Here is a 114,629-nt window from a genome sequence, read left to right on the forward strand (position 1 = left end):
GGCGGTCGCGGGTGCTGGTGGCGTTGCTCGATCGTCCGGCCATGTAGCAATTGTAGCGCCGGTGTATAGCGTCAGGAGCGCAGCCGGAGTTGCACCCGGCGAAGCCCGGCGAAGGCGTTCAGCACCGCCGGGTCGGTCGTCGCCGCGTCCGGGCGCACCGACCGGTAGCCGTCCAGGAGCGCCTCCCGCAGCTCGTCGCGCTGCGGCAGGTGCTTGAGCTCGTCGAGCGCCACGGCGAGGTCGTAGGCGTAGTGCCCGTATCCGCAGTCGTCGAAGTCGATCGCCCGGACGCGGCCGCGGTGGAACAGGTAGTTCTCCTGGCGCAGGTCGCCGTGGACCAGGCCGAAGACGTCGGCGCCGCACCCGAGTTCGGCCCGCACCGCGCGGACCCGCCCGACGGCGGTGCGGACCCGTTCGTCGCCACCGGCCAGCACGACCGCCCGGTCGAGCACGGCGTCGGAGAAGCCGTCGACCTGCGAGCGGCCGAACTCGGTCAGGTCGTCGACGCGGCCGCGGTCGAGGCCGTTCATCCGCGCGCCGTGCAGGTGCAGCCGCGCGGCGAGCTCGCCCACCGCGTACAGCTGCGGCGCGCTGAGCCGTTCGTCGACGAACCGGCCGTCGACCCAGTGGCAGAGCACGCAGGTGCGCGGTTCCGGCACCGCCGGGTCGGCGACGACGGTGACCAGGTCCCGCGCCCGCGTCGGCACCGGCCGCGGGACGACGAGGTCGGTTTCGCGGCCCAGCGCGGCGAGCCACGCCATTTCGGCCCGCACCTGCGCGGCGCCGGGGCCGTCCGCGCGCTGGACGCGCAGCACGTAGCGGTAGCCGTCCGCGCCGTCGACGCGGAACGTCGTGTTGAGCCCGCGGCCCAGCGGCGTCAACCGGGCCACCGGCACGTCGTAGGCGGACAGGGCGGCTTCGGCGAGGCGGCGCAGGCGTCTGGTCCGGCCGGAGCGGTCGAGCCCGGCGAACGGCCGCTCGTTCGCCGTCGAGCCCGCCATGGCCCACGTGCTCAGCTGATCGACCGTTCCGGCTCGCGGGAGTGCGCGACGAGCTCGATCGGCGGCGTGTGGCGCCCGCCGCCCCCCAGCCGCTCGACCCCGCGCAGGCCCTCGACCAGCCGCTCGACCTCGGTGTCCGGCCGCACCCCGAAGCGCATGAACTGGCTGGTCATGCCGATCTTGTTGCCGCACTGGCGCACCAGCAGGTGGTGCTCGGCGAGCAGGTAGTCGCACAGCTCGGCGCCGTCGACCGAGCTGGGCAGCTTGACGAGCAGGAAGTTCGCCTGCGACGGGAACACCGTCAGCTCCGCGAACTGGTTCAGCTGCGAGTTCATCATGAACCGGTCGAGGGCGAGCTTCTTGAGGCTGTCCGCGTACTCCGCGCGGTGCTCGGCGAGCATGAAGATCACGGCCTCGGCCAGCGAGTTCAGGTTCCACTTCGGCAGCGCGCCCGACAGCTTGCGCGTCAGCGCCGGGTTCGACACCTGGTAGCCGAAGCGGATCCCGTGCAGCCCGAAGTTCTTCCCGAGGCTCTTCAGCACGATGACGTTCGGCCGCACGACGGCTTCGGCGGCCACCGAGGGGCTCATCTCGGCCTCGACGAAGTCGATGAACGACTCGTCGATCACCACGAGGTCGAGGTCCTCGAGGGCGTCCATGAACCGGATCACCTCGCGGCGCGGCAGGTACCCGCCGTCGGGGTTGTTCGGGTTGCAGAGCACCGCGACCCGCGAGCCGCGGCGTTTGATGAACGCGACGTACTCGTCGACGCGGAGCTCGAAGTTGTCGGATTCCTTGAGCAGGAACATGTCGACGCGCTTGCCGGTTTCCAGCGGCTGGTCGGTCCAGCGGCCGAACGTCGGGATCGGCACGGCGACGCTGGCGTCGATCAGCAGCCGGTCGATCCAGGTGATCAGCTCGGTCGAGCCGTTGGCCAGGGAGATCGTCGACGGGTTGAGCCGCAGCACGCTCGCCAGCTGCGCGGTGATCGCGCCGGCGTCGCTCGGGTAGAACTTGAGGATCGTGCGGAGGTTGCGCTCCAGCTCGCCGAACATCTCGTCGGTGGGGAAGTACGGGTTGCAGGGGATGCAGAAGTCCGCGAGGTCGTCCGCGTGCTGGCCCATCGCCCTGGCCACGGAGAAGAACGATGGGCTGTGGGCCGCACTCTGCTGGAAAAGGCCTCTGGTGGTCATACCGTGCCGCACGCGTGGTCTCCGTCCGCCGCTTTACCGGCCCCTTGCCTTCCCGATGGGGATACGTGTGAATCGGACGGCCGGTTCAACACCGGTCACCGCGTAGACCCCGATGCCGGCCAGCGCGGCGCCGGCCAGTGCGGAGAGGGCGAGGAGCGGCAGCGGTGCGGCCAGCGGGTCGATGCCGGTGAAGGACTCGACGCCGATCACGGCGGTGAGCAGGGCGTCGGCGGCCACGGCTACCTTCACGACGCGCAGCCGGTGCGCCTCGGGCCAGCGGGTGAACCGCAGGACCCACGCCAGCGCCGGGAGCACGAGGATCGCGTGCATCGCGACGGCGTGCAGCGGCTTGAGCGAGCCGGCGGTGGTGTAGGCGCCTTGCGGGTCGCCGCCGCGCGCCTCGACGACGCCGCGGGCGATCATCACCGCGCCGGTGGCCAGCGCGACCAGGAGGACGACCAGGCCCGCGCGGACGGCCAGGCGCAGGCTCGCCGCCTCCGGACCGGGCTCGACCAGCGCCGCGGCCGTGAAGCCGATGATCGTCAGGATGATCACCCCGCCGCCGGCCGCGAGCGTCATCGACACGACGTTGTCGAACGGCGTCTCGAAGTTGAAGTGCGACGGCACCCCGCGCCAGGCCTGCGTGCTGACCAGCGCGACCTCGGCGACGCTCGCCGCTGTGAACGCGCCGAGCAGGGCGGTGCGCAGGCGGGGGCGGACGGTGAGGAACGACGTCGCCCAGGCGACCGACGCGAGCGTCAGCCCGAACGACAGGCCGAACGTGACGGCCTTGCGCATCGACAGCGGACCCAGCCACGAGCCGCCGGTGGCGATGAGCACGATCGCGTGCACGACGCCGCTCAGGAACAGTGCCGCGCCGACGGCGTAGGCGGCTTTTTCGGCTCGCCGGCCGTCGTGCCGGATCCGGGTCAGTGCGTTCATGGCTCCGAGTGTCGCGCCCGGAGGCGGGCCACCGCGTCGGCCCGGTGGCGACACTGTGGTGTACGACGACGGGCGTACGGCAATCGTGGAGAAATGTCGAAAAGTGTTGGTAAAGGAATTTTGTTGTCCTTGACCGGAATATTGCCGAATCGCGTGCCCGGCGCCACTCGCGAGGCGGATGCATTGTGGGCGAAAGAGTTCTACCATCGAGTCATGTACATCGCCCTGCTGACCTACACAGCGCCCGAAACAGAAGTCGACTACGCGCTCCCGGATCATTCGGACTGGTTGCGCAAACAATTCACAAAAGGGGTCTTCCTCGTTTCCGGAAAGGGGAACGGCGCCACCGACCACGTGATCCTCACGCGGTCGGTGCTGCGCGGCAAGCTCGACGCGGTGCTCGCCAGCGATCCGTTCGTCATCCGGCGCCTCGCCCGCTACGAAGTCATCGAATTCACCGCCACGCGCACCGCTCAGGAGCTGCTGGCGATCAACGAGGCCCTCGCCTCCTGAGGAGTTCCGCCACGGTCGGGTGGCCCGGCGACGAGGCCCCGCCACCTGCCGGCGAAAAGTGTTCACCTGCTGGTCTCGCTTATGATCGGGACGCCCGGATGTCCAGCAGGGAGAGTGCGATGAAGACCCCCGACCTCGTCTTCCGGGGCCGCCGGTTGAGCGGTGACCGCGCGCTGGTGCTGGCCGCGGTCCAGGTGCTCCCGGAGCCCGACGCGGCGCGGGAAGCGGTCCTGAGGGTCGTCGAAGACGGCGCCGATCTCGTGGGTTTCGCCGGAACCGGCGTCGAGCCCCTGGTCGCGTGGGCACGCTCGAAGTTCCCGGATCTCTGCTTGGCGGTCGACACCGCGGACGCCTCGGTGGCTGCCGCGTGCTGTGAAGCCGGAGCCGACCTCGTCCTCGCGCGGACCGACCTCACCGAGGTCGCGGCGCGGTTCGGAGCCGGTTACGCCGGCCCGTCGGTGCCTTCCGGACCTGGTTTCGTCCTGGACGTCGGAGTGGTGCGGGCGGCGCCTTCGCTGCCTTCGGGAGTGCCGGTGCTGCTGGAGGTCGAGGGCGACGGGACGCCGGGCGGCCTGGCGCTGGCGGCGCTGGCGGCGTCGGCCGGGGCGGCGATCATCCGGACCCGGCACGTGCGCGCGACGAGGCACGTGGCCGAGATGGCGGCGAGCATCGCGGGCACGCGGCCGCCGGCGAAGGCGCTCCGGTGGGAGTGATCCGGCAGATCTGGCCGGTCGAGCGCCGCCTCGACGACCACGACCTGGAGCAGCTCTACCGGTACCCGGACGGCCCCCGGTGGGTCGCGGTCAACTTCGTGTCCAGCGCGGACGGCGCGATCACGGTCGAGGGCCGGTCGGCGAGCCTGTCGACCCCGGCCGACCGCATCGTCTACCGGCTGGGCAACGACCTGGCGGACGTGGTGCTGGTGGGCGCGGGCACGGCGATGGCGGAGGGGTTCGAGGGCATGCGCCCCGACGAGCGCACGGCCGAGCGCCGCCGCCGGTTCGGGCTGGCCCCGATCGCCCCGGTCGCGGTGGTGACGACGGGACGCTCCCTGCCCCCGGACGCCCCGGTGATCACGAAGGCGGCGGTCCCGACGCTGGTGTTCACGTCGGCGGCGGCGCCTTCGTCGTTGCGTGCCGAATGGGCGGCGAACGGGGCCCGGGTGTTCGTGGCGGGCTCCTCGGCGGTGTCGGCTGCCGAGGTGGTCTCGACGTTGGCGGCCGAGGGGCTGGGCCGCATCGACTGCGAAGGCGGGCCTCGGTTGTTCGGGTCGTTGATCGAGGCGGGCGTGGTCGACGAGTTCCGCTTGACGGTGGCGCCGTTCCTGGTGGCGGGAGCGGCCGGCCGGGCGGCGGTGGGCGGGGCGATCGACCCGGCTTCGCTGGAGCTGGCGTCGGTGCTCACCGATGGGGCGAGCGTGCTGCTGAGGTACTTGGTTCCGCGGTAGCCCACCCAAAGGTCTTGAATGAGTCATTCAGGACCTCCGAAGACCTGGATGACTCATTCAAGACCTTTCCGGGGTTCCCGCCGGCTCAGCTGTTTCCGTTTTTGTCGGTGCCTGCTGGTAGCGTGTAAATCGGGGGCTCCCTAGGCCCGTTTCCGTTGCGGTACAAGGGGAATCGCGCGCGAACGCGGCGTCCGGAGTTCACCCGATTCAGCGATGATCTTCGCACGGGTGTTCGGTATTGTCAGGGGCATGACCACTCTTCTCTCGTCCGGCCACCGAAGACCGTCGCCGCACCCGCGGCGATCACAGCAGCCGGCGAAAATGTTCCGCCATCTCGAGGCGCCGGGCTTCCCGCGGCGCAAGCCAAGCGAAGTCGTCGTGCTCTTCCGGGTTGAGCACGACGGCTCCGGCGCCGTCTTCTTCCACCGTGTAAACGAAAGCGCGGATGTGCATCGCGCGCCCGGCGACGTCCGGCCAGGAATCGCGGGCGAATTCACCCGTGATCCGCACCCGCAACCCCGTTTCCTCGGCCGCTTCCCGGACCGCGGTGGCTTCGAAGGACTCGCCCGGTTCGGCCGTCCCGCCGGGCAGTTCCCACCGTCCCGCGAGGAACACGCCGGGCCCGCGCCGGAGGAACAGCACCAGGTCGCCGCGGGCGATCCAGCAGTAGGCCAGGTGCTTCCGCGCGATCTCCGTCATGCGCGCGATTCTCGCTCAGTTGGTCTTCGACGTCGGCAGGTGGGCGCCGAGGTACCCGACGTACACCGTGCCCGTGCGGTCGGTGTCGTCGAGGAAGTGCAGCCGCGGCGCCGGCGACTTGAACCGCTCCAGGGCGATGTGCGCACCGAAGTAGTCGCGGCCGCAGGGATTCGTCCGCGGGTCGACGCGGAAGGTTCGCGCCTGGCGGAGCCGTTCGTTCGTGGTCACCGTGTCCGACTCGGCCAAGGCGATGATGTTGGCGCTGATCAGCGAACCCGGCTGACCGGTGCGGGCGAACGCGAGCACGTCCGAAAGCTCGGGCCCGGGGTCCTGGCCCGCGTCGAGCAACGTGGTCCGCGCGCACGCATACGCGTCGAGGGTGCGGAGCGCGTCCCACGCCTTGCGTCGCCAGGCGCCGGCTTTCGGGTGGTGGTCGAGGATCGCGGCCGGACCCGGCTCGGCCGTGATCGCGAGGTGCTTGAGCGTCGCCGTCGCGGCGCCGATCAGCTCGGCGAAGCTCGGGAACTCCTCGGGCGGGCGCTCGGCGGCGGCGACCTCGTCGTCGGCGTCGTGGTACCGGGCCAGCGTGCCCGCCAGCAGCCCGTTCACCCGCCTGAGCTCGTCGCGCTCGGTCTCCGTCTCCTCGAACGCGCGCGCGTAGTCGTCGACCTCCCCCTGAAGCTGCGCGAGCTGCGTCCGCAGGCACGCGACGTCGATCGCGGACAGTTCCTCGAGCTGCCGGCGAAGCACCTTCACCTCGCCGGCGTGCCGGTCCCGGTTCTCGGTGTCGGCCTTCGACTGCTTGCGCAGGATCGTGATCACGCCCCGCGCCTCCGCCAGCTCGCGCTCGGCGCGGTCCAGCTTCTCCGTCAGCTCGGCGTCCGGTTTCCGTTCCGGCGCGTCGAACGGATCCGCGGCGTACCAGGCTTTCACGCTGGGAACCTCCGCCCACTCGTCGGGAAGCGGCGTCCGGCCGCGGGTCTGGAGCAGCCGCGTGATCGCGCCCTGGAGCGCCTCGCCGGACACCGGGCTGGCGGTTTCGACGAAGTCGGGGAGCTGGTCGCACAGCGGCGCGTACAGCCGCGCGCCTTGCGGCACCTCGTAGCCGAGGGGCACGTTCTGGTTGAGGGTGCGGCGGAAGCGGTCGTCGACGTCGAACACGTTGACCAGCCCGGGCCAGCCGTCGACCGGGACGGTCGGCGGTTCGGTGAGCACCAGCACCGCCGACGTCCGCCACTCCGCCACCAGCGCTTCGCCCAGCAGTTCCGCGACGCGGTCGCACTCCTTGCGAGACCAGCCGCGCATCGCGAGAACCGGCGCTTCGATCGGGATCTCGTCACTCCCGCTCGCGCCGAGCTCCTCCAGGCCGATCCGCTGCGCCGGCGCTTCGTGGCAGCTGCGCCACGGCCGCGTGCACGCGGCGGCCAGCAGCCACGCCACCCGGTCCTCGCCGGCGTGGTAGCACAGCGAAAGCAATACCTGAACGGAGTAACGGCCCTCGCCGCCCGACCACCCGAACTTCAGGTCGCACCGGCGCGAGCCGCCGTCGTCGGAAGAGCCGAGATCGGCGACCGTGTAGTCGTCGTGCTGCCGCTGGCGGGTGATGAGCCTGCTGCGCAAGGCGTCCAGGGGGCGTTTCCCCTCGGTGGGGACCAGTCCGTGGTGCCAGATCCGGTGCACCCCCACAGGACTCAACTCCGTTCGCCGGAAACAGGACCTCAGGCGAACATAGCGGATCCTGTGATCGGACGAACGCGGGGCGTCACCTCATTCACGCGTCCAGAGGCAGAAGGGATGCCCGGCCGGATCGAAGCAGACGCGGACGTCCTCCTGCGGCTGGAAGTCCGAGACCACGGCACCCGCGGCGGTCGCTACCGCCGTCGCGGAGTCGAGGTCGTCGACCTCGATGTCGAGGTGCAGCTGCATTTGCTGGGCGCCGCCGGCGGGCGGCCACACCGGCGGGAGGTGCTCCGTCTCGAGCTGGAACGACAACCCGGCGCTGCCGTCGTCCGGGCGCAACGTCACCCACTCCGGCTCGTCGGTTTTGATCGGCCAGCCGAGCAGTTTCGAATAAAACTCGGCGAGCGCACGCGGTTCCGGCGTGCCGAGCACGGTGGAGGTCAGCTTCATGATCCGGTGGTACCCGCCGGCGCGCGACTTCTACCGGGCCGGGCCGGGTTGGGTGTCGAAGTAGGCGACGGGCGGGCCGATGGTCCGCCACGACGTCGTCGCGAACACCGCGGCCCCCGACAACGCGAGCAGCGCGGTGATGACGGCGAGCGTGGCGCCGATCCGGCCCGCGCCGGGCCGGGTGCGCGCGCCGGCGTAAACGCCGAAGACCAGCGCCAGCACGCTGATCGGCAGCAATGCGAACCACAACGCGCCGAGGACCAGCACGAACGCCTGCGCGACCCAGGAGTACACCCACGCGGTCACGACCGGCGGCCGGACGATCAGCCAGGCCGCCCAGGTGGCGACGGCGAGCGTGAGCCCGGACGCGCCGATCGCGAGCGAGGCGATCGCCAGGCCGCGGCCGGGCCGCGTGGTTTCGGTCGGTTCGGCTTCGAACTCGGGTGCCCCCATACGGGGAACATCCCGGCGGGACGCCCCGGCGTTACGCGGAATACCCCGTCGCGGCGTGGGTTGACTCCAGGCGTAGGCGAAAGATCACTGAGGGAGCCGCCATGTCGTCCGAGCACATCCAGGGAACCGTCGCCGACGGGTTCGAGTCCGTCCGGGAGGAGTTCGCCGCCGTCGCGACCGGCGAAGGAGGTGACTACGCGGCCCAGCTCGTCGCGCACGTCGACGGCGAGCGCGTCGTCGACTTGTGGACCGGCCCCGAGATCACCGCCGACTCGCTGACCGGCGTGTTCTCCTCGACCAAGGGGGCGGCGCACCTGGTGGTGGCGCTACTCGTCCAGGAGGGCGTGCTCGACCTCGACCAGCGGGTCAGCCACTACTGGCCGGAGTTCGGTGCGGCGGGCAAGGCCGCGATCACGCTGCGTGAGCTGCTCGCGCACCGCGCGGGCGTGGTGGGCGCCGACGCCGGCTTCACGGCCGACGAGATCGCCGACGACCGCGTGATCGCCGAGCGGCTCGCCCCGCAGCGGCCGTACTGGCGCCCCGGCACGGCGTTCGGCTACCACGCGCTGGTGATCGGCGCCCTGACCGGCGAGGTCGTCCGGCGCGTCACCGGCCGCAGCATCCAGGAGCACTACGAGGAGCGCGTCCGGAAGCCGTTCGGCCTGGACTTCTACCTGGGGCTGCCGGAGGAGCTGGAGCCGCGGTTCCTGACGACGCAGCCGATGCTGCCGACGCCGGAGCAGCTGGCCGAGCTGGAGGCCAACGCGACGGGGCCGGACAGCATCACCGGGATCGCGTTCAACCGCAACCACCCGAAGGCGCCGGAGCTCTGGGACTTCCCGAACATCGAGCGGGTCCGCCGGCTGAGCCCGGCATCGGTGGGCGGCGTGGCATCGGCGCGCGGCCTGGCAGGGATGTACGCGGCGGCGATCAGCGGCCCCGAGCCGTTGCTGACCCCGGAGACGGCGGCGGAGTTCGCCCAGATCCACTCGACGGGCGACGACCTCTCGACCCGCAACCACAACGCGTTCGGCCTGGGTTTCGCGATCGTCTCGGACGACTACCCGGTCCTCGGGCAGGGAGCATTCGGCCACAGCGGCGCGGCGGGTTCCCAGGCGTTCGCGGACCCCCGCAGCGGCTTGGCATACGGCTACAACCGCCGCCGGTTCGCCTTCCCGGGCGGAGCGGCGCCGGAGAACGCAAGGCTGGTAAGCACGATCCACAAGGCGGTGACGGAACAACGGGCCTGACGAAGTAGCGGTCCACAAAGGACTCCCTGGCCGGTCGGCCAGGAGAGTGGTGGGAGTACGCCCGAAACCGGCTTGCGCCGCAAGGATCGCCGGGCGTCGGAGGGTGGCAAGGCGCCGGCGAGCCTGAGGCGGGCCCGCTGAGCGCGGTGCGCTAGAGGACGGCAAGACGCCGGCGAGCCTCGCCAAGCCGGGCTTACTGGCGCGCGAAGACCGGTGCAGCGGCCTTCCGGTCTCGCTCGGCGACGCCGGCCGCCCAAGCCGCGGCCGGCTCGCTCCTCGAACCGCAGTCCTGTCCGCGCCGCAAGGACGCCGCCAGCGACTCGAGCCCTCCGACGCCACACCTGACGACCCACTCTGCCCACCCGCGCCTGGACTCCCCACGTCGGACCTCGCCGTTCGCACCCGGCGGAACACCTCACCCCGGACGGCCCCGGGTCCCGCTCGGCCACCCGGCGGGATGCACGTCCGCAATGGACGTCGTTACAGAGTTCACTCGTTAGGACGTTCCGGCCGGGGCGTTTGGCCTGATCACCGGGGGCGGACTGACTTTCCGTAGCGAAAACCCTCCCGATCATTGCTCCGTTGTGGAACTATTGGCCCATTCGCGGGGAGAGGGCCTCGCGAGGGGGACTCACCGTCACGGCGAGCGGCCCCATGCAGATCCCCAGGGGAGAGGAGATCGACCATGTCGACGCCCACGGACACCAAGCCGGAAGAAACCCCGGAGCCGGTCGAAAAGGCCGGCCCGGTGGTTCCGCATCCGGAAGCCGACGAACACGGCTGGGTGCACATCGACCACCCGCCGCTCAAGGATGGCCCGGTCATGACGCCGAACTGCGGCACGCCGTGCTACCAGGTCGCCCACTGACCTTCACCAATTTGTGATACCCGCCTGCCGATCTTCGCCTGGCAGGCGGGCTTCTTTGGTAACGGGCTGTGCTGTCATAGGAGAGTGCCTGTGACAAACCTGGACCCGGTCTCCGTCATCGAGAGGGTCCGCGCTCTGCAGAAGGCCGCCACTGACGCATCCTGCCTCGGGCGCTATCGCGAAGGTGTCCGACTGCTCAAGCGCGGGATGAGCATGCTCGAGACCGTTCGACCGTCGACGGAGCAGCTTCACCTCGACTGGCTGGTCACCCGGATTCGTCTTTCGAGCACCCTGACGGCGATGTCATCGGAGATCAGTGGCGATCTCGAAGCCGGTTTGGCCGGTTTGAACGAGGTGCGGAAGCTGATCGCGGATGTACCGGACCCGATGCTGCGGGCCGAGCTCGACGGCTCCCTGAACTACAACTACGCGGCGAGGCTGATGAGCGTAGGCCGCAACGAAGACAGTCTCGTGTCCTTCGACATCTCGGTGGCGCATCAGGAGCATCGGCTGGCGCACGGGCCCGCACCGGAATCGCGAATGGGGGGCTTCGTCCAGACCCTGTCGTCGAGGGCCTGGGTGCAGGTACGGCTGGGCAACGTCTCCGCGGCGCAGGACGATCTCGCTCGCGCGCTCGAGCTGGCCGAGAAGTACGAACTCCGGTCCGTGGCCGCCGACGTACGCCGGACGATGGGCATGCTCGCGCTCCGCGTACGGGACGTGCCGGAAGCTCTCCGGTTCTACGAGGAAGCCGAACGCAACTACCGGGCGCTGGACCTGGACGTGCCGGCCGCGCTGCGGTTCGAGCAGGCCGAGGCCCTGTTGGCGGCCGGCTTGGCCGACGAGGCCGCCTCTCATCTCGATGACGTGCTTCCCGTGCTCATCAAGGAACAAAGCATCAGCAAGGAGCTCGCGCGAGCCGAGTTGTACCGTGCGTCCGCAGCCCTGCTGGCCGATGATCTCGAGCCCGCCCGGCAGATGGCGGATTCGGCCCGGCGTCGCATGCTGCGCGTCGGGTGCCAGACCTGCGTGGCCAACGCCATGATCATCGGGCTGCACGCCGATGTGCGAGAGGCCGTGCGTTCGGATGAGGTACCGGCCGCGTTGCCCACCAGGGCCATCCGCATCGCGGCGAAGATGCCCTCGCCGAGGCTCACCGAGCAGGCCGCCACCGCTCGGATGCTGGCCGTCCGCCTCGACATCCGGCGTGGCAACCTCAAGCGCGCCGTCGAGACCCTCCGGAAAGTCCCGCGCCCCGGGCAGCTCACCCCCATCGACTACCGGATGCTGCGCCGCCTCTGCCGGGCCGAGCTGGCCGTCGCTCAGGGGAGCCGGGCCAAGGCGCTCACCGAGATCCGGTCCGGGCTCACCGAGCTCGACGCCGTCCGGGACCGGATGGGCGGGCTCGACCTCCTTTCCGGGACCGCGCTGCACGGTCAGGAGCTCGCCGACCTCGCCGTCAAGCTCGTGCTCGAACGCGGGGATGCCCGGCGTCTCTTCGTCTGGCTCGAGCGGACCCGCGCCCAGACCTACCGGTACGAACCGCTGTCGGCCGGGACCGATCCCGCGCTCGCCGCGCGGGTGGCCGAGGTGCGGGGCCTCGGGCAGGCCATCCAGGAGGCCCAGCACGACGGCCGTCCCATCGCCGGGCTGCGGGCCAAGTACAACGAACGCCTGCGCGAGGCCCAGCGGCTCGGCTGGCACACCGGACGCTGGGGCCGGCCGCGGCCGGTGGCCGGGCTCGGTGAGGTCGTCGCGCAGCTCCGGGAGCGGGCCTTGGTCAGCTTCGCCGCCTCCGGGGACGAGCTCGTCGCCGTCGTCGTCGCCGGGGGTGAGTGCCGGCTCGTGCGGCTCGGGTCCGCCGGGTCCGCCGCCGAGTCCGCGCGCGTGCTCAACGTCGACCTCGATGCCCTCGCGCCCGACAACCTGCCCGAACGGCTGGCCGAGGTCGTCATGACCTCCGCGCGCAAGCAGGCCGACAAGCTCGACGTCCAGCTCATCCAGCCCCTCGCGGACACCATCGGCGACCGTGAGCTGGTCATCGTCCCCACCGGACCCCTCTACGCCGTGCCGTGGGGCGTGCTGCCCGGGCTGCGGGGGCGGCCCACCGTCGTCGCGCCGTCGGCGACCGCGTGGCTCGCCGCCGAGCGGACGAAGTCGCCGCGAGCCCGCAAGATCGTGCTCGTCCGCGGGCCCGGGCTGGCCGGCGCCCGTGGTGAGCTGGAGAAGCTGACCACCCACTACCGCACCGCGACGACCATGACCGGCGCCAAGGCCACCGTGAAGTCGGTGCTGCGCGCGATGGACGGCGCGAAGCTCGCCCACTTCGCCGCGCACGGCGCGCACGAGCCGGAGAACGCGCTGTTCTCCCGCCTCGAACTCGCCGACGGCGCCCTCTTCGGGCACGAGATGGCCGGGCTGCGGCAACCGCCGCGCCAGGTCGTCTTCGCCGCCTGCGAGCTGGCGCTCAACCGGATCCGGCCGGGCGACGAAGCCCTCGGCTTCGCCAGCGCCCTGCTCGCCAGCGGGTCCCGCACGGTGATCGCACCGCTGTCGCGCGTCGGCGACCTGGCCTCGGCGGCCGCGATGGACGACTACTACCGCGCGCTGGCCGTCCGGGACCGCCCCGCGCTGGCGCTGGCCGACGCGATCGCCGTCGACCCGTTCCGCCGGCCCTTCGTCTGCCTCGGCTCAGGCTGAGGACGCTGAGGACGCTGAGAACGCCGGGGGCGACCACACCAGCCGCGGATCGGTCTGGACGAAGCTGCCGAGCAGATGATCGACCCGGGTCAGCACGTCGAGGTCCAGCCGGATGCCGGCGGCCTTCGCGTTCTCCGTGACCTGCTCCGGCGTGCTCGCCCCCACCACCGTCGACGCGACGGTCTCGTGCTGCAGCGTCCACGCCAGCGCGAGCTGCGCCATCGTCAGGCCCGCGTCGTCCGCGACGCCGCGCAGCAGCTCCACCCGTTCCAGCAGCTCCGGCATCAGCAGCGGCCGCGCGTGCGCCGGACCGGCCGCGCGGGATCCCGCCGGGATGTGCCCGTCCCGGTACTTCCCGGTCAGCACGCCCTGCGCGAGCGGCAGCGACGCGAACTGCCCGACGCCGATCCGCTGGCCCACCGGCATCACCTGCGCCTCCGGCACCCGCCACAGCATCGAGTAGTGCGGCTGGTTGGCGATGAACGGCACGTCGTGGCGCGAAGCCGCTTCGTGCGCCTGCAGCAGCTGCTCGGCTGTCCACTCCGACGTGCCTACGTACCGGATCTTCCCCTGCCGCACCAGATCCGAGAGCGCGAGGAACGTCTCGGCGACCGGCGTCCGGTAGTCGAAGCGCAGCAGCTGGTAGACGTCGACGTGGTCGGTGCGCAGCCGCCGCAGCGACCCTTCCAATGACGCGATCACGTGCTTGCGGCTCAGCCCGGTGTCGTTCGGACCCGGGCCCTCGGCCCAGAACACCCCGGTGCACAGGACGAGTTCGTCGCGGCGCACGCCGGCGAACGCCTCGCCGAAGGACGCCTCCGCCGCGCCGCCGTCCCACGCCGCCGCGGTGTGGAACGTCGTGACGCCGGCGTCCAGCGCCGCGGCGACGCACCCCGGTGCGTCGTGCGTCCGCCAGTTGCCGTAGGCGATCTCGCTCACGGCGAGCCCGCTCGCGCCGAGCCTGCGGTACTCCACGTCAACCTCCCTGGACGGCCATCTCGTCGATCCACGCGTCGACCGCGCCCGCCTTGCGCACGAACGACTCCCGCACACAGGCGTGCGGCAGGATCAGGAACTCTTCCGTGCCGAGGCCGCGCACGACCGCGTCGGCGACGTCCTCGGGTTCGAGCAGCGCCGTCCGGACGCCGAGCGGGCACAGCGCGCTGACTCGCACCCCGCGTGGCCGGTAGGTGATCGCCAGCCACTCGGCGAGGCCGACGGCCGCGTGCTTGGTGACCGAGTACGGCGCGTCGCCGGGCGTGCCGAGCAAACCGGCGCCCGACGCCGTGATCAGCAGGTAGCCCTCGCCGCGCGCGAGCATCGCGGGCAGCACGACCTGCGCGGCGTGGACGTGCTGCATGACGTTGATCTCCCACGACTTCGCCCACTGCTCGTCCGCCGCGTGGACACCGGTGCCGAACGCCGCGCCCGCGTTGGCGCAGAACAGGTCCACCTCGCCGAACTCGGCGCGGGCCGCCGCGACCAGCGTCTTCAGGTCCTTTTTGGACGTCGCGTCGGCGGTCACGGCGACGGCGCGGCCGCCCGCGTCGGCGATCTCGTCCGCCACCCGCCCGGCGCCGGCGGCGTCGACGTCGGACACGACGACCCCGGCCGCGCCCTCGGCGGCGAAGCGCCGCGCCATGGCGGCCCCGATTCCGTGTGCGGCGCCGGTCAGCACGACGACCCGTCCGGTCAGTTCCACGCGGGCTCCAGTATTTTCCGGGCTATTGTTACGCAGGTGAGTGAATTGTATTTCCACGTTAGAAGGTAGGTGATAAAAGCCCTGGTGGGGGCCATGATCGTGCGGTGTTCACAGTTTCCCACCCTAGCACGGCTATTGCTTTTTCCAGACCTGGTGCGTTATTCCTGTGATTGGTCTGCGTGAAGATCACCCCACCCCGCACAGGAGGTCCGCCGATGGCCGAGCTCGTCCCGCCGTCGCACGCTCGACGGCTGCGGTGCCTGGGCATCGGCGACCCCGACGCGGTGGCCGCCGTCGCGCGCGGTGGCGGCCTCGGGGTGCTCGACGGTGCCGATCCGGCCGACCTCCGGCTCGTCGCGGCGCGGCTCCGGGTGCCCTACGGGGTGCGCACGGACGGCCCGGTTCCCGAGGGGGCCGCCTTCGCGGTCCGCACGACGGCGCCGTGGACCGGCGCACTCGCCGAGGTGCCCGACCTCGCCACGGCCGGGGAGGCCGTCGAAGGTGGTGCGCTGGGACTGCTCGCCCGTGGCGGCGAACTCAGTGGATTCGTTCTGCTGCAACAGCTCCTCGGTAAGTTCGACGTTCCGGTGTGGGGTGGCGTGGCGGGCCCGCGCACGGCGCTGGGGGCACTCGCCGGAGGTGCGGCCGGCGTGCTCCTCGAGTCCACAGTGGAAGCGGACGTCCGCCGGATCGTCGGCGCGGAGGTGCCCGCACCGGCAGCTTCCGATCGCTTGTGCCGGACCTTGGGCTGCGCGCTCCCGGTCGTCCAGGGACCGATGACGCGGGTCAGCGACCAGCCGGGCTTCGCCGCCGCGGTCGCCGAAGCGGGCGGGTTCCCGTTCGTCGCGGTGGCCACGGCGAACGGCACGCGCACCGCCGAGCTGCTCACGCGCACCGCCGAACGCCTCGGCGGCCTTCCGTGGGGTGCGGGCATCCTCGGCTTCGTGCCCGACGACCTGCGCGTCGAGCAGCTCGCCGCGATCCGTGCGGCGCGGCCGCGGTGCGTGCTGGTCGCGGGCGGGAAACCGGGGCAGGTCAAGGCCTTGGAGACCGAGGGGATCGCGACGTTCGTGCACGTGCCGTCGCCGATCCTGCTCGGCCAGTACCTCGACGCCGGGGTCCGCCGGTTCGTCTTCGAAGGCGCCGAATGCGGTGGCCACGTCGGTCCGCGCGCGAGTTTCGAGCTGTGGGAAGAGCAACTGGCCGTCCTCGGCGCGGCCAAGGACGTCGAAGTGCTGTTCGCGGGCGGGATCCACGACGCCCGGTCGGCCGCGATGGTGACCGCGATGGCGGCGCCGCTCGACGCCGTCGGCCTCCTGATGGGCACCGCGTACCTCTTCACGGAGGAGGCCGTGACGCAGGGCGCGATCACCGGCCTGTTCCAGGAGCGCGCGCTCGCCGTCGACACCACCGTCACGCTCGAGACCGCGCCGGGCCATCGCACGCGGTGCCTGCCGAGCCCGTACACGACGGAGTTCGAGCAGGTCAAGGCCGGTCTGTGCGACGTGCCCGCGCAGGAGGCGTGGCAGCGGCTGGAAGAGCTGAACACCGGACGGTCGCGCGTCGCGAGCAAGGGCGTCCGGCGTGACGGCGAGCGGCTCGACGAAGGAACCCAGCTCGCCGAGGGGATGTTCATGGCCGGCCAGGTCGCCGTGCTGCGCGACCGGCGGACGACGATCGCCGAGCTGCACGCCGACGTGACTTCCGGGAAAACCTTTGCCCGCGCGGCGGAACCTGCTTTGGTGCCGGACACAAGGGACATCGCCGTCATCGGCATGGCCTGCACGTTTCCGGGTGCTCCGGACCTCGAAGCGTTCTGGTCGAACGTCCTGCGCGGCGAAGACGCGGTGACCGAGGTTCCGCCGGAACGCTGGGACCCGGCGGTCTACTTCGGACAGTCGACGTCCAAGTGGGGCGGGTTCCTGCCGCCGCTGGACGTCGATCCGCTCGACCACGGTATCCCGCCGTCCGCGATGGGCCGCATCGATCCCGCGCAGCTCGTGTCGCTGGAGACCGCGCGCCGGGCGCTGGCCGACGCGGGGTACGGCGAGCGCGGCTTCGACCGCGAGCGCACGAGCGTCGTGTTCGGCGCGGAGGCGGGCGGCGACCTCGCGAACGCGGGCACGCTGCGGTCGCTGCTCGACGGTTACCTCGACGAGGTGCCACCCGAGCTGCTCGCGCAGCTGCCCGAACCGACGGAGGACACGTTCCCCGGCACGCTGGCGAACGTGATCTCCGGCCGGATCGCGAACCGGCTGGACCTCGGCGGCGCGAACTACACGGTGGACGCGGCGTGCGGTTCGTCGCTGGCGGCACTCGACCTCGCGGCGAAAGAGCTGCGTGCCGGGACGAGCTCGCTGGTGCTGTGCGGCGCGGTCGACCTGCACAACGGCATCCACGACTACCTGATGTTCACCTCGGCCGGCGCGCTCTCGCCGACCGGCCGCTGCCGCCCGTTCGACGCGGCCGCCGACGGGATCGCGCTGGGTGAAGGCGTCGCGTGCCTGGTGCTGAAGCGCCTGTCCGACGCCGAGCGGGACGGTGACCGGATCTACGCCGTGGTCAAGGGAGTGGGCGCGGCGAGTGACGGCAAGGCGCTCGGCTTGACCGCGCCACGTCCGGAAGGGCAGCACCGGGCGCTGGAAAGGGCTTACCAGAACGCGGGAGTGTCCCCGGTGGACGTCGGCCTGGTGGAGGCGCACGGCACCGGCACGGTGGTCGGCGACGCGACGGAGCTGCGGACGTTGACCGGCTTTTTCGCCGAGGCCGGTGCCGCGCCTGGGTCGTGCGTGCTCGGCTCGGTGAAGAGCCAGATCGGGCACACGAAGTGCGCGGCGGGACTGGCCGGGCTGATCAAGGCCGCGCTCGCGCTGTGGCACGAGGTGGTGCCGCCGACGCTGCACCTGAGCCGGCCGAACGCGGCTTGGGACGCGGCGACGAGCCCGTTCACGTTCACCACGACGGCGCGGCCGTGGGCGGATCCGGCCCGGTTGGCGGGGGTCAGCGCGTTCGGCTTCGGCGGGACGAACTTCCACGCGGTGCTGGGGGCGGGCCCGGTCGCCCCGGATCGGCGCCATGGCCTACGGGATTGGTCCGCTGACGCCGAAGAGATCCTTCGGAACGTCCGGAAAAGCGACTCCGATCCGGGCCAGGTCGCCTTCCTCTTCCCCGGCCAGGGCAGCCAGCGCACCGGCATGCTCGCCGAGCTGTTCGTGCACTTCCCCAAGCTCGCCGACCTCCTCGAGCTCGCCCCCGACGTCGCCGCGAAAGCGTTTCCTCCCCAAGCCTTCGACTCGAACGCCGCCGAAGCGCAAGAACGGGCCCTCACCGACACCCGCGTGGCCCAGCCCGCGCTCGGGCTGGTCGAGACCGCCGTGGCGAGGCTGCTGGAGCAAGTCGGCGTCCGACCGGACTTCCTGGCCGGCCACAGCTACGGCGAGCTCGTCGCCTTGTCGATCGCCGGCGCTTTCGACACCGAGACCCTCCTGCGCCTCAGCCGAGCCCGTGCGAAGGCCATCGCGGAGGTCGCCCAGCCCGGCACGATGGCCGCCGTCAAAGCGGCGAAGGATCTTCTCACCCCGACCCTCATCGGCCCGGATGTCGTGATCGCCAACCACAACGCGCCCGAACAGGTCGTCCTCTCCGGGCCCACCGCCGCCATCGAACGCGCGATCCGGCGGCTGCGCGAGACCGGCGTCACCGCCCAGCGGATCCCCGTCGCCTGCGCCTTCCACAGCCCGCTGGTCGCCGGAGCGGGGGACCTCTTCGGCAAGGAACTCGCCCGAGAGTCCATTGAGGACCTCCAAAGGACAGTGTGGTCCAACCGGACCGCGAAGCCCTACGAAGCTGACGTCAAAGAAGAACTCGCCGCCCAGATCGGTGCGCCCGTCCGGTTCCTCGAGCAGATCGAAGCGATGTACGACGCCGGCGCGCGAACGTTCGTCGAGGCCGGGCCGGGCCGGGTGCTGTCCCGGCTCGTCGGGGAGATCCTCGGCGACCGCCCGCACACCGTTGTCGCGTGCGGGCCCGATCTGAAGAGCTTCCTGACCGCCCTGCGCACCCTCGCGCGAGCCGGTGTCGACGTCCGCACCGAGCGGCTGACCCGGCAGAAGCGCCCCGCCCCCTCCCCGACCGCCTGGGCCGTCGACGGGCGGTCCGCCCGCGCGCCCGGCGCCGAGGCACCCGCCCTGCCCCCGGCCCGACGAATCCGGAGTTCCGCCATGACCCAGCCCGCTCCCGGCCGCGACCAGGCCGTCGTCGATTTCCTGCGCACCACCCGTGAGCTCGTCGCCGCGCAGCGGGAGGTCATGCTCGGCTACCTCGGCAGCGCGCCCGCCCCCGCACCCGTCGTGATCCACGAGCCCGAGCCGCAACCGGAACCGCAGCCGGAACCGCAGCCCGAAAGAGCCGAAGCGGACGTCAAAACCACCGTGATCGGCGTGATCAGCGAGCGCACCGGCTACCCGGCCGAGATGATCGCCGGCGACCTCGATCTCGAAGCCGACCTGTCGATCGACTCGATCAAGCGCACCGAGATCGCGGGCACGCTGCTGTCCCGGCTGGGGCTCCCGGCCGACGACCGCACCGATCAGCTCAGCCGCGACCGGACCGCCGACGCGCTGGCCGCGCACCTGGAGAGCTGGCTGAACCCCACCCCGGCGGCCGCCGCGCCCACCCGGTACCGGCTCGAACGGGTGCCCGTTCCGCTGGATCCGGATCCCGGGCGGCTGCGGGGGAAGACCGTGGCGGTGCCGGGCGACGACGACGCCGTGCGGGCCGCGTTCGCCGCCGCCGGGGCGGCGGTCGTCACCGGGGACGCGGACGTCACCGTGCTGCTCGCCCGCGACCTGACGGAGGTGTTCGCCCAGCTCAAGGTGCTGCGGGGGACCGTGCTCGTGGCGGCGGAGCCGGACGCCGTGGCCGGGCTCCGCGGCCTGGTGCGCTCGGCCGCGCTGGAACGCGACGGCGTCACCCGGCTCGTCGAGGTGACGCAGGACGTCGCGAAAACCCTGGTGGACGAGGCCCTCAGCGAGGGACCGGCGGTGGTCGGTCACGACGAGACCGGCCGCTTCACGATCGAGCCCCGGCCGGCGGACCTCGGGTCGATCGCCTATTCGGGCGCCGGGCCGGGCGGGGGTGAGCTGGCCGCGCTCGGCCTCGGCCCGGACTCCGTCGTCCTCCTGATCGGCGGGGCCCGCGGGATCGCCGCCCACACGGCCGTCGCGCTCGCCGCGTCCGGCTGCCGGATCGAACTGGCCGGCCGGACGGCGTGGCCCGGCGAGCCGGACGACCTGCCCGCCGACCCGACCGCGATGCGCGCGGTGCTGGCCGGCCGCGGTGGCTCGGTCGCCGACATCGAACACCGCGTGCGGACCGTGCTGGCCCAGCGCGAAATCGGCCGCACCCTCGACGAGATCCGCGCCGCCGGCGGCGAACCGGCTTACCGGACCCTCGACGTGCGTGACCCCGACGCCGTGCACCACCTCGTCGAGAACCTGCACGGCCGGATCGACGGAGTCGTCTTCGCGGCCGGCGTGATCGACGACAAGCTGTTGGCCGACAAGGACGAAAAGTCGTTCCGGACCGTCTTCGAAACCAAGGTGGCGGGGGCCAGGACCCTGCTCGGCGCGCTCACCGAACGAGGCGTGAAGCCCGGGTTCGTCACGTTCTTCGGCAGCATCGCCGCGGTGTTCGGCAACCGCGGCCAGACCGACTACGCCGCGGCGAACGACGCACTGGAGTCGCTGGCGAAGAGCTGGCGCGGCCGCGTCGTGACCGTCCACTGGGGACCGTGGGCGCCCGCGGAAGACCACAGTGGCATGGTGTCCCCGGAACTCGCGCGCGAGTACGAACGCCGTGACGTCGGCCTGCTCGACGCGGGCGAGGCCACCGCCGCCCTCCTGCGCGAACTCGCCTACGGCACGGACCGCGCGGTCCTGTACACGGCGTCACTGTGGTGAGCCAGGAGCACGTCGTGCTGGCGGCCGGGGACCCGGCGCCGAAGCGGCGGGTGCGCGTCGACGAGCCGGAACGTGTGCTGCGGCTGGCCGCGAACACCCCCGGCGAACTCCTGGACCGGCTCGACGAGGCCGGCTCGGGCGACGGTCCCTGCCGGATCGGGATCGTCGGCCCGGACGAGCGCAAGCTGGCGACGGCCCGGAAGGTACTCGCCAAGGTGGCGGCCGAGGGCCGCTCGTGGCACGGCGGCGGCGACATCTGGTGCTCGGTCGATCCGGTGCTGCCGAACGGGAAGATCGCGTTCGTCCACCCAGGACTGGAGGCGGGTGCCGAGCCGCGCATCGACGACGTCGCGAAGCACTTCGGACTGGACCGTCCACAGTGGTCCACGGCGAGCGTGCTCGACCGAGCGGCGAGTGTCTCGGCGACCGGACTGGTGCTCGACGAGGCCCTGCGCCGGCTGGCGATCCGGCCGGACGCGCTGGCCGGGCACAGCGTCGGCGAGTGGACCGCGATGCAGGCCGCCGGGATGTACCGCGCCGAGCCGGGCCTCCTGCAGCGGTACTGGCCCGGCGGGTTCGAGCTGCCCGACGCGGACTACCTGGTACTGGGTTGCCCGGCCGCGCGGGTGGCGGAGCTGCTGCCCGGTGACCTCGTCGTCTCGCACGAGAACGCGACGAAGCAGACGATTGTGTGCGGTCCGCCCGACGCCGTCGCGAAGTTCGCCGAGACGTGCCGCGGCCTGGGGATCGTGGCCCGGACGCTGCCGTTCCGGTCCGGTTTCCACACGCCGCTGATGCGGCCGCACCTCGCGCCGTTCGCCCGGCTCGCCGCGGAGCTGGACCTGCGCGAGCCGGCGCTGCCGGTGTGGTCGGCGACGACCGCGCGGCCCTACCCGGCCGACCCGGACGAGGTCCGCGAGCTCTACCTCGTGCACCTGATCCGCCCGGTCCGGTTCCGGGAGCTGACCGAAGCCCTGCATGAAGACGGGTTCCGCGCGTTCGTGCAGGTCGGGGCCGGCCAGCTCGGCTCGTACGTCACCGACACGCTCGGCGAGCGGCGGCACCTGGTCGTCGCGGCCGCGTCCGGCACCCGGTCCGGCCTCGCGCAGCTGCGCCGCGTCGCGACCGCGTTGTGGACCGAAGGCGGGAGTACGGACTTCGCGGCCCTGGAGCCGCGGCAAATCCGGCTCACCACCGGGAACTCCCTGCTGACCCTGGCAGACTCGGCTCGCGGGTTGCTCGACGACCACGCTCTGCCCGCCGGGGTGCCGGACGCGATCGTCGCCGAGTTCACCGCCCTGCTCACCGAGACCCGCCGGACCGCGGCGGACGTCGTCGCGGCGGCCGCGAGCCGGCGAATCGAGTCCACTGTGGACGTCTCGCTGGCCGCGATGCCGTACCTGCGCGACCACCGGTTCTTCCGGCAGCGCGAAGGCTGGCCCGACGAGTCCGACTTCCGGCCGGTGGTGCCGGCGACGACGCTGGTGGACCTCGCCTGCCGGGCCGTCGAACGCGCCTGGCCGGACACGACGGCCGTCGCGGTGCGGGACGCCGTGTTCTCCCGGTGGCTGGTCGCTTCGCCGGCGCAGCGGGTGCCGCTGTCGATGAGCCGCGAGGGCGATCGTGTGAGCGTCGAGATCGGACCGTACGCGCTGCTGACCGTCGAGCTGGGCGCGTTCGCCCCGCCGCCGTCCCCGGCCGGCGTGCCCGGCCCGGAGACCACGCCGCCGCTGACCGCGGAAGAGATCTATGCCCAGCGCGAGATGTTCCACGGCCCCGCGTACCGGGGCCTGTCGCGGCTGACCGGCCTCGGCGAGCAGCACATCCGCGGCGAGCTCGTCGTCCCGGAGGCGCCCGGCGGCCTGCTCGACAACGTCGGCCAGCTGCTCGGCTGCTGGCTGATGGCCGCCCGCTCCGACGGCCTGCTCGCCTTCCCGCGGTCGATCGGCCGGCTCACCTGGCACGGCCCCGAACCCGCGCCCGGCGCGCGGCTCGGCTGTCTCGTCCGCGTCCGGCTGCCCCGGCCCGACGTCCTCGAGATGGACGCCGAGCTGGTGCGCGACGGCCGGGTGCTGGCGAGCATCGAGGGCTGGCGGGACGTCCGGTTCCCCTGCGACCGCGCGGCCCACCGCGTGTACGCCTTCCCGGACCGCCACCGGCTCTCGGACCGGCGGGACGACGGCTCGGTCGCGGTCACCGACCGCTGGCCGACGGTCGCCGCGCGGGACATCTACGCCGGCATCTACCTCAGCGCCGAGGAACGCGCCGAGTTCGCCGCCGTGCCCCCGCGGCGAGCTCGCGGCTGGCTGCTCGAGCGCATCGCCGCGAAGGACGCCGTCCGGGCCCGGCTCGCCGAACCCGTCTACCCGGCGGAAATCCGCGTCCACGACGACGGCCGGGTGTCCGGCCGCGGCCGGACCCTGCCGGACTTCGCCGTCACGGTCGAGCTGACCGGGGACACCGCCATCGCCCACCTCAGGAGCACGCCATGACCATCGACCACGCGTCCGCGACCTTCGACATCGTCGCCGAGCTGCTCACCGAGCTCGTCGGCGACGTGCTCGGCATCGAGATCACGCCCGAGACGACGTTCCACGAGGACCTGCAGCTGGAGAGCATCGACCTGGTGACCTTCGCGAGCATCCTCACCGAGCACTTCGGCGCCGAGGTCAACCTCGCCGAGTACCTGGCGGAGCAGGACCTCGACGACGTCATCGGGCTGACCGTCGGCGACATCGCCCGGTTCGTGGGGGAGCGCACGTGCCCACGATGACCGTGAACGGGCTGCGCACCAACGTGCAGCTCGTGCCCGCCGGCGGCACCGAGACCGTGGTGTTCCTGCACGGCATGGGCACCGACAGCCTGGCGAGCTTCTACCTCACGCTGGCCCCGCCCGTCGCCGCCGCCGGCATCGACGTGATCAGCTACGACCTGCGCGGGCACGGCAAGACCGAGCGGCCGGTGCGGGGCTACACGCTCGGGGACTTCGTCGCCGACCTCGACGACCTGCTCGAGCAGCTCGGCGTCGACCGGCCGGTGCACCTGGTGGGCAACAGCTTCGGCGGAACCCTCGCCTACAGCTACGCCGTGGCTCAGCCTTCGCGCGTTCGCAGCATCGTGTGCATCGAGTCGGAGCCCGCGACCGAGGTGTGGGCGGGCAAGATGGCCGAGATCCTCGCGCACACCGTGAAGTTCCTGCAGGTGGAGGAGAGCTTCGACTGGATCGAGGCGAACTTCAGCGCCCACCACCGGCGGCTCGCGAAGATGGCGGCCGAGCGGATCACGTCGACGAAGATGGCGGAGGAGGTGCCGCTCGGGCCGTTGCTCACGTGGGAGCAGGTGGCGGCGATCGGCTGTCCGGTACTGTCCATTTTGGGCAGTCACGGCTACCAGGCCGACGACCTCGAAGCGCTGACGTCGGTGCTGCCGCACGGCGAGCTGCACGTCTTCGAGGGCCAGGGGCACTCGGTGCTGGTGGAGCAGCACCGCGAGGTGCGCGAGCTGGTGCTGCGCTGGATCGAGCGGCACGCGGCGTGAGGTTCCTGCTGGTCGTGCCGCCGCTGGCCGGGCACGTCGCGCCGTTGCGCGGGGTGGCTGCGGTGCTGGCTTCGCGCGGTCATTCCGTGGCTTGGTGTGGTCCGGAACCGGAAGTGTCCACTTTGGTCTCCGGCTCGGTTTTCCCGGCGGGGGACTCTTCGCCGTTTTCCCTGGCGCTGCGCCCACCCGAGCTGCGTGGGTTCGCCGCGTTGAAGTACCTGTGGGAGACGTACCTGGTTCCCCTCGCGGACGCGATGGTGCCGGGGGTGCGGGCGGCCGTCTCCTCGTTCGCGCCCGATGTGGTCGTGGTGGACCAGCAGGCGATGGCGGGAGCGCTGGTGGCCGCGCGGTGCGGGCTGCCGTGGGCGACGTCGGCGTCGACGTCGACCGAGCTGGCCGACCCGCTGCGTGCGCTGCCGAAGATCGCGTCCTGGGTGGACGAGCTGCAGGCGGGGCTGCGGGCCCGGCACGGCGTGCTGCTCGGCGATCTGCGGTTCTCGCCGCACCTGGTGCTGGCGTTCACCACGCGGGCGCTGGCCGGTTCGTCTCGCCTGGCGGCGCCAGTGGCCTACGTCGGTCCTGCGTTGCCTGCCGCGTCCGGCGAGTGGTCTCTTGTGGACGATCGGCCGCTGGTCGTAGTGACGCTGGGGACGTCGAACGCCTCGGCGGGGTCACGGTTCCTCGCCGAGAGCGTCGACGCGCTGGCCGGGATGCCTTCCGTGCAGGGTCTCGTCGTCGATCCGGCGGGTGAGCTGGTCAGCGAGCAGGTGCTGCTGGCGCGCCGGATCCCACAGGTCGACGTGTTCGCCCGGGCGTCGGTGGTGGTCTGCCACGGCGGGCACAACACGGTGTGCGAGGCGCTGGCGGCCGGGGTGCCGCTGGTGGTCGCCCCCATCCGGGACGACCAGTCGATGCTGGCCCAGCAGGTGGCCGCGGCGTCGGCGGGGGTCCGGCTCCGGTTCGACCGCGCGAAGGCGAGGGACATCCGCAAGGCGATCGAGTCGGCCGGGACATTCCGGCCCGGCGCGACCCGGATCCGCGACTCGTTCGAAGCGGCCGGAGGTGCGGAGGAGGCCGCAGCCCACCTGGAATCTCTGGCCTGAACACGTTACGTGCGGTTGCGGAACGTGCGGGCTGCCAGCGTCGAGCCTGCTATCGCGGCCACCGCGGCGATCGCCAGCGCCGCCGCCAGGGACCAGCCGATCGGGCGGGCCAGGGCCAGCGCCCGGGTCGCGTCGATCGCGTACGTCAGGGGGTTCACCGCCGAGACCGCGCGGACCCACGCCGGCATCGTGTCCAGCGGCATGTACGCGCTGGAGGAGAACATCAGCGGGAACATCACCACGAACGACGCCGCCTGCAGCGTCTCGGCCTTGCGCAGCCACGTCGTGATCGCGACGAACACCCAGCTCAGGCACCAGCCGACCACCATCGTCAGCAGCAGCGCCAGCCCGAGGCCCGCCACGCCGCCCGCCGGGCGGAAGCCGAGGAAGACCACGCTGGCCAGCGCCGTCACCACCAGCTGGACGCCCAGCCGGGCCGAGTCGGCCAGGGTGCGGGCCACCAGCATCGAAAACAGCGAGATCGGCAGACAGCGCAGGCGCCCGGTGAAGCCGCCGTAGATCTCCGCCAGCAGGCCCGCGCCCGAGCTCATCGCCGTCGTCATCGCGATGTTGACCAGCGTCGCCGGCACCAGGAAGTTCACGTAACCCTGGTACGCCGCGACGCCCGGCAGCGCGCCGACGCCGCTGAACACCTGGCTGAACAACAGAAGCAGGACCACCGGCTGCAACAGTCCGAAGAAGACCAGCCGCCGGTCGCCGAACGCCGTGCGCAGCGAACGGGCCGCCAGCACGCGGACCTGCGTCCAGAAGCCGGATTCGGGCCACGCCGCCGGGTCGGCGAGCGCGGCCACCGCCAGGTGGTGCCGGGCCTGCGTCACGACGCCACCGTCCGGTGCAGCGAAAGGTAGACGTCGTCGAGCGTCGGCTCGGTCACCGTCAGGTCCCGCAGCGGCGCGCCGGCCGCGTCGAGCGCGCGGACCAGCACCGGGATGTCGCCCGGCCCGCTCAGCGGCACCGAGAGCACCAGCCCGGTGCGGCCGGCCGTGAGACCCAGGCGGGTCAACGCGTCCACCGCGCGCCGCAACGCGAGTTCGGTGCCGAAGGTCAGCGTCGCCGTCCGGTTGCCGAGCCGCGCCTTGAGCTGCGACGGCGTCCCGGACACGGTGATGTGGCCGAAGCCGAGGACGACGACGTGGTCGGCCAGCCGGTCGGCCTCCTCGAGGTACTGCGTGGTCAGCACGACGGTCGTACCCCGCGCCGCGAGGCCCTCGACGACCGACCACAGCCCGGACCGGCTGACCGGGTCGAGGCCGGTGGTGGGCTCGTCGAGGAACAGCACCTGCGGCGCGCCGACGAGGCCCGCGGCCAGGTCCAGCCGCCGCCGCATCCCGCCGGAATACGTGCCGGCCGGTCGGTCCGCCGCGTCTTCCAGACCGAACGACGCGATCAGCTCGGCGGCCCGCGCCTGCGCCTGCCGGGGCCGCGCGCCCAGCAGCCGGGCGATCAGCACGAGGTTGCCGCGGCCGGACAGGGCGTCGTCGACCGCGGCGAACTGCCCGGTCACGCCGATCCGGCGCCGGACCGCGCGGCCGCGCTGCACGACGTCGTAGCCGCAGACGCGGGCGGTGCCGGCGCTCGGCCGGACGCGCGTGCTGAGGATGTCGATCAGCGTCGTCTTCCCGGCGCCGTTGTGCCCGAGGACCGCCAGCACCGCGCCGCGGGCGACGCTGAGGCTGATTCCGGCGAGTGCGGTGACTTCGCCGTACTGCTTCGCGAGGTCAGTCACGGCGATGACCGGCTGGTTCATGGCCGCTCCTTTCCCTGCCTTGAAAAAAGGTATCGGGACACCGTGGTGGCGGGCAAGAAGCCGGCCACCATTCGCCGTGGGCGTGACAATTTCCGCGGACGCGGATCGTCCGCACGTGACAACCGCTGACCTGCGTGACCCTTCACGAAGGGGGCGATCCCCTGCGCGTGACAAAGAATCCGGGGCAGCTTGTTGATCCGGTTTCGCGGAGGTACTTTCGCTGAAATTCCCCCATTCCCCGAGGTGACGCGCCGTGAAGTTTTCGTGGAAGTCGAGAAAGCCCGCCTACGGCCTTGCCGTCGCGACGGTCGCGGGCATCGCGGCGACGGTCGCGCTGGTCGGGGCGGGGCCGACCCAGGCCGCGCCGGTGAGCCTGACGCTGAACTACAACTGCCCGTTCCCGCTGATCGGCGACCAGGTCCTGACGGTCAAGATCGACACGAACCTGCCCGACGACGCCGTCGCGGGCGCGTCGTCCACGCCGATCACCTTCGATGTCGACGTCACCGTGCCGGAGACCGCGACGGAGGGCTTGACGCTGGTCGGCGCGACGTCGCTTGACGGCTCGGCCAAGGCCGCGGCCCAGCTCAAGTACCCGGTGGACAAGACGCTGAACTTGAACCTGCCGCTGACCATCGCTTCGACGCCGGTGCCGCCGTCGGGCGCGTTCCACGTGAAGAGCAGCGGCAAGGCGCCGGCCGTGACGTTCCCTAGCACGGGCACCGCGTTGGTGACGGTCGGGAACTTCAGCACGACGATGACCCCGCGCACCGCGGACGGCCAGCCCACCGACCTCGGCACGTTCACCTCGGACTGCGTCGCCGTGCCGGGGCAGAACCAGCAGCTGGGCACGTTCGAGATCAAGCCGGCGGGCGGCACGACGAGGCCCACGACGCCCACGACGCCGACCACCGAGCCCACGACGCCGACGACTCCCACCACCGAGCCGACGACTCCGACGACTCCGACCACGCCGACGACGGAGCCGACCACCCCGACGACGGAACCCACGACTCCGACGACGGAACCGACGACGCCCACCACGGAACCGACCACGCCGACGACCGAGCCGACCACGCCAACGACGGAACCGACAACGCCGACGACCGAGCCCACGACTCCGACGACCGAGCCGACGACTCCCACCACCGAGCCGACGACCCCGACAACGGAACCCACGACTCCGACGACGGAACCGACGACTCCCACCACCGAGCCGACGACGCCCACCACGGAACCCACCACGCCGACGACCCGGCCGACCACGCCCCCGACCGGCGTCGACGTCAAGTACTCGGTGACGGGCAAGTCGACCCTCAAGCAGCTGCACGCCACGCTGCCGCTCGGCCCCGGCAGCCTCGACGCCAAGCTCGACGCCGCGTCCGGCAAGTTCGGCGCGCAGCTGAAGCTGCCGAAGTCCGATGTGGACTTCCGCGTGCTCGGCTTCATCCCGGCGTCCGCGACCGTGAAGCTCACCCAGGTCGGCGCGATCAACGGCACGCTCACCGGCGGTGCGGTCAAGGCCGCCGCGCAGGTGGACGTCCAGCTCACCAAGGTCCGCGTGTTCGGTTTCCCGATCCTGGCGTCGAACTCCTGCCACACGGTGAAGCCGGCCGACGTGCCGCTCGCCTCGGCGCCCGGGTTCGACCCGCTCAAGGGCGGCAAGCTGACCGCGACGTACGGCATCCCGCGGTTCACCGGCTGCGGCTTCCTCACCGGCCTGATCACCGGCATCACCTCCGGCCCGGGCAACAAGCTCGAAGTGAACTTGACCAAGAAGTGAACTTGTGACTACGAACCATGAGGAATTCCTGATGTCAGTGCTGACACGCGCGGTGCCGCTCCTGCTCGTGCTGGTGCTGACCGCGTTCTCGCTCGGCGCCGCGGAAGCCGCGCCGAGCGAGGCCGTGTCTGATAGAGATGCGTCTGCACCCCAAGCCGCCACCCAGATCCCCTTCGGATTCACCCTCGGGGACGCGCAGCAGCCGACCACGAGCCACGTGGCCAAGCTCGGTTCCGACATCGCCTTCCCGCCGGGCACCTTCGACGGCGCCCTGGGTGGCCTCACCAGCACCGTGCCGATCACGGGAAAGCTGAGCATCCCGCCCACGGACGGCTACTTCGTCGCGTTCCGGTTCATGGCCACCACCGGCCGGGTCGAGATCATCCCGGACGGCGACGCCACCGGAACGGCCACGGTGCACACGGGCAAGGACAAGGACTGCAAGGCCACACAAACGAACATCTGCGCCGACACCGACGTCACCGCGAAGGTGTTCATCAAGCTCTCGGAAGCGAAAGTGGACGGCAAGACCCTCGACGTCGGCCCGAACTGCCGGACCGCTCAGCCCGCCGCGGTGACCATCAAGGCGCTGGTGCCGATTTCGCTGCCGGCCCCGCCGGTGAAAGTGACCTCCACCTTCACCGCACCCCCGTTCGCCGGCTGCGTCGGACGCGAGGACCTGAGCCGGTTGCTCACCGGCCTGGTTTCGGGGCCGGGCAACACCTTCGTCTCGAACCTCACCTTGCGCTGCTTCAGCACCGGGTGCAAGGCATGACGATCCAGGTGCAGCAGCGGGCGGCGAACGGCCTGCGCGAGTTCGGCCGCATGTGCGCGATGGGCCTCGACATCATCCTCGCGATGTTCCGCCGCCCCTACCAGATCCGCGAGTTCGTCCAGCAGTTCTGGTTCATCGCCAGCGTGTCCATCGCGCCGGCGATCCTCGTCTCCATCCCGTTCGGCGCGGTGATCTCGCTCCAGCTCGGCTCGCTCACCAGCCAGATCGGCGCCCAGCAGTTCAACGGCGCGGCGAGCGTCCTGGCCGTCGTGCAGCAGGCGAGCCCGATCGTGACGACGCTGATCATCGCCGGCGCCGGCGGAAGCGCTATCTGCGCGGACCTCGGCGCGCGCAGCATCCGCGAGGAGATCGACGCGATGGAGGTGCTCGGCGTCTCGCCGATCCAGCGCCTGGTCGTGCCGCGGGTGCAGGCCGCCGTCTGCGCGTCCGTGCTGCTCAACGGCCTGGTCAGCGTGGTCGGCGTGCTCGGCGGCTATTTCTTCAACGTGATCATCCAGGGCGGCACGCCCGGCGCGTACCTGGCCAGCTTCAACGCCCTCGCGCAGCTGCCCGACCTCGTCGTCAGCTCGGTGAAAGCGGTGATCTTCGGCTACCTCGCCGGCGTCGTCGCGTCCTACCGCGGCCTGAACCCCAAGGGCGGCCCCAAGGGCGTGGGCGACGTCGTCAACCAGTCCGTCGTCATCACGTTCCTGCTGCTGTTCTTCGTCAACACCGTGCTCACCGCCCTGTACCTCCAACTCGTTCCGGCGAAGGGGACCTGAGTGGCCATCCTCGGCAAACCCGGCGACCGGCTGTTCGACCTCGGCGACCAGCTGCTCTTCTACGTCCGCGCGCTCGCGGCCGTCCCCCTCGCCGTGACCCGCTACTTCCGTGAAGTGGTGCGGCTGCTGGCCGAAGTGACGTTCGGCAGCGGCGCGCTCGCGGTCATCGGCGGCACCATCGGCGTGATGGTCGGGCTGTGCGTGTTCACCGGTGTCACCGTCGGCCTGCAGGGCTTCAGCGCGCTGAACCAGATCAACATCTCCGCCATGACCGGCTTCTTGACCGCGTACTTCAACACGCGCGAGATCGCGCCGCTCGTCGCCGGGCTCGCGTTGTCGTCCACTGTGGGCAGTGGGTTCACCGCACAGCTCGGCGCCATGCGGATCTCCGAGGAGATCGACGCGCTCGAGGTGATGGCCGTGCGGAGCATGCCGTACCTGGTCACCACCCGGATCATCGCCGGGTTCATCGCGATCATCCCGCTCTACGTCATCGGGCTGCTGATCTCCTACCTCGGCTCGCGGCTCACCACGGTCGTCTTCTTCGGACAGTCCGGTGGCACCTACGACCACTACTTCACGCTGTTCCTGCCGCCCGGCGACGTGCTGTGGTCGTTCGGCAAGGTGCTCGTCTTCAGCGTCGGCGTGATCCTGACGCACTGCTTCTACGGCTATCGGGCCAGTGGCGGACCGGCCGGTGTCGGCGTCGCGGTCGGCCGGGCCGTGCGGACGTCGATCGTGCTGATCAGCGTGCTCGACCTCTTCCTGTCCCTCGCCATCTGGGGCGCGACGACCACGGTGAAGGTGTCGGGATGAGCCGGTTCGGCACGCAGCTCGCCGGGGTCGCGTTCCTCGGCGTGCTCGTCCTGCTCGGCTACCTCGCGGTCGCCATCTACGACAAGGACTTCGACGACTCGGAAGTGGTGACGCTGCGGGCGGATCGCGTCGGCAACCAGCTCGCGCCGACCGCCGAGGTGAAGGTCAAGGGCGTACCGTTCGGCGAGGTCCGGGCGGTGCGCAGCACGCGCACCGGCGCCGAGATCGACCTTGCGCTCGACCCGGCCAAGATCGGGATGCTGCCCGAGAACGTCTCCGCGCGGCTCCTCCCGAAGACGGTGTTCGGCGAGCGGTACGTCAACCTCGTGCTGCCGGACCGTCCCCAAGGGAAGCTCGGCGCGGGCGACGTCATCGCGCAGGACCACTCGTCGAGTGCGATCGAGCTGGAGCGCGTCCTCGGCGACCTGCTGCCGCTGCTGCGCGCGGTCCAGCCGCAGAAGCTGAACAGCTCCCTCGGCGCGATCTCGCAGGCTCTCGACCACCGCGGCCGGCCGATCGGCGACAGCATCGTCAAGCTTCAGGACCTCCTCGGCCAGGTGAACCCGCTGATGCCGCAGTTCAAGGCGGACATCACCGGGCTCGCGAACGCCGCCGACGTCTACGCAGGCGCCGCGCCGGACATCCTGCAGGCGCTGAGCGACCTCTCGACCACCGCGAAGACCATTGTGGACACCCGTGCGGACCTCGACCACCTCTACACGAGCGTCACCAGCGCCACCGGGCACCTGAACGACTTCCTGCGGAAGAACCAGGACAACATCATCGGTGTCTCGGTCGAGAGCCGGCCTTCGCTGGAGCTTCTTTCCCAGTACTCGCCGGAGTTCCCGTGCCTGTTCGACGCCGTCAACCGGCTCAAGCCGCTGATGGAGAAGGCCCTCGGCAAGGGCACGAACGAGCCGGGCCTGCACGTGACGCTCACCGTGCAGGACCCGCGCGCCAAGTACGTGCCCGGCCGCGACACCCCGCGGTTCGACGCCACCGGCGGGCCGAAGTGCTACGGCGGTGGGGCAGCGGCGCCGGGAGCGACCGACGGCGACCTCGGCCCGGCGAACTCGCCGGGTGAACGGCAGCTCGTCGCCGAGCTGCTGAAACCGACGTTGGGCGACGTGCCGGACTGGAGCAGTGTCCTGATCGGACCCGCGCTGCGCGGGACGGAGGTGACCGTCCGATGAGGAGCGTCGTGGGCCCCGCGATCAAGGGCCTGATCTTCTTCCTGGTCACCGCGGTGGCCACCGGGATCCTCGCGATCACCATCGCCAACACGAACGTCGGCGCGACCATCGGCTACACCGCCCGGTTCACCGACGCCACGTCGGTCAACCCCGGCGACGAGGTCCGCATGGCCGGCGTCCGGATCGGCCAGGTCGACTCCGTCGAGGTGGTCGAACACCGGCTGGCCGATGTCGGCTTCTCGGTCGACCGCGCGCACCGGCTGACGGCGTCGGCCTCGATCACCATCCGCTACCGCAACCTCGTCGGCCAGCGGTACCTCTCGGTCGACCCGGGCGCCACCGACACGTCGCCGACGCTCGGCGAAGACGCGCAGATCCCCCTCGAACGAACCAAGCCCGCGCTCGACCTCACCGCGTTGTTCAACGGCTTCAAGCCACTCTTCCAGGCCCTGTCGCCGAACGACGTCAACCAGCTGTCGTTCGAGATCATCCAGGTCCTGCAGGGCGAGGGCAGCACGATCGAGAGCCTGCTGCGGCACACAGCGTCGCTGACGTCCACTTTGGCCGGCAAAGACGCCGTGATCGGCCAGGTGATCGGCAACCTCAACACCGTGCTCGACACCGTCAACTCCCAGGGTGACCAGTTCGACGCGCTCGTCGACACGACCGCCCAGCTGGTCACCGGCCTCGCCGCGGACGCGAAACCGATCGGGCAGGCGATCGGCGGCCTCGGCGAGCTGACCACCGCCACCGCCGGGCTGCTGCAGGAAGGACGTCAGCCGCTCAAGGACAGCATCACCGCGCTCGGCGACCTGTCGAAGAACCTGGCCGACAACACCCCGGTGTTCCAGCAGTTCATCGACAACCTCCCGAAGAAGTTCGACCGGATCGGCACGCTCTTCTCCTACGGCTCGTGGGCGAACTTCTACCTGTGCGCGGTCGACTCCGACGCCAAGCCCGCGCCGGGCGGCCCCCCGCCGGGCATCCCTGTGACCGCTGCGAGGTGCCGATGAAACCGCCCCGGATCAAGCCGTTCCGCAGCCGCGACCCGATCGTCGTCGGCGCGGTGACCGCGCTGGTCATGGCCCTCGCCGGCAGCGCGACGTTCTTCTCCGACGACCTGCCGCTCCTCGGCGGCGGCACCACGTACAAGGCCGAGTTCCACGAGGCCGCCGGGCTGAAGCCGAACGACGAGGTCCGCGTCGCCGGGGTGAAGGTCGGCGAGGTCACCGACGTGCGGCTGGCCGGCGACCACGTCGAGGTGCTGTTCCGGGTCAAGGACACCTGGGTCGGCAACCGGACCACGGCGGCGATCAAGATCAAGACGCTGCTCGGCCAGAAGAATCTCGTGCTGGATCCGGTCGGCAATGCCGAGCTGAACCCGGACCAGCCCATCCCGGCCGAGCGCACCAGCTCGCCCTACGACGTCACCGAGGTGTTCAACGACCTGGCGAGCACGGTCGGGGCGATCGACACGAACCAGCTCGCGCAGGCGTTTCGCGTGCTGTCCGACACGCTCGGAGCGTCGGCACCGAGCGACGTCAAGACGGCGTTCAACGGGATCGCCGCCTTGTCGCAAACGCTTGCGTCCCGCGACGACGAGCTGGTGAAGCTGTTCCAGAACACCAACCAGGTGTCCAAGACGCTCGGTGAGCGCTCCGACCAGATCCAGGCCCTGATCCGCGACGGCACCACGCTGCTCACCGAGCTGAACGCCCGGAAGGACGCGATCGCCTCCCTGTTCAGCGGCATCAAGAACCTCTCGATCCAGCTGCGTGGGCTCGTCGCGGACAACCAGAAGACGCTCGGCCCGGCGCTCGACCAGCTGGACCGCGTCGCCACCGTGCTCCAGCAGAACCAAGGGAAGCTCGAGGACAGCTTGCGCCTGGCCGGGCCGTTCTACCGGCTGCTCGGCAACGCCGTCGGCAACGGCCGGTGGATCGACACCTACATCTGCGGGCTCATCCCGACCGGCACCACGCCGGGCAGCTGCCTGCCGCCGAAGAACGGGGGACGCTGATGGCGCACCAGCTGATCGACCTGGGAGCGCAGGCGCGCCGGCGGACGAGACTGCGGGCCCTCGCGCTCGGCGTCGTGCTCGCGCTCGTCGTCTCGGCCGGGTGGCCGGTGGTCACCGCGCCCGCCGAGCGCACGCTGACCGCGTACTTCGCCGCCGCGGTGGGCATCTATCCGAACTCCGACGTCCGCGTGCTCGGCGTCGCCATCGGCTCGGTGTCCGAAGTGGAACCGAACGGTACCGACGTCAAGGTGACGATGACGCTGAAGCCGGACGTCCAGCTGCCGGCCGACGCCGGCGCCGTCGTCATCACGCCCAGCCTGGTCGCGGACCGGTACGTGCAGATCACGCCCGTCTACCACGGCGGGCCGCAGCTGGCCGACGGTGCGTCGATCCCGCGGGAGCGGACCGCCACGCCGGTCGAGGTCGACGACCTGCTGCACAGTTTGAATCAGCTGATGACGGCGCTGGGGCCGCAGGGCGCCAACCAGGACGGCGCGGTCAGCGAGGTGCTGACCAAGTCGGCCGAGTACCTGAACGGCAACGGGCAGACCATCGGCACGGCGATCAAGAACCTCGGCGAGTTCGCTCGCGCGGCCAGCGACTCCAAGGACGACCTGTTCGGTTCCGTCGACAACATCAGCAAGTTCACCGCGATGCTCGCCGCCAACGACGGGCAGGTCAAGCAGGCCATCTCGCAGATCGCGTCGCTCAGCAAGGTCCTGGCCGACCAGCGGGACCAGTTCTCCGGCGCGCTGACCGAGTTGACCCAGGCACTGAGCGTCGTACAGGGGTTCATCAAGGACAACCGCGGCAAGGTCCAGTCCGATGTGGACAAACTGGCCGACGTCACCAAGGTGCTGGCCGACCAGAAGGACTCCCTCGCCGAGGCCCTCCAAGCGGCCCCGAACGCCCTGACGAACCTGCTGGGTGCCTACGACCAGGCGAACGGGACCATCGACGGGCGCGGCAACCTCCTCGAGTTCCCGGAGCCGAAATGAAGTCCCTGGTCAAGGTGGCCGCGGTGGTGACGCTCGCACTCGTCACCACCGGCTGCGGACGCGGGGTGAGCGTCTACGACATCCCGCTGCCCGGCGGCGCCGCGCTCGGCGACCAGCCGATCCACGTCACCGCCAGCTTCACGAACGTCCTCGATCTGGTGCCGCAGTCCGGCGTCAAGGTCAACGACGTGCCGGTCGGGCAGGTCGTCAAGGTCGAGCTGGCGCCCGATGGGCGCAGCGCGCTCGTCGACCTGCTGCTGAACGGCGACGTCGACCTGCCGGGCAACGCCGTCGCGCGGCTGCGGCAGGCCGGCATCCTCGGCGAGAAGTTCGTCGAGCTGGCCACGCCCGACGACGCGACGCCGTCGGGCCGGCTCCTCGACGGCGCGGCCATCCCCCTGGATCGGTCCACTTTGACCCCGGAGATCGAGGAGGTCTTCGGCGCGTTGTCGCTGCTGCTCAACGGCGGCGGAGTCGCGCAGGTCCAGAACATCAGCCACCAGCTCAACGAAGCCCTGGGCGGTCGCGAAACCGCGGCGCGCAGTCTCTTGTCCAGTTTGGACGCATTTGTGAAGGGCCTCGACGAGCACCGGACGGAAATCACTCGCGCCATCGAGAGCGTCAACAAGCTCGCGGAGACGCTCAACGCGCACACCGACCAGATCACCACGACGCTCAACGGCTTGACGCCCGGCATCGGCGTCCTGAACCAGCAACGGGAAGCGCTCGTCGGCATGCTCAAGTCGCTCGACGGCCTGACGTCCGTCGCCGTCGACACGGTGAACCGCAGCAAGGACGACCTCGTCGCGGACCTCAAGGCCCTCGAACCGCTGCTGCGGCGCCTCGCCGACTCCGGGGACAAGCTGCCGAAGGCGATGGAGATGATCTTCACCTTCCCGTTCCCGGACGCCGCGCTCGACACGATCCGCGGCGACTACCTCAACGGGTTCCTCAAGGTGGGCCACTGATGCTGACCCGGTTCGTGCGTGTCCAGGTGACGCTCTTCGTCGTCATCGCCGTGCTCGGCGTCGCGTACGTCGGAGCCACCTACGCGGGCCTCGACAAGGTGTTCTTCGACCGCGGCTACACCGTGAAGGCGCAGTTCCCGACGGGTGGCGGCATCTTCACCAACGCCGAGGTCACCTACCGCGGCGTGCCGATCGGCCGCGTCGGCGAGCTGCGGCTGACCCCGGCCGGGATGGAAGCCGACCTCGAGATCGACTCGGGCACCGCGCCGGTCCCGGCCGACACCGCAGCCGTCGTCGCCGACCGGTCCGCCGTCGGTGAGCAGTACGTCGACCTGCGGCCGCGCACCGACGGTGGGCCGAAGCTGCAGGACGGGTCGGTGATCACGCAGGCCGACACGAAGATCCCGCTGCCGGTCGACGTCGTCTTGTCGACCGTGGACTCGTTCGCGAATTCCGTGCCCAAGCCGGCCCTGCGCACGGTCGTCGACGAGCTGTACGACGCGACGTCCGACGCCGGCCCGGCGCTGGACCAGCTCGTCGGCCGCGGCATCGAGTTCGTGCAGGCGGCGAGCGCGCACGTCGCGCCGCTGACCCGGTTCGTCACCGACGCGCACGTTGTGCTCGACACCCAGGTGCAGCAGGCCGACGCGATCCGCGAGTTCGGCGCGAACGCGAAACTCCTGGCCTCGACGTTGAAGCAGGCCGACGGCGATCTGCGCACGCTCATCCCGGCGGTGCCCGCGGCGGCGAACGAGGTCGGTGCGCTGATCCGCGACTCCGGGCCGCAGCTGGGCGTCTTGCTGGCCAACCTGCTGACCACCGCGGACGTCCTCGAAGCGCGCCGGGACGGGCTGCGGCAGCTGCTGATCACCGCGCCGGAGGCGGTCGCCGCGGGCAGTGCGGTCGTGCGGCCGGACGGTGCGCACTTCGGGCTGTCGCTGACGTTCTTCGACCCGCCGCCGTGCACCACCGGGTACCCGACGCCGTACCGAGACGGCCTCGACACGTCGACCCGTCCGCTGAACACGGCGGCGCGCTGCGCGCTGCCGAAGGGCGACCCGACGAACGTGCGGGGCTCGCAGAACGCACCGGGAGGACGGCCGTGAGGATCTTCGCGTGGCTGGCCGTGGTCTTGACGACCGTCGCGGCCGGCTGGTCCGGGTTCACCTGGTGGCAGGCGGCGCACGACGACGGCGTCGCGCGGGCGGTCGTCCGGGAAGACGCGCTGCAGGCAGGCCGGACCGCCGTCGCCGGACTGACCACTTTGGACTACCGGCAGGCGGCGCCGGGGTACCAGCGCTGGCTCGAGCTGTCGGGCGGCGCGCTGCACGACGAGCTGGCGGCCGATCGCCAAGGCAGCCTCGACCGGATCGCGCAGGCGAAGACCGTCACCACCGGCAAGGTGACCGACGCGGCGGTGACCGAAGTGGACACCGGCGCGGGCACGGCGAAGCTGATCGCGTCGGTCGAGCTGGTGGTGGCGCCCGCAGGCGGGGACGCCGTGACGAAACGCAACCGGTTCCAGGCCGACCTGACCCGCGGCCCCGAGGGCTGGCGGGTTACCGGGCTGGGGCAGGTCCCGACGGGGGAGGCGCCATGACCGTGCCGACGAAGAAGCGCTCGGTGAAGGTCGCGGGCCGCCACCACGACCCGGCGCCCGAAGCCCCGGTCGTCGCCCCTCGCCGGCGGGCGCCGTGGGCGGTGGCCGCGGTCGCCGTCGTGATGGCGGGGCTCGCCGGGTGGTTCACGCTCGAAGCGCGGAGCACGAACGCCGTCGTCGAACACAACACCGCGCTTTCCGACGTGGCCGGCACCGCGGACGCCGGTAAGCAGATCAGTGCCGCGCTCGGCACGCTGTTCTCCTACCGCTACGACGACCCGGCCAAGAACGAGCGGGCGGCGAAAGAACTCCTCGCCGGCCCCGCCCTCGCGCAGTACGACCAGCTCTTCGGCCAAGTCCGCACGCTCGCCGCCGACCAGAAACTCGTGGTCACTTCGACGGCCGTCGCCGCCGGCGTGAAACTGCTGGACGGCGACCGTGCGGCGCTGCTCGTGTTCCTCGACCAGACCGGCACGAGAGGCGACGGGCAGCACAGCACCGGCGCCGCCCAGCTGAGCGTCACGGCCGAGCGCGTGGCCGGGAAGTGGCGGGTCACGGGGATGTCCGCCGCGTGATTGTCACGGTGACAACAGGCGTTGCCCGTCGCGCAGTGAACGGAATGACAAAGTATTTACGCGCATTCTCGGTTCGTTGACAGGGATTCAACGCGGGAAATACGGTGAATCACCGATCCACCGCGAGAAATGCGCGAGGAATCCATGCTCACGAGCTCTGCACGGCCGTCTACTTCGGACCCGGGTGGGTACCGGGTGCCGGTCATCGAAATCGTCGATGACCTCGGCGGCCGGCGATGACCGGCCCCGGTGAGCTGCGCCGGTGGCTCACCGAGCGGATCGCCGGGCTCGCCGGGCTCGCGCCGGACTCGGTCGACGCCGCGGTCCCGCTGGCCGAGCTGGGCTTGTCGTCGCGGGACGCGGTGACCGTCGCCGCCGAGCTCGGCGCGCTGCTCGGCCGCGAACCGGACCTCGGCCTGCTCGGGCGGTACCCGTCGATCGCCGCGCTGGCGGCGGCGCTGGCCGAGCCGGGTACCCGGCCGCGGCCCCGGGCCGCCGAGCCCGTCGCCGTGCTCGGCATCGGCTGCCGGCTGCCGGGCGGGATCGAGTCACCGGACCAGCTGTGGCGCGCGCTGCTGACCGGCGCCGACGCCAAGCTGCCCGGCGGCACCGGCTTCGACGCCGCCTTCTTCGGCATCGACCCGGCCGACGCCGCGGGGATGGACCCGCGTCAGTGCCTGCTCCTGGAGACGACGTGGGCCGCGCTCGAGCACGCCGGCATCGCGCCCGGCACGCTTCGCGGCAGCCGGACCGGGGTGTTCGCGGGCGTCTCGGCTGCGGACTACGCGCTGTTCACCGACCCTGGGCGGCACGTTGGCGCGTCGATGATCGCGAACGGGGTGTCGGACCGGTTCGACCTGCGCGGGCCCAGCCTCGTCGTGGACACGGCGGGCTCGTCCGCGCTGGTCGCCGTGCACCACGCGGTGCGCGCGCTGGCCGCCGGGGAGGCCGACCTGATGCTGGCCGCCGGGGTCCACGTGTTGTTCGGGCCGCGGGGGACCGGGGAGGGCTGCGGGGTGGTGGTGCTGAAACGCCTCGCCGACGCCCGCCGCGACGGCGACCGCGTGCTGGCGGTGATCCGCGGCAGCGCGACCGGGTGGTCCACCGGACCGGCTGCGCAGGAGCAGGTGGTGGCCGACGCGCACGCCGTCGCCGGGTCCGATCCATCCACTGTGGACTACCTCGAGACGCCGGGTGACCCGGTCGTGCCCGACGTCGTGCTTGGCCGGACCCGCGACCCGCGGCGGCCGTTGCTGTCCGGTTCGGCGGCGACGGTCTTCGGCGACCTCGAAGCGGCATCCGGGATCCTCGGGCTGAGCAAGGTCGTGCTGGCCCTCTGGCACGGCCGGATCCCGCCGCGGCTGTCCCCTTTGGACAGGACCACCGGCTGGCCGCGGTACGCCGGCACCGCGCGCGCCGGCGTCTCGGCGTCCGGCTCCGGGGGCACGGGCGCGCACGTCGTGGTCGAGGAATGGCCGAAACCTCTCGAACCCGCCACGCCCGGCTCGCGGTGGAACGGCCGGCCGCAGGTCTTCACCGTGTCGGCCACCTCGGAGCTCGCCCTGCGCCGCCGGGCCGGTGACCTGGCGGACTGGCTCGCCGGGCCCGGCCGCGGCACCGCCCCCGGCGACCTCGCCGCGGCGCTCGCCCGGCGCCGGGAACAGCTGCCGCTGCGGGCCGCCGTCGTCACGTCGTCACGCGCCGCCCTCACCGCGGGACTGCGGGCCGTCGCCGGCGGCGGCACCACGGCGGACGTCGTGCGGGGCACGGCCGGGCGCGAACTGCCGCGTCCGGTCTTCGTGTTCTCGGGGGCCGGTTCGCAGTGGCCGGCGATGGGACGGCGGATGCTGGGCGCCGAGCCGGAGTTCCGGGCCGCGGTGGCCGCCCTGGAACCGTTGTTCCTGGCCAAGGCGGGGTTCTCGCTGCGGGGCGCGTTGCGCCGGCCGCTCGGTGACCCCGCCGTGGTGCCGCCGCTGGTGTTCGGCCTGCAGGTCGCCCTCGCGGGGTGGTGGCGGGCGCACGGCGTCGAGCCCGCCGCCGTGCTCGGCCACTCGGCGGGCGAGATCGCGGCGGCTGTCGTCGCCGGCGCACTGGACGCCGGGGCCGGGCTCGACATCGTCGTCAGCCGGGCGAATCTGCTCGCCGAGCTGCCCGCCGCCACGATGGCCGTCGTCGAGCTGTCCGCCGCCGAAGTGCTCGAGCTGGGGTTGCCGGGGCTCACGGTCGTCGAACACGCGTCGCCGGCGCAGTGCACGGTCGCGGGCAGCGCCGAAGACCTCGCCGTGCTGATGTCCCATGTGGACGGACTCGGGCGGTGGGTGCGCCCGATCGCCGGAACCGCGAACTCGGCCGCCGTCGACCCGGTCCTGGGCCGGTTCCGCGCCGGGCTCGGTGACCTGCGGCCACGGCCGCCCGCGACGACGTACTACTCGAGCGTGTTCGACGACCCGCGCGCGGTGCCGGCGTTCGACGCCGGGTACTGGACGGCCGGCCTGCGAAGTCCGGTCCGGTTCACCCAGGCCGTCGCCGCCGCCGTCGCGGACGGCCACCGCTGGTTCGTCGAGCTCTCGCCGCACCCGATCGCGCTGCCCGCCGTCGAGCAGACCGCGACTGAGCAGACCGTGATCGAACAGACCGGGGCCGGCGTCCGGACGCTGCCCACCCTGAGCCGGCGCGACGGCGAAGAAAACGCTTTCGCGCGCTCGCTGGCCGAGCTGCACACCGCCGGCCACCCGGCGGTGCTCGATCGGCGGTACCCGGAGGCGCCCGTGCTCGACCTGCCCCCGCCCCCGTGGGAGCGCCGGACGTTCCGGCCGCCACGGCGGGCCACTGCCCATCCGCTGCTCGGCACCCGCGTCGAGGTGCCGGACGAGGGCCGGCACCTGTGGCAGACGACGATCGCGCCCGACGCGCCCGTGTGGCTGGGCGAGCACCGGGTGCACGACGTCCCGGTGTTCCCGGCGACCGGGTTCCTGGAGCTGCTCGTGGCCGGCGCCCGGGAGCTGTTCGGCAGCGACCGGGTCCGGGTCGACGGTCTCGAGGTGCACCGGGTGCTCGCGGTGACCGGGGAAACGGTGCTGAGCACGGAGATCCGGGCCGACGGCACCGCCGTGGTGCGGGCGAAGGCCGGCGCGAGCTGGGTGCGGCACGCGACGGCGTGGGTCTCGGCCGACACCGAACCCGCGCCGATCCTGATGTCCGAAGTGGACGGAGAGTCGCGGGTAACGGGAGACGTGCTGCACCGGATCCTGTCCACCGCCCTCGCCGCGATGACGCCCGAAGGCTTTTCGCCGACGGGGTTCGGCCGGGTCCGGCTACTGGGCGATCCGGGCCGGGGCGTGCGGTGCCTGGCCGGCGACGGCGCGGTGCAGCTCGTCACCGAGGACGGCGAGGTCGTGGTCGACGTCGGTGACGTCCGGGCCCGGCCCTTCGCCGGAGTGCCGCTCGCCGCCCGCGCGTTCGGGACGACCTGGCCCGAGGTGCCGCTGCCCTCGACCCCGCCGGAGGGACGGGGTTCGTGGCTGCTGCTCACCGACGAGCACCCGGCGGCGCTCGGCCGGGCCGTCGCGCTCGCCCTGGCGCTGGCCGCGGCCGGGGACGAGGCGCTTTCGCTGCCGCAAGACGACCTCGACGAGCTGCCGGGCTTCCTGGCCGAGCGGCCGGTGCGCGGCGTCGTGTTCCTCACCGGGGCGCCGCACGCCTACCGCGATCCCGAGGACGCCCAAGACCTGCTGCACACGGTGCTCTCGGTGCTCGCCCGCCTCGGGTCCGGCGTCCGGTTCCACCTGGTCACGCAGTCGAGCGCCGAGCCGGGGCAGGCGTTCCTGCGCGGTTTGGTGCGGGTGCTCGCTTTCGAGCGCCCAGGGCTGCGGGCGACGCTCGTCGACTGCGACGCCCGGTCCGATGTGGACGTTCTGGCGCGCGAGCTGCGTTCGGACGCCCCCGACGACGAGGTGCGCTGGCGCCACGACATCCGGTACGCGGCCCGGTTGACCCGCGTGCCGCTCGTCGACGGCGCGTCGACCGGCCCCGGCGCGTACGTGATCACCGGCGGTTCCGGCACGCTCGGGCCGGCCACCGCGCGCTGGCTGGCGAGCAATGGCGCGAGCCGGATCGTCCTTTGCGTACTTTCCAGTGACGAAATCGGACTGTCCGGAGTGGACGTCGTAACCGTCGCCGGGGACATCGCGGAACCCGGTGTCGCGGACCGGCTCGTCGCCGCGGCCACGGCCGATGGCCTGCCACTGCGGGGAATCGTGCACGCGGCGGCCGTCTCGGGCGACGACGTCGCGGCCGTGTGGCGGCCCAAGGTCCTCGGTGCGCGACGGCTGCACGAGGCCACGGCCGACACACCGCCGGACTGGTGGCTCACGTATTCGTCGTCGGTGGCGCTGTTCGGCGCGCCCGATGCGACGGCCGTCGCGACGGCGGACGCGTGGCTGGACGCGTTCGCCGCTTGGCGCCGCTCGCGCGGACTGCCCGCGACGACCGTGAACTGGGGGATGGACCCCGTGCTGGACCCGGTACCGGTGGCCGAGGGACTCGAAGCCCTGCCCGCGGTGCTCGCCGCGGACCGGCCGTCGGTCGGGATCGCGCGGCTCGACGCGGGCCGCGTCGCCGGACGGTTCCCGGAGCTCGTCCGGCGGCCGTTCTTCGCGGGTGTGCTGACGGCCGATCCGGCGCCGCCGGCCGCGCCCGAACGGCTCGCGGACATCCTCGCCGGGCTGCTCGGCCGCGCGGTGCCGCGGGACGTGCCGCTGGTCGAGCTGGGCCTGGACTCCCTGACGGCGATGCGCGCGCGGGCGGCGGCCGAGCGCGAGTTCGGCGTCACGCTGCCGGTGCCGCTGCTGCTGCGGGGGGCGAGCCTGGCCGACCTCGCCGGGTACGTGACGGGCACTCCGGCCCCCGAGCCGACCCTCACCGGTCAAGGCCGCGCGGAAAACCAGGATCCCGTCCCTTGACCCGTGTCGCCCCCTCAATCACGCGTGATCGGGGAGTCGACCCGGGGTCAGGTCAGGGTCGCGCGGAGGGCGAGGATCATCTCGAAGCGGTCGTCCGGGTCTCGCAGGTGGTCGGCGAACAACGTCTCCAGCTCCTGGGCCCGCGCCCGGACCGTCTGCGGGTGGATCGCCAGACGCGCGGCGACCTCGCGGACGTTGCCGCACGTCTCCAGCCACGCCAGCAGCGTCCCCGCCAGGCGGTTGTACTGCTTCGGGTTCAACGCCGTCAGCGGGGCCAGCCGGCGCCGGGACACCTCCGTCGCGAGGAACGGCTCCTTGCGCAGCCACAACGTCGCCAGGTGGTCCTCGCACCAGGTCAGCGGCTCGTCCGGCAGGACGTCGGGGACCAGGCGCAACGCCTCCTGCGCCGTCGCCAGGGAACGCCCGGCCTGGCGCGGGGGCCCCGGGGGACCGACGGCGGCCCGGTGACCGGCCAGTGCCGCCGTCAACCCCGAACGGTCCGATGGCGCCGGCAGCAGCAGCCGCGGCGTCCCGTCTTCGAAGTCCTCCAGAGCGTCCAGCCCGGCGATGTCCACCGGCCCGTCCAGCGCCACCGCGACCAGCCGGTGCGGCAACGGCCAGTCCGCCGCCGTCGCCGCTTCCTGGACCGTCCGCGACGGCGACGGCGGGTCCGCCAGCAGCAGGTCCAGCAGCCGGCGGCGACGGCGTTCCCGCGCGCCGGCCGCCCGGGCCTGGGCTGCCGCGTGCCCTTCGATCGACAACGCCGACAGCTCGTCGATGTAGGCGAAGATCGCCTCGGCCAGCAGGCACAGCGTCGCCGACGGCACGCCCGCCCGCGTCCCCACCTCGGCCATTCGCCGCCAGGTGACGCGCGCGCCGACGCGGTACGCCGCCTGCAGGACGTCGAGGTTGCGGCCCTGCGCGAGCTCGTGCACGCCGAGCCCGACGAACAGCTTCCGGCGTGAGTCCGGCACCGGCCCGGACGCGGCGATCCGGTCGATGAACTGCAGGATCGCCGCCTGCACGCCCGCCCGCAGCGCCTTGCCGAAGGCGCCGTCGAGCGGCCGCGCGTAGTCCGGGATGGTGCGCTGGATCTCGCGCAGCACCTCGTCGGCGACGTCGAGCATCCGCGGCCGGAACACCGCGGCCAGCTCGCGGGGGAGCATGGCCCACAGCTGCCCGGGCCGGCCGTCGCCGCTCAGCATCGGCCCGAACGCCGTTTCGCCGGACGGTCCCGTCACAAGCCTCACCACTCCTTCGGGATGAGCCGATCTCAGGAACCGAGCAGGGTCTCCGCCCGCAGCGCGATCTCCATGTCGAGCCGGTCGTCGGCGTTGTCGAGCCGGTCGCCGAACAGGTCGATGAGCTGGTGCATGCGGTACCGGACGGTCTGCGGGTGCACCTTGAGCTTCTTCGCGATCTCGGGCGCGCTGCCGCGGGACTGCAGCCAGATCAGCAGCGTCTCGCCGAGCCGCGCGCGCTGCTTCGGGGTGAGGTCCCGGAACGGCTCCAGGCTGCGGGTGCACAGCTCGCGGACCAGGAACTCGTCGGCGAGCAGCCACAACGTGGACAGGTGATCGGTGCAGCGCGTGACCGGCGCGTCCGGCAGCACGCCGCGCTGGACGAGCTTCAACGTCCTCCGCGCCCACAGCAGCGACCGCGGCGCGTCGGTGAGCCGCACGGTCGGGCCGACCACCGCGCGCCAGCCGCCCAGCCGCTCGGTGAGGTTCTTCAGGTGCTTCTCGGGGTCGCCGGTCACCAGGCACGGCTCGCCGCCCTCGAGGTCGACGAGGACGTCGGAGTGCAGATCCGGCGCGGCGAGGTTGTGCTGGTCGGCGCGGGGTTCGAGGGCGACGACCGTGACCTCGGCGGGCAGCGCCCACAGCGCGGTCGAGGCCTGCGCGCTGATGGTCTGCGGCGCCGCCGGCGGGTCGGCGAGCAGCAGTTCGAGCAGCCGTCGCCGGCGCCGGGCGCGGGTGCCGGCGGCCCGGGTCTGCGCCGCCGTGTAGCCCTCGATCGAGAGCGCGGAAATCTCGTCGACGTAGGCGAAGATGGCCTCGGCGCTGGTGCACAGCGTGTCCGCGGCGACGCCGTTGGCCTGCCCGAACTCCGAGATGTGCCGCCACGCGACGCGGCCGCCGACCCGGTAGGCCGTCTGCAGGCAGTCGAGGCTGCGGCCCTCGTTGAACTCGATCTTGCCCAGGTTGCGGAACACGGTCGTCCACGTCTCGAGCGGCACGGCACCGGGGGTACCGACACTGTCGAGACACTGGATGATCGCCTGCCGGACACCCTGGGTGATGATGTGCCCGAACGCGCCTTCGAGGGGCCGGCGGTACTCGGGCACCGCCCGCTGGACCTCCTGCAGGATGGCGCGGGCCAGCGGGTCGACCCGCGGCTTGAAGCGGATCGCCAGCTCGCGGGGCAGCGACGCCCACAGCCCGATGGCGCCGGAAGCGCGCACGGGCCGGGGTTCCCCCGCGGTCCGCTGGGTAGGAGGGTAGGTGGTCCGGGGCCGGTCGGCCGACACGGACTGCTGCCGGTACGCCGGTCCGGAAGAGCGCTCGCCAGGGTTGGGCCGGCCCGTCCGCAGTGCGGGGGCGGCAAACCCGGTGTCCACGTCGGTCATGTGTTTTATCCTTGCTGGCAACAAAATTGGCCTCTTCGTCGTCGAAGCCGGTCCGGATTTTGTGGCTCAGGCAACATAATTTCGCGCGAACGGCACTGTCAACGGGTTCTCCGCTGACTTTGCGGTAACCCGTCCGGACTACACCCGAACGGGTGGAAGGGCGCGATGTGAGGTGACACTTCCGCTTCGGGCGGATGGTGCGCGGATGACAACTTTTCAGGCGGGTGGTTTCCGGCCTGCCGCGGCCGTGAGCCGCTCGACGACGTCGTCCAGGGTCAGCCGCGCGGGTTCGGTGCCCTCGACGAACTCGGTCAGCAGCCGGCAGAACCCGTCCGGATCGGACACATGTGGAAAGTGTTTCGCGTTTTCCCGCACGGTCAATCGGCCGTTCGGCAGCAGTTCGGCGGTCCGTCGTCCGTGCGCCACCGGGATGAGCGGGTCCCGCGCGCCCCAGACCAGCAGCGTCGGTACGGCCTCGGCCAGGTAGAGCTTCTCGACGGCGCTCGCGCGCTGCCCGCGCAGGTCGATGAGGCTGCGCGCGATGAACAGGAACGCCCGCCGCCGCGCGGGGTCGGCCAGCGAGCCGAAATGCCGGGCCAGCTCCCGTGTTTCGATTTTCCACGATCCGCCGAGCCGGCGCCCGAGCCGGGCCGCGGCCCGCGCGATCGCGAGCGTCACGCGGTTCACCGCCAGCGCCAGCACGGCCGGCGCCCCCGGCAACGCCGTGGCCCGCAGCACCGGGCTCCCCTCCGGGCCCAGCCCGGCGCTGCCGACCAGCACCAGCCGGTCGCACATTTCCGGGAACTGGTAGGCGAACTGCATCGCGACGCCGCCGCCGAGCGAGTGGCCGACGACGGTCGCGTGCCGCACGCCCGACACCGCCAGCACGTCCCGTACGGTGCTCGCCATCGCGCCGAGGCCGTAGTCCGCGCGCGGTGCCTCCGACGCGCCGTGGCCGGGCAGATCGGGCGCCAGCACGCGGCGGCCGAGCGCGGCGCACCGCGCCAGCACCGGTGCCCAGGTCTCGGCGCTGCCCGCGATCCCGTGCAGCAGCACGATCGCTTCGTCGCCCGCAGCCGACGGCGGCGTGTGCTCGTGCAGCCGGATCCGGCGGCCGTGGAGGGTGATCGTGTACGTCTCGATGGTCATCGGCGGCCCTTTCTCGCGAACCCGAAAATAGGGCATCCGACTACTTGCGCCCGATGTGGCGAACACCACTTCCGCCGAATGCACGCGAGCATGACAAGAACGGGGGAGGAAAGGCGATCGCGGGTACGAGTTTTCCCGGATTCACCGGTAATGCGTATCGACATTCCGCCGGTATCCGCGTATTCCTCGAAGGCATGGTCGCAATGACGCACCGGACGCAGTGATGTCCTGCCGCGCGAGTTTCCACGTCACCCACCAGCCGCCGCGGCCGGGACGCCGTGCTTGGCGGCGCGTGCTGCCGATGCCGGTGCGCGCGCTCGACCGCCTGGTCAGCGCTCCCGTTCACCGTCCGGCCGGTGCGCGCGCATGAGCCGCTGAGCCCGCAGGGCGAGCTGCATGCCGAGGCGGTCGTCGGCGTCCTTGAGGCGGTCGCCGAACAGCTCCTCCAGCTGCCGCAACCGGTTGCGCACGGTCTGCGGGTGGACGCCGAGGCGCTGCGCGATCTCCGGCGCCCCGCCGCGCGTCTCCAGCCAGGCCAGCAGCGTCTCGCTGAGCCGCTCACGCTGCTTCTCGCTGAGGGAGGCGAACGGGTCGAGGCTCTGGCGGGCCAGCTCGGCGGCCAGGAAGTCCTCCGCGAGCAGCCAGAGCGTGGCGAGGTGGTCGCGGCACCAGATGATCGGGCCGGGGATGTCCGGGCCGGACAGCAGCAGCGCCCGGCGGGCGGTGCGCAGCGCGGCCGGGGCGTCGGCCAGCGGCACGGTGGGCGACACCGCGGCCCGCCAGCCGTCGAGCTTGGCTTCCAGCGGCGCGAGGTCGGCGTCGGGATCGCGGGTGAGCAGGTGCGGCTCGGAGCCGTCGAGGTCGGCCAGGACGCCGTCGCCGAGCAGGTCGGCCGGGAAGTCGGCGGCGTCGGGACCGCGTTCGAGGGCGACCATCGCGGCGGTCTCCGGCAGCGGCCAGCCCGCGCCGCCGGCGAGCCCGGCGATGCTGGTCGCGGCGCCTTCGGGACCCTGGACGATCAGCTCCAGCAGCCGCCGCCGCCGGACCGGGACGGCGCCCTCGGCCTCGGCCTGCGCCTGCTGGTAGCCCTCGATCGCGGTGGCGCACAGCTCGTCGACGTAGGCGAAGATGGCCTCCGCGGCGACCGAGATCACGGCCGGGTCGACGCCCGCGGCGACGACGCCGGGGTGCATCGCCCGCCAGGCCACCCGGGCCCCGATGGTGGCGCTGTCCTGCAGCGCGTCGAGGTTGCGGCCCTCGGTGAACTCGACGCGGCCGCGGCCGCGGTAGAAGTCGGCCCAGTGCTCGTGGGCCAGGTCCGGCTCGCCCATCGAGTCGACGCAGTGCTGCACGGCGTACTCGACGCTCCTGACCAGGACCTTCCCGAACACGCCCTTGAGCGGCTGGCCGTAGGCCGGGACCGTGCGCTGGACCTCCTGGATCATCGAGGCCGCGGCGTGCCCGACGTGCGGGCGCAGGCCCGCGCCCAGCGCGCGCGGCAGCGAGGCCAGCAGGCGGAAGCTGCGGTACTCGACCACGAATCCCCCTTCGAGTTCGTCCGGGCGGAGCAGAGCGTATCCGACGGTTGTGTCACTGAAAAATCAACGACGTGTTCCCGGAAAGGGTGACGCGATGGCGTCCTTTTGACACGGACGGGTGGGCGTTCTACGCTCCGTGTCAGGTGGTGGGGGGTATTTCTGGGCCACCAATTCCCGAGTGGAGGACCGAATTTCCATGCGCGGTTCCGCTGCCTCGGACGGCTCCGTGTGGGCCCGGCTGCCCCACGAGCTCGCCGACGCGGTGCGCCCGCGGATCCCGGAGATCGCCCGGGCCTGCGTCGACGGCATCGCCGCCGAGATTCCGGAATATTCCGGGAGTTTCGGCCGCGGTCCTTCGCGGACCGAGGCGATCGAGCAGGCGCGGCGCGGGATCGAGCGGGACATCGACCGCGTCGGCACGCCCGCGATGTGGCAGGCCGACCGGCTGGCCGAGTTCCGCGGGCACGGGCGTACGGCGTTCCACAGTGGTCTGAGCCGCGAGGCGGTGCAGGCGGCCATCCGCGTGTCGAGCCGGGTGACGTGGCGGTGGATCGCCGACATCGCCCGGGATGCCGGCCTGTCCGGTGACGTCCTGTACGGCGCGGCCGAGGGGATGTTCGCCGACGTCGAGACGTCGATGACGGCGGTCGCCGAGGGCTACCGCGCGGCCGAGGCGGCGATGTCCGGCACCGGCGAGCGGCACCGCCGGCTGCTGCACGCCCTGATCGGCGGCCGCACACCGGCCGAAGTGGACGGTCTGCTCGCGGCGTCCGGGCTGCCGGTGCCTTCGCGGGTGGCCGCGGTGGCGTTCCGGGCGCTGCCGGGCGCGCCGGAGTTCCCCTCGGGCTTGCTGCCTTCGCACGTCCCAGCCGATCCTTCGGGGAGTCCGCCTTCCGCGCTGACGCCGGCCCCGGACACGGACCTGACGGGGCTGGCTGCGTTGCCGGCCGGCTGGCTGGCGGCGGTCGGTCCCCTGGTTCCGCCGGTAGCGGCCCCGGAGTCGTTCCGGGTGGCCCGCCGCGCGCTGGATTTGGCGGCGCGCGGGCTGCTGGACGCGCCGGGCCCGGTGGTGTGGTGCCGCGACCACCTGACGACGCTGTTGCTGCTGGCGGACGAGTTCCTGGTGGCCCAGCTGGCATCGACGACGTTGGAGCCGCTGGCCGGGTTGTCGGGGCGGCGGCGGGAGCAAATGGCGGAGACGTTGCTGGCGTTGGTCCAGACTCGGGGGAGCGCGCCTGAGCTGGGGCGGCTGCTCGAGTTGCACCCGCAGACGATCCGGGCGCGGTTGCGGAAGCTGAGCGAGTTGTTCGGGGCGCGGTTGGACGACCCGGGGGAGCGGTTGCGGCTGGAGCTGGCGCTGCTGGCGGAGCGGGCACTGCCGGGCGAGGAGTGAGCCGGGGCGGCCGGGCGGGGAGGGGGCCCCGCCCTTCCCTGGGGGGCGTGCCCTGGTCCAGTCTACCGGCCGGGCACGACGGAAACCGGGGATTGCCGGTCGAGCGCCCGAGGCGTCCACAATCGCGCCGGGCTGTGGACAAACCGGCGCTTCCCATGGTCGCGAATGACTCATTCGCGGCGCCGGAGGTCCCCAATGACTCATTCGCGACACCGCGCCCCGGCCGAAGTGGCCCGGTTCGCCGGGTGTCGATTGGCTCTGGGGAGCAGGCCTTTGCCGTCCTAAGCTGCCCGCATGACCGGATTGCTCGCCCAGCGGCTGAGCCAGGCCTCCGACAACGCCGTCGCCATGTGGACCGCCCTCGCCCGGGCTCGCGGTGACCGCGTCCACGAGCACCCCACCTTCACCGCCATCGACGGCCGCCGGTTCCGGATCATGGTCAGGACCGCCACCCCGGACCACGCCGAGCTGACCGCGCTCGCGAACCGGCAGCGGGAAAACGGCCGGACCGTCGTCGTGGAAGATCCCTTCCGAAGCCTCGACCTCAGCGAAACCGGCATGACCCCGCGGCAGCTGCCCGTCATGGTCCGCGAACCCGCGCCTGTGCCGGACGAACCCGGTGTCACCCGCGCGAAGACCCCCGCTGAACTGCGGAAAGCCGAGGACATCATCGTCCACGGCTTCCCGCTGGAGGAGTACCAGCCGCTCGCGCCCGGGAAAGTCTTCCCGGCCGGCGCGCAAGGCCAAGTCTTCTTCCTCAAAGGGGACCAAGGCGCCTGTCTCGCCATGGCCCACGGAGGTGTCGCCGGCGTCTACTGGGTCACCACGATGCCCGAACACCGGTCGAAAGGCGTCGGGCGCGCCCTCATGCACGCCGTTCTACGGCACTTCGAGGACCGTCCCGTCACGCTGACCGCCTCGCGGTCCGGGAAGCCGCTCTACGACAAGCTCGGCTTCACCACTCTGGGCGACGCCGACTGGTGGCGTTGACCCTGGGAACACCCACCGCCGGTAGCCGTACCAGCGGAAGGCCGTTCCCGACAAAGTGCCGAGCACCATCCCGGCCACGAAGTCCGCGACCTCCTGCGCCAGGTAGCTCACGTGCGGGACCGACAGGTGCAGCGCGTACCGCGAGACCAGCGGCGGCACCAGGTTCACGGCTACCGCACCGGCGTTGACCACGAAGAACAGCATTGCCTCGCGCGTCCGCCGGTGGCCGCCGCGGCCCGCGAACGACCAGCGCCGGGACAGCAGGTAAGCGAACGCCGTCGAGGCCACCGTCGCGCAGAAAAGCGCCGTCACCGGTTTCTCACGGAACACGGTGAGCTTCAGGCTGTAGTCGCCCAGTAGGGTGACCCCGTACGCGGCCAGGCCGACGACAGCGAAGCGGAGCAGCTCTCGCGGCTCGGGCATGGTTCCTCCAGGTGGCGCCGACAGGGTGGAGGTCTTTCGATGGCACGCACGGGCGGTGAGGGCGAACTCCCCTCGGTCGCCGAGCTGGTGAACCTCTCGCAGACGAAACCGCTGATGATCCGCGGTGACCTCGACGCGATGCTCGCCGAGGAAGCAGCGAAAGCCGAGGAAGCGGCTCCCGAACCCCGGCCCGATCCGCTCGCCATCCTCGACGCCGAGCTGGCGGCCCCGGAACCCGAAGACGAACGTCCCCGGGAAGCGCCGCCCGCAGATTCCCACCGGACCAAGCCGTACGTCCTCGCCGCGGGCGCGGCCGTCGCGCTCGGGCTCGCCGCCGTCGTGCTGTTCCAGCCGCATCAGGTCGGCGGGACGGCCACGCCGCCGCCGGGCGCGGCCGTCCCCGTCGCGCCGCCGACCTCGAGCGACGCCGTGGAGACGATGAGCGCCTCGGCGGCGCCGCCCCCGCTCACCGCCGAGGTGCACGACACGCCGGTCCGGACCACGAGCGCGCCGGCCGCCGCGGGGCGCAAGCCCGCGCGCCCCTCGACGTCGCCGCCGCCGGCCCAGGACACCTGGCAGCAGTACGTGAGCTCGGTGATCAGCTCGTGGCAGCAGCAGCACCCGCACGGCAGGCCGAACCGCTGATCAGCAGCTCGACGTCGCCGGCTTCCCGGCGATCCGGTCCTTGACGAACGCCAGGACGTCGGCGTTGCCGGTGTAGACCAGCGTGATGTGGTCGGTGTCGTAGGTCTGCCACGTCTCCGCCACCCCGGCCGCGCAGTACGCCTTGTGCAGCGCGTCGGCCTGCGCGAACTGCACCAGCTGGTCGCCGGTGGCGTGGTACTGGAACACCGGGACGCGAGGCGGGCTGCCGCCGAGCTTGTTCTCGTTCAGCCGCGCCACCCACGCGGGCTGGATGTAACCCGGGCCGGTGGTGTAGTCCGCGATCTTCTGGTTCGCGTACGTCGTGAGCAGCTCGAACGTGCACGCGCTCTGCTTCATCTCGGCCAGTTTCGCGCGGCCGTTGTCGCTGAGGAACGAGTCCAGCTGCAGCTCGGGGTAGGCCTGGTCGAGGCCGAGCAGGGCGTAGGCGAACACGCCGAACCCGGATTTCCCGTCGAGCTGCAGCGTCACCTGGACGAGGTCGGCCGGCACCCCGCCCGCCGCGATGCCGACGAGGTTCAGCTCCGGCGCGTACGCCGGCTGCAGCTCCCCGGCCCACGCCGCGGCGCCGCCGCCCTGGGAGTACCCCCGGAAGACGACCTTCGACGTCGTGGACAGCCCGGCCGCGGTGAGCCGCTGGGCCGCGCGGACCCCGTCGATCACCGCCGGGCCTTCGGACCGGCCCACCACGTACGTCGTCTTCGGCGTGCTCTGGTAGCCCTCGTAGTCCGGGACGGCGACGGCGTAGCCCGCGTCGAGCAGGTCGTCGAGGCCGGGCTGCTCGTAGAACGCGCCGATGTCGATCATCTTCGACGGCGTGCAGCCGAACGCCGGGCCGTGCGTGCCGGGGTCGAACGAAACGATCGGCGCGGTCGCGCGGTCGGCGTTCTTCGGGACGAGCACGGTCCCGGTGACGGCGTCGGGCTGCCCGAGCGCGTTCGTGGACAGGTACATCACCTGCCACGCGTCGACGGATGCCTTGCGCGGGCCCGCGTTCGATGTCCGCCAGCGGATGACGTCACCCGGCTTGCCCGCGGGCAGCGGCGACGGCGGCGTGGAGAAGGAGTCGTCGGAAGGGCCGGGAGCCGGTGCCGCCGAAGCCGCCGGGGTGAGCGCCGCGGCGACGACCAGCGTGACGACCACGGCGAGCGCGCGGCGCGTCACGAGCCCGTCCCGTAGACGCGTTTGCAGGTCGCGGACTCGCTGAAGGCCAGGTTCAGCTCGGGGTTCGCCTTGAGGTCCTTGATCGGGCCCTCCGGGTCGGCGAGCCGGCCCATCGTCGCGTCGGCCTCGGAGATGACCTGGCGCAGGCTGGGCTGGTCGGTCACCTTCGCCTGCTCCATCTTCGTCTTCGTTTCGCCGAGCTTGGTCTTCGTCTCGGTCAGGTTGCCGGTCGCTTTGTCCACGACGGACTGTCCATCCGGGACGGGCGGGACGCCGGCGGTGCGGAGTCCGCCGGCCATGTCGTCGAGGGCCGAACCCAGGCGGCCGAGGAAGTCGACCATCGCGTCCCGGGTCCGCACCGGGTCGGCGTCGTCGACCGCCGGTGGCTGCGACAGCTTCGCCGAGCCCGCGGCCACGCCGGCGCACACCTTGTCGACCCAGGCCAGCGCCGCGGGGTCGGCGTGCCGGCCGGGGTCGGCCGGGGCGTCCGACCCGCAGGCGGAGCACGACAGAAGCGCGGCCGCCGCCATTGCGAGCACCGCGCTGTGCATTCTTTTCATGGGTTTCGAAGCTACGCGGCGCGGTTGTGCGCGAGCAAGGAGAGAATGCCCGGTTGGCATCCGCGTCAACATTTCGCCGCGAGGAATTGTCACCCGCGTCAGCGGTCCGGCGACCGCGCCGTGCTGGGCAAACCTTCCCGCGCCTGCTAGGAACCCGGGCCGGGCGACGTGCCGGTGTGACAATTTGCCGGTATGGCGTGACGTTTTCACCAAAAGCTCTTGATTGCCGCCATCGGCGCTCGTTAGCTTACGGTCGGTCGCGATTCTCGCAGAATGTGCGCGCCGTTTCGTATCACTGTTGATACACGGAAGGACCATCGTGAGTCACCCAAGAGGCAAGAAGAAGACGGTCGCGGCCGCCGCGGCCACGGCCGCGGTGGGGCTCGTCGCCACCGCACTGGTGGCCGGGGCGCAGACCAGCGCCGCCGACCCGATCTCGCTGACGCTGAACTACCACTGCACGCTGCCGCTGGTGGGTTCGCAGTCGCTGAAGGTGGTGATCAACACCGACCTGCCGACCACGGTGAACACCGGCCAGCCGACCGGCGCGTTCGACATCAAGGCGGTGTCCACCATCAACGCGGACACCGTCGCCGGCCTGAGCCTGATCGGCGCCACGACGATCGAGGGCACCGCGACGGCCGCCGCGACCGTCGCCGCGCCGAGCCTCAACCTGCCGGTCAACGTCCCGATCACGCTGGACAAGACGACCATCCCGGCGTCGGGCGAGCTGAACATCAACGCGGCGGGCAAGACGCCGTCGCTGACGTTCACCCAGCCCGGCCAGGCGAAGATCACCGTCGGCGACCTGAACCTCAAGGTCACCCCGCGCAAGGCCGACGGCTCGGTCACCGGCATCACCCCGGACGGCACGATCGACGCGCCCTGCACGCAGGACGCCGGCCAGGCCAACACGCTGGCCACGATCACCATCAACGGCGGCGGCACGACCCCGCCGACCACCAACCCGCCGACGACCACGCCCCCGACCACGACGCCGCCGACGACCACCCCGCCCACCACGACCCCGCCGGGCGGGGGCATCAAGTACTCGTTCGGCATCACCGGGTCGACGTCGCTGAAGTCGCTCGGCAGCACCGCGCCGATCACCGGCTCGTTCGACGCCGACGTCAACCTGTCGGCCAAGACGTTCGTCGGCGACCTGAAGCTGGACCCGACGCACACCGACTTCAAGCTCCTCGGCTTCCTGCCGGGCAGCTCGGACGTCAAGGTCGTGCAGAACGGCCCGCAGACCGGTGAGCTGGTGGGCACCGGCTTCAAGGCGCACATCAAGTTCGACACCTTCCTCACCACGGTCAACCTGTTCGGCATCCCGATCAGCACCGACCCGAAGTGCGGCACGGTCAGCTCGTCGACCAGCGAGATGACCACCGGTGCCGACTTCGACCTGCTCAAGGGCGGGAAGCTCGCGGGTACCTACTCGCTGTCCGCGCTGCAGAACTGCGGTCCGTTCAACGACATCGTCAGCGCGTTCGCCAAGAGCGACGGCAACTCGCTGGATCTCGTGCTCGCCAAGAAGTGACCCGGACTGCCGGCCCCCGTCGCGCCGCGGCGGGGGCCGGTGCCACGCCCCGGAAGGGAAAGCCCGTGCCGAAAGCCCGGTCGTCGCTCGCGGCGGCCCTCGCCTGCCTGGTGCTGCCGCTCGTGGCCGCGCCCGCGGAGGCGTCGACGCCGATCGACAAGAAACTCAGCTTCACCTGCCCGTTCCCGTTGATCGGCAAGCAAACGCTGGACGTCGAGGTCAAGGCGTCCTTCGAGGTGCCCTCGGCTCCCGGCGGCACGTTCACGACCGCGGACCTCTCGGTCGCGGTGACCGTGCCGGACAAGTCCACCCGCGGCCTGGCCCTGGTCGGCGCGGCGAGCATCGAAGGGACGGCGTCCGCAGGGGTGACGCTGGCCAACGGTGCGCTGACGCTGCCGCTCGCCCTGCCGCTGACGGTGGCGAAGACGCCGGTGCCGCCCTCGGGTCCGTTCACCACGCAGGCGGCCGGCTCGGTCCCGCCGGTGCGGCTGCCGAACGCGGGCAAAACAACAGTCGCCATCGGGGACTTCAGCACCCGTCTGACGCCGAAGAAGGCGGACGGCTCGTTCACCGGGCTCGGCTCGTTCACCTCGGACTGCACGCTCGATGCCGGTCAGGACCCGGTGCTGCTGAGCTTCGACCTCGGCACGTCTTCCCACGACTACGGCGTCACCGGCACGACGACGCTGAAGGCGCTCGGGGCGACCGCGCCGCTCACCGGGTCGTTCACGGGGTTCAGCCCGGCGTTCGACCGGACGCGGGCGGAGTTCAAGGTGCTCGGGTTCGTGCCCGGGACGGCCGACCTGCAGTTCAGCCCGGACGGTCCGCAGACCGGCGAGCCGATCGGCGACGGGTTCGTCGCGCACGCGAAGCTCGTGCTGGCCCTGCCGCAGGTGACGCTGTTCGGGCTGCCGGTCGCCGACGCGGGCTGCCGCGCGAGCGCGCCGATCCCGGTCGACCTGAAGACCGGCAGCGGCTTCGTGCCGGCTTCGGGCGGACCGGTGAGCGGGGAGTACACGATCCCGCCGCTGACCGGGTGCGGTGCGTTCACGGCGTACCTGAGTTCGCTGGTCCAGGGACCGGGCAACCCGTTCGCGCTGACGTTGACCGCACGCTGAAAGAAGTCCCCCGGCGTTGTCGATTCCCCCGCGGCCCGCGTGACGGGTAGACAAGGAACCGACGACCAGGAGGAACGGACATGGCGCAGTACGCGGTGCTCATCTACGAGCGGGTGGCCCCCGAGGACCTGCCGAAGGAGATCATGGACCGGCACATGGGCCTGCCCGACCGGATCGGCGCGCTGGGCGGGAAGGTCACCGCCGGCCTGGCCCTGCAGCCCAACGAGACGGCCACCGCGATCCGCGGCGACCTGGTGACCGACGGCCCGTTCGTGGAGACCAAGGAGGTGCTGGCCGGGGTGTACATCCTGGAGGCTCGCGACCTGGACCACGCGCTGGCCTGCGCCAAGCTGACGCCGGTCGTCGAGGGCGGCGTCGAGGTCCGGCCGCTCGTCGACTTCCAGGTGGTGCCGGACTGAAGTCCGTCAAGGACGCCGTCGCCGAGGCGCACCGTCGCGAGTGGGCCTACGTGCTCGCCGCGACGGTGCGGGTCACCCGCGACCTCGACGAAGCCGAAGAGGCCGTCCAGGACGCCTACCTCCAGGCGCTGAAGCGCTGGGCGAGCGACGGCGTCCCGGACCGGCCCGGCGCGTGGCTGACCACGGTCGCGCGCCGGACCGCGCTCAACGGCGTCCGGCACCGCGAAGTGCTGCGGCGCAAGCTGCCGCTGCTGGTCGAGCCGGACGCCGCCGAGCCGCCCGAGCCCACCGGGCCGATCCCGGACGACCGGCTCCGGCTCGTCTTCACCTGCTGCCACCCCGCACTGGCGCAGGAAGCGCAGATCGCGCTGACGCTGCGGCTGGTCTGCGGCGTCGCGACCGCCGACATCGCGCACGCCTTCCTGGTGCCCGAGCCGACGATGGCGGCCCGGATCACCCGCGCCAAGAAGAAGATCGCCGCCGCGCGGATCCCGTACGCGGTGCCTTCGGCCGAGGAGCTGCCGGCGCGCGTATCCGTCGTGCTGACCGTGCTGCACCTGCTCTACTCGGCCGGGCACACGGCGCCGTCGGGCGACGACCTCGTGCGCGACGAGCTGACCGGCCGCGCGCTGGACCTGGCGCGGATGCTGCGGGCCCTGCTGCCCGCCGACACCGAGGTCGCCGGGCTGCTCGCGCTCCTGCTGGTCCACCAGGCCCGCCGGGCCACCCGGACCGACGCCGCCGGACGGCTGCTGCGCCTCGAAGACCAGGACCGTTCGCGCTGGGACACCACGATGATCGCCGAGGCCGACCGGCTCGTCGTCGAGGCGCTCGAGGGCGGTCCGCCCGGGCGGTTCGGCGTCCAGGCCGCGATCGCCGCCCTGCACGCGCAGGCACCCGCCTACGCCGAAACCGACTGGCCGCAGATCCTGACCCTCTACGACGTGCTGCTGCGCCTGTGGCCCTCGCCCGTGGTCGCGCTCAACCGGGCGGTCGCGCTGGCGATGGTGGACGGCCCGGCGGCGGCGCTGGCCGAGATCACCCGGCTGGAGGACGGCGGCCGGCTCGCCGGCTACCGCTACCTGCCCGCCACCAAGGCCGACCTGCTGCACCGCCTCGGCCGCGACGCCGAGGCGGCCGAGGCCTACCGGGCCGCGCTCGCGTTGAGCGACAACGCCGTCGAGCAGGAGTTCCTCGCCGCGCGGCTCAGCGGCGCCTGAGCAGCAGGACGTACGCGGCGGCCGAAAGGACCAGCGCGGCCAGGAAGAACGCGCCGTGCACGACGGCGCCCGCGGAGACGTCCCCGATCAGCTGCAGCACCAGGTCCGCGAGGCCGAAGACGCCGACGATCGCCAGCGCGACACGGGTTCCCTTGACCCCGCGGTGCACGCCGAGGACGAGCAAGGCCCACAGCCCGGCGCAGACCACGTACGCGAGGATCGCCACCGGGAGCGGGACAGCGGCCTCGACAGCCGTCCGGCGCCCGCCCAGCAATGAGCCGAGGAACCAGCACGCCGTCGCGCCCCACCAGGCGAAAACGGCGCGAGGGGACATTCCCGCAGCGTAGAACCGGACCGCCGGATTCCGGCACGGTCACGACCCGAACCGTTACCCGCCCGGTGTCACGCCGGGGTGCTATAAAGCGCTACCTGTCGTGGGAGCGGTTCCACGGCCGTAGGCGGCCGCCGCCGGTCCGCTAGGGTGATCGTCTGGATGTGCTGGCTCACGAGCAGCCGAACGGGAGAAGCCGGTGACCGCCGCGCACGACTCATCGTGGGACTCCAGCACCCGCTTGCGCGTGCTGCTGGTCGAGGACGACGACGGCGACGCGCTGCTGGTCGAGGAGATGCTGGCGGACACGTCCGTGCCGTTCTCGCTCGAACGCGTCGAAACGCTCGCCGCCGCGCTGGCCGGCCCGCTCACCGCCGACTGCGTCGTCCTGGACCTGCAGCTGCCCGACGCCATCGGCCTGAGCGGGCTGACGAAGCTCGGCCAGCACGCGCCCGGCGTCGCGGTCGTCGTCCTGACCGGGCAGCACGACCAGGCCACCGGTGTCGCCGCGGTCGCCGCCGGCGCGCAGGACTACCTCGTCAAGGACCAGGTGGACGGCCCGCTGCTGGTGAAGGCCCTGCGCTTCGCCCGCGAACGCAAGCGCGCCGAGCAGGTCGAGCAGCAGTTCCTGCAGCAGCAGCTGCTCGCCCGCGAGAACGCGCGGCTCGAACGCGGGCTGCTGCCCGTCCCGCTGCTGCGCGACCCGCACCTCGAACTGGCCTCCCGCTACCGCCCGGGCCGCAACGGTTCCCTGCTGGGCGGCGACTTCTACGACGCGATCGAGCTCGCCGACGGCACCGTGCACATGATGATCGGCGACGTCTGCGGCCACGGTCCGGACGAGGCCGCGCTCGGCGTCGCGCTGCGGATCGCGTGGCGCTCGCTCGTGATGGCCGGCCTGCCGATGGCCGACGTGCTGAGCATGGTCGAGCGGGTCATGGTGCACGAGCGGATCGAGCCGCTGTTCGCCACCGTCTGCATGGTCGTCGTCGCGCCGGACCGAAGATCCCTGCGCCTGTCGCTGGCCGGGCACCTGCCGCCGCTGCTGCTCACCCCCGGCGACGGGCACCTGCTCTCCGGGAGGGGACTCGGCGTCCCGCTCGGCGTCGTCGAAGGCACGAAGTGGGAGGCCGTCGACGTGCCGCTGGAACCGGGCTGGTCGCTGCTGCTTTACACCGACGGCGTGTTCGAGGGCCGCGTCGGCGCCGGGTCGGAACGGCTCGGGCACGAGCGGATGGCCGCCATCGTCCTCGAGATCCAGCACCAGGCCGGGCTGGCCGGGACCGACCTGCTCGACGAGCTGATCGCCCGCGCCGAGCGGCTCAATTCCGGCCCGCTCGACGACGACGTCGCCCTCGCCCTGCTCAGCCACCACCCGGGGGAGCCCGCCCGATGAGCGCTGAAGCGCGCGGCTGGTCGATCAGCCGCTGGTTGACCCTGCTCGCGGTGACCGAAGCCGTGCTGCTGCTCGCCGCGCTGGTCGGCGGCGGGATCGCGATGAGCAACCTCACCGACGCCCGCAACCGCCTCCTCGACGTCATCGCGCCGCAGCGGCTCGGCGCGCTCCAGCTGTCCACCGCGCTGCTGAACCAGGAAACCGGCGTCCGCGGCTACCAGCTCGGCCGGCAGCCGGACTTCCTGACCCCGTACACCGACGGCGTCCGCGCGCAGGCCGACGCCGTCGCCCAGCTGCGGCAGTACGGCGCGACACCGGGCACGCAGATCGGCGAGGACCTCGACGCGGTCCTGCGGGCCGCTTCGGCGTGGCAGGCGACGGTCGCGCCCACCATCGCGCCGGGTGCGGCCCCGGTGACCCCGGCCCAGGTCGACCGCAGCCGCACCCGGTTCGAGGAGGTGCGCAAGGCGCTCGACGCCCAGATCGCGCACCTCAGCGCGATCCGCGACACCGGCCGCGTGGACCTGGACGCCGCGGCGAGCTTCCTGACCGCCATGCTCGTCGCGGTCGCCGTGCTGGTCGTCCTGCTGTTCATGGTGCTGTTCCTCGGCCTGCGGCAGGTCATCACCCGGCCGATCCTGCGGCTGGCGGGCGAGGTCCGCCACGTCGCCGACCAGGACGTCCGCCGGCCGGTGAACGGGGGCGGGCCGCGCGAGATCGCCCAGCTCGGCGCCGACGTCGAGGCCATGCGGCAGCGCATCCTCGACGAGGTCGCCGAACTCGAGCGGGCGCACGCGATGCTGGACCGCCGGACGCGCGAGCTGGAGCGGTCGAACGCCGACCTCGAGCAGTTCGCCTACGTCGCTTCGCACGACCTGCAGGAGCCGCTGCGGAAGGTCGCGAGCTTCTGCCAGCTGCTCCAGCGGCGCTACCAGGGCCTGCTCGACGAGCGCGGCGAGCAGTACATCGAGTACGCCGTCGACGGCGCGAAGCGGATGCAGGTCCTGATCAACGACCTCCTGGCGTTCTCGCGGGTCGGCCGGAAGCCGGGCGAGCACGTCGTGGCCGACGCGGGCCGGCTGGTCGACGACGCGCTCGCGAACCTGGAGGTCGCGCTCTCGCTGAGCGGCGGCAAGGTCGACCGCGGTGAGCTGCCCGAGGTGCGCGTCGAGCCGGCGCTGATGACGGCGGTGTTCCAGAACCTGATCGGCAACGCCCTGAAGTTCAAGGGCGAGACGCCGCCGGAGGTGCGGGTCGCCGCGGACCGCGACGGCGACGACTGGGTTTTCACCGTGTCGGACAACGGGATCGGCATCGACGCGGAGTACGCCGAACGGGTGTTCGCGCTGTTCCAGCGGCTGCACACCCGCAGCGCGTACCCGGGCACCGGCATCGGCCTGGCCCTGTGCCGGCGGATCGTCGAGTACCACGGCGGCCGGATCTGGCTCGACACCGAGGCCGAGGGCACCACGTTCCGCTTCACCATCCCGGCAGGCGAGGACAATGGGGACGCATGACGCAGGCGCATGAGCCGATCGACATCCTGCTCGTCGAGGACGACCCCGGCGACGTGCTGATGACCCGCGAGGCCTTCGAGCACCACAAGATCCGCAACGCGCTGCACGTCGCGAGCGACGGCGTCGAGGCCCTCGAGTTCCTGCACCGGCAGGGACGCTTCGGCGAGGCGCCGCGACCGGGGCTGATCCTGCTCGACCTCAACCTGCCCCGCAAGGACGGCCGGGAGCTGCTCGGCGAGATCAAGCAGGACCCGGACCTGCGCTCCATCCCGGTGGTCGTGCTGACGACGTCCGAAGCGGAGGAGGACATCGTGCGCAGCTACGACCTGCACGCCAACGCCTACGTCACCAAGCCGGTCGACTTCGAGAAGTTCGTCGAAGTGGTCCGGAAGATCGACGATTTCTGGGTCACGGTCGTCAAGCTGCCACCCCGGTGAGGGCGCCGATGGCGTGGCGGCGGAGTTTGGGGCACCATAAAGCGCCGTGACCTCATCATCCCGGGATCTCCCCGCCGTCGAGCTGGCGGTCACGCTCGACTGGCGGGACACGGCCGCGGTGCTGTGCGTGGCGGGGGAGATCGACCTGCTGAGCGCGCCGGAGTTCGAGGAAGTCGTCGACGTCGTGCTGGCCGGCGAACCGCGGACCCTGGTGGTCGACCTGCGCGCGGTGACGTTCTTCTGCTCGGCGGGCCTGCAGGTGCTCGCGGCGGCGCACCGCAGGCTGCCCGAGCGCGCGCTGCGGGTGGTGAGCGACTCGGCGGTGACGTCCGGACCGCTGAAGACCACCGGCCTGGACACGTGGATCGGCATCCACGCGACGGTCGACGAAGCGCTGGCCCAGTGACGAGCCCGGAGAGGCAATCGATGGACGAACCCCCGGGACCGTTCCGCCGCCACGGCGTGCAGGCGGTGCCTCAGGCTCTGCGGAGCCTCCGGCACGACCTGATGGCGTGGGTCCTCTCGGCGGGCGTCGACGCGGGTCGCGCGCAGGACATCGTGCTGGCGAGCTACGAGGCGCTGGCGAACGTCGCCGACCACGCGTACGACGGCGCGGGCGCCGGAGCGGTCGACCTCGACGCGTCGGTGCACCCGGACCGGATCGAGGTGGTCATCACCGACCAGGGGAAGTGGCGCACCCCGGTGCTGGACCCGCGCCCGATTTCGGTGCGGGGGCGTGGGTTGATGCTGCTGCGCGCGAGCGCCGACCGGGCGGACATCTCGTCCGGCGAGGCGGGGACCGTGGTGACGCTGGCGTGGGACCTGGTGCCCGTCCACCCGTCGTGAGCATTCAGGGCGGTTCTAACCCGCCCTGAACACTCACGACAAGCTGCGGCAGACCGGACTAGCTGTGCGTCACAGCACCGGTCTTCGGGTCCAGCGTGACCTTCTTGGCCTCAGGCCACCAGAAGTTGAACATCCCCGTCATCGACCCCGCGCGGGAGTCGAACGACGCGTCGCCGATCCGGCCGGCGAACCAGTTGTCCTCGACGAACTTCAGCACCGAAGTCTGGTCCGTCAGCGTGTGGTCGACGTGGTTCACCTTGCTGTACGGCGAAATCACCAGCAGCGGCAGCCGCGGGCCGTAGCCGCAGCGGTCGGCGTACTTGCCCACCGTCGTCGGCTTGCCCGTGCACACCGCCTGGTCCTGCGACGCGTCGTGCGAGCCGTTGACGACCTTGGACTGCTGGTGGTCGTACCAGCCGTCGGAGTCGTCGTAGGCCAGGACGATCGCCGTCGACTTCCAGTCCGGCGACTGCTGGATCTTGTTGATCTCACCGACCACGAACTGCTGCTCGTCCAGCGGGTCCGAGTAGCCCGCGTGGCCGTCCTGGTACTCCGGGGCCTTCAGGAAGCTGACCGCGGGCATCGAGCCGGCCTGCAGCGCCGCGTCGAAGTCCGCCGTGTCGTACTGGTGGTTCGCGCGGTCGGTCTGGCCGATCGCCTGCACCGACGACGGCGGGAGGTGCTTCGGGTTCGCCGTCGACGGGTAGTACTGGAACGGCTCGTGGTGCGGGCTGTAGTCCACCGCCGCGTTGCCGCCGACGTTCGTGTGGGTCTGGCCGCACACCGAGTAACCGTTGGCCGAGCCCGTCGGGCGGAAGCCGCCCTGGAACCAGCCCCACGTCACGTGGCGCTGGTTGAGCAGGTCACCGATGTTGCGGCCGTGCATGGTGGCCAGGTTGTCCGTGCTCGTGTGGTTCTTGTCCGAGCAGTCGTCCCACGCCGGGTCCGGGTCGTTGATCATCGTGCCGATGCCGTTCGCGTCCGGCGACTGCACGGCGTACGCGTCGCTGACCGGTTCGTGCGTCACCGGGTTCACCGCCTGGACGCCATGGGTGTTGCCGGAAATCAGGTCGATCGCGCCCGGGCTGGACGGGCCGAACACCGTGTTGAACGAGTTGTCGTTCAGCGCGTAGTGCTGCGCGTAGTTCCACAAGCCCGTGACGGTGTTTCCGTCGAAGTAGTCCATCACCAGGCCGGGCTCGCCGAAGAGCACCGGCTGGCCGGTGCACTTGTCCGTCTCGGTCTTCTCGACGAACTTGTCCATCTTGCCGCCGTTGAAGGCGGCCTGCTCGGCGCCGTAGTTGTGGTTCTGGTCGCAGGTCAGCGCCTGCTCGTGCGTGAGCCGCTTCGGGTTGTACGCGTTCGGGTTGTCGGTCAGCAGCTTGTGGTCCAGGCCGTTGACCTTCGGGGTGTTGCGCGCGGCCTGGAACGGGGTGCCGTCCGTGTTGGCCGCGTTCGGGTAGGTGCCGAAGTAGTGGTCGAACGAGATGTTCTCGCCGAAGATGACCACGACGTGCTTGATCGGCGTGGCCGTGGGGATCCCGTGCGCGGGGAACAGGTTCAGCGGCTGGGCGTCCGCGGTGCTCGCCGCGGAACCGGTGACGGCGGCCAGCACACCGACCGAGGCGAGTGCCCCGGCGCCGAGCAGGCCGCGCCGTCGCCGGCGGGGTCGAATATCCACAGTGGATTCCTTTCGTGGTGGTTTCGCGGTCAGGCGAGCAAAGAGCGGCCGAAGTGGTCGTCCGGGCCGGTGACGCCCGGCAGCGCGAAGAAGTAGCCGCCGCCGAACGGGGAGATGTAGTCGGTCAAGGGTTCGTCGGCCAGCCGCGTCTGCACCGCTTCGAACTGGCGCTCGAGGTCCTGCTGGTAGCAGACGAAGATCAGGCCCATGTCGAGGTTGCCGTTGCTGTCGATGCCGCGGTCGTAGTTGACCGCGCGGCGCAGGATCCGGCTGGCGTCGGTTTCCGGCGTGCGCGGGTTGGCCTTCCGGATGTGGCTGGTCAGCGGGATCACGGTGCCGATCGGGTCGTCGGCGTAGCGGGGGACGTCGGTCTCCTCGGTGCCGTCGAGCGGGGCGCCGGTGTCGCGGCGGCGGCCGAACATGTTCTCCTGCTCGGCCAGCGAAACCCGGTCCCAGAACTCGACCAGCATCCGGATCAGCCGGACCACCTGGTAGCTGCCGCCGGCGGCCCAGGCGGGTTCGTCTCGGGTGGACGTCCACACGAGACGGTCGAAGTCGGCTTCTTCCGGGTTCACGGTGCCGTCCTTGAAGCCCATCAGGTTCCGCGGTGTCCCGGCCGGCCGCGGCGGCGAGCTGAACCCGTTGAGCTTCCAGCGCAGCTGCATGCCGCCGCGAGTCGCGCGGGCGATGTCGCGCAGGGCGTGCAGCACGGTGTCGGTGGAGTTCGCGGACAGCGTGAGGCTCAGGTCGCCGTGGCACTGCGCCGGGTCGAGGGCGTCGTTCGGGAACATCGTCATCGGCTTCAGCTTGGCGGGCTTGAGCTTCGCCAGGCCGTACCGGTCGTCGAACAGCGACGCGCCGACGCCGAGGATCACGCCCAGGTCCCCACCGGGCACGACGGGCCCGAGCACACCGGAGTCAGCGGGCGGCGCGGTGATGCCGAGGGCGGCGGGCGCACCCCCACCGGTGAGGAACCGCGCCCGGTCGGTGACGGCGCGGAAGAGCTCGGTCAGCTCGGCCTTCGACCCGGCGACGACGTCGAATGACGCGACGATCGTCTGGGTCGGCGGAGTCCGCAGGATGGCGGCCTGGGTGTTGCCGTGGAAGGAAACGGGCGCGGTGCTGTCGGTGGCGCCGGCGGAAGCCCCGAGCCCGGCCCCGGCGGCGACCGTGAGTCCGGCGCCCATGGCGGCGCGGCGGAGGAAGGAGCGGCGGGGAACGCCGGTGGTGGGCGGCTGGGCCGGGTGCGGCACGGGACAGCGGGGCTGGTCGGTCACGAGGCCCTCCGCGGCCGGGTGGTGGCGGCCGTGGCCTTGCGCACCGGGTTCTCGCGAGGCCGGTTCATCACGAAACCCTCCTCGGCTCCGCGATCGCCGCGATCGGGGCCAGCAGCTCCGTCAGCTCGCTCACGTCGGCGTTCAGCTTCTGCCTCTCCTTCTGCGGCAGCTGCGCCAGCGGTGTCCAGCTGCCGTCGGGCCGGCGGGCCGCGTCCAATGCGGACTGGGTGCGCGTCAGCCAGCTGTCCACCTTGGACAGATCCGGGTACCTCGGCGTCAGCAGCGGGCGGAGCACGTCCAGCACCGCGCGGGTGCCGTCGAGGTTGGCGCGGGCCGTGGCCAGGTTGGTGCCGCTGCCGTAGTCCGTGCGGCCCGTCAGCTCGAACTGCAGCGTGTTCTCCACGATCTCGTGCGCGCGCAGGCCGAGGTCGTTGCCGTCGACCTGGCTGTCGCCGAAGGACGTCTGCAGCGCGTGCGCGTCCGTGTCGAGCTGGTCGGCCACCGGGCCGAGCGCGCCCAGGTCTTCGCCGTGCCACAGCCCCTGCTCGAGGCGGTGGAAGCCGGTGAAACCCGCGTCTGCTGTGCCGTCCGGGAGGCCGTCGGCGGTGCCGTTGAGCGCGCCGTCGGAGTCGCCGAACGCGTCGTACGCCGCGCCCAGCCGCTCGTACGTCAGGTGGGCCGTCAGCCACGCGGCTTCGCTCGCCGCGCGGTCGCCGCCGTGGACCGCGTTCTTCAGCGCGCCCGTGTTCGCGACCAGCTCGCCGAGACCCGTCGTGACGTGCTGCTGGTAGGCCTTGAGCGGCCCGAGCAGGTCGTTGTGCGTCACCGGCGCGACACCCGGGCCACTCCGCTCGGCGCCGCCGCTGATCCGCACGGCCGGCCCGACGATCGCGCCGGCGTCCTCCGGCAGGCAGCGGAACGCGTAGCTGCCGTTGCCGAGGTTGACCTGCAGCGGCCGGGTGGTCGCCGGGCCGAGGCCCTCGACCTCGCCGTAGATCACGCCGGTCGCCGGGTCGATCAGGTCGACCTCGGCCGTGACGGAACCCGTGTTGTGCACGCGGAACGTCTGCGGCCCGGGCTTTGGGTCCGACCAGCCGGTGCCGCACGACGAGCGCGACACCGCGATCTCGGGATCGCCGGCGGCCGCGCTGTCCGGCCAAAACGCCACGACGGCGGCCGCCGCGGCGACCACGACCACGGCCGCCACGCTCCAGCGAGTACGCACTGACCCCGGCACACACTCTCCCCGTCACTCGATCGGACCATTCTCGGTCACGGATTATGCGAGCCTAACGCTCACAAATCCGCAACGGAGGACGCCGAGAGTAGGAAATTCACCGGGACTTCGGCCGGGCGACCACGAAAGGGGGAGAATTCAGACGTTTGCCTGTGCCAGATCTGTCTGGTTAGGCAGGTTCGTCCGGTTGGTCACGCCCGCGGCAGCGGCGAGCCGGTCTCCAGGAGCGTCTTCAGGCTCGACAGCAGGGCCGGCCAGCCCTGGCTGCACATCGCCATGACCGTGCTGCCGGGCTCGAAACCGTCGTGCAGCACCGTCAGCTTCACGCTTTCTCCCTGCGGTTCGAGGGTGAAGGTGACCTTGGAACGGCCTTCCCGCTGCAGTTTCGCGAGGGTTTCCGCGTCGACGCCGGTTCCGTTCGCCCATTCCTCGGTGAACGTGTGCCAGGTGTAGGAAAGCCGGCGGTACGGGTCCGATTCGAGCACGACCTGCTCGGGGTGGCTCGTTTTCGCGCCGCTTTCCGCCCAGACCATCGGCGAGCCCTTTTTCCAGTCGGTTTCGAAAGCGACGCCCCAGTACTGCCGGGTGAACGCGGGATCGGTAAGCGCTTGCCAGAGCTTTTCCGGGGTCGTGCTGATGTAGGTGGTGTACGCGAATTCGTTCATGGGGGTGGCCTCCAGGGCTCGTTTCAGATCGGCCAGCGCGCCGGCCCGCCGCCGGTCGTAGCGGGTCATCCAGCGCTCGGCGATGGCGTTGATCGGCGCGGCGTCGAGGTGGTGCAGCTTTTCGCGGCCGCGCCAGGTCGTCGTGATCAGTCCGGCCGCCTCGAGCACGGCCAGGTGCTTGCTCACCGACTGGCGGGCCATGTCGAGTCCCGCGCACAGTTCGCGCAGGGTCTGGCCGTTGCGCTCGTTGAGCGCGTCCAGCAGCCGGCGGCGGCTGGGGTCGGCCAGGGCCTTGAACACCTCGTCCATCGCGCCTTCCCTCGACATGCAGCCGTTCGGCTGCCTATGCACGATAGGCAGCCGGACGGCTGCATGTCAACCGGGGGTCAGCGGAAGCGGATCACCGTGCTGCCCGCGAGCACGAAGAACACGAGGATGACCAGCGTCCCGGTCTGGCCGCCGGACGACCGCGTGACGACCTGGTCGACCGCGCCGGTCAGCCGCACCCCGCATTCGGCGACGACGGTGTGCCGCCCCGCCTCGATCCGCGTGAACTCGATCGGCGCGGTGAAGGCGCCCGAGGCATCGGTGTAGGCGGAGCCGACCTCGGACCCGTCGGAGGTCAGGGTGACCATCCGGCTCGGCCGGCAGCCCTTCCCGGACGCGGACAGCTCGTCGCCGGGCTGGACGCTCGGCCGGTCGAGCACCAGCTCACCGGGCTTCGGCTCGGTGCTGGTGGTGGCCGGGGTGCCGGGTGTGGCCGGCGTGGTGGACGACGGGGGTGTGGTTGTCGTCGTCGGCGGGGTGGTCGTCGTCGAAGGCGGGGTCGTGGTGGTGCCGGGCTTGGTCGGCCGGGTGGTCACGGGCGGTGCCGGGGTCGTGGTCGGCGGTGGCGGTGTGGTGGTGACCCCGGTGACGACGAAGGTGCCGCTCGCCGTTTCCTTCTGGCTCGTGCAGGTCGCGGTCACCGTGTAGGAGCCCGGCTTCGCGCCGGCGGGCACGGCCGTGGCGAACGATCCGCTGGTCGCCGGAGCCACCTTCGAGCCGAGCGAGGTGCCGGCCCAGGTGAAATTGATGATCCGGCACACCGCGAAACCATTCCAGGAAATGGTGAAGGAACTGCCCGCCGGACCACTCGACGGTTTCAAACCAACCGAAGGCGGAACTTGTGCGCCGGCGTTACCCGCGAACGTGAGCAGGAGTATCACTCCGGCCACGGTGCCGAAAAACAACCGAACCACGAATCGCATTGGGACGTCCCTCCCCGGTGTGTGCTCGCTGTAGCATTCCGGACCAGTCGGATAACGCAAGTAGGGGATGCCCAATGGGACGTGTCATCGCGGCGGGGGTTGCGTTGGGTTTGTGCGGGGTGCTGCTCGGCGCGCCACCCGCGTCGGCCCAGTCCGGCTCGGCCCAGTCCGACTCGCTCGGGGTCCAGGTGTCGATCGACCGGCGGCCGATCGCCGACGTCACGGTCCCGATCGACCCGGCCCAGCAGGTCGAGCTGCAGGTCGTGGCCACCAACCCGGGCACCGCGCCGGTGAAGGTCCGCAGCGTGCGGCTCTCCGGCGTCGCGCTCGCCCTCACCTTCTTCGCCTACGACACGACCGCGCCGTTCGAAGTGCCGGCGCGGGGCTCGATCACCCGGACGTTCGTGCTCGACCTCGGCGACCTCACCGGACAGGCGACCGGGCTGCTGCCGTCGTCGGTCGAGCTGCTCGACGCCCAGCGCGCGACGCTCGGCGAGGCGACGACGGTCGCCGACGTCCAGGGCTCCTTCTGGTCGGTCTACGGCGTGTTCGGCCTGGCGATGCTCGTGCTCACCGTCCTCGCCTGGCTGACCGCGCTGCTCGCGCTGGCCCGGCACCGCCTCGCGCCCAACCGCTGGCGCCGCGGCCTGCGGTTCCTGCCCGCCGGGTTCGGCACCGGCCTGGTCGCGGTGATCACGCTGTCGGTGCTGCGGCTGGTCCCGCCGGAGCCGGCGATCGAGATCCCGGTGGTGCTCGGCGCCGCGGCGATCGCGTTCCTGCTCGGCTACCTGACGCCGCACCCGGCGCCGCCCGCCGTCCCCGGCCGGGACTCCACCGGCCGGGACTCCACCGACCGGGGCAGCACCGACCGGGACGCCACCGTCCGGATGGCGATCCCGCCCACGCAGGAATTCACCCGATGAGCGCACCGGCCGAGCTGGTCGCCGCGCTGCCGCAGTACGACATCGGCGCCGAGATCGGCGAAGGCGGCATGGGCGTCGTGTTCGCCGGGACGCACCGGACGCTCGGGCGCAGCGTCGCGATCAAGCAGCTGCCCTGGGACGTGCTCGACCACCAGGCGAGCAGCGAGCTGTTCGACCGCGAGGCCCGCGTGCTGGCCAGCCTGGACCACCCGCACATCGTGCCGGTGTACGACTACGTCCGCACCGGCCGCGAGCACCTGCTGGTCATGGAACGGCTGGACGGCGGCACCGTGCACAGCCGGTTCCACGGCGGCGGCGTCAGCGGCGAGCAGGCGTGCGCGATCGGGCTGGCGATGCTCGCCGGGCTGCACGCGGCGCACCGGGCCGGCGTGCTGCACCTCGACGTCAAGCCGCGGAACCTGCTGTTCAACCTGCAGGGCGTGGTGAAGGTGGCGGACTTCGGCATCGCGCGGGTGATCAGCGAGGGCGCCACGCTCGTCACGCACGGTGGCGAGATCCTCGGGACCCCGGCCTACATCGCGCCCGAACAGGCGATGGGCAACGCGCTGAGCCCGGCGGCCGACGTCTACGCGGCCGGCACGGTGCTCTACGAGCTGCTGTCGCGGCAGCTGCCGTTCGACAACACGCGCGGCGCGATCAGCATGATGCGCCAGCACATGTTCACCGACCCGCGGCCGATCGCGGGCGTGCCGATGCCGATCGCGGGCGTCGTCATGCGCAGCCTCGCGCGCGAACTCGATTCGCGTTATCGGGAAGCCGAGTCCTTCGCGGCCGACCTGGCCGGAGCCGCGACCGCCGTCTACGGGCCGGGCTGGCTCGAACGGTCCGGGGTGCCGGTGCTGCACCTGACGCCGCGGGTGATCGCCGGGCTCAACTCGCCCACCGCGCCGGAGGAGGCCCCGACGCGGCCGGTGGCGCGACCTTCGGGACCCCACGCGACGCTGGTCGCGCCGAGCGGGTCGCCGGACACCGGCTCCGGGCCGGTCGGCGGCGGTCCGGACTCCGGCCGGCCGGGTGACGGTTCCGGCCCGCCGGATCCGGGACGCGGCCCGCGGGCCACCGTGCGGTGGCTGCGGCTGGCCGCGGCGGCGGCCGCGCTCGTGCTGGTCGTCCTCGCTCTCCTCAACCCGGAGCGGCTGCCGCACCAGGCGTCGCCGACGTTGAACCTCGGCACCCAGCCCGTCGCGGTGCCGGTCGAGGTCGACCTCAGCAAGCCGCTGACGCTGGCCGGCACCGGCAACCCCGGCCGCGTCGCGCTCACGCTGTCGGCGGCCGGGATCCCGCTGGGCTCGGCCGAAACCGACGCGAAGGCGGCCGGCAACGGCTTCACCGCGCAGCTCACCCTGCCGGCGATCGCGCGGTGGGTCGTCGGCGGCGCGGTCACGGCGACGGTGCGGACGGGGCCCGTCACGCAGACGTTCACGCTGCTCACCAGCCAGCACCCGCTGGCCAGCGCGATGGGCGCGGGCAGTCTCATCCTCGCGCTGTTCGCGCTCGCCTACCTCGAGTCCGGGCTGCGGACCGTCCGCAACGGCCACCGCTGGCGCGGCGCGTCGGTCGGCGGACCGGTGCTGGGCCTGCTGTTCGGTGCGGTGGCGTGGCTGTGCGTGTCGGTGCTGCGCGTGCACGAACCGGCCCCGGGGTACGGCGCCGGGTGCGCGGTGGCGGGCGCGGTCGCGGCCGGGCTCGTCGTCGCGGCGGCGCGGCGGCGGGCGTCCACAGTGGTCAGTCGACCATCCGGACGGTGACGTGCGGGCTGTAGTTCTTGCGCCGGCTCCACCCGGATTCGGCGCAGAGGCTCAGCTGGATGGCGCGGTCGGCCGGCGCCCAGTAGCCGGTGCGGACGAAGTAGCCCTCCATCGTGTTCAGCGCGGCGAGGCGCTTGCGGGCCGAACACATCTCCCAGCCCCACTGCCTCCCGGTCTTTTCGACGCCGTTGCGCCGCACGGACAGGCACGGGTTCCCGACGGCGCGGATGTCGGCGTCACCCTCGGTGACGTAGACGACGCCGTCGATCTTGTAGAACCGGTTGTCGTCGAGCAGGGAGACCTGCCCGGAGAGCGTGACCCCGACCCGGCCGCCGTCATCGCCCGTGAGCGTCCACTCGAGACAGAATTCCTGTACCGGGAGTTCCAGCGACTGGGTCATGGCGAGTTCCCCTGTTCTAGCAGTGCGTTCCTTCCAGAAGATAGGGAAAATCCGGACGCCGGGAAGGGGTGCGGACGATCTTCACCCGAAGCGGTTCCCCGGCGACGGATGCCTTGCCGCGCATGGGTTTTCAGGCGACTGGGTGACTTCGGGCACGGGAGGTGACATCAGGGCGTCTCGCCGGGTGGCGCGGGCCGTACGGTCGGGTCTGTGCTCGGTCGGATTACACTCCGTGAGTTAAAGGTAAAGGAACCATTACCTTCGTCGGGGCGTTGACGGGGCATGAGCGAGACCACGGTGATCGAGCTCGGGCCCCGCGACCTGCTCGTGGTGGCGGGCCTGCCCGGCGCGGGCAAGACGACGATGCTCCACCACGCCGCGCCCGGCCTGGTGGTGCTGGACTCCGACCAGGTCCGCGCCCGGCTGGCGGCGGCGGTCCCGTCGGTGCCGTACCGGTGCTACCGGCCGGTGGTCCACGCGTGGCACCGGGCCCGGGTGGTCCGGCGCGCCTGGGCGGCGGGGCCGATCGTGGTCCACGAGCCGTCGACGCGAGCGTCGACTCGCGCGTTGCTGGCATTGGTGGGCGCGGTGAGTGGCCGCCCGGTGCGGTTGTTGTTCCTGGACGTGACGGCTTCGGAGGCGCTGGCGGGGCAGCGCAGCCGGGGCCGGATCGTGCGGCCGCGGTCGTTCGCCCGGCACGTCCGCCGGGTGGGGCGGTGGCGGGAGGCGCTGCTGGCGGAGCGGGTTCCGGCCGGGTGGAGCAGTGTGCAGGTGATCGACCGGGCTCGCGCGGGGCGGACGCGGGTGGTGGCCGCGTCGCTGGTGAGGTGCTGACGGGCGAGCGCTACCGAGGACACCGCCGGGCCCACCGTTCGCCTGGGCTCGACGCCGCCTTCGGCCGGCGACGCAAGGCCCGCCGTCACCCTCGGTTGGTCTGGACATTTTACATATTGGTCTAGACAATATCGGTATCTCCCCGACTGGAGGACCCGATGAGGCGTTCCAGACTGTCCGCAACCCTCGCCGCCTTCGTGCTGGCTCTCTCCGGTCTCGCGGCCGGTCACGCCGAGGCGGCCAACCTCCTCGCCAACCCCGGTTTCGAAGCCGGCTCGCTCTCCGGCTGGACCTGCGCCAACGCCACGACCGTCACCACGCCCGTGCACGGCGGTGGTCACGCCCTCGCCGGCACCCCGGTCGGCGCCGATTACGCCCAGTGCGCGCAGACGGTGTCCGTGCTGCCGAACACCACCTACACCGTCTCCGCCTGGGTGCGCGGGAACCCCGTCTACCTCGGCATCACCGGCGGCGCCTCCACCTGGTCCGGCAACTCGGGCGCCTACAACCAGCTGTCCCTCACCTTCACCACCGGCAACCAGACCTCCGCCCAGCTCTACCTCCACGGCTGGTACGGCGCCGGCACCTACTACGCCGACGCCGTCGTCCTCGACGGCCCCGGCGGCAGCACCCCCGGCACTCCCGGTGCGCCCGGGACCCCGGCGACGGGCGGCGTCACCACCAACTCCATCGCGCTGAGCTGGGGCGCCGCCGCCGGCACCGTCACCGGATACCGCGTCTACGAAGGCAACACCGCCGTCGCCACCGTCACCGGGACCAGCGCCACCATCTCCGGCCTGAAAGCCTGCGAAACCCACAGCTACGCGGTCGCCGCGTACAACTCGGCAGGCGAATCACCGAAGAGCTCGACGACCAGCGCCACCACCACCGGCTGCGTCGACACCGGCCTTCCCAAGCACTCGCTCATCGGCTACCTGCACTCCAGCTTCGCGAACGGCTCCGGCTACGTCCGGATGGCCGACGTCCCCGCCGCCTGGGACATCATCGACCTCGCGTTCGGCGAACCGACGTCCGTCACGTCCGGGTACATCCGCTTCACCCGCTGCCCGGCCGCCGAATGCCCGAACGTCGAGAGCGACGCCGACTTCACCGCCGCCATCAAAGCCAAGCAGGCGCAGGGCAAGAAGGTCCTGATCTCCATCGGCGGCCAGAACGGCCAGGTCCAGCTGACGACGACCGCCGCGCGCGACAAGTTCGTCAGCTCCGTCTCCGCGATCATCGACAAGTACGGCCTCAACGGCCTCGACGTCGACTTCGAGGGCCACTCGCTCTCGCTCAACGCCGGCGACACCGACTTCCGCAACCCGGCCACGCCGGTGATCGTCAACCTGATCTCCGCGCTGAAGTCGCTCAAGGCCAAGTACGGCTCGGGTTTCGTGCTCACCATGGCGCCGGAGACGTTCTTCGTGCAGGTCGGCTACCAGTTCTACGGCGGCTCGGGCGCCGGCGACGCGCGGACCGGCGCCTACCTGCCGGTGATCCACGCGCTGCGGGACTCCCTCACCGTGCTGCACGTCCAGGACTACAACTCCGGCCCGGTCATGGGCCTGGACAACCAGTACCACACCATGGGCGGCGCGGAGTTCCCCATCGCGATGACCGACATGCTCAAGGCCGGCTTCACCGTGGCGAACACCGGGCAGTTCTTCCCCGGGCTGCGGCCGGACCAGATCGCCGTCGGGCTGCCCGCGGCGGTCAGCGCCGGCAACGGCTACACCTCGCCCGCGGACGTCCAGACGGCGGTCAACTGCCTGGTCAAGGGCAGCGGCTGCGGCTCGTACACGCTGCGTGGCGGCACGTCGCCGGCGCTGCGCGGGCTGATGACGTGGTCGATCAACTGGGACAAGTACTACAACTGGGAGTTCCAGAACAGTCATGAGCCGTTCCTGAACTCGCTGCCGTGATGCGTCGCGGTGTGCCCCGCCGCGGGGTGGGGCACACTGCCTGACGTGGTGAAACGCGACTCCGTGCTGACGCGCGTCGTCCGGATCTTCGAGGCGTTCGAACCGGACGCGCCCGCGTTGCGCGTCACCGACATCGCGCGGCGGGCGGGCCTGCACGTCGCGACGGCGTCGCGGCTGATCGAGGAGCTGGTCGGGCACGGCTGGCTGCTGCGCGACACCGATCGGAGGATCCGCGTGGGTGTCCGGTTGTGGGAGCTCGCGTCGCGCGCGTCGCCGACGCTCGGGTTGCGCGAGGCGGCGCTGCCGTTCATGGAGGACCTGCACGCCGTCGTCGGGCACCACACGCAGCTCGCCGTGCTGGAGGACCGCGAGGTGCTGTTCGTCGAGCGGCTCTCGGCGCCCGGCGCGGTCGTCAACGTGACGCGGGTGGCCGGGCGGCTGCCGCTGCACGCGTCGTCGTCCGGGCTGGTGTTGCTCGCTCATGCGCCCGCTGACCGGCAGGAACAGGTGCTGGCGGCCCCACTGGAGGCCTTCCGGCGCACGACGCTGACCGAGCCTGAGCGGCTGCGGCGGTTCCTCGCCGACGTCCGGCGCGACGGCTACGCGTTCTGCGCGGGCTTCATCGACGAGGAGACCACGGGGATCGCCGTACCGCTGCGGGGGCCGCACGGTGACGTCGTCGCGGCGCTGTCGGTGATCGTGCCCAACGACCCGGACGCGCGGATGCAGATCCCGGCGTTGCGTGCTGCGGCGCGCGGGGTCTCGCGCGCGATGCGGAATTCCTCTCACTGAATGAGAATGTCGTAGAGCGAGCCGCGGCAGGCGTTCCATGCTCGGCTCTCCGCGTGAAAGGACGTTCCCGTGCGCACCCAGGTCGTCATCGTCGGCGCCGGCCCCGCGGGGCTGCTGCTGTCCCACCTGCTCGGCCTCCAGGGCATCGACTCGGTGCTCGTCGAACGGCAGACCGCCGAGTACGTCCAGGCGCGGATCCGGGCGGGCGTGCTCGAAGCGGGCACGGTCGAGCTGCTGCGCTCGGTGGGTCTCGGCGACCGGCTCGACGTCGAAGGCATGGAGCACCGCGGCATCCACCTGCAGTGGCCCGGCGAGCGGCACCACCTGGACTTCGTCGACCTCGTCGGCCGGTCGGTGACGATCTACGGGCAGACCGAGGTCACCAAGGACCTCATGGTGGCGAGGGAGAAGGCGGGCCGGCCGGCGTACTACTCGGCGTCGGACGTCGCCCCGCACGACGTGACAGGCTCGCCGTACGTGACCTTTGTGGACGCTGACGGTGCGGAACGGCGGGTCGACGCGGACGTCGTCGTCGGCTGCGACGGGTTCCACGGGCCGAGCCGATCGTCCATTCCGGACGCCCAGGTCCGGGAGCGGGACTACCCGTTCGCGTGGCTGGGGGTGCTGGCCGACGTCGCGCCGTCGGCGGACGAGCTGATCTACGCCTGGCACCCGGACGGCTTCGCGATGCACAGCATGCGGTCGCCGCGCGTGAGCCGGTTCTACCTCCAGGTGGCGCCGGACGAGGACATCGAGCGGTGGAGTGACGACCGGATCTGGACGGCGCTGTCCACGCGGCTCGCCTTTTCCGGCTGGACGCTGGAGACGGGCACGATCACGGAGAAGAGCGTCCTGCCGATGCGGAGCTTCGTGTCGACGCCGATGCGGCACGGAAACCTCTACCTGGCCGGGGACGCGGCGCACATCGTGCCGCCGACGGGCGCGAAGGGGCTGAACCTGGCGGTGGCCGACGTGGCGCTGCTGGCGCGCGCGTTGACGGCGTCGTTCGGGGGGAACGACGAACTCGTGGATGCGTACTCGGAGACGGCGTTGCGCCGGGTCTGGCGCTGCACGCACTTCTCGTGGTGGATGACGTCGATGCTGCACCGCCACGGCGACGACTTCGACGCCCAGCTCCAGCTTTCCCAGCTCCGCCGCACGGTGACTTCGGTGCCGGCGGCGACCGAGCTGGCCGAGAACTACGCGGGCCTGCCCCTGTAACCCGTGACGGAAGGGTCGACACGCGTGATTGGGAGGTCGACACGCGTGATTAAAGGGTCGACACGCGGCGTAGCCCCAGCCCGCGCCGTGTCGACCCGGCAATCACGCGTGTCGACTCTCCAGACACGCGTGTCGACCAGCTGATCACGCGGTCTGTCTGGTTCTGGCTCTTGACGTCCGGACCTGTCCCGGCGCACCATACCCGCGTAGTAATTCGAATTATCAGCGCGGGAAGGCTTCATGAGGGAACTGGACACGGAGATTCTGGTGGTCGGCGGGGGACTCGGCGGGGTCGCCGCCGCGCTGGCCGCGGCGTCCCACGGCCGGCGGGTCGTGCTCACCGAGGAGACCGACTGGCTCGGCGGGCAGCTCACCGCCCAGGCCGTGCCGCCGGACGAGAACCCCTGGATCGAGCGGTTCGGCTCCACCCGCACCTACCGCGACCTGCGCGAGGGCATCCGCGACCACTACCGCCGCCACTACCCGCTCCGCGCCGAAGCCGCGAAGCGCCCGGAGCTGAACCCGGGCGCGGGCAGGGTCAGCAAGCTCTGCGGCGAACCCCGCGTGGCGCTGGCGGTCATCGAGGCGATGCTCGCGCCGCACGTCAGCGCCGGGCGGATCCACGTCCTGCGCAACCACCGGCCAGTCGAAGCGCACACCACCGGCGACCGCGTCGACGCAGTGGTCCTCGAAGGCGAAGAACGCATCGTCGTCAAAGCCCGGTACGTCCTCGACGCCACCGAGAACGGCGACCTCCTGCCGCTCACCGGCACCGAGCACGTCACCGGCGCCGAATCCCAGGCAGACCACGGCGAGCCGCACGCGCCCGGGAAAGCCGCCCCGGCGAACCTCCAGGGCATCACCTACTGCTTCGCGGTTTCCCACCACGAAGGCGAAAACCACGTCATCGACAAACCGGAGATGTACGGCTTCTGGCGCGGCTACCAGCCGGATTTCTGGCCCGGTCCGCTCCTCGGCTTCGTCGCGCCCGACCCCCGGACGCTCGAGCCCGTCAAACGCACCTTCGTCCCGAACCCGCCCGGCGACCCCCTCGCGGTGAGCGCCGACCAAAGCGCCGATGCCGGCGACAAGGAACTGTGGGCCTTCCGCCGCATCCTCGCCCGCAACCTCCACACCGACGGCGCCTTCGACTCCGACATCACGCTGGTCAACTGGCCTCTCAACGACTACTGGCTCAAGCCCGCCCTCACGATCCCCGGTCACACCACCGAGGCGGACGTCGCGAAGGCGCATGAAGAAGCCAAGCAGCTGAGCCTGTCCGTCCTGTACTGGCTGCAGACCGAAGCCCCTCGCGCGGACGGCGGCACGGGCTTCCCCGGCCTCAAGCTCCGCCCCGACGTCACCGACACGAAGGACGGTCTCGCGAAGTCCGCGTACGTCCGCGAAGCCCGGCGCATCAAGGCCGCCACGACCGTCACCGAGCACGACGTCTCGGCCGAGATCCTCGGCGTCGACGGCCGCGTCCGCCGCGAGGACGCCGTCGGGGTCGGGAGCTACCGGATCGACCTGCACCCGTCGACCGGCGGGGACAACTACATCGACGTCGCCAGCGTGCCGTACGAGATCCCGCTCGGCGCCCTGCTGCCCGTCCGCACCCGAAACCTCCTGCCCGCCGGCAAGAACATCGGCACCACGCACATCACGAACGGCTGCTTCCGGCTGCACCCGGTGGAGTGGAACATCGGCGAGGTCGCCGGGCTGCTCGCCGCGTTCGCGATCAGCGAGGACGTCGAACCGCGGGCGGTGCGGGAGGACCCACGGCACTTCGAAGACTTCGCCCGCGTGCTCGACGCCGCCGGGGTGGAACGCCGGTGGCCGGAAGTGCGGGGGTACTGACCGTGTCGCCGGTACTGATCCGGCCAAAAGCAGGCCGGCCCTCGAGCGGTACGTGCCATTGCCACGAGAGCCATCCGGCCGTGACTGTGGTCGGATCGGTACCGAACGGCACAGTAAGGTCTCACGGAGTCGCGCGGGAAGGAGTCACGGATGACGGCGGGTTCGGGCCGGGTCACGCAGGCCCAGGTGGCGCGCCTGGCCGGCGTCTCGCAGGCCGTCGTCTCGATGGTGCTGAACGGCTCCGACAGCCTGCGCATCACCCCCGAGACCCGCGACCGCGTGCAGCAGGTGCTCCGCGAAACCGGGTACACCGTGGACATCATGGGCCGCCGGCTGCGCGGCGGGACCAACCAGATCCTCGGCGTCTTCACCTACGAGTCGGTGTTCCCGTCCGGCGTGGCCGATTTCTACCGGCCGTTCCTGCTCGGCATCGAGGAGGAGGCGGAGGAGCAGGGCTTCGACCTGCTCCTGTTCACCAGCGGTGGCCGCCGCGACGGGCGCCGCCGCATCTACGACCAGGGCACGAACCGGCTGCGCATCGCCGACGGCTCGGTCCTGCTGGGCCGGCACAACGACCCGCAGGAGCTCGCGCAGCTCGTCGAGGAGCAGTTCCCGTTCGTGTTCGTCGGGCGCCGAGAGTCGCCGACCGGGCCGATCAGCTACGTCGGCGCGGACTACGTCGCGGCCACCCGTGACGTCCACGAGCGGCTGTGGACCCTCGGGCACCGGCGGATCGGCCTGCTCAGCGTGACCGAGGAGAACGAGCCGACGCTCGATCGCCGCAGCGGCTACGAAGCCGCGGCGCGCAAGAGACGCCGTCCGCCGTCGGTGTTCGTCGAAGAGGACCCGGCGATCGCGCTGCGGCAGGTGCTCGACGAGGGCGTCACGGCGTTGCTCGTCGAGAGCTCGGCGATGGCCGACGGCATCCTCGCGTGCGCGCACGACCTCGGCCTGGAAGTGCCCGAAGACCTTTCGATTGTGGTGCTGGGCGACGCCGACCCGTCGCAGCAGCCGCACGCGCACGCCGTGCCGAGCACCGGCACGGACTGGTCGATGTTCCGCATCCCGCGGCACGAAATGGGCGCGCACGCCGTGCGCGTCCTCGTCGGGCTGCTGAAGAACCCGAAGCACCGGCAGCTGCTGCTGCCGTGTTCGTTCCACGAGGGCGCCACCACGGCGAAACCCTCCACTGTGCACACTCGCTGACCGGTCGTGTCGCCGGTTGACAGTCCGGGACGCGACGCTTACGGTCGCTGCTAATTCGAATAACCAGGAGGCATTGTGGCCTACCGTAGAACCCGGTTGCTCGCCGCCGCGGCCCTGTCCGCCGTCGCACTGGCTTCGACCGCCTGCTCCGGCGGCGCCGGCGACGACACGAACATCGCGCTGCGCATGACGGTCTGGACGACCGACAAGAACCAGCTCGCCCTCTTCGACTCCATCGCCGCCGAGTACCGCAAGGCCCACCCGGAGGTCGCGTCGGTCAAGTTCGACGTCGTCCCGGGGGACACCAGCGCCTACTCGGCCGCGCTCACCACCCAGCTCTCCGGCGGCAACCCGCCCGACCTGGCGTGGATCCTCGAACGCGACGCCCCCGACTTCGTGCAGTCCGGTGCCCTGACGAACCTGAAGCCCACTTTGGACGCTGCCGCCGGCTACAACGCGGGCGAGCTGGTCCCGTCCGCCACGAAACTGTGGACCAAGGACAGCGGCCTGTACGCCTACCCGTTCTCGACGTCGCCGTTCGGCATGTTCTACAACAAGAACCTGCTCACCCAGGCCGGGATCACCGAGACGCCCGACCAGCTGCTCGCGAGCGGACGGTGGACGTGGGACGCCGCCAAGCAGATCGCCACCCAGGTCGCCGCCCGCGACACCGGCAAGGCCGGCCTGGTCATCCGCGAGTTCGAGTACAAGCAGTGGGTGCTGCTGGCTTCGGTGTGGCGCGGCTTCGGCGCCGACGCGTGGGGCCCGGACGGCAAGACGTGCGGCTTCACCTCGCCCGAGATGACGTCCGCGATGACGTTCCTGCACCAGGCGATCTTCACCGACAAGGCGCTGCCCGGCCCGGGCACGACGGCGGACTTCTTCGCCGGCGAATCCGGCCTGACCATCGCGCAGATCAGCCGCGCCGGGCTGCTCAAGGCCAAGCCGTTCGCATGGGGCATCGTCCCGCTGCCCGCCGGGCCGAAGGCGAACGCCCAGGTCATCGGGCAGGCCGGGATCGGTGTCCCGGTGAAGGGCAAGCACGCCAAGGCCGCCGCGGACTTCCTCGCGTTCTTCACCGACCCGGCCAACTCGGCGAAGCTCGGCCAGTACTTCCCGCCGGCCCGCGACAGCCTGCTCAACGCGGCCACCCTGGCCAAGGCGAACCCGCTGTTCAGCCAGGAACAGCTGCAGAACGTCGTGGTCAACGGGATCAAGACCGGCGCGGTGCTGCCTTCGCACACCGGGAGCGCGCGGATCGCGTCGCTCGTCCAGTCCGCTTTGGACCCGATGTGGAAGGCGGACGCGAACGTGCCCGCCTCGCTGGCCGGCGTCTGCCAGGCCATCGACCCCGCGTTGAGCCAATGACCCTCACTTCGAAGAAGCGCGACGAGCTCGCGGGGTGGATCTTCATCGCCCCGCAAGCCCTCGGCTTCCTCGCCTTCGTGGTGGCACCGCTCGCCGCGGTGGTCTGGTACAGCTTCCAGGACGTCAACCTGCTGGCCGGGACGTCGGCGTTCGCCGGCGCGGACAACTACGCGAAGCTCTTCGACGACCCGACCGCGCCCAAGGTCGCCCGCGCCACGGCGATCTTCTGCGTCGGCCTGGTCGTGCTGAACCTCGCGCTCGCGCTCTCGCTGGCGTTGCTGCTCAACCTGAAGCTGCGCGGTACCACGGTGTTCCGGACGGTCTTCTTCTCGCCGGTGGTCGTCACGCTCGTCGCGTGGACGATCGTCTGGAACTTCCTGCTGCAGGACAACGGCGGGATCAACGCGCTGCTGCAGACCATCGGGGTCGACGGCCCGAACTGGCTGCGGGGCAACGGCACCGCGATGCTGTCGGTGATCGTGGTGCAGGTGCTGAAGAACGTCGGCCTGAACATGGTGCTGTTCCTCGCCGCACTGCAAGGCATCCCGGCGTCCATCATGGAAGCGTCGCAATTGGACGGTGCCGGGCCGTGGCGGCGGTTCCGCTCGGTGATCCTGCCGATGATCAGCCCGACGACGTTGCTCACGGCGATCATCACGGTCGCCGGCGCGTTGCAGGTGTTCGCGCAGATCCAGGTGCTGACCCTCGGCGGGCCCGCGGACAGCACCAACGTGCTGGTGTTCTACTTCTACCAGCAGGCCTTCGCCAACCACGACCTCGGTTACGGCTCCGCGCTCGCCGTCGTGCTGTTCCTCGTCATCCTCGTGCTCACGCTGCTGCAGTGGCGGATGCGGAAGCGGTGGGTGTTCCATGAGTCGTAGGGCCAAGATCGCCTGTTACGTCGTGATGGTCGTGCTGGCCGTGCCGTTCGTGTTCCCCACCTGGTGGATGATCACGGCGTCGCTGCTGCCGGCCAACGAGGTGCTCGCGTACCCGCCGAAGCTGTTCCCGGCCCAGCCGCAGTGGGAGAACTACAAGACGGCGTTCACCGACTTCCCGTTGGCGCAGCAGTACTTCAACAGTCTCTACATCGCCGTGCTGGTCACGCTCGGCACGATGTTCTTCTCTTCGCTGGCCGGCTATGCGTTCGCGCGCATCCGGTTCCGCGGCGAGAAGTTCTTCGGCCTGATCCTCATCGGACTGATGGTGCCCAGCGAGGTCACGATCATCCCGCTGTTCCGGCTGGTCGACGACCTCGGGCTGACCAACACGCACTGGCCGCTGATCGTCGTGCCGATCTTCGGCGCGCCGAGCGTGCTGGCGACGTTCGTGATGCGGCAGTTCTTCATCACGATCCCCGGGGAGCTGGAGGAGGCGGGCCTGCTCGACGGCCTGTCGCGGTTCGGGCTCTACCGGCGCGTCGCCCTGCCGATCGCGAAACCCGCGCTGGCCGCGGTCGCCATCTTCACGTTCCTCAACACGTGGAACTTCTTCCTGGAACCGCTGGTCTACCTGACCGACAAGAGCATGTTCACGCTGCCGGTGGCGCTGACGCAGTACGTCGACGTCTACGGCGGCCACCTCTGGAACGTCCAGCTCGCCGCCGCGACCACCACGGTCGTGCCGGTCCTGATCGTCTTCATCATCGCGCAGCGCCAGTTCGTCGAAGGGCTCGCCCAGAGCGGCCTCAAAGGCTAGGAGGCAGTTGTGATCGATCGCAGAACCATGCTTGCCGGGACCGCCGGGGCGGCCCTGCTCGGGCTCGCCGCCGCGGGGACGGCGTCGGCAGCGGTGACCGCCGTGCCGCCGCCGGCCGGTCCGTTCCCGCCGCTCGCCCCGCTGCCGCCCGGCGCCCCGGTGCGGCGGCTCTTCACGCCCGCGGAGCAGCGCTTCGCGCCCTACCTCGCCATTTTGCCGGGCATGGTCAACGATGTCATAACCACCGATCCGGCTACGGTGGGTTTCTTCGGCGGCGGCTGGTGGCGGACGCCGAGCGAGCCGTACAACGCACGCGTCCAGGAGCACGTCTACACACTCAGCTGGTTCTACGCGAACCGGCGGCCGTGGAACCCGTACTACCTGGACCCGGCCCTGCGCGACCGGCTCGAAGCGGCGATCGTGCACTACCTGAACCTGCAGCACGCCGACGGCTCGTTCCCGGAGTACTCGATCACCGAGAAGTCCAAGGCCGCCACCGGGTTCGGCCTGGGCTACCTCGCGAAGACCCTCGCCAACCTGCGCCAGGTCAACGCGCTGCCCGCCCGCCGCGCCGAACTGGAAGCCGCGCTGCACCAGGGCATGACGTGGTTCCTCGACCCGGCCAACCCGATCTGGGCCCACCCCATCGAGTTCGCCAACCAGAACACGTCCGGGCTGTCGTCGTCCCAGCTGGCGCTGAAGCTCAATCCCGACGCCGGACTTTCGAAAAAGCTGCACGACCGGATCGAGTTCCTCGCGGCGAACGGCCAGAGCGCGGCCGGCTTCTTCTACGAGCCGACCGGGATGGACATCAACTACAACTTCGAGGTGCTGCTCCCGGAGCTGGCCGAGATCTACGCGCTGACCCGCAACCGCACGGTCGTCGGGATGGCCCGGAAGTTCGCGGACTGGTTCGGCTACAACGTCGTCCGCGAGCCGGACGGCTCGGGCTCGCTGACCTACGTCGCGACGTCGAGCCGCACGCACGTCTCCTACTACGACGACGTGATCCCGGATCCCGACCGGACCAACCTCGGCTCGCTGTTCGTGCCGGAGGTCCCGGACCTGGCCGCGTTCTTCACCACGCGTGAAGACCGCGCCGAGACGCGCAGGCAGTGGGCGAGGACGCCGGGCCCGGTGCCCGGACCGGCCAAACAGGACACCTCGCCGCGCATCCTCGCCCACGTGTCCTACGGCGAGGCGTTCCCGTCGCACGGCGAGAAGCAGGCGTCGATCCGGCAGCTGCCGTACCTGCGCTCGAGCGACTTCGCCGTCCAGCGCCGGGACACCGAGCTGAACCAGACCTACGTCTACGTGCGGCGCCCGCAGCTGTACCTGGCCGGGTTCTGGGGCACGCGGCCGTCGAGCTACGTCCGGGGCGCGCAGGGCCTGCTGTGGCACCCGCGGGCCGGCATGGTCGTCCACTCGCAACAGGACGACACGCAGTGCTGGGCGAGCGTGCTGCCCGCCGGCAGCGCGGACGCCCGTGGCACCTTGGACGCGACGTACTTCATCGGCGACCGCGCCTGGGACGGCAGCCGGAAGGTGCCCGGCTCCGCGCCGGTCGTCGTCCGGTACGGCCTGGACACCCGGATCCGGACCGACCTGACGATCACGGGCGACACCGTCACCCGCGCGGTCCGGGGCACCACGCCGCTCACCGAGCAGGTCCCGCTGGTCCTGCACCCGGGCGACGACGTGCGCTTCGCCGACGGCACGCCGGTCACCCACGGCGCCAACGCGAGTGCGACGGCGTCAGGGCTGACGATCCGCCGCGGCCGCACGACGGTCACGATCGGCTGGGGAACGGCCCTGAGCGCGACCGTCACCGCCACCACCGTCACGTTCCTGCGCGACGGCGCCCGGCGGCTGCACGTCCTGCGCGTCCCGCACCCCGGCACCCTCACCACGGAGATCCGGCTTCGGTAGCCGGACGGTGAACGTCGATCCGGAGTCCACTTCGGACTCGACGTCGATGCTGCCGCCGTGCGCCTGCACCAGGTGCCGCACGATGGCGAGGCCGAGCCCGCTGCCGCCGGTCTGGCGGCTGCGGGACTTCTCGGCCCGCCAGAACCGGTCGAACACGTGCGGCAGGTCCTCGGCGGCGATGCCGGTGCCGGTGTCCGCGACGGCGATCACCACCTCGTCCACAGTGGACGAGACGTGGATCGTCACGCGGCCGCCGGCCGGCGTGTGCCGGACCGCGTTGGTCACCAGGTTGGAGACGATCTGGCGCAGGCGCACCGGGTCCGCCTCGAACCCCGTCTCGCCGTGCGCCGACACGGTGAGCGTGACGCCGGCTTCGGCGGCCCGGTCGGCGTGCGCGGCGGCGACGTGGCCGGCCAGCTCGGCCGCGTCCACCGGCTCCGGGTGCAGCCGCAGCCGGCCGGCGTCGGCCGCGGCGAGGTCCTGGAGGTCCTCGACGATGTGCTGCAGCAGCACTGTTTCCTCGAGCAGCGACGTCGACAGCGCCCGGTCGAACGGCAGGTGGCCGTCCTCGGCGGCCTCCAGTCGGCCGCGGATGACGTTGAGCGGGTTGCGCAGCTCGTGGGCGATGTCGCTGACCATCGCCTTGCGCTGCTCCTCGATCCGTTCGCGGCGGGCGGTGAGGTCGTTGAAGGCGGCGGCGAGGTAGCCGACCTCGTCGCGGGTCTTCACCGGCGCCGGCCGGTCCTGCTTCGCCGCCTCGGTCAGCGCGCGCAGCGGCCGGGACAGCCGGCGCGCGACCAGCACGGTGATCGCGGCGGCCAGCACCAGGACGACACCGGTCACCGCGAGGATCCGCGTCAGGTTCTCCTGCGACAGCGTGAACGTCGGCAGCTGCGACCCGCCCGGGCCGAGCGTGAACAGCAGCGCGGGCGGCGCGACGAACGGCGTGAGCTGCTCGCGGCGGCCCGAGTCGAGGCAGCCGCGGCTCGGCTCCTGGTCGGAAACCGCGAGGACTTCGAGGTCGAGGTCCAGTTTCACCGGATCCGCGCCCTGGCTCTGCAGGCAGCGGTTCACGGCCTCGTTGAGGCTGTCGAGCGCGGCTTGCTCGGTCGGGGTCGGCGTGGCCAGCTCGTAGATCCCGCACTTGGCCGCGAAGTAGCGGACGCTGAGCGGGTCGGTCCCGGTGAGCTGCGCGCGCCCGCTCGCCGACTCCCGCACCTGGCCGGTGATGCCCATCGAGTCGAGGCAGGCGACGGCCTTCCTGGCCAGCCCGTCGAGGTCGTCGCGTTCCTTCGGCGGCAGCCGGAACGGGCCCACCGCGCGCGGGTCAATGCCGCTGGTCCCGGCCTGGGGCAGCAGCACCGCGTCGACGTGCAGCGGGTCGACCGACGCGGTCGCCTTCACCGGCAGGGTGACCGGCGCGCCGCCGGAGTCGCCGAGGACGTGGCGGTCGAGGGTGGTCAGCACGATCCGCCGGCCGGTCTGCTCCGACAGCGTCTTCAGCTTCGGCCCGACCTGGTCCCAGGTGTGGTTGGCGGCCGCGTAGCCGAGCACCTCGGTGTAGATGGTCGCGTCGCCGGAGAGGGCTTGGCCCTGTTCCTGCTGGATCGCACGGGTGGTGGTCTGGACGGCGAGCCACGCGGTCGCGGCGATCGAGCCCAGCGCGATCAGCAGCGAGACCGCCGTCAGCCGGACGACGAGGCTGCGCCGGAGGGGGAAGCTACGCGTCATCGTCCGCCGTCAGCTTGTACCCCACGCCGAACACGGTCCGCAGGTAGACGGGGTTCTGCGGGTCCGGCTCGAGCTTCTTGCGCAGGTTGAGCACGTGGACGTCGATGATCCGGGTGCTGACGAACCGGTCGTCGCCGCGGGTGAGCTCCAGCAGCTGCCGGCGGGTGAAGACCCGGCCCGGCTGCCGGATCAGCGTTTCCAGGAGCTGGAACTCGCCCGGCGTCGTCTCCACCGGGCGGCCGCCGACGGACACCTCGTGCCGGACGGGGTCGAGGCGCAGCGCGCCGGCGCGCAACGCCGGGTCGGGTGGTTCGTCGCGCGTGGCCGTCCGCCGCAGCAGCGTCCGGACGCGGGCCATCAGCTCGCGCGGGCTGTACGGCTTGGTCAGGTAGTCGTCGGCGCCGAGGTCGAGGCCGAGCAGCAGGTCGTCCTCGGTCGCGCGGGCGGTGAGCATCAGGACCGCGACGTCGGACTCGCCGCGCAGGATGCGGCAGACGTCGAGGCCGTCGACCTCGGGCATCATCACGTCGAGAACCAGCAGGTCAGGGCGATCTCGGCGGGCCTCGTCGAGGGCCGCCCGGCCGTCCGGGGCCAGCACGACGGTGTGACCTTCGCTCTCGAGGTAGAGCCGGAGGACCTCGGCCTGCTTCTCGTCGTCCTCGGCGACCAGTACACGTGCGCACACGGCGTCGAGGTTAGGCGCCCTGACACGGTCGCCACCCGATCCTGACCGGATCTTCATACCTCCGGGCACGAGCCAGGTCTTTGTCAAAGTGTTGACCCGGGGTCCGGAGCAGGTAAAGGTCGGATGAAAAGGTCGGCGTCGATCGGGAGGCACCCGGTGCGGTTCAGATTCATGGCGGCTCTCGTGACGACGGCGGTGATCGGGGTGCCCGCCGTTGCCTCGGCGGCGCCGACAACGATGTCACCCGGTGCTCCGCTGGTGGGAGACCCTTCGGCGTACGTCGACCCGCTGATCGGCACCGGCCGGGGTGGCAGCTCGGTTGGCGAAATCAACAACTTCCCCGGGCCGGCGGCGCCGTTCGGGATGATGCAGTTCTCGCCGGACACGCAGGGCGCGTACGCCGGCTACCAGTACCACTCCGATCAGATCCGAGGTTTCAGCCTCGACCACGCCTCGGTCGGCTGCAACGCGTTCGGCGACGTGCCGATCCTGCCGGTCACCGGCGACGTCGGCAGCGCGCCCTGGGACCGCGTCGAGCACTTCACCCACGACGACGAGCAGGCCGAGCCGGGCTACTACGCCGTGACGCTCGCCGACTCGAACGTCCGGGCCGAACTGACCGCGACGACCCGCACCGGGCTGGCGACGTTCACCTACCCCGCCGGGTCGACGCCGCAGGTGCTCGTCAAGGGCGGTGCGAGCCTCGCCGGGAACTCTCGTGCGGACTTGAAGATCACCGGCGACCGCGAGGTCAGCGGCTCGGCTACCACCGGCAACTTCTGCGGCAAGGGCAACTCCTACACCGTCTACTACGCCATCACCTTCGACCAGCCGTTCACCGCGCACGGCACGTGGGACGGCTCGTCCGTCAAGCCGGACACCGACAGCGTCGACTCGCCTCGCGCGGGCGCGTACCTGACCTTCGGTTCCGGGACCGTGCACGCCAAGGTGTCGATGTCCTATGTGGGCGTCGACGGCGCGAAGGCCAACGCGGCCGCGGAAGTCCCGGGCTTCGACTTCGCCGCGGTCCGGAAGTCCACTCGCGACAAGTGGACGCAGGCGCTGGGCAAGATCCGCGTCGCCGGGCGCGATGTGGGGCAGCTCAAGACGTTCTACACTTCGCTGTACCACTCGCTGATGCACCCCAACACGTTCGACGACGCGGACGGGCGGTACATCGGCTTCGACAACCAGGTCCGGACGCTGCCGAAGGGGCGGCACCAGTACGCGAACTTCTCCGACTGGGACACCTACCGCTCGCTCGCGCCGCTGCACGCCATGCTCTTCCCGAAGGAAGCCGGCGACATGGCGCAGTCGCTGACGAACGACGCCGTGCAGGGCGGCTGGTGGCCGCGCTGGCCGATGGCGAACGACTACACCGGCCAGATGACCGGCGACAGCTCGGTCGCGCTGATCTCCAACCTCTACGCGTTCGGCGCCCGCGACTTCGACGTCAAGACCGCGCTGAAGTACCTGGTCAAGGGCGCGACGTCGGTGGACGACACGCCTGGTGCGTACCAGGAACGCCGTGGCATCGCGGACTACGTCGCTCGCGGATACCTGCCGAACAACGACGCCTCCCGTGGTGACCACGCCCGCGTCGGCGCGTCGATCACGCTGGAATGGGCGATCGACGACTTCGCCATCGCCCAGTTCGCGCAGGGCATCGGTGACCGCGACGTCGCGCGCGAGTTCACCAAGCGCGGTCAGAACTGGCAGAACATCTTCAACCCCTTGACGGGCTACCTCCAGCCGCGCGCGCAGGACGGCCGTTTCCCGGACGGCCCGGCGTACGTGCCGCCGCCGCCCGGCAAGTTCGGCCAGGACGGCTTCGACGAGGGCAACGCCGCGCAGTACACCTGGCTGGTGCCGCAGGACCCGGCCGGCCTCGTCACGGCGATGGGCGGGCCCGCGGCGGTTTCGCAGCGGCTGGACACCTTCTTCCAGAAGCTGAACGTCGGCCCGAACGAGCCGAACATGTGGGCCGGCAACGAGCCCGACTTCGGCGTCCCGTTCCTGTACAACCACGTCGGGCAGCCGTGGAAGACCCAGCAGGTGGTCCGCGAAATCGCCACGACGCTGTTCAGCGCGACCCCGGACGGCGAGCCGGGCAACGACGACCTCGGCGCGCAGTCGTCGTGGTACGTCTGGGCGGCGCTCGGCATCTACCCGGCGACCCCGGGCACGCCGGACCTGGTCGTGGCCAGTCCGCTGTTCGAGCGGGCGGTGTTGTCCCTCCCGAATGGACGGACGATCGACATCCACGCGCCGAAGGCCCCGGCGACGTACGTGCACGACCTGTCATTCGACGGCCACGACTGGGACCGGACGTACCTGCCCGCGAACACCGCGCGCGACGGCGGGCGGCTGGACTTCTCGCTGGCGTCCACTCCGGACCAGCGGTGGGCGGCGAACTCGGCGCCACCGTCCTATCGGGACAAGGAGAAGCCGTTCCTGGCGTCGACGACCAACCAGGTCGTCGTCGAACCCGGCACCAGCGGTGAGGTCACGGCGAGCGGGCAACGGCTTGGCGGGCACGACCGGGTGCTGGACGTGTCCACCCAGGCGCCGGCCGGGATCACGGTCACCGGCCCCCGGCAGCTGCGGCTCGACGACCGGACCGGCAGCGGCACCGCGAAGCTGACGGTCGCGGTGGCCGCCGGGACACCCGAGGGCTACTACCAGGTGCCGGTGACGGTCCGCGGCGGCGGGACGTCGGTGCCGGGGTCGGTGATCGTGCTGGTCGCGCCCCAGGGCGGGCCGGCGGCCGCGTACGGAGGCGTGGGCATCTCCGACGACGGCGACACCGGTTCGGCGGACATCGACGGCGCCGGGAACAGCCTCTCCCGGCAGGCCCTGGCCGTGGCCGGGCTGGTCGGCGGGAAGGCGTCCCAGGCGGTGGGGACCACGTTCACCTGGCCCGCGGCGCCGGCGGGACGGCCGGACAACGTCGTCGCGGCCGGGCAGACGATCCGGCTGTCCGGGACCCGGCTGTCGTTCGTCGGCACGGCCTCGAACGGCGACCACCGTGGCTCCGCGACGGTCACCTTCACGGACGGCAGCACCGCGGTGGCCGATCTGTCGTTCGGCGACTGGGTCTTCCCGGGCGGCGGCACCGACCCGGTGTTCGGCAACACGCTCGTCGCGCGCACCGACCACCGCAACCAGCCGGGCGGCCAGGGCGGCGGAGCGTCGGTGTACGCGACAACCCCGCTCGACGCCCCGGCCGGGAAGCAGATCGCTTCGGTGACCCTGCCTACCGACCCGAACCTGCACGTGTTCGCGATCGGCCTCGGCTAAGCGGCAGACCGCTCAGCCGGGGGAGCCCACCGCGCAGACCTTGATCGGGGTGGCGTGCGCCGGGTCGAGGGCGCCCGAAACCAGGTGCCACACGTTCAAGTCGTAGGCCTCGCCGATGTGGCCGACCGGGTCGAACGGGCACAAATCCTGGACGTAGCGGTTGTGCACGCCGGGCTCGCGGATGAACGACGTCTCGGTCGGGGTCACCAGCTCGTCGTAGCGGGAGGTGATGATCGTGTAGTCGATGCCCGGCTGGGCGACCGGACCGGTGTTGAGCGCGACGATCGCCGCGCCGCCGTCCAGCTCGTCGGCGAAGATCGGCAGGCCGATCGTCTTGACGATGGTGTCCCACGTGGACTTGCCGAGCAGCGTGTAGGCCAGCGTCAGGAGCCCCGACGCGTTGGCGCCGTGCGTCGGCGGGGCGATCGCGACGACCTTGCCGATTTCGCTCTGGATGCCCTGCATCTTGGCCAGGTAGATCGCCTGGAGGCCGCCCTCGGAGTGCCCGACGACGTCGACCTTGGCCGCGCCGGTGGCCGCGCGCACCTTTTCGACGTAGTTCTTGATCTCCAGCGACGACTCCGCGACCGGCTTGAGCCCGCCGACGAACGGGAACTGCGGGTAGGCGCCGTAGGTCAGGGAGAACGTGCAGTAGCCACGGGCGGCCAGGTCGGCCTGGAGGAAGTTGAGGTCTTCGTAGTAGGTGGCGAAGGTGCCGTGGAGCAGCACGACCGGGTTCGGGTGGGCCGCGCCCGGGCGGCAGCCGAAGTCGTTGTTGCCGCCGGTGGCCGCTTCGGCCGGCGCCGCCGCGCCCAGGGCGAGCAAGCTCGCGATGCCGAGCCCGGCCAGCCATCGTTTCGTTCCCCGCGCCATTGCCGAGTCCCTTCGTCTGGTTGGTATGCACAGCATGCGCTGGTCGATCAACGCTGTCTGCTGGCAGAACGCGCAGAAACTTGCCGTCGGCGTTTGTGCATGGTGACAATGTGGCATGGATCCGGTGGCCGAGCTGTTCCCTCGATCGGGTGAGATCGCGGCCGCGATGATCGCCCGGTGCGCCGCCGAGATCCCGGCGTACCGGCTGCTGCCGGCGAGCGTGCTGGAGGGCGACCTGGTCGCCAACGCGGCCGCGGTGTTCGAGCTGTTCCTGACCACGGTCGCCGAGGACCGGCGGCCGACGCCGGACGAACTGTCCTTGCCGATCGCCTGGGGCGCCGAACGCGCCCGCGACGGCCTGCCGCTGGACGCCGTCCTGAAGATCTACCCGCTGGCCGCGAGCGTGGCGTGGGAGCTGGTGGACGGTGACCGCCTGGCGCTGGGCGCCCGGATGCTCGACTTCCTCGGCGAGGTGATGCCCCGCGTCGCGCAGGCGTACCTGCGCGAGCGCGACGACCTCGACTGGGAGCACCGGGAGGACCGGCAGCACCTCGCCGCGAGCCTGCTCGCCGGCCGGCCGGTGCGCCGCCGCGAGCTGGCGGAGCGCTACGACGTCGTGGTGTTCCACCTCCCGGCGCTGCCCGCGTCGGCGGGATCCCGTGCGGCGACGGACCTCTTCCGCGCCGTCCGGTCCGGTTTGGACAGTCAAGTCCTGGTGACGTTCAAGGGTGACGGCGGGGTGCTCCTGGTCCCGGCCGGCGTCGCGGCCGACGCCGTGGCGGCCCGGGTCGACGAGATCTGCGGCCGTCGCTGCACGGCCGCCGCGGCCCACGCGGAAACCCGGTCGGACATCCCCGCCGCGCACTCCGAAGCCGTGGAAATCCTGGCCCTGGCGGAGAACCTGCGCCGCCCGGCCCGGCTCTACCGGCTCGCCGACCTGGCGATCGAGTACCAGCTCGCGCAACCGGGCCCGGCGCGGGACGCGCTCGCGCTCGTGCTGGCCCCGCTCGAGGACCACCCGCACCTGATCGACGCCCTGCGCGCGTTCGTGACGTCGGACTACAACCGCGGCGAAGCGGCGACGGCGTTGAACATCCACCGCAACACGCTGACCTACCGGCTGGGCCGGATCCAGCTGATCACCGGCTACGACGCGACGCGGCCCGCGGACGCCCGCCACCTGGCCGCCGCGATGACGGCTCACGACATCGTGCGGCAGAACGGCTGAATTCAACCGGGTACTGTGCCGTTAATTACCAATCCGGCCACGGCCACGGCGGAAACCGGCGCCTTGTGCTGATCGGCTGAGAAACGTGTCCGCCTGCTTTTGGCCGGATTGGTAACGCTTGTGTCGCGTTCTCGGGAATCCGTTGCGAATCCGGCCGGGCGGCCGATTCCAGGGAGCGGAGACGGAAGAAGTTGATTCCCATGAAAGCCGCCCGAATTCTCGTCGCCGCCGTGGTCTCGGCGAGCGTTGCCGCTTGTGGAACGCCGGTCGTCGGCGTGCCCGTACCGGTCGCCGCGCCGCCGGCGCCGACGACCAGCACGGCCGTGATCGCCGTACCCGCGGCGCCGCAGACGGTGTACGTGCAGCAACCGCCCGCGTACGTCGCACCGGCGGACACCGCGGAGGCACGCACGGTCATCGCGTACTACGACGCGATCAACCGCCGCGACTTCGCCACGGCGTGGTCGCTCGGCGGCAGCCGCATCGCCGGCGGCGGCGGGTTCGCCAAGTACGCCGACGGTTTCGCGACGACGGCGTGGGACACGGTGACCGTCACCGGCGTCCGGGGGAGCACGGTTTCGGTCGTGCTGTCCGCCGTCCAGACCGACGGCAGTACGCGGACGTTTTCCGGCACCTACACCGTTTCCGGCGGCATTCTCGCCGGCAGCCACATGACCCGGACGAAATGAGCCAGCAAATGCGTCTCTTCCGCGCCACCGCCGCCCTTTCCGCCGTGCTCGCCCTCGCCGCGTGCGGGGTGCCGGTCGCCGGGAACGCCGTCCCCGCCGGGATCACCGTGGTCACCACGGCACCGAGCACCCCGACCGTCACGGTGTCACCCCCGCCGACGCAGACGGTGACCGCCGTGGTGCCGCAACCGGTGTACGCGCCGGCGAGCGGCCAGTGGTACGCCCAGTCCAGCTGGATCTACGCGCAGCCCTGGATCGCCATCGCCCCCGCCGCCGGGCAGACGCCGTGCCAGTGGCTCCACGCGCGCGGCTACAGCTACCCGCAGGCTTTCTCGGCCTGGGCGCAGAACGGCTACCCGGCGAGCTGGTCGGCCACGAACGACGGCTACCCGTGCCAGAAGTCCTACGGCCTGCAGCACTAGCCCACCCAGGCGCGGACCACGTCCCCCAGTACCTTCAGTGGCAGCGGGCCGCCGCCGAGCACGACCTCGTGGAAGTTCTTGATGTCGAACGCGTCCCCGAGCTTCTCCTCGGCGAACCGGCGCAGGCGCAGGATTTCCAGCCGGCCGGTCATGTAGGCCAGCGCCTGGCCGGGGGACTCGATGTACCGGTCCGTTTCGGACTGGACCTCGACCTCGGTCAGCACGGTGCGCGCGCGGAGGAATCCGACGCACTGCTCGCGCGTCCAGCCCAAGGCGTGCAGGCCCGTGTCGACCACCAGCCGCGCGGCGCGCACCGAATCTTCGGCGACCATGCCGAGCCGCATGATCTCGCCGGAGAACAGGCCCATCTCGTCGGCGAGCCGCTCGGTGTAGAGACCCCAGCCTTCGCTGTAGGCGGTCACCGGCGCGATCCGCCGCAGCTGCGGCAGGTCGGTCCGCTCCAGCGCCAGCGAAGTCTCGAAGTGGTGGCCGGGCACGCTTTCGTGGAACGCCACGGTCTCGGCGATGAACCGGTCGCGCGTGCGCACCTCGTGCGTGTTCGTGAAGTAGATGCCCGGGCGCGAGCCGTCGAGGGCGGGCGGGAAGTAGTACGCCGGGGCGGCGACCGGCGCGTCGGCCTCGGGGACGGCCCGCACGACGCACTCGGCGCGGGGCATCCGGTGGAACCAGCCCGGCGCCGCGGCGGTCGCGCGGGCGACGGCGGCGCGCGCGGTCTCCAGCATCTCCTCGGCGTCGCGCCAGCGGAGGCTTTCGTCGGTCCGCAGCCGGCGGCGGACGTCGGCCGGGTCGGTCAGCCCGAACTCCCGGCCGCCGATCTCGGCGTACTCGGCCTCGAGCCCGGCGAGCACGTCGAGGCCGAGCTGGTGCAGCTCCTGCGGCGTGTGGTCGGTGGTCGTGTGCATGCGCGCCAGCGCCGCGTAGTGCGCTTCGCCGTCTTCGAGCCAGCACAGCCCCGGCCGGTCGTCGGGCCGGCCGTGCCCGGCGATCTCGGTGGCGAGGAACTCGCGGTAGCGCGTCACGGCGGGCCGGACCACCTCGGCCACCAGCCGGTCGCGGCGCTCGCCGCGGTCGCCGGCCAGCGGCTGGGTGAACAGCTCCGCCTGCGCCAGGTACCGGTCCAGGAACGCGACCGCGTTGTGCGCCATGCGGTCGACCGGCGTCCGTCCCGCGCGAAGCCCGTCGCGCTGGCGCTGCGCCAACGCGTCGTAGAACGCGGGGAGCGCCGCCAGTCGGGTCAGGTAGTCCTCCTCCGCCCGCTCACCGGACGGCGTGAGCTGCGGCAGGAAGAAGAGGTGGCTGATCCCGGTCGCGAACATCGGGTCGGCCAGGGTGAACTCCACGACCCGCGCGTCGAGCTGGGTAAGCACGGCCTCGGCCTGCTGGACGACGACGCCGAGCGTGACCCGGTCGGCGTCCTCCGACGCCCGGGCCCGCGCGAGGATGCCGGCGGCCCGCTCGCGGATCTCCCGCTGGGCGGCCTCGCCGGGGTCGGTCAGTTCGGTGTCGTGGCCGGGGATGCCCACGAGGGTCGCTTCGAGCGGCACCCAGGTGCCCAGGACGTCCAGGAGTTCGTCGGCCAGCGCGCTCGCTTCGGAGGTCATCACCCCATTCTGTCGGCGCCGCTCAGCCTCGATCCAGGGGATTTCGCACCGGGGCGAGCGCGAGCTCCCGCGACAACGCGAGCGCCGCGGTCCGCACGGCCGGGGCCAGCCGGTCGAGGTCCAGCTTCGTCGCGTTGCCCGTGATGGACAGCGCCGCGAGCACCTGGCGCCGCGCGTCGAACACCGGCGCGGCGACCGCCGACACGCCGACCTCGTACTCCTCGTGGTTGACGCCGTAGCCGCTCTCCGCCGCGCGGGACAGCTCCTGCCGCAGCCGCCCGGGTGCGACGATCGTGCGCGGCGTCCAGCGCGCCAGCCCGGCGACGGCGAACTGGCGGAAGTAGTCCGGCGAGCCGAGGGCGAGGAACACCTTCCCGGTCGCGGTGCAGTGCAGCGGCAGCTTCCCGCCCACGCCGGACTCGATCAGCGTCGAGCGCCGTCCGCTCACCTTTTCCAGGAACAGCGTGTGCGGGCCGTCCTGGACCGCGAGGTGGATGTTCTCGTGGGTCGCCTCGTACAGGTCCTCCAGGTACGGCAGCGCGGCCTCGCGCAGGTCACGCCGCCGCGGCACCCGCTGGCCGAGCTCGAACAGCTTCATGGCGAGCCGGTACCGGCCGCCGCTGCTGCGTTCCAGCCCGCCCCAGCCGACCAGCTCGGCGGCGAGCCGGTGGACCGTCGGCTTCGGCAGGCCGGTCCGCGCCGTCAGCTCGGCGAGGGAGAGCGTCGTGTCGCCGTAGGAGAACGCGTCCAGCAGCGTGAGGCCGCGGGCGAGCACGGACTTCGGCGGGCCGCTCATCCCGTGATGATGATCCGGTGGGGGCGGGGAGGCAACGTCGCTGAGCCGAGCGGTCACAGGATCGCCTCGGCGACCTTCGCGGCCAGCGCCAGCACGGTCAGTTCCGGGGCCACCGAGAGCACGGCCGGCAGCAGCGACGCGTCGGCGACGTACAGGCCGTCGACGTCGTGGGATCGCCCGTCCGGGCCCACGACCGAGCGGGCCGGGTCGTCGCCCATCGGCGCGCCGCCCTGCGGGTGCGCCGCGAACAGCCCGCTCCACACGACGTCCCGGGCCCCGGCCGCGCGCAGGTGTTCCACCGCGAACTCCAGCGCCCCGGCCAGCCGTCGCCGCTCGGCCGTCGAGAACCGCTTGCCCACGACGACCGCGTCCCCGACGCCGAGGTCGGCGACGGCGGTGTTGTCGTCGGTGACCGGCACCCGCAGGCCCGTCCAGCCCGGATAGCCGCGCATGACCTCGGCCAGCCGCCCGCCCCACAGCGGCCGGTGCCCGGGGTCGACGAGGCTCGCGGCGAAGGCGACCGGGCCGGGCAACGCGGCCGGTTCGACGGCGAACCCCGCGCCCGTGTGGGGGTCCGGCGACCGGGCGAGCAGGCCGTACACCAGCCGGGCCGGGCGCAGGCCCAGCGTCCGCCCGGTCAACCGCGCCGACGGTGAGTCGATCTCGGCGGTTTCGTGGGTGTGCAACAGGATCCGGGGTGTCGCGAGCGGGCCGGCGGCGAGCACGACGACCGGGGCGCGCAGTACGCCGTCGCCTCCGTCGCACGTGTAGGCGACGCCGGTGACCTTCGGGCGCGGTCCCGCCGTGTCGACCAGGACGCGCCGGACATCGTGCCGCCGGCGCACCCGTGCCCCGGACGTCGGCACCGGGCGTTCGTACCACGGTTCGAGGTCGTCCGGCCCGAACGGGCCCGCCGCGCCGAGCAGCCCGGTGTGCTCGTGGAACTTCGCGACGTCGGACGCGGGCGCGCGCTCGGCCTTCGCCGGGCCGGGCGCGGTGGACGGCCCGATCGGCTCCTCATCCGTCGTGGACACGAAACAGGCGCGGCCGGGTCCGCTGTCGAGCAGCAGCACGTCGGCCCCCCGCGCGGCCAGCACCGCGGCGATCGCCCCGCCGCCCGTGCCGACGACCAGGACGTCGGCCCGGTCGGGGCCCCGCCGGCCCGGCGGGGTGTGGTCGCCGTAGAACGCCTCGATCGCCAGCAGGCGGAACCGGTCGAAGGCGGCGCTTCCGGCTACCCTCGCCAGCGCCGGTCGGTTCGTCACCCCGGCCATGACCCCGATCGCGGCGTGCACGGCGTCCTCCTCGGCGGGCGCGAGGGCGGGCAGGGTCGCGGCGAGGTACCGGTCCGGCCGGGTGGCGGCCGAGCCAGGCACGAGCAGCTCGCAGACCCGCGCCACGACGGCCGCCTCACCGGCGCCCAGCAACTGGTTCACGCGGCCCCCTCGGTGGACTCAGTGGAACGCCGACCCGCCGTCGACGTTCAGCGTCTGCCCGGTCAGGAAGCCGCTGCCCTCGTCGCACACGTACCGCAGCGTCGACACCACGTCCGCCGGGCTCTCCGTGCGCGGCACCGCCTGGCTCGCCCGGACGCGCTCGAACCCGCCACCGGCACCGGTCGTCCGCGCCGCCGTCTCCGTCGACGTCAAGCCCGGCGAGATCGCGTTCACCGTGATGCCTTCCGCGCCGACCGCGTTGGCCAGCGCGCGGGTGAACCCGACCAGGCCCGCCTTCGACGTCGTGTACGCGACCAGGTCCGGCGGCCCGAGGAAGACGACCGCCGACACGATGTTCACCACCCGGCCCCAGCCGGCGGCCCGCAGGTGCGGCAGCGCGGCCCGCGTCACCAGGAACGGGCCCTCCAGGTTCAGCCGCATGACGTCGCGCCAATCGTCCACAGTGGTCTCTTCGAACGCGATCGGCGGGTAGATGCCGGCGTTGTTCACCACGATGTGCAGCGCGCCGAAGGCGTCCACCACCTGTTCCACCGCGGCCTCGACGGCGACGGGGCGGGTCACGTCGACCGTCACCGGCAGGAACTCCCCGCCCGCGGCGACCACCCGCGCGGACGTCTCGGCCTGGTTCTCCACGTCCCAGCCGGCCACGCGGTGGCCGAGCCCGGCGAGGGTGACGGCGAACTCTTGGCCGAGCCCGCGCGCGGCTCCGGTCACGACGGCGACCCGGCTGGTGAGCGGCATGGCGGGCAGCGTGGCGGCCGGTGCCGGGTCGCGACAAGGTCACCGTTTCACCCACCGAAACGCGCGTCTTGCCGAACCCGCGGCCGCCTGGTGACCTTCGCGGCTATGTCCGCCGACACCGCCCCGCGTCCGTGGTACCGCCACGTCCTGCGCGACGAGCTCGGCGTCGTCCTGGTCCTCGCCGTCCTCGTGGGCGTGGTCGGGCTGGCGCACCCCGACTTCCTGCGCCCGATCAACCTGCTGTCGACCGCGCAGAGCTCGGTCTACGTCGGCCTGATGGCCTGCGGAATGGTGTTCCCGCTCGCGATGCGCGAGGTCGACCTCTCGCTGGGCGGGCAGTACGCGCTCGGCATCGTGCTGGGCGCCGTGCTGATCCGCGACGGCTGGTCGCCGTGGCTCGCGCTGCCGGCGATCCTGGTGGTCGCGACCGTGCTCGGCTGCCTCAACGGCGCGATCACGACGTACCTGCGGCTGCCGTCGTTCATCGTCACCCTGGCCGCCGCGCTGCTCTTCCGCGGCGCCGCGCTCGCGCTGGCCGACGGCAAGCAGATCAGCGGCATGCCCCTGGACCACGCGTTCTTCACCGTGCTCGGCGGTGAGCTGGCCGGCGTGCCGACGTCGGTCTGGGTGCTGCTGGTCGCGACGATCGCGCTCACGGTGGTGTTCACCCGGACCCGGTTCGGGGCGCGGGTGCGCGCCGTCGGGTCCAACCCGGACGCCGCCGAGTTCAGCGGCCTGCCGATCGCCCGGACGCGGATCGCCGCGCTGGGGCTGTCCGGGTTCATGGGCGGGGTCGCGGCCGTGCTCGGGCTGGCGTTCTTCACCGCGGGCGATCCGACCGTCGGCAACGGCTACGAGCTGACCGCGATCGCCGCGTGCATCATCGGCGGCACCCCGCTCGCCGGCGGGCGCGGCTCGGTGCCCGGCGCGATGCTCGGCAACCTCATCCTCACCACCGTCGCGGCCAGCCTGGTGTTCCTGCAGGTGCCGATCAACTGGACGACGTTCGCCACCGGCGCGGTGATCCTGGTCGCCGTCGCCTTCGACAGCGTGCTGCGCCGCACACGCGGCCACGGCCTGTTCCCTCGCTCGAGGAGGAACCATGAAACGCACCCCGGTCCTGATCCTGATCACGTGCCTGACGCTGAGCGCCTGCGGTAGCTCCGGCGGCTCCGGTTCGGGCGGTCAGCTGAAGATGGGCATCGCCGTCGCGAACATCAGCCTCAACTTCGCCCACGAGATGGTCGAAGGGGCCGAAATGGCGGCGCAGCACGAAGGCGGTGTCGACTTCAAGGCCGTCGGACCGCCCAACACCGACGGCCCGGCCGAGCAGCAGCTGTTCACCAACCTCACGCAGACCAACCCGGACGGCGTGGTGCTGATGAACCTCGACCCGCCGATCTTCACCCGGCCGGCCGCGACCGCGATCGACCGCGGGGTGCCGGTGGTCGCGCTCGACACCGCGCCGACCGACGGCAGCAAGGTCACCTTCTACGTCGGCAACGACAACTACGACCTCGGCGCGCAGCTGGCGCAGGAGCTGCTGAAGCGGTTGCCGGCCAACCCTTCCGGCACGGTCGTGGTCGGCGTGCCCAACCCGGGGACGCCGGTGCTGGACAACCGCGCTCGCGGCATCGAGGAGACGTTGACCGCGAAGGCGCCCGGGATCAAGGTGCTCGGCCCGTTCCAGACCTACAGCGACCCGAACCAGAACTACGGCGCGTGGTCCGCGCTGGTGCACGCGAATCCGTCGGCGCTGGCGTTCCTCGGCGTCGGCGACGCCGACAGCTACGACCTCGCGAAGATCAAGCAGACGGAGAGCGGCAAGTACCTCGTCGCGGGCGCCGACGTCGACGCGAAGACGTTGCAGGGGGTCAAGGACGGCCTCGACTTCGTCACCATCGACCCCGAGCACTTCCTCAAGGGCTACGTCGTGACCGCGTTGCTGATCCGCTCGGTGAAGGACAAGAAGCCGCTCCCGCAGGGCTGGTTGAAGACGCCGGGCCTGGTCGTCGACTCGTCGAACATCGACGTGGTGCTCAAGCGCCAGCTGACTCCGCAGGCGGCGTACGACTTCTACAAGCCCGAGATCGACCGGCTGCTGGCGAACCCGGCGGGCCTGGTGCGCCCGTTGACCGAGGCCCGCTGACGTGCTCCGCGCCACCGGCCTGACCCGGCGCTACGGCGGTGTCACCGCACTGTCCGAAGTGGACATCAGGCTGGCACCCGGTGAAGTGCACGCGGTGGTGGGGGAGAACGGCGCGGGCAAGTCGACGCTGGTGAAGATCCTGTCCGGGGTGCTCCGGCCGGACGCGGGCTCGCTGTCGCTCGGCGACTCGCCGGTGGCGTTCTCTTCCGCTCGCGATGCGGTCGGCCGCGGGGTCGCGCTGGTGGCGCAGGAGCTGGCGGTGTTCCCGGACCTGACGGTGCTGGAGAACCTGTTCCTGCTCAACCGGCGGCGGTTGGCTTCGCGCGCGGCGCCGGTGCTGGCGGAGCTGGGACTCGACGTGCCGTTGGACGCCCGGGCCGGTTCGCTCACGCTGGCCGACCAGCAGCTGCTCGAGATCGGACGGGCGCTGCTGCGGGACCCGGCGGTGCTGATCCTGGACGAGCCGACGTCGGCGTTGCCCGCCGAGGCCGTGACGCGGCTGATGGGCGTGCTGCGGCGGCTCGTCGCGCGCGGGGTGGCGGTGTTGTACGTGTCGCACTTCCTCGAGGAGGTGCTGCGGATCGCTTCGCGGATCACGGTGCTGCGCGACGGCCACGTGGTGCTGGACGGCGTCGAGACGGAGTCGGTGGACCTGGACGGCGTGGTCGCGGCGATGCTGGGGGATCGCGCACTCGCTCCCGTCGCCGAGCGGCCGCCACCGCGGCACCGGCCGCCGGCGGTCGTGGTCGAGGAACCCGCCTTCGCCGTGGCGGAAGGGGAGATCGTCGGTCTGGCCGGCCTGCAAGGTGCGGGACACCTCGAAGTCCTCGCCGCGCTGTCCGGGCGGCCGCCGGGCCACGGCCGGATCCACATCGGGGGCCGGCCCGCGCCGCGTTCGGTCCGCGCCGCGGTCCGGGCCGGGATCGCGTTCGTCCCGAGCGACCGCAAGCGCTACGGCCTGATGCTCGATCAGCCCGTGTGGCGCAACACCAGCGCCGCCACCTGGCTCGGAGCCGGCCGCGGTGGCTGGTGGCTGCGCCGCGAAACCCACCGCGCGGCCGCCCGCCGGCACATCGAGCGGCTGCGGATCCGTGGCGGCCCGGATGACCTCGTGGCCACGCTGTCCGGTGGCAACCAGCAGAAGGTGGTCTTCGCGAAGTGGCTTGAGGCCAACCCCCTGCTGCTGGTGCTGGACGACCCGACCCGCGGTGTCGACGTCGGCGCGCGAGCCGAGATGCACGCGGTGATCGCGGAGCTGGCGGCGGCGGGGAAGCCGGTCGTGCTGGCGTCGACGGACCTGGCGGAACTGTGCGAGCTGTGCGACCGGGTGCTGGTGTTCCAGCGGGGCCGGGTGGTGGCGCGCCTGACGCGCTCGGAGCTGTCCGAACGCGCGCTGAGCGTGGCGATGAACGCCGGAACGTAAGCCGGGCCGGGAGCTTCGCGCTCCCGGCCCGGCCGGATACCTTGGTGCTAGGTCAAACTCGAACAAGGTCTCGCATCAGGATCCTTCGCCCCGTTGGGGACCCAGCGCACGTTCGCGAACGACGCCTGGAACGCGGCGTCGGTGTAGACCAGGAACGGCGTGTTGATGTGCTCGAAGTCCAGCCCGTTGTTGAAGCAGGACAACGGGATCTTGACCGTCGTCTTCGCGCCGCCCGCCAGGTCGGTGAACAGCTTCGTCGCGTTCACCTCGGAGAAGCACGGGTAGACGCAGTGCATGCTGATCACCGTCCGGTTGACCGGTGCCTGCTGCACGACCGTGTCGAACTCCAGCGCCCCGTCCGCGTTCAGGTAGCTGCGCAGATCGTCCGTGCCCGCCGGGTTCTGCAGGTACAGCTGGGCCGCACCCGTGCCGGTCCAGGTCGTCTTCAGGCCGTCGCCCTGCACGTTGACGTCGGTCGGGACGGTGGTGATCTCGGGGTGGTCGGCCGTGCCGTCCGCGCCGATCTCCGTGCCGCCCCAGTTCGAAGCCGAGCCGATGAAGCTCTTGTACGGCGCGACGTCGGTCCGGTCGAAGATCGACAGGTCCTCGGTCGCCGTCCCGCCGCCGCCGGTGGACCCGCAGGTCGCCGGGCCCGGCGTCTCGTCCAGCTGGCCGATGGTGACGCGCTGGCCCGACTTCAGGCCGTAGCCCAGCTTGAACAGCGGGTCGTAGTCCGGGGACCACGGGTTGAGCGGCGACTGGCACGCGCTCTTCGGCCACGAGTACGACAGCGTGCCCTGGTAGCCGGTGCCGTCCTTGCCCTTGACCAGCATGTCGGCGACGCCGCCGCCCTCGGTGCCGGGCAGCCAGGCCGCGACGAACGCGTCCGAGCGGTTGATCTCCTTGTTCATGTACAGCGGGCGGCCGCCGACGTAGACGGTGACGACCGGGGTGCCCTTGCCGCTGACCTTGTCCAGCACGGCCAGGTCCTCGGGGTAGAGCTTCGACGCCTCGAGGGTCTTGCGGGTCAGGTCGCCGACGCCCTCGGCGTACGGCGTCTCACCGATGACGGCGATGACGGCGTCGTAGCCCTTCGGGTCCACGGTGCCGGTCGCGTCGAAGGTGACGTTCGCGTCGCCGAGGTCCTGCTTGATGCCGGTCAGGATCGAGGTGGCGTTCGGGAAGTCGGCGTTGGTGTTGCCGGTGCCCTGCCAGCTCAGCGTCCAGCCGCCGGTCTGGTTCGAGATGTTGTCGGCGCTCTTGCCGACGACCAGCACCTTCGACTTCGGCTTGAGCGGCAGCACGTTGCCGTTGTTCTTCAGCAGCGTCTGCGACTCGCGGGCCGCGTCGCGGGCCAGCCAGTTGTCCTTCAGCGCGTCGTCGGAGTTGGCGTAGGAGCGGTCGGACGGCTTCTGCGACTCGAAGAGGCCGTCACGGATCTTCACACGCAGGATGCGGGTCACGGCGTCGTCGATCCGCGACATCGGGATCTGGCCGCTGGTGACCTGCGCGACGGTGTTGGTGATGAACGCCTTCCAGTCGGCGGGCACCATCACGACGTCGATGCCGGCGTTGATCGCCTGCGGGCACGAGGAGTTGGTGCAGCCGGGGACCTGGCCGATGGCGTTCCAGTCGGACACGACCAGGCCGTCGAAGCCGATCTTGCCCTTCAGGATCTCGTTCATCGCCTTGCTGCTGCCGGTCAGCTTGCCCTCGTTGATGCCGAGGTCCGGGTTGGTCCAGCTGTTGAACGACACCATCACGGTCTGGGAGCCGGCGGCGAGCGCGCCGTAGTAGCCCTGGCCGTGGATGTTGATCATGTCGGCCTCGGACGACGGGTTGACGCCCTGGTCCTGGCCCTTGATCGTGCCGCCGTCACCGATGAAGTGCTTGGCGGTGGCGATCACGCCGTTGTAGCCGATGCGGCTGGTGGCGCCGTCCTGGAGGCCGTTGATGTCCTCGTAGCCGTAGGAGCGGGTGATCCGCGGGTCCTCGGAGAAGCCTTCGTAGGTGCGGCCCCAGCGGTCGTCCTGGACGACGGCCAGCGTCGGCGAGAACGCCCAGTCCTGGCCGGTGGCGCGGACCTGGCGGGCGGTGGCGCCCGCGACGTCGCGCACCAGGCACGGGTCGTGCGCCGCGCCGAGGCCGATGTTGTGCGGGAAGACGGTGGCGCCGTAGACGTTGTTGTTGCCGTGCACGGCGTCGATGCCCCAGATGACGGGGATCTTCGTGCGGCTGGTCTTGGAGGCGTTCCAGTAGGCGTCGGCGAGGTTCAGCCAGTCCTGCTGGGTGGCGTGCTTGTTGCCGCCGGGCCACGCGCCGCCGCCGTTGAGGACGGTGCCGATGGCGTACTGGCGGACCTCGTCCGGGGTGATCGAGGTGATCTCGGGCTGCGTCATCTGCCCGACCTTCTCCTCGAGGGTCATGCCCTTGAGGATCTGGGCGATGCGCGCCTCGTCGCCGGCCTTGCCCTTGAGCCGGCTGTCGACCTTGGGCCAGTCGGCCAGGGTGGGGAGGCTGTTCTCGATCTTGGCGCAGCCGTTCTTGTCCTTGGCGGGCTGGCCGATGACGGGCTGGGCCGGTGCGTCTGCTTGGGCCGGCGTCGCGGTGGCGACCCCGCCGAGCAGGCTCAGGCTCATCAACGTGACGAGCGAACTTCGGCGCGCACGGGACCACGCGCGTGATCTTCTGGCCATGGTCTGGTCCATTCTGCGGTGAACGGCGGCGGACCGGCCGATCCTCACCGGGGTGCGGGGGTGGCGTCAATAGTTTGGGGTGGTTGGGACGCAAGTTAATTCTCGACATAAAATAAGAGTCGCCGGGAGGGTGGCCACGCCTAGCGGGTGGTCCGGTGAAGGTCAAGGGCACTGCCGGGCACGGGTTTTGCCCGGCGGTCGCGAGGATGCGTCCGTGCGGGTGATCCTCGGGTGCACGTTCGGCTCAGTGCAGCGCCGAGTCGACCCTTCGATCACGCGAGTCGACCCTCCAGGCACGTGAGCCGACCCTCCAGGCACGTGAGCCGACCCTCCGGGTACGCGAGCCGACCCCCTCGCGCCGCGCAAGGTGGCCCAGGCCGCGTGATCGAAGCCGGAACTCGCGTGCTCGGAGCCGGAACTCGCGTGATCAGAGGGGCATCTCGCGTGATTGGAGGGGCATCTCGCGTGATTGGGGGGTCGACACGGCGTCAGGCGAGGATCGAGCCCGGTAGCTCCTCGAAGATCAGCCACGTCCGCGTCGAGCGGACCCCCTCCAGGGCCTGCAGCCGCTCCAGGACCACGTCGCGCAGGGTCGTGTTGTCCGGCGTCCGGACCAGCAGCAGGATGTCGAAGTCGCCGCCCACCAGAGCCACGTGGTCGACGTACGGGATCTCGTGCAGGTCCGTCGCCATCGTGCGCCACGACGTCTGCTCCACCGTCACCATGATGTACGCCGACGTGCCCAGGCCCGCCCGCCGCGGATCGATCCGCGCGCCGAAGCCCGTGATCACGCCCTCCGCCATCAGGCGCTCCAGCCGCGCGTACGCGTTCGTGCGCGAGATGTGCAGCTTCTCGGCCAGCGCCCGGACCGCCAGGCGGCCGTCCGAAGACAGCTCCGCCAGCATCGCCCGGTCGACCTCGTCCAGGGCCGGGACCGTTCGTCCCGGCAGGGCCCCGACAGCCGAGGCCGAGAAAGACGATTGGTCACCGGAAGGCCCCGAACGAGACTGTTTGTCGCTCATTTCCGCGAACCCTTGAACACACGATCACCAAGAACGACCATTTCAGCATCATATGTCTGCGAGAGGTGGTGTGCGTCATGGCCGCGGAAACCCTGCTGCCGTCCGCGTCGCCGGTGCGGTTCGTCGCCGAGGACGGGACGCGCGCCGACCAGCACGGCGGGTACGCCGAGCCCACGAAAGACCGCCTGAAAGCCGCCTACCGGCTGATGGTCCTGGGCCGCCGGTTCGACGTCCAGGCGACCGCCCTCACCAAGCAGGGCCGCCTCGCCGTCTACCCGTCCAGCGCCGGCCAGGAGGCCTGCCAGGTCGCCGCCGCGCTCGCGCTCCAGGACAACGACTGGCTCTTCCCCACCTACCGCGACTCGGTCGCGCTCGTCGCGCGCGGCCTGAAGCCCGGCGAAGTCCTGACGCTGCTTCGCGGCGACGCGCACTGCGGCTACAACCCCACCGAAGTGCGCGTAGCGCCCCAGTGCACTCCGCTCGCGACGCAGACTCTGCACGCCGCCGGTCTCGCGCACGCGATGCAGCGACGCGGCGAAGACGCCGTCGCGCTCGCGCTCATCGGAGACGGCGCCACCAGCGAAGGCGACTTCCACGAGGCGCTCAACTTCGCCGCCGTCTTCAAGGCGCCCGTCGTGTTCTTCGTGCAGAACAACCGCTACGCGATCTCCGTCCCCTTCGAGAAGCAGAGCGCCGCGCCCGCACTGGCGTACAAGGGGATCGGCTACGGCATGCGTTCGGAGCAGGTCGACGGCAACGACGCCGTCGCGGTCCTCGCAGTCCTCGACGACGCCGTGAAGCACGCGCGCGAAGGCAAGGGCCCGGTCCTCGTCGAGGCCCACACCTACCGCATCGACGCCCACACCAACGCCGACGACGCCACCCGCTACCGCGACGCGGACGAAGTCGCGAAGTGGCGCGAAGCCGACCCGCTCAAGCGGCTCGAGACCTACCTCGAGGACGACCTGACCGAAAACGAAATCGAGCTCTGCCACGCCGAAGCCGAAGAGTTCGCCCAGTCGGTCCGCGACGTCCTGAACGCCGACGCCGAGCTGGACCCGATGTCGCTGTTCGACCACGTCTACGCCGAGCCGACCCGCCAGCTGCAGCGCCAGCGGGCCATGGTCGCGGCCGAACTGGAGGCCTGATGACGACCACGATGGCGCAGGCGCTCAACGCGGCCCTGCGGGACGCGCTCAAGGACGACGACCGGGTGCTCGTGTTCGGCGAGGACGTCGGCACGCTCGGCGGCGTCTTCCGGGTCACCGACGGCATCACCGCCGACTTCGGCGAGGACCGCTGCTTCGACACGCCGCTGGCGGAGTCCGGCATCGTCGGGTTCGCCGTCGGGATGGCGATGGGCGGCTTCCGCCCGGTCGTCGAGATGCAGTTCGACGCCTTCGCCTACCCCGCGTTCGAGCAGATCACTTCGCACGTGGCGAAGCTGCGTAACCGCACCCGCGGCGCGCTCTCGCTGCCGATGGTGATCCGCATCCCCTACGCCGGCGGCATCGGCGGCGTCGAGCACCACTGCGACTCCAGCGAGGCGTACTACACGCACACGCCGGGCCTGCGCGTTCTCACGCCGGGCACCGCGCAGGACGCCTACGACCTGCTCCGCGACGCCATCGAGTCGCCGGACCCGGTCGTCTTCCTCGAACCCAAGGCCCGCTACTGGTCCGGCGAAGAAGTCTCCTTCACGCGCAGCGGCCCGGCGATGGACCAGGCGGTCGTCCGCCGGGAAGGCAAGGACGTCACCCTCATCGCGTACGGCCCGATGGTCGCCACCGCGCTGGAAACCGCCGAAGCCGCGACGGCCGAGGGCTGGGACGTCGAGGTCGTCGACCTGCGTTCCTTGAGCCCGTTCGACGACGAGACCGTGACGGCGTCGGTGCGCCGCACCGGGCGGGCCGTCGTGGTGCACGAGGCCGCCGGTTTCGGCGGCTACGGCGCCGAGGTCGTCGCGCGCGTCACCGAGCAGTGCTTCCACCAGCTGCACGCCCCGGTGCTGCGCGTGACCGGGCTCGACATCCCGTACCCGGCGCCGAAGCTCGAGCGCCACATGCTGCCGGACGTCGACCGGATCCTCGACACGATCGCGCGCCTGCAGTGGGCCGACACCCCGGTGGTGGCCGGTGCCTGACTTCCTGCTGCCGGACCTCGGCGAGGGCCTGACCGAGGCGGCGATCCTCACCTGGCACGTCACCGTCGGCGACACGGTCAAGGTCGACCAGATCGTCGTCGAGGTCGAGACGGCGAAGGCGGCGGTCGAGGTGCCCGTGCCGTTCGCCGGCGTGGTGTCCGCGCTGCACGGCGAGCCGGGGCAGCTGCTGCCGGTCGGCGCGCCGCTGCTGTCCGTCGGCGGGTTCGCCGAGCCGGGCGTCACGACGTCTTCCGGCAGCGGCAACGTCCTGATCGGGTACGGCACCGCGCCCACGACGCGGCGCAAGCGCGTCCGCCGCGTCGAAGCTCCCGCCGCTCCGGTGAAGGCCAAGGCGCCCGGCGTCATCTCGCCGTTCGTCCGGAAGCTGGCTTCGGACAACGGGATCGACCTCGCTCGGCTCACCCCGACCGGCCCGGACGGGATCATCCGTCGCGCGGATGTCGAGGCGGCGCTGAAGAAGCCCATCGCGAAGGGCAAGCGGATCCCGCTGACGGGGATCCGCAAGGCCGTCGCCGACAAGCTCACGACGTCCCGGCGCGAGATCCCCGAAGCCACGGTCTGGGTGGACGTCGACGCGTCCGAGCTGGTCGCCGCCCGCGCGGCCTTGAACGCCGGGTCGGACCGGCCGGTCAGCCTGCTCGGGCTGATCGCGCGGTTCGCCGTCGCGGGGCTTCGCAAGTTCCCCGAACTGAACTCGCGCGTCGAAGGCGACGAGATCGTCCTGCTGGACGAGATCCACCTCGGCTTCGCCGCGCAGACCGACCGCGGGCTGGTCGTGCCGGTCGTGCGGGACGCCGGCGCGCTGTCCACCCGGGACCTGTCGGCGGCGATCGGCGACCGCGCCCGCACCGCGCGCGACGGCAAGCTCGCACCCGCGGACCTCACCGGCGGCACGTTCACCGTGAACAACTACGGCGTCTTCGGCGTCGACGGCTCGGCCGCGATCATCAACCACCCCGAGGCCGCGATCCTCGGCATCGGCCGGATCATCGACCGGCCGTGGGTGGTCGACGGGGCCTTGGCGGTGCGGAAGGTCTGCGAGCTGACCTTGGCGTTCGACCACCGCGTCTGCGACGGCGGCACGGCGGGCGGGTTCCTGCGGTTCGTCGCGGACTGCGTCGAATCGCCGGTCACGGCGCTGGGCGACCTGTAACGACTCACCGCGCGCATTTGGCCGGTGGTGATGGTCGTGGCACTTAAAGTGTTCGCGTGACGACTCCAGCCCAGCACGACCGGGACCAGGCGGAAGCACGCGTGGGCCGGCTCAAGCAGGACCTGCGGGACGGGCTGGCGACCCCGCCCGCCGACGTCGAGGCGATGGACGGGCTCGTCGCGACGGCCCACCGGCTGCTCGACTCCGAGGTGGCGTTCGACGAGGCGAAGCACCGGCTCGCGAACGCCGAGCTCGAGTCGCGGCACGCGGCGACCCAGCGCGCGGTCGTCTACTTCGCGGCCGCGCCGGTGCTGGTGCCGCTGGCGGCCGCGGCGCTGGTGCTGTTCGACGTGCTGTCGCCGGTGTGGCTGCTCGCGCTCGTCCCCCTGTTCGCGGCGGGAGCGTGGATCGGCTTCGGGCCGGTCCGGCGCGTCGGCGACGTCATCCGCGAGCGGACGCGGGCGGCGTGGGCGGGCAGCGTCACGGCCGGGTTGCTGGTGCTGGCGCTGATTCCGTGGTCCGGGGCGGTCGTCTGCACGATCCTGATGGCGCTGGGCGTCGCGGCCACGTGCGGGCTGCTGTGGCGGGAAAGCCGGATCCCATGAGCCACGGCTACGCGACCTACGGCGACGACCCCGAGTTCTCGGCCGACTACGAAGAGCCCGTCGACGAGACGCGGCGCGACCTCGACGAGCTGTTCGCGGCGGTCGACGGGCTGCGCGCGGCCGTCGAGGAGTCCGACGACCGCGCGCGCCAAGACGTCGCCGACCTGACCGAACGGCTCGAAAGTGGTGGCGGGCGCCGGCAGGAAGACCGCATCGACCTGCTCGGCCGGCAGCTGGACCGGCTGCAGCAGCAGGTGCAGGCCCTGGAGCGCGCGGTCCGCGTGTCGGACGGCGTGCCCCAGGTGAACCTCGACGACGTCGGCGCGGAGACCCGGGCGCTCGCGGCGGAGGCGGCGCGCTGGGACGACCTGCACAAGGAGCTGGTCACGAAGGAGCAGCGGGCGCGGTACGAGGAGGAGATCTCGCGCCTTTCGTCGGTGCACGCGGCGTGGTCCCGATGCGATGCCGACCTGCTGGAAGTGATGCGCGTCCTGGCTTCGACGGACCGCGCCTCCCGGGCCCGAGGGGACGCGGATTCGTCGTTGCGGGCGTTGTCGACGCGGCGCCGGACGCTGCTGGACGAGGAGATCCCGGCGGCGACTTCGGCGGCGGACCAGGCGCGGCTGGCGTTGCGCGAGGCGGACGCGGTCGAGGCGCGGATCGTGCCCCAGCTGGAGCGCGCCGAGCGAGCGTGGCACGACCTGCAGGTGCGGTTGCGGACCCGGATCACGGACGCGCTGGGCTCGAACGCGCTGCTGCCGACGTGGTTCGGCCACGCGTTGGGGGTGGCGCCACCGGTCGGTGCCGCGGGAGACGCGTGGATCCGGACGGCGGCGGCGGTGCTGGCGTACCGGGTGACGTTCGGGATCGTGGACCCGGCGTTGCCGCTGGGCCCGCCGGCTTCCGACGACGCGGACACGACCGAGCGTCGCTGGACCTGGCGAGCGCGGCTGGAGTCCGACCTCGACGAGCTCGCCCTCTAGCCCCAAAGCCGTGAAGGCCTCCTTCACGGCCATAAGAGCCGGTAAGGAGGCCTTCACGGCTTTCAGCCGCGGAGGGCCGACTCCAGGCGGCGGTGTAGCTCGCCGAGGCGGGATTTGCCTGGTTTGCCGGGTGGGAAGCGGCGCAGGAGTTCGCGCACCTCGGGTGGTGCGTGGTCGAGGGCCCAGCTGATCTCGGCTGAGGCGTCGCCGTCGGCGAGTTCGTACGCCAACGCCGTCTGCTGCGCGGGGCCGACGATGTGCTTCACCTGGTGCGGCGACGCCAACGGGTGCAGGTAGGCCGCTCCCGCCGCGGCGACTGCCGCGCGGGCGGCGGCTGAAGCGACCGGGTCGGAAGTCGCGCCGGCGGCCGCAAGCGCGGCCCACGCCGCCGTGCGAAGCAGCTTCGTGCGCGCAGCGCCCGAAGCGAACTCTCGCGCCGCCGAGATCGCCGAAGCCGGGCGGGGGTCGCCGGGGACCCGCGACTCGTACAGCGGCAGCGCCCGCGAAGCGCAGTCGGCGGCCCAGCCCGTCAAGGCCCGCAGCTCGTCCAGAGTCAGCTCCATGTGGGTGAAGCGTATCTTTGAAACCCCGGTTGAGACTTTCAGACGGCCGCCGGAAGGCGAAGCGGACGACGCAGGCGGTTGAACAGCTTTGCGTTGTTCAGCGCGAACACTCCGACCGTCGAGCCGTCGCGCTCCCAGACAGCCACGAACGATGACGACGACGGATCGCCGTCGACGAACGTCAAAGCGTCGCCCGGACGCGGGTGCCCGGCCAGCTGCAACGTCCCCGAATACTGGTCCGACCACACATACCCGCTGGGCGTGTACGTGCGCGACGTCCGCCCCGCCAGCAGGTTGGCCACCGCGACCGGCGCCTGCTCCGACGCGTTCGTCCAGTGCTCGTGCCGCCGTCCCCCGTACCGGGCCACATCGCCGACCGCGACCACCGAAGGCAGCTCCGTGACCAGGCCCGCGTCCACGCAGACGCCGTTGCCGACCTTCAACCCCGACCCGGCCAGCCACTCCGTCGCCGGGGTCATGCCGACGCCCGTCACGACCACGTCGGCCGGCACCAGCGAACCGTCGGCCAGGTGGACGCCGGCCGCGGACATGCCTTCGACCCGGACGCCGCAGCGCAGGTCCGTGCCGTGCTCGGCGTGCAGCCGGGCGCAGACGGCCGCCAGCTCGGGCCCCAGGACCGGTGCGAGTGGTGCAGGCAAAGCTTCCAGGACGACCACGTCGAGCCCCAGCGAACGGCACGTCGAGGCCACCTCGGCCCCGATGAACCCGGCCCCGACGATCACCACGCGAACCCCGGGCACCAAAGCCGCGCGCAACGCGAGAGCGTCGTCGATCGTCCGCAGCGGGTAAGCGTCTTCGAAGCCCGGCAAGGTGCGCGCCCGGCCGCCGGTCGCGATGATGACGCCGTCCGCGTGCACCGATCCGCCGTCCGACAGCAGCACTCGACGCGCAGCGGGCTCCAAAGCCGTGGCTCGCACGCCGAGCCGGAAGTCCAAAGCCAGCGAGGCGAGGTCCCCCGCGTCGAGCAGCTCCAGCGAAGCGGCCGACGCCGTCCCGGCGAGGAACGCCTTCGACAGCGGCGGCCGGTCGTAGGGTAGGTGCGGCTCGTCGCCGATCAGCACGACACCGCCGTCGTAGCCCTGCGCGCGCAGCTCCTGTGCGGCGCGGACCCCGGCGAGCGAAGCGCCGACGACCGCGACGCGCTTCACGCCGCGTCCTCGCGAGCCACGCCCTGGACGTAGATGACGCCTTCGTCGACGACGACCGAGTACGTGCGCACCGGCTCCTTCGCCGGCAGGCAGCTCGGCACGCCCGTGCGCAGGTCGAACAGCGCCGCGTGCAGCGGGCACTCGACGAAGCAGCCTTCGAGCCAGCCGTCGGCCAGGGAGGCGTCCTGGTGGGTGCACGTGTCGTCGATGGCGTACAGCTCCCCGTCCTCGGTGTTGAACACCGCGATGGCGGGCGGCCCCGGGATCCGGACGGACTCACCCGGGGGCAGCTCGTCCACGGTGCATGCGCGAATCATGAGTCCTCCGAGACTGTTGCGCATTGGGGAACATCAACTGTGATCCGCAACAAAGTCTGAGTCCCCTGAAGAGCGTCGTCAAGGGGGTACGCCCCGGTAGTTTCGTTACCCGGTAACGGGTATTCCGGGCATGCCGAAGGCCCGTACCGAGGATGGCGGTACGGGCGCTGCGACGTCCGGGCTAGTTCTCCCCGTGCCGGTAGAACGGCGTCTTGATCGGGGCCAGCGGGGTGTTGCCGAGGATGAGGTCGGCCGCCTTCTCGGCGGTCATCATCACCGGCGCGTAGATGTTGCCGTTGGGGATGTAGGGCATGACCGACGCGTCGACGACGCGCAGGCCCTCGGTGCCGTGCACCCGCATGGTCTGCGGGTCGACGACGGACTTCTCGTCCACGCCCATCTTCGCGGTGCACGACGGGTGCAGCGCGGTCTCGGCGTCCTTGGCGACCCAGTCGAGGATCTCCTCGTCCGTGTCGACCGACGGTCCCGGCGAGATCTCCCCGCCGTTGTACGGCTCCAGCGCGGACTGGTTGAGGATCTTCCGCGCCACCCGCACGGCCTCGACCCATTCGCGACGGTCGTTCTCCGTGGACAGGTAGTTGAACTTGAGCGCCGGGTGCTGCCGCGGGTCGGTCGAAGTGATCTTCACCGTGCCGCGCGTGTCGGCGTACATCGGGCCGACGTGCACCTGGTAGCCGTGGCCTTCCGTGGGCGCCGAACCGTCGTAGCGGATCGCCACCGGCAGGAAGTGGAACATCAGGTTCGGGTACTTCACCTCGTCGTTGGACCGGACGAAGCCGCCGCCCTCGAAGTGGTTCGTCGCGGCCGGCCCGGACCGCAGGAACAGCCACTGCGCGCCGATGAAGGGCCGCTTCCACTTCGCGAGCGACGGCTGCATCGACACCGGCTGCTTGCAGGAGTACTGGATGTACACCTCCAGGTGATCCTGGAGGTTCTCGCCGACGCCCGGCAGGTCCTTCACGACGTCGATGCCGAGCTTCTCCAGGTCGGCCGCGTTGCCGACGCCGGAGAGCTGCAGCAGCTGCGGGCTGTTGATCGCGCCGCCGCAGAGGATGATCTCCTTGCCGTACACCTCGCCCGGCATGCCCCGGCCCTCGGCGTATTCGACGCCGATCGCGCGCGTGCCCTCGAAGAGGATCTGCGACACGAACGCGTGCGTCTTCACCGTGAGGTTGGGCCGGTTCTCCACCGGGTGCAGGTAGGCGCCCGCCGCCGACAGCCGCCGTCCTTTCCGGACGTTGCGGTCGAAGGCCGCGAAGCCTTCCTGCCGGTAGCCGTTGACGTCGTCGGTGCGCGGGTAACCCGCCTGCTCGGCGGCGTCGAAGAAGGCCTGGAACAAGGGATTCGACGCCGGGCCCCGCTCGAGTTCGAGGGGCCCGTCATGCCCGCGCCACTGCCCGTCGGGAGCGTCCGCGAGGCAGTTCTCCATGCGGTTGAAGTAGGGCAGGCAGTGCGCGTAGTCCCAAGTGGACATTCCCGCGTCGCCGGCCCAGCGCTCGTAGTCCAGCGGGTTGCCGCGCTGGAAGATCATCCCGTTGATGCTGGAGGACCCGCCGAGCACTTTGCCGCGCGCGTGGTAGATGCGGCGGCGGTTCAGGTGCGGCTCGGGCTCGCTGCGGTAACCCCAGTCGTAGAACTTCGACCCGATCGGGAACGTCAGCGCGGCCGGCATGTGGATGAAGACGTCCCACTTGTAGTCGGACCGCCCGGCTTCC

At 71.5% G+C, this 114,629-nt stretch carries 100 protein-coding genes (2 of these 100 cut by a window edge); 61 read left to right on the forward strand and 39 right to left on the reverse strand.

The features are described from left to right. The 4 genes from AB0N03_RS01715 to AB0N03_RS01730 all read right to left on the reverse strand — a co-directional run. Window positions 1–43, reverse strand: partial view of a TetR/AcrR family transcriptional regulator gene (locus AB0N03_RS01715; RefSeq protein ID WP_364363712.1) — the beginning only. The gene continues 647 nt to the left of window position 1, outside the view; the window shows 43 of its 690 coding nt (coding positions 1–43); its start codon is at window positions 41–43; its stop codon lies off the left edge, out of view. Window positions 44–71: 28 nt separating this feature from the next. Then, the gene (locus AB0N03_RS01720; RefSeq protein WP_364363715.1) at window positions 72–1,001 is read right to left on the reverse strand and encodes a phosphotransferase; all 930 of its coding nucleotides are present in this window, start codon (window positions 999–1,001) and stop codon (window positions 72–74) included. Window positions 1,002–1,012: 11 nt separating this feature from the next. Then, window positions 1,013–2,137, reverse strand: coding sequence for a histidinol-phosphate transaminase (locus tag AB0N03_RS01725; protein ID WP_364363718.1), 1,125 nt, complete (start codon window positions 2,135–2,137; stop codon window positions 1,013–1,015). A gap of 90 nt (window positions 2,138–2,227) precedes the next feature. Continuing rightward, window positions 2,228–3,136, reverse strand: coding sequence for a hypothetical protein (locus AB0N03_RS01730; protein ID WP_364363720.1), 909 nt, complete (start codon window positions 3,134–3,136; stop codon window positions 2,228–2,230). A 213-nt stretch (window positions 3,137–3,349) separates the two neighbouring features. Here AB0N03_RS01730 and AB0N03_RS01735 point away from each other — a divergent pair, with 213 nt between their 5' ends. The 3 genes from AB0N03_RS01735 to AB0N03_RS01745 all read left to right on the forward strand — a co-directional run bounded on the left by AB0N03_RS01735 (window position 3,350) and on the right by AB0N03_RS01745 (window position 5,096). Next, window positions 3,350–3,649 (forward strand): hypothetical protein, encoded by a 300-nt coding sequence (locus AB0N03_RS01735; RefSeq protein ID WP_364363722.1) that lies wholly within the window; start codon window positions 3,350–3,352, stop codon window positions 3,647–3,649. A 119-nt stretch (window positions 3,650–3,768) separates the two neighbouring features. Then, on the forward strand, window positions 3,769–4,362 hold the full coding sequence (locus AB0N03_RS01740; protein WP_364363725.1) for a dihydropteroate synthase: 594 nt from the start codon (window positions 3,769–3,771) through the stop codon (window positions 4,360–4,362). Continuing rightward, window positions 4,359–5,096 carry a dihydrofolate reductase family protein gene (locus AB0N03_RS01745; RefSeq protein WP_364364247.1) on the forward strand — a complete coding sequence of 246 codons (738 nt, stop codon included), beginning with the start codon at window positions 4,359–4,361 and terminating at the stop codon, window positions 5,094–5,096. Before AB0N03_RS01740 ends, AB0N03_RS01745 begins: the two co-directional genes overlap by 4 nt. Before the next feature lie 303 nt (window positions 5,097–5,399). Here the strand turns inward: AB0N03_RS01745 and AB0N03_RS01750 are convergent, their stop codons facing one another. The 4 genes from AB0N03_RS01750 to AB0N03_RS01765 all read right to left on the reverse strand — a co-directional run bounded on the left by AB0N03_RS01750 (window position 5,400) and on the right by AB0N03_RS01765 (window position 8,378). Beyond that, the gene (locus AB0N03_RS01750) at window positions 5,400–5,795 is read right to left on the reverse strand and encodes an NUDIX hydrolase (RefSeq protein ID WP_364363728.1); all 396 of its coding nucleotides are present in this window, start codon (window positions 5,793–5,795) and stop codon (window positions 5,400–5,402) included. A gap of 15 nt (window positions 5,796–5,810) precedes the next feature. Then, entirely contained in the window at window positions 5,811–7,481 is a 1,671-nt protein-coding gene (locus tag AB0N03_RS01755) for a hypothetical protein (RefSeq protein WP_364364248.1), read from the reverse strand. An 81-nt stretch (window positions 7,482–7,562) separates the two neighbouring features. After that, a complete protein-coding gene (locus AB0N03_RS01760; RefSeq protein ID WP_364363731.1) occupies window positions 7,563–7,925 on the reverse strand; it encodes a VOC family protein in 363 nt (120 codons plus the stop codon). 30 nt (window positions 7,926–7,955) lie between these two features. Then, the gene (locus AB0N03_RS01765) at window positions 7,956–8,378 is read right to left on the reverse strand and encodes a hypothetical protein (RefSeq protein WP_364363734.1); all 423 of its coding nucleotides are present in this window, start codon (window positions 8,376–8,378) and stop codon (window positions 7,956–7,958) included. Window positions 8,379–8,479: 101 nt separating this feature from the next. Between AB0N03_RS01765 and AB0N03_RS01770 the strand changes: the two genes are divergently transcribed. The 3 genes from AB0N03_RS01770 (at window position 8,480) to AB0N03_RS01780 (ending at window position 13,196) form a co-directional block, all read left to right on the forward strand. Then, the gene (locus AB0N03_RS01770; protein ID WP_364363736.1) at window positions 8,480–9,628 is read left to right on the forward strand and encodes a serine hydrolase domain-containing protein; all 1,149 of its coding nucleotides are present in this window, start codon (window positions 8,480–8,482) and stop codon (window positions 9,626–9,628) included. A 685-nt stretch (window positions 9,629–10,313) separates the two neighbouring features. Next, window positions 10,314–10,496, forward strand: coding sequence for a hypothetical protein (locus AB0N03_RS01775; protein WP_364363739.1), 183 nt, complete (start codon window positions 10,314–10,316; stop codon window positions 10,494–10,496). A gap of 90 nt (window positions 10,497–10,586) precedes the next feature. Continuing rightward, window positions 10,587–13,196: a CHAT domain-containing protein gene (locus AB0N03_RS01780; RefSeq protein ID WP_364363742.1), complete on the forward strand. Its 2,610-nt coding sequence runs from the start codon at window positions 10,587–10,589 to the stop codon at window positions 13,194–13,196. On the opposite strand, the gene AB0N03_RS01785 is transcribed toward AB0N03_RS01780, so the two are convergent. Both AB0N03_RS01785 and AB0N03_RS01790 read right to left on the reverse strand, forming a co-directional pair. Next, window positions 13,188–14,171, reverse strand: a complete 984-nt coding sequence (locus AB0N03_RS01785) for an aldo/keto reductase (protein ID WP_364363745.1) — start codon at window positions 14,169–14,171, stop codon at window positions 13,188–13,190. The two genes, AB0N03_RS01780 and AB0N03_RS01785, sit on opposite strands and share 9 nt — an antisense overlap. Before the next feature lies 1 nt (window position 14,172). Then, entirely contained in the window at window positions 14,173–14,898 is a 726-nt protein-coding gene (locus tag AB0N03_RS01790; protein WP_364363747.1) for an SDR family NAD(P)-dependent oxidoreductase, read from the reverse strand. Window positions 14,899–15,113: 215 nt separating this feature from the next. Between AB0N03_RS01790 and AB0N03_RS01795 the strand changes: the two genes are divergently transcribed. From AB0N03_RS01795 to AB0N03_RS01815, 5 genes are read left to right on the forward strand one after another with little or no spacing between them, the layout of a single operon-like run. Next, entirely contained in the window at window positions 15,114–20,858 is a 5,745-nt protein-coding gene (locus tag AB0N03_RS01795) for an SDR family NAD(P)-dependent oxidoreductase (protein WP_364363750.1), read from the forward strand. After that, window positions 20,855–23,350: an acyltransferase domain-containing protein gene (locus AB0N03_RS01800; RefSeq protein ID WP_364363753.1), complete on the forward strand. Its 2,496-nt coding sequence runs from the start codon at window positions 20,855–20,857 to the stop codon at window positions 23,348–23,350. The genes AB0N03_RS01795 and AB0N03_RS01800 overlap by 4 nt, the downstream gene beginning before the upstream one ends. Then, window positions 23,347–23,631: an acyl carrier protein gene (locus tag AB0N03_RS01805; protein ID WP_364363756.1), complete on the forward strand. Its 285-nt coding sequence runs from the start codon at window positions 23,347–23,349 to the stop codon at window positions 23,629–23,631. The genes AB0N03_RS01800 and AB0N03_RS01805 overlap by 4 nt, the downstream gene beginning before the upstream one ends. Next, the gene (locus AB0N03_RS01810; RefSeq protein ID WP_364363759.1) at window positions 23,619–24,395 is read left to right on the forward strand and encodes an alpha/beta hydrolase; all 777 of its coding nucleotides are present in this window, start codon (window positions 23,619–23,621) and stop codon (window positions 24,393–24,395) included. The genes AB0N03_RS01805 and AB0N03_RS01810 overlap by 13 nt, the downstream gene beginning before the upstream one ends. After that, a complete protein-coding gene (locus AB0N03_RS01815) occupies window positions 24,392–25,498 on the forward strand; it encodes a glycosyltransferase (RefSeq protein ID WP_364363762.1) in 1,107 nt (368 codons plus the stop codon). Before AB0N03_RS01810 ends, AB0N03_RS01815 begins: the two co-directional genes overlap by 4 nt. A 5-nt stretch (window positions 25,499–25,503) precedes the next feature. On the opposite strand, the gene AB0N03_RS01820 is transcribed toward AB0N03_RS01815, so the two are convergent. Both AB0N03_RS01820 and AB0N03_RS01825 read right to left on the reverse strand, forming a co-directional pair. Continuing rightward, window positions 25,504–26,337: an ABC transporter permease gene (locus tag AB0N03_RS01820; protein ID WP_364363765.1), complete on the reverse strand. Its 834-nt coding sequence runs from the start codon at window positions 26,335–26,337 to the stop codon at window positions 25,504–25,506. Next, complete coding sequence (locus AB0N03_RS01825) at window positions 26,334–27,266, reverse strand: ATP-binding cassette domain-containing protein (RefSeq protein WP_364363768.1); 933 nt, start codon at window positions 27,264–27,266, stop codon at window positions 26,334–26,336. Before AB0N03_RS01825 ends, AB0N03_RS01820 begins: the two co-directional genes overlap by 4 nt. Before the next feature lie 253 nt (window positions 27,267–27,519). Here AB0N03_RS01825 and AB0N03_RS01830 point away from each other — a divergent pair, with 253 nt between their 5' ends. The 13 genes from AB0N03_RS01830 (at window position 27,520) to AB0N03_RS01890 (ending at window position 43,737) form a co-directional block, all read left to right on the forward strand. Beyond that, window positions 27,520–29,049 carry a DUF6801 domain-containing protein gene (locus AB0N03_RS01830; RefSeq protein ID WP_364363771.1) on the forward strand — a complete coding sequence of 510 codons (1,530 nt, stop codon included), beginning with the start codon at window positions 27,520–27,522 and terminating at the stop codon, window positions 29,047–29,049. A gap of 31 nt (window positions 29,050–29,080) precedes the next feature. Further along, complete coding sequence (locus tag AB0N03_RS01835; RefSeq protein WP_364363774.1) at window positions 29,081–29,824, forward strand: hypothetical protein; 744 nt, start codon at window positions 29,081–29,083, stop codon at window positions 29,822–29,824. After that, a complete protein-coding gene (locus tag AB0N03_RS01840) occupies window positions 29,821–30,606 on the forward strand; it encodes an ABC transporter permease (RefSeq protein ID WP_364363777.1) in 786 nt (261 codons plus the stop codon). Before AB0N03_RS01835 ends, AB0N03_RS01840 begins: the two co-directional genes overlap by 4 nt. Further along, on the forward strand, window positions 30,607–31,422 hold the full coding sequence (locus AB0N03_RS01845; protein WP_360675510.1) for an ABC transporter permease: 816 nt from the start codon (window positions 30,607–30,609) through the stop codon (window positions 31,420–31,422). Next, window positions 31,419–32,615, forward strand: a complete 1,197-nt coding sequence (locus AB0N03_RS01850) for an MCE family protein (RefSeq protein ID WP_364363781.1) — start codon at window positions 31,419–31,421, stop codon at window positions 32,613–32,615. The genes AB0N03_RS01845 and AB0N03_RS01850 overlap by 4 nt, the downstream gene beginning before the upstream one ends. Further along, entirely contained in the window at window positions 32,612–33,628 is a 1,017-nt protein-coding gene (locus AB0N03_RS01855; RefSeq protein WP_364363783.1) for an MCE family protein, read from the forward strand. The genes AB0N03_RS01850 and AB0N03_RS01855 overlap by 4 nt, the downstream gene beginning before the upstream one ends. Further along, a complete protein-coding gene (locus tag AB0N03_RS01860) occupies window positions 33,625–34,635 on the forward strand; it encodes an MCE family protein (protein WP_364363786.1) in 1,011 nt (336 codons plus the stop codon). Before AB0N03_RS01855 ends, AB0N03_RS01860 begins: the two co-directional genes overlap by 4 nt. Further along, window positions 34,635–35,633, forward strand: coding sequence for an MCE family protein (locus tag AB0N03_RS01865; protein WP_364363789.1), 999 nt, complete (start codon window positions 34,635–34,637; stop codon window positions 35,631–35,633). The genes AB0N03_RS01860 and AB0N03_RS01865 overlap by 1 nt, the downstream gene beginning before the upstream one ends. After that, a complete protein-coding gene (locus AB0N03_RS01870; RefSeq protein WP_364363792.1) occupies window positions 35,630–36,601 on the forward strand; it encodes an MCE family protein in 972 nt (323 codons plus the stop codon). The genes AB0N03_RS01865 and AB0N03_RS01870 overlap by 4 nt, the downstream gene beginning before the upstream one ends. Beyond that, the gene (locus AB0N03_RS01875) at window positions 36,601–37,707 is read left to right on the forward strand and encodes an MlaD family protein (protein WP_364363795.1); all 1,107 of its coding nucleotides are present in this window, start codon (window positions 36,601–36,603) and stop codon (window positions 37,705–37,707) included. The genes AB0N03_RS01870 and AB0N03_RS01875 overlap by 1 nt, the downstream gene beginning before the upstream one ends. Next, entirely contained in the window at window positions 37,704–38,201 is a 498-nt protein-coding gene (locus AB0N03_RS01880) for a hypothetical protein (RefSeq protein WP_364363798.1), read from the forward strand. Before AB0N03_RS01875 ends, AB0N03_RS01880 begins: the two co-directional genes overlap by 4 nt. Next, entirely contained in the window at window positions 38,198–38,776 is a 579-nt protein-coding gene (locus AB0N03_RS01885) for a hypothetical protein (protein WP_364363801.1), read from the forward strand. Before AB0N03_RS01880 ends, AB0N03_RS01885 begins: the two co-directional genes overlap by 4 nt. Window positions 38,777–39,012: 236 nt before the next feature. Then, window positions 39,013–43,737, forward strand: a complete 4,725-nt coding sequence (locus AB0N03_RS01890; protein ID WP_364363804.1) for an acyltransferase domain-containing protein — start codon at window positions 39,013–39,015, stop codon at window positions 43,735–43,737. 47 nt (window positions 43,738–43,784) lie between these two features. On the opposite strand, the gene AB0N03_RS01895 is transcribed toward AB0N03_RS01890, so the two are convergent. The 4 genes from AB0N03_RS01895 to AB0N03_RS01910 form a co-directional block, all read right to left on the reverse strand. Beyond that, on the reverse strand, window positions 43,785–44,978 hold the full coding sequence (locus AB0N03_RS01895) for a helix-turn-helix domain-containing protein (RefSeq protein WP_364363807.1): 1,194 nt from the start codon (window positions 44,976–44,978) through the stop codon (window positions 43,785–43,787). Window positions 44,979–45,010: 32 nt separating this feature from the next. Next, window positions 45,011–46,201 (reverse strand): helix-turn-helix domain-containing protein, encoded by a 1,191-nt coding sequence (locus AB0N03_RS01900; RefSeq protein ID WP_364364251.1) that lies wholly within the window; start codon window positions 46,199–46,201, stop codon window positions 45,011–45,013. 381 nt (window positions 46,202–46,582) lie between these two features. After that, a complete protein-coding gene (locus tag AB0N03_RS01905) occupies window positions 46,583–47,515 on the reverse strand; it encodes an alpha/beta hydrolase (RefSeq protein WP_364363810.1) in 933 nt (310 codons plus the stop codon). Between the two features lie 329 nt (window positions 47,516–47,844). Beyond that, window positions 47,845–49,053, reverse strand: coding sequence for a helix-turn-helix domain-containing protein (locus tag AB0N03_RS01910; protein ID WP_364363813.1), 1,209 nt, complete (start codon window positions 49,051–49,053; stop codon window positions 47,845–47,847). A gap of 196 nt (window positions 49,054–49,249) precedes the next feature. Between AB0N03_RS01910 and AB0N03_RS01915 the strand changes: the two genes are divergently transcribed. Together AB0N03_RS01915 and AB0N03_RS01920 are read left to right on the forward strand one after the other, a co-directional pair. Then, window positions 49,250–50,446 (forward strand): helix-turn-helix domain-containing protein, encoded by a 1,197-nt coding sequence (locus tag AB0N03_RS01915; protein WP_364363816.1) that lies wholly within the window; start codon window positions 49,250–49,252, stop codon window positions 50,444–50,446. A 294-nt stretch (window positions 50,447–50,740) separates the two neighbouring features. Continuing rightward, on the forward strand, window positions 50,741–51,436 hold the full coding sequence (locus tag AB0N03_RS01920) for a GNAT family N-acetyltransferase (RefSeq protein ID WP_364363819.1): 696 nt from the start codon (window positions 50,741–50,743) through the stop codon (window positions 51,434–51,436). Here AB0N03_RS01920 and AB0N03_RS01925 read toward each other — a convergent pair. Continuing rightward, complete coding sequence (locus tag AB0N03_RS01925) at window positions 51,326–51,859, reverse strand: GtrA family protein (protein WP_364363821.1); 534 nt, start codon at window positions 51,857–51,859, stop codon at window positions 51,326–51,328. The two genes, AB0N03_RS01920 and AB0N03_RS01925, sit on opposite strands and share 111 nt — an antisense overlap. Window positions 51,860–51,898: 39 nt before the next feature. On the opposite strand from AB0N03_RS01925, the gene AB0N03_RS01930 reads away from it, so the two are divergent. Then, a complete protein-coding gene (locus tag AB0N03_RS01930) occupies window positions 51,899–52,504 on the forward strand; it encodes a hypothetical protein (RefSeq protein ID WP_364363824.1) in 606 nt (201 codons plus the stop codon). On the opposite strand, the gene AB0N03_RS01935 is transcribed toward AB0N03_RS01930, so the two are convergent. Both AB0N03_RS01935 and AB0N03_RS01940 read right to left on the reverse strand, forming a co-directional pair. Beyond that, on the reverse strand, window positions 52,505–53,686 hold the full coding sequence (locus tag AB0N03_RS01935; RefSeq protein WP_364363827.1) for a lipase family protein: 1,182 nt from the start codon (window positions 53,684–53,686) through the stop codon (window positions 52,505–52,507). It abuts the gene before it with no gap. Next, window positions 53,683–54,246, reverse strand: coding sequence for a hypothetical protein (locus AB0N03_RS01940; protein WP_364363829.1), 564 nt, complete (start codon window positions 54,244–54,246; stop codon window positions 53,683–53,685). Before AB0N03_RS01940 ends, AB0N03_RS01935 begins: the two co-directional genes overlap by 4 nt. A gap of 319 nt (window positions 54,247–54,565) precedes the next feature. Between AB0N03_RS01940 and AB0N03_RS01945 the strand changes: the two genes are divergently transcribed. From AB0N03_RS01945 to AB0N03_RS01960, 4 genes are all read left to right on the forward strand, one after another. Next, window positions 54,566–55,789: a DUF6801 domain-containing protein gene (locus AB0N03_RS01945; protein ID WP_364363832.1), complete on the forward strand. Its 1,224-nt coding sequence runs from the start codon at window positions 54,566–54,568 to the stop codon at window positions 55,787–55,789. Between the two features lie 65 nt (window positions 55,790–55,854). Next, window positions 55,855–56,907, forward strand: coding sequence for a DUF6801 domain-containing protein (locus AB0N03_RS01950; protein WP_364363834.1), 1,053 nt, complete (start codon window positions 55,855–55,857; stop codon window positions 56,905–56,907). A gap of 80 nt (window positions 56,908–56,987) precedes the next feature. Continuing rightward, the gene (locus AB0N03_RS01955) at window positions 56,988–57,326 is read left to right on the forward strand and encodes a YciI family protein (protein ID WP_364363837.1); all 339 of its coding nucleotides are present in this window, start codon (window positions 56,988–56,990) and stop codon (window positions 57,324–57,326) included. 50 nt (window positions 57,327–57,376) lie between these two features. Further along, window positions 57,377–58,546, forward strand: coding sequence for a DUF6596 domain-containing protein (locus AB0N03_RS01960; RefSeq protein WP_364363840.1), 1,170 nt, complete (start codon window positions 57,377–57,379; stop codon window positions 58,544–58,546). Here the strand turns inward: AB0N03_RS01960 and AB0N03_RS01965 are convergent. Then, complete coding sequence (locus AB0N03_RS01965; protein WP_364363843.1) at window positions 58,533–58,880, reverse strand: hypothetical protein; 348 nt, start codon at window positions 58,878–58,880, stop codon at window positions 58,533–58,535. The genes AB0N03_RS01960 and AB0N03_RS01965 overlap by 14 nt on opposite strands. Window positions 58,881–59,076: 196 nt before the next feature. Between AB0N03_RS01965 and AB0N03_RS01970 the strand changes: the two genes are divergently transcribed. From AB0N03_RS01970 to AB0N03_RS01990, 5 genes are read left to right on the forward strand one after another with little or no spacing between them, the layout of a single operon-like run. Next, a complete protein-coding gene (locus AB0N03_RS01970) occupies window positions 59,077–60,273 on the forward strand; it encodes a SpoIIE family protein phosphatase (RefSeq protein WP_364363846.1) in 1,197 nt (398 codons plus the stop codon). Beyond that, window positions 60,270–61,790, forward strand: coding sequence for an ATP-binding protein (locus AB0N03_RS01975; protein ID WP_364363849.1), 1,521 nt, complete (start codon window positions 60,270–60,272; stop codon window positions 61,788–61,790). Before AB0N03_RS01970 ends, AB0N03_RS01975 begins: the two co-directional genes overlap by 4 nt. Further along, entirely contained in the window at window positions 61,787–62,227 is a 441-nt protein-coding gene (locus tag AB0N03_RS01980) for a response regulator (RefSeq protein ID WP_364363852.1), read from the forward strand. Before AB0N03_RS01975 ends, AB0N03_RS01980 begins: the two co-directional genes overlap by 4 nt. A 46-nt stretch (window positions 62,228–62,273) precedes the next feature. Then, a complete protein-coding gene (locus AB0N03_RS01985; protein WP_364363855.1) occupies window positions 62,274–62,633 on the forward strand; it encodes an STAS domain-containing protein in 360 nt (119 codons plus the stop codon). A 20-nt stretch (window positions 62,634–62,653) separates the two neighbouring features. Continuing rightward, complete coding sequence (locus tag AB0N03_RS01990; RefSeq protein WP_364363858.1) at window positions 62,654–63,073, forward strand: ATP-binding protein; 420 nt, start codon at window positions 62,654–62,656, stop codon at window positions 63,071–63,073. Window positions 63,074–63,131: 58 nt separating this feature from the next. Here AB0N03_RS01990 and AB0N03_RS01995 read toward each other — a convergent pair whose 3' ends face one another. From AB0N03_RS01995 to AB0N03_RS02015, 5 genes are all read right to left on the reverse strand, one after another. Further along, window positions 63,132–64,754, reverse strand: a complete 1,623-nt coding sequence (locus AB0N03_RS01995) for an alkaline phosphatase family protein (protein WP_364363861.1) — start codon at window positions 64,752–64,754, stop codon at window positions 63,132–63,134. Window positions 64,755–64,783: 29 nt separating this feature from the next. After that, window positions 64,784–65,941: a Dyp-type peroxidase gene (locus AB0N03_RS02000; RefSeq protein ID WP_364364254.1), complete on the reverse strand. Its 1,158-nt coding sequence runs from the start codon at window positions 65,939–65,941 to the stop codon at window positions 64,784–64,786. A gap of 157 nt (window positions 65,942–66,098) precedes the next feature. After that, a complete protein-coding gene (locus tag AB0N03_RS02005; RefSeq protein WP_364364257.1) occupies window positions 66,099–67,256 on the reverse strand; it encodes an EfeM/EfeO family lipoprotein in 1,158 nt (385 codons plus the stop codon). Window positions 67,257–67,459: 203 nt separating this feature from the next. Continuing rightward, a complete protein-coding gene (locus AB0N03_RS02010; protein ID WP_364363863.1) occupies window positions 67,460–68,242 on the reverse strand; it encodes a metalloregulator ArsR/SmtB family transcription factor in 783 nt (260 codons plus the stop codon). 77 nt (window positions 68,243–68,319) lie between these two features. Further along, on the reverse strand, window positions 68,320–68,568 hold the full coding sequence (locus AB0N03_RS02015; protein ID WP_364363866.1) for a hypothetical protein: 249 nt from the start codon (window positions 68,566–68,568) through the stop codon (window positions 68,320–68,322). Between AB0N03_RS02015 and AB0N03_RS02020 the strand changes: the two genes are divergently transcribed. Genes AB0N03_RS02020 through AB0N03_RS02035 form a run of 4 tightly spaced genes read left to right on the forward strand, consistent with a single transcriptional unit; the run spans window position 68,561 to window position 71,875 of the window. Beyond that, entirely contained in the window at window positions 68,561–68,908 is a 348-nt protein-coding gene (locus tag AB0N03_RS02020) for a hypothetical protein (RefSeq protein WP_364363869.1), read from the forward strand. The two genes, AB0N03_RS02015 and AB0N03_RS02020, sit on opposite strands and share 8 nt — an antisense overlap. A gap of 30 nt (window positions 68,909–68,938) precedes the next feature. Beyond that, window positions 68,939–69,217, forward strand: coding sequence for a hypothetical protein (locus AB0N03_RS02025; protein ID WP_364363871.1), 279 nt, complete (start codon window positions 68,939–68,941; stop codon window positions 69,215–69,217). Between the two features lie 40 nt (window positions 69,218–69,257). After that, complete coding sequence (locus AB0N03_RS02030) at window positions 69,258–70,106, forward strand: hypothetical protein (protein WP_364363874.1); 849 nt, start codon at window positions 69,258–69,260, stop codon at window positions 70,104–70,106. Beyond that, entirely contained in the window at window positions 70,103–71,875 is a 1,773-nt protein-coding gene (locus tag AB0N03_RS02035; RefSeq protein ID WP_364363877.1) for a serine/threonine-protein kinase, read from the forward strand. Before AB0N03_RS02030 ends, AB0N03_RS02035 begins: the two co-directional genes overlap by 4 nt. Here the strand turns inward: AB0N03_RS02035 and AB0N03_RS02040 are convergent. After that, entirely contained in the window at window positions 71,853–72,275 is a 423-nt protein-coding gene (locus tag AB0N03_RS02040; RefSeq protein ID WP_364363880.1) for a hypothetical protein, read from the reverse strand. The genes AB0N03_RS02035 and AB0N03_RS02040 overlap by 23 nt on opposite strands. A gap of 282 nt (window positions 72,276–72,557) precedes the next feature. On the opposite strand from AB0N03_RS02040, the gene AB0N03_RS02045 reads away from it, so the two are divergent. From AB0N03_RS02045 to AB0N03_RS02085, 9 genes are all read left to right on the forward strand, one after another. After that, entirely contained in the window at window positions 72,558–73,109 is a 552-nt protein-coding gene (locus AB0N03_RS02045; protein ID WP_364363883.1) for an AAA family ATPase, read from the forward strand. 158 nt (window positions 73,110–73,267) lie between these two features. After that, window positions 73,268–75,034, forward strand: a complete 1,767-nt coding sequence (locus tag AB0N03_RS02050) for a glycoside hydrolase family 18 protein (protein WP_364363886.1) — start codon at window positions 73,268–73,270, stop codon at window positions 75,032–75,034. A 48-nt stretch (window positions 75,035–75,082) separates the two neighbouring features. Continuing rightward, the gene (locus tag AB0N03_RS02055) at window positions 75,083–75,826 is read left to right on the forward strand and encodes an IclR family transcriptional regulator (protein ID WP_364364259.1); all 744 of its coding nucleotides are present in this window, start codon (window positions 75,083–75,085) and stop codon (window positions 75,824–75,826) included. A gap of 69 nt (window positions 75,827–75,895) precedes the next feature. Continuing rightward, complete coding sequence (locus AB0N03_RS02060; RefSeq protein ID WP_364363889.1) at window positions 75,896–77,047, forward strand: 4-hydroxybenzoate 3-monooxygenase; 1,152 nt, start codon at window positions 75,896–75,898, stop codon at window positions 77,045–77,047. Window positions 77,048–77,287: 240 nt separating this feature from the next. Further along, window positions 77,288–78,904 (forward strand): FAD-dependent oxidoreductase, encoded by a 1,617-nt coding sequence (locus AB0N03_RS02065; protein ID WP_364363891.1) that lies wholly within the window; start codon window positions 77,288–77,290, stop codon window positions 78,902–78,904. A 150-nt stretch (window positions 78,905–79,054) separates the two neighbouring features. Beyond that, complete coding sequence (locus tag AB0N03_RS02070; RefSeq protein ID WP_364363894.1) at window positions 79,055–80,110, forward strand: LacI family DNA-binding transcriptional regulator; 1,056 nt, start codon at window positions 79,055–79,057, stop codon at window positions 80,108–80,110. A 75-nt stretch (window positions 80,111–80,185) separates the two neighbouring features. Further along, window positions 80,186–81,478, forward strand: a complete 1,293-nt coding sequence (locus AB0N03_RS02075) for a sugar ABC transporter substrate-binding protein (RefSeq protein ID WP_364363897.1) — start codon at window positions 80,186–80,188, stop codon at window positions 81,476–81,478. After that, a complete protein-coding gene (locus AB0N03_RS02080; protein ID WP_364363900.1) occupies window positions 81,475–82,359 on the forward strand; it encodes a sugar ABC transporter permease in 885 nt (294 codons plus the stop codon). Before AB0N03_RS02075 ends, AB0N03_RS02080 begins: the two co-directional genes overlap by 4 nt. Continuing rightward, window positions 82,349–83,176, forward strand: coding sequence for a carbohydrate ABC transporter permease (locus AB0N03_RS02085; RefSeq protein ID WP_364363903.1), 828 nt, complete (start codon window positions 82,349–82,351; stop codon window positions 83,174–83,176). Before AB0N03_RS02080 ends, AB0N03_RS02085 begins: the two co-directional genes overlap by 11 nt. Before the next feature lie 1,755 nt (window positions 83,177–84,931). Here AB0N03_RS02085 and AB0N03_RS02090 read toward each other — a convergent pair. Continuing rightward, window positions 84,932–86,836, reverse strand: coding sequence for a HAMP domain-containing sensor histidine kinase (locus tag AB0N03_RS02090; RefSeq protein ID WP_364363906.1), 1,905 nt, complete (start codon window positions 86,834–86,836; stop codon window positions 84,932–84,934). Next, on the reverse strand, window positions 86,826–87,521 hold the full coding sequence (locus tag AB0N03_RS02095; protein WP_364363909.1) for a response regulator transcription factor: 696 nt from the start codon (window positions 87,519–87,521) through the stop codon (window positions 86,826–86,828). The genes AB0N03_RS02090 and AB0N03_RS02095 overlap by 11 nt, the downstream gene beginning before the upstream one ends. A 156-nt stretch (window positions 87,522–87,677) precedes the next feature. On the opposite strand from AB0N03_RS02095, the gene AB0N03_RS02100 reads away from it, so the two are divergent. Continuing rightward, entirely contained in the window at window positions 87,678–90,821 is a 3,144-nt protein-coding gene (locus AB0N03_RS02100) for a GH92 family glycosyl hydrolase (protein ID WP_364363912.1), read from the forward strand. Between the two features lie 12 nt (window positions 90,822–90,833). Here AB0N03_RS02100 and AB0N03_RS02105 read toward each other — a convergent pair whose 3' ends face one another. Beyond that, window positions 90,834–91,694, reverse strand: a complete 861-nt coding sequence (locus AB0N03_RS02105; RefSeq protein WP_364363915.1) for an alpha/beta fold hydrolase — start codon at window positions 91,692–91,694, stop codon at window positions 90,834–90,836. A 115-nt stretch (window positions 91,695–91,809) separates the two neighbouring features. Here AB0N03_RS02105 and AB0N03_RS02110 point away from each other — a divergent pair, with 115 nt between their 5' ends. The 3 genes from AB0N03_RS02110 (at window position 91,810) to AB0N03_RS02120 (ending at window position 94,033) form a co-directional block, all read left to right on the forward strand. Beyond that, a complete protein-coding gene (locus AB0N03_RS02110; protein WP_364363918.1) occupies window positions 91,810–92,922 on the forward strand; it encodes a helix-turn-helix domain-containing protein in 1,113 nt (370 codons plus the stop codon). Between the two features lie 200 nt (window positions 92,923–93,122). Continuing rightward, window positions 93,123–93,611 carry a hypothetical protein gene (locus AB0N03_RS02115; RefSeq protein WP_364363920.1) on the forward strand — a complete coding sequence of 163 codons (489 nt, stop codon included), beginning with the start codon at window positions 93,123–93,125 and terminating at the stop codon, window positions 93,609–93,611. An 8-nt stretch (window positions 93,612–93,619) separates the two neighbouring features. Next, window positions 93,620–94,033, forward strand: a complete 414-nt coding sequence (locus AB0N03_RS02120; RefSeq protein ID WP_364363923.1) for a hypothetical protein — start codon at window positions 93,620–93,622, stop codon at window positions 94,031–94,033. On the opposite strand, the gene AB0N03_RS02125 is transcribed toward AB0N03_RS02120, so the two are convergent. The 4 genes from AB0N03_RS02125 to AB0N03_RS02140 are packed head-to-tail and all read right to left on the reverse strand — an operon-like array spanning window position 94,030 to window position 98,649. Beyond that, the gene (locus AB0N03_RS02125; protein WP_364363926.1) at window positions 94,030–95,655 is read right to left on the reverse strand and encodes a DUF885 domain-containing protein; all 1,626 of its coding nucleotides are present in this window, start codon (window positions 95,653–95,655) and stop codon (window positions 94,030–94,032) included. The genes AB0N03_RS02120 and AB0N03_RS02125 overlap by 4 nt on opposite strands. Window positions 95,656–95,677: 22 nt before the next feature. Then, window positions 95,678–96,451, reverse strand: a complete 774-nt coding sequence (locus AB0N03_RS02130) for an IclR family transcriptional regulator (RefSeq protein WP_364363929.1) — start codon at window positions 96,449–96,451, stop codon at window positions 95,678–95,680. 53 nt (window positions 96,452–96,504) lie between these two features. Beyond that, window positions 96,505–97,887, reverse strand: coding sequence for a GMC oxidoreductase (locus AB0N03_RS02135; RefSeq protein ID WP_364363932.1), 1,383 nt, complete (start codon window positions 97,885–97,887; stop codon window positions 96,505–96,507). 18 nt (window positions 97,888–97,905) lie between these two features. After that, on the reverse strand, window positions 97,906–98,649 hold the full coding sequence (locus AB0N03_RS02140; RefSeq protein ID WP_364363935.1) for an SDR family oxidoreductase: 744 nt from the start codon (window positions 98,647–98,649) through the stop codon (window positions 97,906–97,908). Window positions 98,650–98,754: 105 nt separating this feature from the next. Between AB0N03_RS02140 and AB0N03_RS02145 the strand changes: the two genes are divergently transcribed. The 3 genes from AB0N03_RS02145 to AB0N03_RS02155 are packed head-to-tail and all read left to right on the forward strand — an operon-like array spanning window position 98,755 to window position 102,221. Beyond that, window positions 98,755–99,810, forward strand: coding sequence for an ABC transporter permease (locus AB0N03_RS02145; protein WP_364363938.1), 1,056 nt, complete (start codon window positions 98,755–98,757; stop codon window positions 99,808–99,810). Further along, a complete protein-coding gene (locus tag AB0N03_RS02150; RefSeq protein ID WP_364363941.1) occupies window positions 99,752–100,798 on the forward strand; it encodes a sugar ABC transporter substrate-binding protein in 1,047 nt (348 codons plus the stop codon). Before AB0N03_RS02145 ends, AB0N03_RS02150 begins: the two co-directional genes overlap by 59 nt. Before the next feature lies 1 nt (window position 100,799). After that, on the forward strand, window positions 100,800–102,221 hold the full coding sequence (locus AB0N03_RS02155; RefSeq protein ID WP_364363944.1) for a sugar ABC transporter ATP-binding protein: 1,422 nt from the start codon (window positions 100,800–100,802) through the stop codon (window positions 102,219–102,221). A 47-nt stretch (window positions 102,222–102,268) separates the two neighbouring features. Here AB0N03_RS02155 and AB0N03_RS02160 read toward each other — a convergent pair whose 3' ends face one another. Together AB0N03_RS02160 and AB0N03_RS02165 are read right to left on the reverse strand one after the other, a co-directional pair. Continuing rightward, entirely contained in the window at window positions 102,269–104,860 is a 2,592-nt protein-coding gene (locus tag AB0N03_RS02160) for an exo 1,3/1,4-beta-D-glucan glucohydrolase (RefSeq protein ID WP_364364262.1), read from the reverse strand. Between the two features lie 545 nt (window positions 104,861–105,405). Beyond that, window positions 105,406–105,867, reverse strand: coding sequence for an Lrp/AsnC family transcriptional regulator (locus AB0N03_RS02165; RefSeq protein WP_364364265.1), 462 nt, complete (start codon window positions 105,865–105,867; stop codon window positions 105,406–105,408). A gap of 149 nt (window positions 105,868–106,016) precedes the next feature. On the opposite strand from AB0N03_RS02165, the gene pdhA reads away from it, so the two are divergent. The 5 genes from pdhA to AB0N03_RS02190 are packed head-to-tail and all read left to right on the forward strand — an operon-like array spanning window position 106,017 to window position 110,844. Then, entirely contained in the window at window positions 106,017–107,087 is a 1,071-nt protein-coding gene (gene pdhA / locus AB0N03_RS02170) for a pyruvate dehydrogenase (acetyl-transferring) E1 component subunit alpha (RefSeq protein ID WP_364363947.1), read from the forward strand. Beyond that, window positions 107,087–108,082 (forward strand): alpha-ketoacid dehydrogenase subunit beta, encoded by a 996-nt coding sequence (locus AB0N03_RS02175; RefSeq protein ID WP_364363950.1) that lies wholly within the window; start codon window positions 107,087–107,089, stop codon window positions 108,080–108,082. The genes pdhA and AB0N03_RS02175 overlap by 1 nt, the downstream gene beginning before the upstream one ends. After that, entirely contained in the window at window positions 108,075–109,256 is a 1,182-nt protein-coding gene (locus AB0N03_RS02180; RefSeq protein ID WP_364363953.1) for a dihydrolipoamide acetyltransferase family protein, read from the forward strand. Before AB0N03_RS02175 ends, AB0N03_RS02180 begins: the two co-directional genes overlap by 8 nt. Before the next feature lie 56 nt (window positions 109,257–109,312). Beyond that, window positions 109,313–109,861 (forward strand): hypothetical protein, encoded by a 549-nt coding sequence (locus AB0N03_RS02185; RefSeq protein WP_364363956.1) that lies wholly within the window; start codon window positions 109,313–109,315, stop codon window positions 109,859–109,861. Next, window positions 109,858–110,844 carry a hypothetical protein gene (locus AB0N03_RS02190; RefSeq protein WP_364363959.1) on the forward strand — a complete coding sequence of 329 codons (987 nt, stop codon included), beginning with the start codon at window positions 109,858–109,860 and terminating at the stop codon, window positions 110,842–110,844. The genes AB0N03_RS02185 and AB0N03_RS02190 overlap by 4 nt, the downstream gene beginning before the upstream one ends. A 62-nt stretch (window positions 110,845–110,906) precedes the next feature. Here AB0N03_RS02190 and AB0N03_RS02195 read toward each other — a convergent pair whose 3' ends face one another. The 4 genes from AB0N03_RS02195 to betA all read right to left on the reverse strand — a co-directional run. Beyond that, complete coding sequence (locus tag AB0N03_RS02195; RefSeq protein WP_364363962.1) at window positions 110,907–111,407, reverse strand: putative immunity protein; 501 nt, start codon at window positions 111,405–111,407, stop codon at window positions 110,907–110,909. Window positions 111,408–111,445: 38 nt separating this feature from the next. After that, window positions 111,446–112,576 (reverse strand): FAD-dependent oxidoreductase, encoded by a 1,131-nt coding sequence (locus AB0N03_RS02200; RefSeq protein WP_364363965.1) that lies wholly within the window; start codon window positions 112,574–112,576, stop codon window positions 111,446–111,448. Then, a complete protein-coding gene (locus AB0N03_RS02205; protein WP_364363968.1) occupies window positions 112,573–112,893 on the reverse strand; it encodes a bifunctional 3-phenylpropionate/cinnamic acid dioxygenase ferredoxin subunit in 321 nt (106 codons plus the stop codon). The genes AB0N03_RS02200 and AB0N03_RS02205 overlap by 4 nt, the downstream gene beginning before the upstream one ends. Window positions 112,894–113,074: 181 nt before the next feature. Then, a protein-coding gene (gene betA / locus AB0N03_RS02210; protein ID WP_364363970.1) for a choline dehydrogenase crosses the window boundary here: on the reverse strand, window positions 113,075–114,629 show its 3' portion. The gene runs 104 nt beyond the window's last position; 1,555 of the gene's 1,659 nt are visible here — the last part of the coding sequence; the start codon falls outside the window, past its right edge; its stop codon occupies window positions 113,075–113,077.

Source organism: Amycolatopsis sp. NPDC051061 (assembly GCF_040682935.1).
GTDB lineage: Bacteria > Actinomycetota > Actinomycetes > Mycobacteriales > Pseudonocardiaceae > Amycolatopsis.

Excerpts from the sequence above, each read along its gene's own strand:
- AB0N03_RS02030 (WP_364363874.1), top strand. The coding sequence starts at position 69,258 with ATGGGACGTGTCATCGCGGCGGGGGTTGCGTTGGGTTTGTGCGGGGTG.
- AB0N03_RS02125 (WP_364363926.1), bottom strand. The coding sequence starts at position 95,655 with ATGACCTCCGAAGCGAGCGCGCTGGCCGACGAACTCCTGGACGTCCTG.
- AB0N03_RS02070 (WP_364363894.1), top strand. The coding sequence starts at position 79,055 with ATGACGGCGGGTTCGGGCCGGGTCACGCAGGCCCAGGTGGCGCGCCTG.
- AB0N03_RS02115 (WP_364363920.1), top strand. The coding sequence starts at position 93,123 with ATGAAAGCCGCCCGAATTCTCGTCGCCGCCGTGGTCTCGGCGAGCGTT.
- AB0N03_RS01990 (WP_364363858.1), top strand. The coding sequence starts at position 62,654 with ATGGACGAACCCCCGGGACCGTTCCGCCGCCACGGCGTGCAGGCGGTG.
- AB0N03_RS02175 (WP_364363950.1), top strand. The coding sequence starts at position 107,087 with ATGACGACCACGATGGCGCAGGCGCTCAACGCGGCCCTGCGGGACGCG.
- AB0N03_RS01920 (WP_364363819.1), top strand. The coding sequence starts at position 50,741 with ATGACCGGATTGCTCGCCCAGCGGCTGAGCCAGGCCTCCGACAACGCC.
- AB0N03_RS01915 (WP_364363816.1), top strand. The coding sequence starts at position 49,250 with ATGCGCGGTTCCGCTGCCTCGGACGGCTCCGTGTGGGCCCGGCTGCCC.
- AB0N03_RS01925 (WP_364363821.1), bottom strand. The coding sequence starts at position 51,859 with ATGCCCGAGCCGCGAGAGCTGCTCCGCTTCGCTGTCGTCGGCCTGGCC.
- AB0N03_RS01955 (WP_364363837.1), top strand. The coding sequence starts at position 56,988 with ATGGCGCAGTACGCGGTGCTCATCTACGAGCGGGTGGCCCCCGAGGAC.
- AB0N03_RS01775 (WP_364363739.1), top strand. The coding sequence starts at position 10,314 with ATGTCGACGCCCACGGACACCAAGCCGGAAGAAACCCCGGAGCCGGTC.
- AB0N03_RS02050 (WP_364363886.1), top strand. The coding sequence starts at position 73,268 with ATGAGGCGTTCCAGACTGTCCGCAACCCTCGCCGCCTTCGTGCTGGCT.
- AB0N03_RS01855 (WP_364363783.1), top strand. The coding sequence starts at position 32,612 with ATGAGGAGCGTCGTGGGCCCCGCGATCAAGGGCCTGATCTTCTTCCTG.
- AB0N03_RS02130 (WP_364363929.1), bottom strand. The coding sequence starts at position 96,451 with ATGAGCGGCCCGCCGAAGTCCGTGCTCGCCCGCGGCCTCACGCTGCTG.
- AB0N03_RS01940 (WP_364363829.1), bottom strand. The coding sequence starts at position 54,246 with ATGAAAAGAATGCACAGCGCGGTGCTCGCAATGGCGGCGGCCGCGCTT.
- AB0N03_RS01930 (WP_364363824.1), top strand. The coding sequence starts at position 51,899 with ATGGCACGCACGGGCGGTGAGGGCGAACTCCCCTCGGTCGCCGAGCTG.
- AB0N03_RS02150 (WP_364363941.1), top strand. The coding sequence starts at position 99,752 with ATGAAACGCACCCCGGTCCTGATCCTGATCACGTGCCTGACGCTGAGC.
- AB0N03_RS01795 (WP_364363750.1), top strand. The coding sequence starts at position 15,114 with ATGGCCGAGCTCGTCCCGCCGTCGCACGCTCGACGGCTGCGGTGCCTG.
- AB0N03_RS01905 (WP_364363810.1), bottom strand. The coding sequence starts at position 47,515 with ATGACCATCGAGACGTACACGATCACCCTCCACGGCCGCCGGATCCGG.
- AB0N03_RS01975 (WP_364363849.1), top strand. The coding sequence starts at position 60,270 with ATGAGCGCTGAAGCGCGCGGCTGGTCGATCAGCCGCTGGTTGACCCTG.
- AB0N03_RS01965 (WP_364363843.1), bottom strand. The coding sequence starts at position 58,880 with ATGTCCCCTCGCGCCGTTTTCGCCTGGTGGGGCGCGACGGCGTGCTGG.
- AB0N03_RS01750 (WP_364363728.1), bottom strand. The coding sequence starts at position 5,795 with ATGACGGAGATCGCGCGGAAGCACCTGGCCTACTGCTGGATCGCCCGC.
- AB0N03_RS02000 (WP_364364254.1), bottom strand. The coding sequence starts at position 65,941 with ATGGGCGCCGGACTCACGGTCGCCGCCGGGGCCGGGCTCGGGGCTTCC.
- AB0N03_RS01835 (WP_364363774.1), top strand. The coding sequence starts at position 29,081 with ATGTCAGTGCTGACACGCGCGGTGCCGCTCCTGCTCGTGCTGGTGCTG.
- AB0N03_RS01885 (WP_364363801.1), top strand. The coding sequence starts at position 38,198 with ATGACCGTGCCGACGAAGAAGCGCTCGGTGAAGGTCGCGGGCCGCCAC.
- AB0N03_RS02145 (WP_364363938.1), top strand. The coding sequence starts at position 98,755 with ATGTCCGCCGACACCGCCCCGCGTCCGTGGTACCGCCACGTCCTGCGC.
- AB0N03_RS01740 (WP_364363725.1), top strand. The coding sequence starts at position 3,769 with ATGAAGACCCCCGACCTCGTCTTCCGGGGCCGCCGGTTGAGCGGTGAC.
- AB0N03_RS02045 (WP_364363883.1), top strand. The coding sequence starts at position 72,558 with ATGAGCGAGACCACGGTGATCGAGCTCGGGCCCCGCGACCTGCTCGTG.
- pdhA (WP_364363947.1), top strand. The coding sequence starts at position 106,017 with ATGGCCGCGGAAACCCTGCTGCCGTCCGCGTCGCCGGTGCGGTTCGTC.
- AB0N03_RS01860 (WP_364363786.1), top strand. The coding sequence starts at position 33,625 with ATGAAACCGCCCCGGATCAAGCCGTTCCGCAGCCGCGACCCGATCGTC.
- AB0N03_RS01840 (WP_364363777.1), top strand. The coding sequence starts at position 29,821 with ATGACGATCCAGGTGCAGCAGCGGGCGGCGAACGGCCTGCGCGAGTTC.
- AB0N03_RS02105 (WP_364363915.1), bottom strand. The coding sequence starts at position 91,694 with ATGGCGCGGGGAACGAAACGATGGCTGGCCGGGCTCGGCATCGCGAGC.
- AB0N03_RS01720 (WP_364363715.1), bottom strand. The coding sequence starts at position 1,001 with ATGGCGGGCTCGACGGCGAACGAGCGGCCGTTCGCCGGGCTCGACCGC.
- AB0N03_RS01805 (WP_364363756.1), top strand. The coding sequence starts at position 23,347 with ATGACCATCGACCACGCGTCCGCGACCTTCGACATCGTCGCCGAGCTG.
- AB0N03_RS01825 (WP_364363768.1), bottom strand. The coding sequence starts at position 27,266 with ATGAACCAGCCGGTCATCGCCGTGACTGACCTCGCGAAGCAGTACGGC.
- AB0N03_RS02040 (WP_364363880.1), bottom strand. The coding sequence starts at position 72,275 with ATGACCCAGTCGCTGGAACTCCCGGTACAGGAATTCTGTCTCGAGTGG.
- AB0N03_RS01875 (WP_364363795.1), top strand. The coding sequence starts at position 36,601 with ATGCTGACCCGGTTCGTGCGTGTCCAGGTGACGCTCTTCGTCGTCATC.
- AB0N03_RS02140 (WP_364363935.1), bottom strand. The coding sequence starts at position 98,649 with ATGCCGCTCACCAGCCGGGTCGCCGTCGTGACCGGAGCCGCGCGCGGG.
- AB0N03_RS02015 (WP_364363866.1), bottom strand. The coding sequence starts at position 68,568 with ATGGTCACCCTGACCTCCGACGGGTCCGAGGTCGGCTCCGCCTACACC.
- AB0N03_RS02010 (WP_364363863.1), bottom strand. The coding sequence starts at position 68,242 with ATGGACGAGGTGTTCAAGGCCCTGGCCGACCCCAGCCGCCGCCGGCTG.
- AB0N03_RS02120 (WP_364363923.1), top strand. The coding sequence starts at position 93,620 with ATGCGTCTCTTCCGCGCCACCGCCGCCCTTTCCGCCGTGCTCGCCCTC.
- AB0N03_RS01765 (WP_364363734.1), bottom strand. The coding sequence starts at position 8,378 with ATGGGGGCACCCGAGTTCGAAGCCGAACCGACCGAAACCACGCGGCCC.
- AB0N03_RS02035 (WP_364363877.1), top strand. The coding sequence starts at position 70,103 with ATGAGCGCACCGGCCGAGCTGGTCGCCGCGCTGCCGCAGTACGACATC.
- AB0N03_RS02085 (WP_364363903.1), top strand. The coding sequence starts at position 82,349 with ATGAGTCGTAGGGCCAAGATCGCCTGTTACGTCGTGATGGTCGTGCTG.
- AB0N03_RS01730 (WP_364363720.1), bottom strand. The coding sequence starts at position 3,136 with ATGAACGCACTGACCCGGATCCGGCACGACGGCCGGCGAGCCGAAAAA.
- AB0N03_RS01870 (WP_364363792.1), top strand. The coding sequence starts at position 35,630 with ATGAAGTCCCTGGTCAAGGTGGCCGCGGTGGTGACGCTCGCACTCGTC.
- AB0N03_RS01760 (WP_364363731.1), bottom strand. The coding sequence starts at position 7,925 with ATGAAGCTGACCTCCACCGTGCTCGGCACGCCGGAACCGCGTGCGCTC.
- AB0N03_RS02065 (WP_364363891.1), top strand. The coding sequence starts at position 77,288 with ATGAGGGAACTGGACACGGAGATTCTGGTGGTCGGCGGGGGACTCGGC.
- AB0N03_RS01770 (WP_364363736.1), top strand. The coding sequence starts at position 8,480 with ATGTCGTCCGAGCACATCCAGGGAACCGTCGCCGACGGGTTCGAGTCC.
- AB0N03_RS02160 (WP_364364262.1), bottom strand. The coding sequence starts at position 104,860 with ATGAGCCTGAGCCTGCTCGGCGGGGTCGCCACCGCGACGCCGGCCCAA.
- AB0N03_RS01980 (WP_364363852.1), top strand. The coding sequence starts at position 61,787 with ATGACGCAGGCGCATGAGCCGATCGACATCCTGCTCGTCGAGGACGAC.
- AB0N03_RS02090 (WP_364363906.1), bottom strand. The coding sequence starts at position 86,836 with ATGACGCGTAGCTTCCCCCTCCGGCGCAGCCTCGTCGTCCGGCTGACG.
- AB0N03_RS02195 (WP_364363962.1), bottom strand. The coding sequence starts at position 111,407 with ATGGAGCTGACTCTGGACGAGCTGCGGGCCTTGACGGGCTGGGCCGCC.
- AB0N03_RS02205 (WP_364363968.1), bottom strand. The coding sequence starts at position 112,893 with ATGATTCGCGCATGCACCGTGGACGAGCTGCCCCCGGGTGAGTCCGTC.
- AB0N03_RS01735 (WP_364363722.1), top strand. The coding sequence starts at position 3,350 with ATGTACATCGCCCTGCTGACCTACACAGCGCCCGAAACAGAAGTCGAC.
- AB0N03_RS01850 (WP_364363781.1), top strand. The coding sequence starts at position 31,419 with ATGAGCCGGTTCGGCACGCAGCTCGCCGGGGTCGCGTTCCTCGGCGTG.
- AB0N03_RS02080 (WP_364363900.1), top strand. The coding sequence starts at position 81,475 with ATGACCCTCACTTCGAAGAAGCGCGACGAGCTCGCGGGGTGGATCTTC.
- AB0N03_RS01865 (WP_364363789.1), top strand. The coding sequence starts at position 34,635 with ATGGCGCACCAGCTGATCGACCTGGGAGCGCAGGCGCGCCGGCGGACG.
- AB0N03_RS02190 (WP_364363959.1), top strand. The coding sequence starts at position 109,858 with ATGAGCCACGGCTACGCGACCTACGGCGACGACCCCGAGTTCTCGGCC.
- AB0N03_RS01890 (WP_364363804.1), top strand. The coding sequence starts at position 39,013 with ATGACCGGCCCCGGTGAGCTGCGCCGGTGGCTCACCGAGCGGATCGCC.
- AB0N03_RS02110 (WP_364363918.1), top strand. The coding sequence starts at position 91,810 with ATGGATCCGGTGGCCGAGCTGTTCCCTCGATCGGGTGAGATCGCGGCC.